Below are 115030 nucleotides of genomic sequence, written 5' to 3'. Positions count from 1 at the left end.
CCGACGCCGTCGTGGCGGCGGAGTTCGCGTTCCACCGCGCGCTGAACCGGCTGGCCGGCCGCGTGAAGCTGGCATGGTTCCTGCTGCACGCCGCGCGGTACATGCCGACGCTGATCTACGCCAACGATCCGGACTGGGGCCACAGCGCCGTCGAACACCACGCGAAGCTGATCGCCGCGATGCGGGCGCGGGACACGGCTGCCGTCGTCGAACTGACCGAGTGGCAGTTCACCGACGGCGCCCGCCAACTCACCGAGACGCTCGAGCGCACCGGGATGTGGGACACCTAGCTGTTCAGGCGGTCAGACTCTCGGCGCGGGACTTCAGGTTGTTGGCCAGATGATCCAGCGCGTCGTTCGCGATCTTCTTGATCATGATGGCCGGCACCGGCAGGCTGACCTCGACGTCCATGTCGACCGTCAGCAGCGAACTGGCCGGGCCCATGCCCACCACCGAGAACAGCTGATGCTGCTTGGTGAACAGCTCGCCCTGCTGCATGACGGTCTGGATCTGGTTGGGCGCCGGGTAGTACACCGCCTGGATGAAGGTGCCCTGATTGCCCTGGATCTCGGTGTCCAGCCGGAGCTGGCTGGGCCGGCCGTCGTCGTAGCGGTGCAGGATCCAGCAGCCCTTCACCTCGTCGTTCCACTGGGGGTAGGCCTCGAAGTCGGCGACGATCGACAGGATCGTCGCCTCGTCACGGTTCACCTCGACGGTCTTGCTCACGATCGGCATGTAACGGAGCCTAGCGAGGGGCCATCATCGGGCCGAAGCGGACTTCGTCGGCAGCGGCCATTCGGCGCGGACCGCCTCGTCGCGCACCAGCCCGCGCAGCAGCGCGGTGCTGAATTCGACGGCGATCTCCTCGGCCGAGCGCCGGCCGTCCGGGCGCAGCCACCGGTAGGCCCCCAGCGTCATCCCGATGTAGCCCAGGGCCAGCACGTGGGAGTCGCACGGGTAGAACTCGCCGCTGGCGATGCCGCGGTCGATCAGCCCGTGCACGTGCTCGTAGACCTGGGTCTCCTTCTCCCGGACCTCGGCAACCTGTTCCTCGGTGAACCACTCGGTGATGTAGGGCTGCTCCTGGAAATAGACGGCGGCGCCCTCCACGTTCGCCGCGGTCTGCTTCAGCAACCGGACGGTGTACTGGTACAGCGCCTCGCTGGCGGTCCAGGTGGGATCGTCGTGGACGGCGGCGAGGGTACGTTCGGCGGCCTGCTGGTAGATGTCGAAGAGGATCAGCGACTTGCTGGCGTAGTAGTGGTAGACCGTGGCCTTGTTGAGGCCGATGACGTCGGCGACGTCGTCCATGCGGGTGCCGTGGTAGCCGCGCGCGGCGAACAGTTTGGTGGCCACGGCCAGCAGTTCTTCGCGGCGGGACAGCCCATTATCTGACGCCATGCTTCACTCTCTGTCCTACGCGGTCGGTCGACACCGACCAATCAACTAGTTGGCTAGTTTAGGCAATAACGGTTGTGGTGTTGCCAACTGGCCGTCGCCGCTAGACTCCGGGCATGGATCCGAACCCGGACTACGACGCCAGCGACGAGATCGAATACTTCTTCTCATGGCTGCCGTGGGCCCTGCGGGGTAACTACCCACCGCCGGCCTACCCGCCCGTCTGACAACTGTGCGCTCCCCCACGTCATGTTGGCTCACCGACATGGACGGGGTGCTGGTCCGTGAGGAACACGCGCTGCCGGGCGCGGCGGAGTTCCTGCAGCGTCTGGCCGACAAGCAGCGGCGTTTCCTGGTGCTCACCAACAACTCGATCTTCACCCCACGCGACCTGGCCGCCCGGCTGAAACGGTCGGGCCTGACGGTGCCCGAAGAATCCATCTGGACCTCCGCGACGGCCACCGCCGCCTTTCTCCACGACCAGCTGCCCGGCGGCTCGGCCTACGTCATCGGCGAGGCCGGCCTGACCACCGCGCTGCACGAGGTCGGCTACACGCTCACCGACAGCGATCCGGACTTCGTGGTGCTGGGTGAGACCCGCACGTATTCGTTCGAGGCGGTCACCAGGGCGGTGCGGCTGATCGGGGACGGTGCGCGATTCATCGCCACCAATCCCGATGTCACCGGTCCGTCGGCCGAGGGACCCATACCGGCCACGGGATCGGTCGCCGCGATGATCACCAAGGCAACCGGCCGCGAGCCGTACTTCGTGGGCAAGCCCAACCCGATGATGTTCCGCAGCGCGCTGAACCGCATCGAGGCGCACTCCGAGGAAACCACCATGATCGGCGACCGGATGGACACCGATGTGGTCGCGGGGATGGAGGCCGGGCTCGACACCATCCTGGTGCTGACCGGTTCCACCAGCGAGGCCGAGATCGAGAAGTACCCCTTCCGGCCCGGGCGGGTACTGCCGTCCATTGCCGACGTGGTGGACCTGGTCTGAGAACCGCGGTGCCGGTTGCACCCGAAAATTCCTAGGCCGCAGCCGCTTTCACCGCGCGCCCCACCTCCGCGCGTAGATCCGAGTACTCCGGCGAACGCCGCAACTCGTCCGCATCGACCCCGATGCGCGGCAGGTCGACCGGGATGTCCAGCGCCACCTGACCCGGCCGACGGGTCAGCACCACGATCCGGGACCCGAGGAAGGCGGCCTCGTCGGCGCTGTGGGTGACGAAGACGGTGGTGCGGCCGGATTCCGCACTGACCCGCCGGACATCCTCCTGCAGCCGCTCCCGGGTCAGGGCATCCAGTGCCGCGAAGGGCTCGTCGAGCAGGAACAGCGGCGTCTCGGCGGCCAGCGCGCGGGCGATGGCGACCCGCTGCTGCTGCCCGCCGCTGATCTCCCAGATCCGGCGATCGGCCGTGCCGCCCAGGCCGACCCGGTCGAGCAGTTCGTCGCGGCGCTGCACCCGACGGTCCCGCGGCACCTTGGCGTACTTCAGCGCCACGTCGACGTTGCCGCCCACGGTGCGCCACGGGAACAGCCGCGGCTGCTGGAACACCACCCCCGACGTGATGCCGGGCGACGGCGCGCCGCCGGCAACCTGGACCTGCCCGGCGGTCGGCTCCTCGAATCCGGCGATCAGCCGCAGCAGCGTGCTCTTACCGCAGCCGGAGGCGCCGACCAGTACCAGGAACGCGCCCGGTTCGACGTCCAGGTCCACCGGCCCGAGCGCGGTGACCTGATTGCGCCCGGACCCGTAGCGGTGTTCGACGTTGCGGATCCGCAGACCCCTGTCTCCGGGCGGGTCACTGCGCGAGGACATTGGGCAACCCCTTGGTGTAGATGGCGTCCTGGAACGTCTGCAGCGGCGCGGCGGCCGGGATCTGCTTCTGGTCGGCCAGGAACTGCGAGGCGCTCTGCAGGTTCACGGCGAGGTTGCCCGGCTTGCCGTCGGTACCCAGCCACTGCGGCGAGGCCACCTCCTCGGGCGTCGGGAACCCGGCCTGCTTCAGCTGTCCCTCCACATCGGCCGGGCTCAACCCGATCTCCGCGCCGATCGCCTTGGCCGCGGCGGCCGGGTCGTCGTGAATGGTTCGCAGCGCCCGCGCCTGCTGCCGGCGCCAGACGTCGACCACATCGGGGTGCGCCTTGGCGAAGTCACTCGACACTGTTGCCAGGTCCAGGGTCGGCTTGCCATCGGCCGCCAGCTGCCGGCTGCTGATCAGCTCCTTACCGGTGGTGCGCAATTGATCCAGGGTCGGCAACCACGTGTAGGCGGCGTCGATGTCGCCGCGTTCCCAACCCGCGAGGATCGCTTGCGGCTGCAGGTCGATCAACTGAACATCGTTGGGCGACAAGCCATTCTGACTCAATGCCGCCAGCAGGCTGTAGTGCGCGGTGGAAGCGAACGGGGTGGCGATCCGCTTACCCTTCAGATCGGCGATCGTGTTGATGCCGGTCCCGTTGCGCGCGACCAGTGCTTCGTTCTCGCCCGCGACGTCGAGGATGAAGGCCACCTGGTACGGAATGTTCAGCGGCGCGGACAGACCGCGCGCCACCGGGCTGGATCCCAGGGCGCCGAAGTCGAGTTCCTTGGCGATGAACGCGGTGTTGACGTCGGCGCCGGAGTCGAACTTCGTCCACTTGATGTTGTAGTCCGGCAGCGCCTGCTCGAGCCACTTGTTGTTCTTGACAACCAGGTCGCCGCTCGGGAAAGTCTGGTAGCCGATCCGGATGGTCGGCTTGTCGGCCTGATGCCCGGAGTGGTCCACCGCGCACCCGGCTAACCCGACGGCCGTGATCACCGCTGCGGCAAGAACTTTCGTGAACCTCATAGCTTCCCTCTCCATGGGACGGCTCGCACCTCGATGGCGCGCAACAAACCGTCGATCACCAGCCCGGAGAATCCGATGGCGAAGATGCCCACCAGCACCACGGGGGTGTTGTTGTAATTGCTGGCGTCCTTGACCAGGCCGCCGATCCCGGGGATCCCGTTGAACAGTTCGGCCGCCACCACCGACGAGTACGCCATGCCGACCGCCAACCGGATGCCGGTGAACGTCTCGGGCAGGGCCGCGGGCACCACGACGTCGCGGACCACCTGGGCGCGACTGGCGCCCAGCGCACGGGCTGCCTCGGTGAGTCCGACCGGTGCGGCGACGACGGCGGCGGTGGTCGCGACCGCGGCGGGCGGCAGGGCGGCCAGCGCGAGCAGGGTGATCTTGGGCGCCTCGTCGATCCCCAGCCAGATCACCAGCAGGAAGAAGTAGGCCAGCGGGGGTAGGGCCCGCAGGAACGTCAGCCACGGTTCCAGCACGCTGCGCACCCAGCCGATCGAACCCATCACCAGGCCCAGCAGGACTCCGAGGGTGACGCCGATGAGCACACCCGCCAGCACCCGGCGCAGCGTCATGTAGAGGTGCTCGTAGAGCAGGTATCCGGCGTAGCCCCGCACGCCGTCGTGAGTGGTGGACACGTCGACGAACGCGCGCCAGACCGTGGCCGGGTAGGGCACGAAGGTCTGGTTCCAGATCGCACTGGCGGCCGCGAACTGCCAGACGCCGAGGAACACCAGCACCGAGAGGGCCGGCAGCGCGGCCTTGGTCAGCAGCGTGCGCCCGCGGTCTGTCCCGGCCGCACGGCGAGACGCCGGGACGGCGGCCTCTTCGGGGGTGATGTCGACGAATACGGACACTGGCGGCTTTCTGGCGGTGGGTGTCGGGACGGAACGGGACGCCGTCCCTGATGGGTCGGCGTCCCGGTGGCGTCAGCGACGACAGTGCCCGCGCGCCGGTGTAATACGCATGGAGAGATTGAAATCCCGCGCCTGCGTCCCCGATACGTTCCGACTCAGCGGGAATTTAACGTGCGGCGCCGGCCCGGTGTTGACCACCGCCGGAGTGTGGTTGGTCGCCGTGGCCGGAGTTCTCGGCCAGCGAGCAGGTGGTGGCTAGGACGAAAGGTCCGCCTCTGCCGCTGCCGGCGGGATGGCCGGGGTCGGGGCGGCGACCGCCGGACCGACCGGGCCGTGGAGCATGTCCAGGCCGTCCTCGCCGAGGTAGACATTCCAGCCGGGAGTATCGACGCCCACCGCCGTCGTCCCGTGATAGACCAGCGACCCGTCCGGGTTGATGGTCAGGAACGCGGGGTCCATCCCCGGAACCAGGACGGCAGCGGCCACACCGGCCGGCGCCGTCGTCGTCCCTTCGCCCGGGGCATGCGTCGTGCCGGACGGAACCGGCGCGGGGGCCACCGGCTGCGCGGCGGCCTCGTCCGGGACGACGTCGGATGGCATCTCCGCGGGCAGGAGCTCCTGGGGAGCCTGGACCGGCGCGTCCGCGCCCGTCGAGGCCTCGTCCGGGGCGGGCGCCGGCCCGCTGTCCTCGTCGTCGGCCCACGCCACCCCGATCAGGTGGGGCGGCGCGGCCACTGGTCCCAGGACCAGCAGTCCTGCGCAGGCCACATACATTGCGGTGGTTCTCGCACGCTGAATGTTCATCGCCGAATCCCTCTCCCGACCACTGCGGACAACCTAACAGCCACCGACATCAGCCGGTCAAGAGCCCGCTGAGCCACTGCTCAGCAGGACGGCGACCCAGCGGTCGTCCATGCTGGCCTCTTACACTGTCAACTTCCAACCACTTTCGGTCAGGCATCCGCGTGTCATCCGACTGAAGGCTGAACCGACCAGAACGGACCGATATCCATGCTCATCGGGATACCGCGCGAGTCCCTGCCCGGGGAAACCCGGGTTGCCGCCACCCCGCAAACCGTCGGGCAGTTGATCAAGCTGGGGTATTCGGTGGTCGTCGAGCACGACGCGGGTGCGGCGGCCAGTTTCGCCGATGCCGCGTTCGCCGAGGCCGGGGCCAGTGTGGGCTCCGCACCCGAAGTACTGCATGCCGATGTCGTGCTGAAGGTCAACGCGCCGGATGCCGCTGAGATCGCCGCCCTGCGCGACGGCGCCACCGTGATCTCGCTGATCTCGCCGGCACTGAACCCGGAACTGGTGGAGCAGTTGGCCACCCGGCCGATCACGGTGCTGGCCATGGACGCGGTGCCGCGTATCTCGCGTGCGCAGTCGCTGGACGTGCTGTCCTCGATGGCAAATATCGCCGGGTATCGCGCGGTGATCGAGGCCGCGAACAAGTTCGGCCGGTTCTTCACCGGGCAGGTCACCGCGGCGGGCAAGGTACCGCCGGCGAAGGTGCTGGTCGTCGGCGCCGGGGTGGCCGGGTTGGCCGCCATCGGCGCCGCCGGATCGCTGGGGGCGATCGTGCGGGCCACCGATCCACGCCCCGAGGTCGCCGACCAGGTCGCCTCCCTGGGCGGGGAATACCTGGCCGTCGATCCGGCCGCGGCCGAGGTGTCGGCCACCGGCTACGCCAAGGAGATGGGCGAGGACTACAAGGCCCGTGAGGCGGCCCTGTACGCCGAGCAGGCCCAGGATGTCGACATCATCATCACCACCGCACTGATCCCCGGTAAGCCCGCTCCGCGCATCATCACCGCCGACATGGTCGCCGCGATGAATCCGGGCAGCGTGATCGTCGACATGGCCGCGGCCAACGGCGGCAACGTCGAAGGGACGGTCAAGGACCAAGCCATCGTCACTGCTAATGGCGTGACCATCCTCGGCTACACCGACCTGGCCGGCCGGCTGCCCGCCCAGGCCTCCCAGCTCTACGGCACCAACCTGGTCAACCTGCTCAAGCTGCTCACCCCGAACAAGGACGGCGCACTCACGCTCGACTGGGACGACGTGGTGCAGCGCTCGGTGACCGTGGTCCGCGACGGCGAGGTCACCTGGCCGCCGCCACCGGTCCAGGTCTCCGCCGCGCCCGCCGTCGCGGCCGGCGCGGCCGCACCGGTCGTCAAGGCCGAGAAGACCCCGATGAGCACCGGACGTCGCCTGGGCCTGACGTTGTCCGCCGCCGCGGCACTGTTCGTCCTGATCGCACTGTCACCGGCTGCCCTGCAAATGCACCTGACGGTGTTCGCGCTGGCGATCGTGATCGGCTATTACGTGATCGGCAACGTGCATCACGCGCTGCACACCCCGTTGATGTCGGTGACCAACGCCATCTCCGGGATCATCGTGGTCGGCGCCCTGCTGCAGGTCGGGCACGGCAACCTGGCCATCACCGTGCTGGCGACCGCGGCGATCCTGCTGGCCAGCATCAACGTCTTCGGCGGCTTCGCGGTCACGCGCCGCATGCTCTCGATGTTCTCGCGAAGCTAAGGGGCCGGAACCATGTCTCACTTGTTCAACACCGAAAACGCTGCCACCGCGGCCTACGTCGTCGCCGCCCTGCTGTTCATCCTCGCCCTGGCCGGGCTGTCCAAACACGAGACCTCCCGGGCCGGGAACTCGTTCGGCATCACCGGGATGGCGGTGGCCCTGGTCGCGACCATCGCCCTGGCCGCCGCCCGGCACATCTCCCCGCTGGGAGCCGGTCTGCTGATCGGCGCGATGGCCATCGGCGCGGCGATCGGGCTGTGGCGGGCCAAGGTCGTCGAGATGACCGGCATGCCGGAGCTGATCGCGCTGCTGCATTCATTCGTCGGCCTGGCGGCCGTGCTGGTCGGCTGGAACGGCTACCTGCACGTCGAGGCCGATGCCTCCGGTGCCGAATCTCTCGCCCTGCACCAGCAGGGCATGGCCGGCATCCACTCCGCCGAGGTCGTCATCGGCGTCTTCATCGGCGCCGTCACCTTCACCGGCTCCATCGTCGCCAACCTCAAACTCTCCGCGCGCATCAATTCAGCGCCGATGATGCTGCCCGGCAAGAACATCCTCAATGTCGGCGCCCTGGTGGCATTCGCCGCGCTCACGGTCTGGTTCGTCATCGACCCGCAACTGTGGCTGCTCGCCGTCGTCACCGTGCTCGCACTGCTGCTGGGCTGGCACCTGGTGGCCTCCATCGGCGGCGGCGACATGCCCGTGGTCGTCTCCATGCTCAACAGCTACTCCGGTTGGGCCGCCGCCGCGTCCGGGTTCCTGCTCGACAACAACCTGCTGATCGTCACCGGCGCCCTGGTTGGCTCCTCGGGTGCCTACCTGTCCTACATCATGTGCCGGGCGATGAACCGGTCGTTCATCTCGGTGATCGCCGGCGGCTTCGGGATCGAGGCCGGTCCGGCCGACGACAAGGACTACGGCGAGCACCGCGAGATCACCGCCGAGGGCGCGGCCGAACTGTTGTCGTCGGCGAGCTCGGTGATCATCACCCCCGGCTACGGCATGGCCGTCGCCCAGGCCCAGTACGGGGTCGCCGACCTCACCCGGCGGCTGCGCGACCGCGGCGTCACCGTCCGCTTCGGCATCCACCCCGTCGCCGGCCGGCTCCCCGGGCACATGAACGTGCTGCTGGCCGAGGCGAAGGTGCCCTACGACATCGTCCTGGAGATGGACGAGATCAACGACGACTTCGACGACACCGACGTGGTGCTGGTCATCGGCGCCAACGACACCGTCAACCCCGCGGCCGCCGAGGATCCGAGCAGCCCCATCGCCGGGATGCCCGTGCTCACCGTCTGGAACGCCCGCAACGTCATCGTCTTCAAGCGCTCCATGGCCTCCGGCTACGCCGGCGTGCAGAACCCGCTGTTCTTCCGCGAGAACACCCAGATGCTCTTCGGCGACGCCAAGGATCGCGTCGACGCCATCAACGCCGCACTGTCGGTGGGTGCGCACGCCTGACCCGATTGGTGCCGAGCGTGGGCCCTGCGCACCGAAATCGCCGCGAGGCGTCCATATCCCCCACGCTCGACGCCCCCTCGACCGGGGGTGCCATACCGTCCGCGCGGAAAACTAGGATGTCCAACCATGCCGGTTGACCGCCTATTGCCGTCCGAGGACGCCGCCGACCTGATCGCGCTCACCCGCGACATCGCCGACAAAGTGCTCGACCCGATCGTCGATCAGCACGAGAGGGACGAGACCTACCCCGACGGCGTGTTCGCGCAACTCGGCGCCGCCGGGTTGCTGAGCCTGCCGCAGCCCGAGGAGTGGGGCGGCGGCGGCCAGCCCTACGAGGTCTACCTGCAGGTGCTCGAGGAGATCGCCGCGCGCTGGGCCGCCGTGGCCGTCGCGGTCAGCGTGCACAGCCTCTCGTCCCACCCGCTACTGACGTTCGGCACCGACGAGCAGAAGCAGCGTTGGCTGCCCGGCATGCTCTCCGGCGAACAGATCGGTGCCTACAGCCTGTCCGAGTCGCAGGCCGGCTCCGATGCGGCGGCGCTCAGCTGCAAGGCCACCCGCGACGACACCGGCTACACCCTCAACGGCGCAAAAGCGTGGATCACCCACGGCGGCAAGGCGGACTTCTACACGCTGTTCGCGCGCACCGGCGAGGGCTCCCGCGGGGTGTCCTGCTTCCTGGTGCCCGGCGATCTGCCCGGGCTGTCGTTCGGCAAGCCCGAGGACAAGATGGGCCTGCACGCCGTGCCCACCACGTCGGCGTTCTACGACAACGCCCACGTCGATACCGACCGACTGATCGGCGCCGAGGGCCAGGGTCTGCCAATTGCGTTCAGCGCCTTGGATGCCGGCCGGCTGGGCATCGCCGCGGTCGCCGTCGGGATCGCCCAGGCCGCGCTGGACGAGGCGGTCCGTTATGCCAATGAGCGCACCGCATTCGGCCGCAAGATCGCCGACCATCAGGGGCTGGGTTTCCTGCTGGCCGACATGGCCGCGGCCACCGGCGCCGCCCGGGCGACCTATATCGATGCCGCGCGGCGCAAGGATCAGGGGCTGCCGTACTCGCAGCAGGCGAGCATCGCGAAGCTGACCGCCACCGATGCGGCGATGAAGGTCACCACCGACGCGGTCCAGGTGTTCGGCGGGGTGGGCTACACCCGCGACTTCCGCGTCGAACGGTTCATGCGCGAAGCGAAGATCACGCAGATTTTCGAGGGGACCAACCAGATCCAGCGGTTGGTCATCTCCCGCGGCCTCAGCTGACCGTCGCGAATTCGCTTACCGCCGAGACGAATTCGTCCGGCTTCTCGACCATCGGACTGTGCCCCGACCCGGCGATGACATGCGGGGGCAACCCGGCTCTGGTGTAGCGCGCGACGTTGTCCGCCGTCGGGGTGAGCACATCACGCTCACCCCAGATCACCAGGACGGGTTTACCCAGGACCGCCAACCGGTCGGCTATCGCCTTGTCGGCGTTGAGTTCTTCGACGACGTCGGAGTCACAGACCCCGGTATGGGTGAGTCGCTTCAGGGACCGGTAGGCGAAGTCGGGGACCGGGTAGTCGGCGGCGAAGCCGGTCTGCAACGACGGTCCGTCGAACGTGTCGATGGCACGGAACCGGTCGGCGGCCGGGCCGACGATCGGGGCGCACACCACGTCGTGCATGCGGGGCACCACGACAAGTCCGTTATCGCCGGGGGTGTCGGACACCGCGACGCGCTGCACCAGATCCGGTTCGGCCTCGGCCACCGCGGTGGCCACCGCACCGCCCATGGAGTGCCCGATGAGAACCGCGTGCCGGACGCCGAGCGCCGACAGCGCCTGGCGCACCGGGGTGGCCTGTCCCTGGGCGCCGTACTGCGCGGCATCCCGCGGAGCCTCGGACCCGCCGTGACCGACGAGGTCGATCGCGATCACCCGTCGTCCCGCCGCAGCCAGCTTCTGGGCCACCGGTTCCCACCACTCGACCGACGCCGTGTAGCCGTGCAGCAGCACTACCGCCCGGTCGCCCGGCGGCCCGTACTCGCGCACGTTGAGGTCCACGCCCGGCAGGTCCAGGACGTGGCCGCCGCCGAACGGTTCGGCCGCATGCTCGCTGCGATCCACCACGACGGCATTGCCGAGTAAGCCTCCCAGCAGCAGAACCACCACGGCAGCCACACCGACCTCGAGTTTCACGGTCGGACTGTACCGCCACGGGCGCCCCGGTTGTCCACAGGTTTTTTCCACAATGTGGATGAATCACATCGATGTCATTCGTCCCGCCCGGGGGCGGACCAACTGCCTGGTTGGGATGGTGATTAAGCTCGCCGCATGGACTTCGCGATGTCGGCCAACGGGCAGGAATACCACGACAAGCTGACCGATTTCATGGTCGAACACGTCTTTCCCGCCGAGGCGGCATACGACGCCTACCGCGCGGAGAAGGGTCCGAAGGACTTCACCGTTCCGCCGGTGGTCGAGGACCTCAAGAAGCTCGCCAAGGCCCAGGGCCTGTGGAACCTGTTCCTGCCCTCGGAGTCGGGCCTGAGCAACCTCGAGTACGCGCCGCTGGCCGAGATCTCCGGCTGGAGCACCGAGATCGCCCCGGAAGCCATCAACTGCGCCGCGCCGGACACCGGGAACATGGAGACCCTGCACCTGTTCGCGACCGAGGAGCAGCGAAAGCAATGGCTCGAGCCGCTGCTGGCCGGTGAGATCCGCAGCGCGTTCTCGATGACCGAACCGGCGGTGGCCTCCTCGGATGCGCGCAACATCCAGACCCAGATCGTGCGCGACGGCGACGACTACATCATCAACGGCACCAAGTGGTGGACCTCCGGCGCCAACGATCCGCGCTGCGCGATCCTGATCGTGATGGGCCGTACCAACCCCGACGCGGCCAGCCATCAGCAGCAGTCGATGATCTTGGTGCCCGTCGATACCCCTGGGGTGAACATCAAGCGCTCGACCAGCGTGTTCGGTTGGCAGGACCAGCACGGCCACGCCGAGATCGTCTACGACAACGTTCGCGTGCCGGCGAGCAACCTGCTGGGCGAGGAGGGCATGGGGTTCGCGATCGCCCAGGCCCGGCTGGGTCCGGGCCGCATTCATCACTGCATGCGTGCGATCGGGGTGGCCGAGCGGGCGCTGGCGCTCATGGTCGAACGGGTCAACTCGCGTATCGCGTTCGGCAAGCCGCTGGCCGAGCAGGGCATGGTGCAGAACGCGGTTGCGTTGTCCCGCAACGAGATCGACCAGGCCCGGCTGCTGTGCCACAAGGCCGCGTGGACCATCGATCAGCACGGCAACAAGGCCGCGCACGGGCTGGTGTCCCAGATCAAGGCCGTCGCACCGCTGATGGCGTGCAACGTCATCGATCGGGCCATCCAAACCCACGGCGCCGCAGGCGTTTCCGATGACACCGTGCTGGCCCGCATGTACGGCTGGCAACGTGCGATGCGCATTTTCGACGGCCCCGACGAGGTCCACCTGCGCACCATCGCCCGCACCGAACTCGGCCGGGAGAAGACCCCGCTGGCGGCCGCGGTCGTGCCGAAGTGACCGACCTCTCCGGTGGCTGGAACTTCCGCGACGTCAGCAGCTCCACCGGTGGCGCGGTGCGACCCGGCGTGTTGTTCCGCTCGGGTGAGCTGACCAAGCTCGACGACGACGGGCTTCGCCAGTTGCGGGATATCGAGCTGACCGACGTGGCCGACCTGCGCTCACCGCGGGAGGTCGAACGTCACGGCGGCGACCTGGTTCCCGACGGTGTCAGGGTGCATCTGTTGCCGTTCCTGGACATCGTCGCGGTGGTCGAGGGCGACTCCCCGCACGAGCACGCCTTCCAGCGTCTGCTGACCGAGAAGCCCGACGACGAATCGGTTCTCGAGGCCGGACAGCGCTACATGACCGAGGAGTACCGGCGGTTCGCCCAGGCCCCCGGGGCGCGAATGGCCGTTCGCCACATGGTGACGTTGTTGGCGGGGGGCGGGTCGATGCTGACGCACTGCTTCGCCGGCAAGGATCGCACCGGCTTCGGCGTTGCCGTCCTGTTGCAGGCCGCCGGGGTGGACCACGACGCCGTGATGGCCGATTACCTGCAGAGCAATGCCGCCATTCCGCAGCTGCGGACCCAGATCATGGAGATGATCGCGAGCCGGTTCGACGAGGGAATGCCCTCGGAGGCAGCGGAATTCACCGAAGCCCGGTTGTCCGACGAGGTTCTGGGGGTGCGCCCGGAGTACCTCGAGGCGGCGCTCGCGACCGTGGCCGACGACCATGGCTCGGTGGACGGCTACCTGCGGGCCGCCGGCGTCACCGACGAGGACGTCGCCAAGCTGCGCATCGCGCTGCTCGGCTGACCGCTTACGCTATTTCGCGTCGGCCGAATCCCCGCCCGCCGACGGCTGGCTCGCCGCCGCCTGATGCTCGTCGGAGCTGCCTGCGTCCTTGACGTTCTTGGCCCCGTCCCCGGCGTCGTTGTCAGCACTCGGGGCGGCGGGCTCGTGCGTCGCCGCGGTGTCTTCCTCGGCGGGCTCGGTGGGTTCGGGATCCACCGTCGGTTCCTCGGACGGCTTCGGATCCTCCGACGGCGTGGGTTCTTCCGAGGACTCTTCGGTGGCCTCTTCGGTGGGTTCCGGGTCTTGCGACGGGGTGGGCTCCTCCGAAGGCGTCGGGTCCGCGGTAGGTGTCGGATCCGTCGTGGGCGCTGGATCGGCGGTGGGCTTCGGTTCCGTCGTGGTGGCCGGAGTCTCGGGTGCGGTTCCGCCGTCACCCGCTGACAGGGCGGCAACGGTCGCCGCCACGCGGTCGGTGTCGGCAGGTGCGATCTTCTCCGGCGCGACCGGCGTCGGCGCGCCGAACAGGTCCGACCACTTGAACTCGGGAACGCCGTACATCCCGGCCGGTTTGGTGCCCAGCGGCCGGAAGTCCGGATTCCCGAACACCATCGACAGTGCATCGTCGATCCCGGTGGCCACCGCGATGCCGATGGTGATGAGGTCGCGCACCGGGGAGAACCGGAACAGCTGCGCGGTCACCGGCACGCCCGGGCTGGTCGAACGGTCGTATCCCATCTCGATGATGGTGCGCAGCGGCGCGTCCAGTAGCGCGACCAGTGCGTCGGGCATCAGCCAGGAGATCGGTTGCAGCAGTGGCAGCGTGGTGGCCGGGATCATGTAGTACGAGGTGTCGCCGTAGGTGCCCTGCGGGACCGCGTCGGTCAGCGGGTGGTCGGGGTAGGAACCGTGGTTGAACGCGATGCCCAGCAGGGCGTTGAGGTCGGCCAGCAGATTGAGCGGATGCGACGGGAAGTCGGCGAATCCGTCGTACTGGTAGGCGATATCGGTGGTCGGCAGGTGACAGCCGGCGGTGTCGCAACTGTTGGTCGGCGTCGCACCGTCGAAGGTGACGTTCAGGAACGGGATCCACAGTCCGGCAAACCTTTCCAGGAGCCCGCCGTTGGGGCGGTCCGGGTTGCCGACGATGATGAACGAGGCGTCGGGCGCCTGGTCCCAGCCCAGGTTCGAGTAGGCGTCGATGAGGCTGCGCTTGACGTTCGTGACGATCCGGCCACTCTGTGAATAGCCGAACACCACGAAGGTATCGCCGGCCGACGGTGTACCGAACGCCTCGTTGCGCGGACAGGTCCCGCCGGCCAGGCATGCGCTGAGGTTGGCGATGCCGATGGCCACCGACTCGTCGAACGTTCTGGTCCCGTACGCGGGCCAGAACTCTTCGGGGGTGTACACCGCGACGTCGTTGACGGTGGTGCCCCCGGGAACGGTGAAGTTGATGTAGTTGTCGGTGATCAGATCGAGGTAATTGCCTACGGCACTGTCGGTTTCGGCAAGCGGTCCGAACCCGACCAGTGGATGCTGGGTCCCGCCCATGATCAGTGCGGTCACCGACGCCAGGGTGACGACAACCGGGTTGACGGCCGCCCACAACGCCGCGAGCGCGGATCCGATGACCGCTAGCGGAACAGTGAAGACCCTGACGATCGAACCCATACCGCCACCGACCTGACCCCGTCCGGACGCGGATCACCGGCCGGAATGTGATGTAGCTCACCTGCTACACCTTGGTTCCTACCACAGGCCGGTGCGCCGGTCGGGATTTTCGCCCGGTCGGCGCAGCCGAACGTCAGGATGCGATGACCGCGACCGCCCACGTGAGGGCGGCCAGCAGCGCGCCGGTGAACTCCACCCCCACCAGTAGCGCGACCCCCTTCAGGGCATGCACGGTCGACGTCCACGCCCGTGCCGCGTCGCGGCAGGTGACCAGCTCGGCGACGAACACCCCGAGGACGAAGCCGATCAGCAGTCCGATGACGGGGATGACGAAGAATCCGACGACGCCGCACAGCGCACCCACCACCAGGATCGACGTCCGGACCTCGGCGGCGCGCATGCGTTTGACCGGCCAGGTGTACTTGATCACCTCGGTGGCCACGAACAGCGCTGCGGCGATACCGAGGGTGACCCAGCCGACGGTGGACCTTTCGAAGAATGCGAACACGCCGATCGATCCCAGCACCAGCAGGGCACCGGGCAGCATCGGCACGATGATGCCGACCAGTCCGATCGCGATGGCCAGGGCTACCAGGACCAGGCCCAGGGGGCTCACGGCTCGGCTCCCACGCGCTCCGGTCCTCGCTTCGCTGCGATCCTCACGCGCACTCGCCGGCCAGGGGGCTCACGGCTCCAGGACCAGCTTGCCGTGGACGCCGCCGTCGTCGAGCAGCTGCAGTGCCGCCGAGCCGTCGGACAGCGGAAAGCGCACCGGCGGAGGCGGTTTCAGTCCGGCGGCCACCAATCGCGCCAACCCCTCGGTGAACTCCACGCCGGCGGCGGGATCCCGGTTGATGTACTCGCCGTATCCCACGCCGAGGACGCCCACGTTGCGCAGCAGCAGCCGGTTGACCTTCACGGTCGGGATCGCGCCGGCGGCGAAGCCGATGACCAGCAGCCGCCCGTCAGTGGCCAGCACCCGGATCGCGTCGTCGAAGGCGGGGCCGCCGATCGGATCCACCACCACATCGACGCCGCGGCCACCGGTGGCGTCGCGCACCGCCTGGGCCCAGCCGTCGGACAGCGGGATGACCGCATCGGGACCCAGCCCGGCGACGAATTCCGTTGCCGCCGAACGATGTACGACGGCAATCGCCCTGGCACCCATTGCCCTGGCCACCTGGATGGCGGCTGCGCCGATGCCGCCGGCGGCGCCGAGCACCAGCACGGTCTCGCCGGGCCGCAGCGCCGCCCGGCGTTCGAACGCGAAGTACATGGTGTGGTAGTTGACCAGCAGCGAAACCGCCTCGGCATCGTCGAGTTCGGCCGGGCTGGGTTTGACGTTGGCGACGGGCGCGACCACCTGTTCGGCGTAACCGCCCAGCACCGAGGCGCAGACCCGTTGTCCCACAGCCAATCCCGAGCCATCGGGAGCGGCAGCCACCACACCGGCCACCTCCATGCCGGGGATGAACGGTGGCGGCAGCCTCAGCTGGTACTCACCCTTGCTCAGCAGCAGGTCGGGAAAGCACACCCCGGCCGCCCGGACGTCGACGAGCACCGACTCCGGGCCCGGAGTGACGTCGGGCACGTCCATGTAGGACATGCCCGACGGCCCCGAGAGTTCCTGTACGACACAGGCTTTCATGAGAGTCAGCGAAGATTGAAGGTGGCCTGCTTGGCGGCCGACAGGTCGTCGATCTCCGACCAGCGGTCCGCGACGTCGTCGACCGACGGCGGTGCGGTGAAGGTGACGCCCTCGTTCTGGAACAGCGCGGTGCGCTGCACCTTGCCGCCGCCGACGATGAACACCGAGCCGGTGTCGGGCACCTCCTCGGTGCACAGGTAGGCCATCACCGGCGCCACGAACTCCGGGGTCAGGTTCTTCAGCACCTCGGGCGGCAGGATGTCCTCGGTCATCCGGGTGGCCGCGATCGGCGCCAGCGCGTTGGCCTTGATGTTGTACTTGGCGCCCTCCTGGGCCAGCGTGTTGATCAGGCCGACCAGGCCCAGCTTGGCCGCACCGTAGTTGGCCTGACCGAAGTTGCCGAACAGGCCGCTGGTCGAGGTGGCCACCACCACGCGGCCGAAGCTCTGCTCGCGGAAGTGCGGCCAGGCGGCGCGGATCACGTTGAAGCCGCCGTACAGGTGCACCTTGAGCACGGCGTCCCAGCTCTCCGGGGTCATCTTGTGGAAGGTGCCGTCGCGCAGGATGCCCGCGTTGGAAACCACACCGTCGACCTTGCCGAACTCGTCGAGGGCGGTCTTGACGATGTTCTCCGCACCCGCGGTCTCGGCCACCGAGTCGTAGTTGGCCACGGCCCGACCGCCGGCTTCCTTGATCTCGGCGACCACATGATCGGCCATGTTGTGTCCGGCGCCGGTGCCGTCGCGCGCGCCGCCGAGGTCGTTGACCACGACGCAGGCGCCCTCCTTGGCCAGGGTCAGGGCGTACTCACGCCCCAGACCGCCACCCGCACCGGTGACGATGACGACACGATCCTGCACTCCGGGCATCTAGCTGGTTCCTTTCAACGATGTGCGACTCAGAAGATCTTGCGCGCCAGTTTCCACGCCTTCTCTGTATACGGGGGGTAGATCATGGCACCGAGGTCGGGTCGGGTCGGCTTGGTCAGCACCGACTTGCGGTGGCTGAACTCCTCGAAGCCGAACCGGCCGTGATAGGCGCCGATACCCGACGGGCCGACCCCGCCGAATGGCAGCTTGGCCGTGGCGAACTGGAAGAGCAGCTGGTTGACCATCATCCCGCCGGCCGGCACTCCGGTGATGACGCGTTCCCGGGTGGCCTTGGCCTTGGTGAACAAGTAGGCCGCCAGCGGCTTGGGCCGGGAGTTGACGTAGTCGACGGCTTCCTCGAGGTTGGCCACCGTCAGGATCGGCAGGATCGGCCCGAAGATCTCGTCGGTCATCAGCGGCTCGGCCGGGTCGGGGTCCACCACGACGGTCGGCTCGATGGTCAGGGTGGCCGCGTCCGATCCGCCGCCGAGCGCCACGGTGCCCTTGGTGGCGGCGATGGCCGCGGTCAGCCGGTTGAAGTGCCGTTCGTTGACGATTCGCATGCCGCCGGTGTCCTGCGAGCGGAAGTGCTCGATGGACTTCCGGATCTCGGCCACCAGCTTGTCGCTCACCGACTTGTCGGCCAGCACGTAGTCCGGGGCGATGCAGATCTGGCCGGAGTTGATCAGCTTGGTCCACGCGATGCGCTTGGCCGCGACCTCGATATCGGCGTCGGAGGCCACGATCACTGGGCTCTTGCCGCCCAACTCCAGGGTGACCGGGGTCAGGTGCGGCGCGGCGGCCTCGTAAACCCGCCGGCCGATCTCGGTGCCGCCGGTGAAGCACAGCTTGTCGAAGCCCTGGGCGATCAGCTCCTGGCTGACCGCGCCGTCGCCCTCGACCACGGCGATCGCGTCCCGGTCCAGGTAGCGCGCAACGAGTTCGGCCATCATCGCGGAGCTCGCGGGCGCCAGTTCCGACGGCTTGAGCACCACGGCGTTGCCGGCGGCGAGGGCGCCGACGAGCGGGCCCAGCGTCAGCGCGAAGGGAAAGTTCCAGGCGCCGATGATCAGGACCGTGCCGTACGGCTCGTATTCGATCCACGCGCGGCCGGGCAGCTGCGAGCGTTCGAGCAGTCGGTGCTTGCGCTTGGTCCACTTGCCGACGTTCTTGGCGGCGTCGTCGGCCTCGGCGACGACGCTGGCGACGTCGGCCAGCCACGCCTCGAACGGCTTGCGCCCCAGATCGGTGGCCAGCGCCTCGGCGATGCGGGTTTCGTTCTCGCTCATCATCTTCGAGAGCGCCGTCAACTGCGCACGCCGCCATTCCACGGGCCGGGTACGTCCGGCGGCGAAGGTCCGGCGGACGCCGGCCACCACGTCCGGAATGCTCCGCGGCTGCGACGGTGCGGCAGTGTCGATCGAATCGGTGGTCATCGTGCGTCCTTCCAGCGGCAGCCAAGTCCCCCGCATAGTAACCAACCGCCCGGTTGGCCCGATAGGTTCGCAGGTAGCGGGTCCGTCAGTAGCGTTCGGCGGGCCTCGTGCTCGCGGAACCACGCCGCTCGCCGAACCCGCCGGTAGCGTTCGGCGGGCCTCGTGCTCGCGGAACCACGCCGCTCGCCGAACCCGCCGGTCAGCGTTCGGCGACGACGAACGAAGACCACGCGTCGGGGTCGTCCGCGCCGGGCATGTCCAGCCATCGGTCCAGACGCCGCATCTCGTCGGCGGCGGGAAGTGCGTCGACCGTCCATCCGGCCTGTTCCAACCAGACCGCCGGATCGGCCCGGGCCGGATCGTTGTAGAACAGATCGCCGAACTGGAGGGGCTGCTCGTGCTCGAAGTGCTCGGCCACCCGGATGAACCGTTGGCGCATCGCCTCACGACGGTCCTCGGCCCGCGTCGGCGCCGTCTCCACCGCGATGCGGCTGCCGGGAGCACTGAGGTCGGTGACGTTCTCGAAGAGCCGATCCTGGGCGTCGGCGGGCAGATACATCAGCAGACCCTCGGCCAACCACGCGGTGGGCACGCCCGGATCGAATCTCGCTGCCCGCAGCGCGGCCGGCCAGTCGGAGCGAAGGTCGACGGCCACCTCGCGGCGCGTCACATTGGGTCGCACGCCGTTGGCCGTCAGCGTCTCGGCCTTGTACTCCAGCACCTTCGGCTGATCGATTTCGTAAACGACCGTGTCCGACGGCCATTCGAGCCGGTAGGCACGCGAGTCCAGTCCCGACGCGAGGATCACCACCTGCCGGATACCGGCGGCGGCGGCCGCGGCGTAGTACGCGTCGAAGAAGTGTGTCCGCACCGCCTGGTAGTTGCGCATGTGGGTGAACATGCGGGCGATCTCCGGGTCGAGGTCGCGCAACTGGTCGATGACCGACCCGTCGAGCATGTGCGTCCAGACGCCGGTTCCCGCACGCTCGACCAGCATGCGCGCATACGGGTCCCGGATCAGTGGCTCGGGCAGCTCGGTGTCGGCCGCCCGGGCCGCCGCCACCAGGGCGGCGGTCGATCCCACGCTGGTGGCGATATCCCAGCTGTCGTCGTCGGTGCGCCGACCGCTCATCGGTGACTCCTCACGACTGCTCGGGAGCTGACTCCGTGAGCCGGTGTTCGAACAGCAGCCGGATCTGCACGGTCATGTGCCGCAGCTCCTCGTGCCCCCCGACGAAGCCGGCGAAGAAGCCCATTCCCCACACCATCGACAACAGGAGATCGACCAGCCCCGTGGTGTCCGCGGCCGCGGGCAGCTCACCGGATGCGACGGACTCGGCGACGGCCCACTTGAGGATCTGCCGCAACAGCTCCAGCGGGTCCTTCTCCGGAGTTGTCAGCCCGGGGTGGCGTTGACCCTCCAGAACCGCGGTGGACAGGAAACCGGCCGCCGACTGATTCTCTTCGTCCGCCTCGATGGCGGCCTCGATGAACATCGTGAGGCGATCGACCAGGGTGTGCCCGGACTGCGCCCGCGTCGCCGCGGCGGCGAGCAGTCGCGCGTTCATCTGGTCGAGGACCGCGTTGTAGAGGACCTTCTTGCTGGAGAAGTAGTGGTTGATCGCGGGCCGGGTCAGATCCGACCGGGACGCGACGGCCTGGAAGGTGGCCGCGTCGTAGCCCAGCTCGGTGAAAACCTCGCACGCCGCCCGCAGGATTCGTTCCCGGGTGTCTGCGGCCTGCGCTGCTGGGGGGCGGCCAGGTCCACGTTTCCCGGTTTGCGGCACCCCACGAGTGTGCCATGACGGGCCATTCCACACCCCGTCCGGCCCGCCGTCGGCCGGCGGAATTATGGTTGCTGCCATGGTGACGGTGGCGAGCCGGGAGGCGTACTTCGAGACGGGTCTCGACGTGCTCGCCGACCGCGGCTACGCCGGCCTGAAACTCGCCGAGGTCTGCCGCCGGCTCGGCGTCACCAGCGGCTCCTTCTATCACTATTTCCCCAGCTGGTCCGCGTATACCGGCGAGCTCGTCGAGCAGTGGCTGCCGGCGGCCACCCGGGTGCGCGTCGCGCACCTGCGCACCATGACGGACCCGCGCCGGCGGATCGACGCGATCTTCGACATCGGCAAGGCGCTGCCCCACGGAGCCGAGGCAGCCGTGCGGGTATGGAGCGCGCTGGACCCAAAGGTGCGGGCCGTCCAGGTCGAGGTGGACGAACTGCGCTTCGAGATCCTGCGGGAGTCCGCTCTGGAGATCCTGCGTGATGAGCGGCAGGCCGAGCTCTTCGCGGCGTGGTCGCTGTACGTGCTGGTCGGCTACGAACAGTCCACCCGGCCGCCGGACCCGACCGGGCTGGCCTGGATGGTCACCCAGCTGCTCGACGCGCTGGACTCGGGCCGGTTCTCCTCCGCGCCCCCGAAATGACGTCCGCGCGGCGGCGATAACGGTGCCACCGTGACCGGAGCTGCCCGCCGCCTGCTGGATTGGCTGGAGACCAAGGACCCCGAGCTGGACGCGGTGCGCCGCGCCGCCCGGGCCGCCATCACCCTTCCGGTCGCCGCCGGCATCGGCCTGCTGTTCGGCACCGGCCAGACTCCGCTGTTCTCGATCTTCGGTTCGATCGCACTGTTGATCGTCGTCGACTTCCCGGGTAATCGCAGCGGCCGGGCCGTCGCCTACGCCGGTCTTGCGGTGGTCGGTGGCGGGCTGATCGTGCTGGGCACGCTGATCTCACCCATCCCGTGGCTGGCCGTGACGACGATGTTCGTCCTCGGCGTCGGCGTCACCTTCGCCGGAGTGCTCAGCACCGCGGTGGCCGCGGCGCGGCGTGCCACCTTGATGCCGTTCGTCCTGACGGTGTGTACACCGCCCGGCCCCATTCCGGAACGCCTTCTGGGGTGGAGCATCGCGGTCGTCATCGCGGTGCCGGCCGCGCTGTTCCTGCTCCCGCCGCGCCATCACGACGACCTGCGCCGGCACGCGGCCCAGGTCTGTCAGGTGCTGGCCCATCGGCTGCTGGGCCGGTCCAGCGCCAGGGAGGTCAACTCCGCGATGAATGCACTGTTCGCCAACTACGTGAACAGCGAGTACCGACCCGTGGGCCTGACTGCGGGCAGCCGCGCCCTGGTGCGCGTCGTCGACGATCTGGGTTGGCTGTGCGACCGGGTGACCGATCAGACCGCCGATCGCCTCGGTGTGATGCGGGATCCGGCCGTGCGCGTGCTGACGGCGTGCGCCCGGCTGCTGCGGGTGGCCCGGGTCGCCGACCGCGCACCCGACCGGGCCGAACTCGACGCGGCGCTGACCGAACTGCGGGCGGTGGCCCAGGGCCGCTACCGCGAGGACATTGCGGAGCTGCTCGGCGAACCCGACGACGCCGCCGCCCTGGCCGTTGGGCAACGACTGCTCGACCGGCGGACCTTCGGGGCGACGGTGGCCATCACCGGGCGCGTCATCGCCGGCGCGGCGGCCGCCGATGCACGCCCGGTACTGCATCGCGTCCTGGGGCGCGATCTGCCCGAGACGGGGGCCGCGGCCCGGGTGCTGTCCGAGGCCCGGGCGGTCGCCGCCATTCCGTCGGGCTACCTGGCCACCCGCGCGGTGGTCGTCCGCAACAGTCTGCGCACCGGGTTGGGGCTGGCGCTGGCCGTCGCGACCACCCACCTGTTCCCGGTGCAGCACGGTTTCTGGGTGGTGCTCGCGGCGATGTCGGTGCTGCGGTCGAGCGCACTGACCACGGGAACCAAGGTGTTGCGCGCGGTGGCGGGGACGACGGCCGGTTTCGTGATCGGCACCGTGATCATCGAGGCACTGGGCGTCGACCCGGTGGTGCTGTGGTGCGTGCTGCCGGTGGTCGCGTTCCTGGCCGCGTTCGTCCCCGACGTCTGGTCCTTCACCGCCGGCCAGGCCGCGTTCACCATGCTGGTGCTGATCGTGTTCAACCTCATCCATCCGACCGGCTGGCGCGTCGGGCTGGTCCGCATCGAGGACATCCTGGTGGGCGGTGCGGTCGGCATCGTGGTGTCCGTGCTGCTGTGGCCACGCGGTTCGGGTGCGGCGGTGTCCAAGGCCATCCGCTCGGCCTTCGAGGTCGGTACCGAGTACCTGCGCGTCGCGGTGTTCCGGATCACCCACGGCGCGTCCCCGGACCCGGTGGAGGAGCTCAGCCATCGTGCGCTGACGGCGGCGCGGACGGTGGATGACGCTATCCGCCAATATCTTTCGGAGAGCGGGGAGGCCGCCGATCACCGCGCACCGCTGGTGCGCAAGGCCAACCGGGCCGCCAAATTGCGCGCGGGGGCCGACCTGATCGCCGACATCCCGGCACCGCCGAGTCCGGGCTCGTACCCGAACACCCGCACGGTGCTGGACGCGCACGCGGCCATTGTGTCCGACCGGATGTCGGGGCGGACCAACGTCCCGATCGCCAGCGTGCTCATCACCGAACACTTCGTGATCGCCCTACGCGCCGAAGCGGCCGCCGCCGAGCACCCGGTCGCAGATGCACTGCCCCTGGTGACGGTGGCGGCCAACCTCGGCGAACTCGAGTTGCTCTACCCCGCTACGGATCCCACCTGATCTGTTCTGCGGTTACTGCGACGAAGTGCGAGAAGGATTGTCCGCCAGCGCAGAACAGATCCGGGTGATCAGCCCTGGACCCGGTGCGGCCGAAGGGCATTGGCCGGGATCGACCCGAACCGGCCGGCGTTGAAGTCCTCCATCGCCTCGATCACCTCGGCCTTGGAGTTCATCACGAACGGACCGTATTGGAACACCGGCTCGCGAATGGGCTTGCCGCCCAACAGCAGAACCTCGAGCGCGGGCCGATTGGAGTCCTGTGCGCCCTCCGCGGCGACGGTGATCCGGTCACCGGGCCCCAGCACGGCCAACTGTCCCTGCTGGATCGGATGCCCGACCGGGCCGACGGAGCCCCGCCCCGACAGGACGTACACCAGGGCGTTGAACTCACGGTTCCACGGCAGGTTGAGCTGCGCGCCGGGCTCGATGGTGGCGTGCGCCAACGTGATCGGCGTGTGGGTGGCCCCCGGCCCGGCATGATCGTCGATCTGGCCGGCGATGACGCGCACCAGCGCGCCGCCGTCGGGCGACGCCAGCAGGCGGACCTCTCCACCCTCGATCGACTGGTACCTGGGCGCCGCGAACTTGTCCGCCCTGGGCAGGTTGACCCACAGCTGGATGCCGTGGAATGTGCCACCGCTCTCGACCAGTTCGGCCGGCGGGGTCTCGATGTGCAGGATGCCCGATCCGGCCGTCATCCACTGGGTGGCGCCGTCGGTGATCAGTCCGCCACCGCCGTGGGAATCCTGGTGGGCGAACCGTCCGTCGATCATGTACGTGACGGTCTCGAACCCGCGGTGCGGATGCCAATCGGTGCCGCGCGGTTCGCCCGGCAGATATTCGACCTCACCCATCTGGTCCATGTGCACGAAGGGGTCCAGCGCGGCAGCGCTGACGCCGGCGAACGCGCGCACCACGGGGAAGCCTTCCCCCTCGTGGCCGCGCGGGCCGGTGGTGACCGATCGCACGGGTCGTTCGGTGTCCGTCGGCGCCGGCGCAGACAGACGGGGCAGGGTCAGAGCGGTTCGGGTGTCCACGGTGATGGCGGGCATTTGGGTACCTCCTTCAAGGGTTACCCGGTTAAACCGGACCGCAGTCCGATTATTCCCTAACCCAGGATGGCCAGCGCGGCGGCCCTGGCCTGACCGCTGCTGGTGGTCTTCAGGACCGCCTCGGCCGCCTCGCGGCACTGATCGGCGCTCACCGAGGCCACCTTGGCGCCCACCGCGGTGACCGCCGCCGAGGCCGCCGACAACGACGTCACGCCGAGCCCGACGAGCACGCAGGCCAGCAGCGGATCGGCGGCCGCCTCGCCGCACACACCGACCGGCTTGCCCGCGGCCCCACCCGCCCGGCCGGTGATCCCGATCAGGGTGAGCACGGCGGGCTGCCAGGGATCGGTCAGGGTGGCCAACTCCGCCGACATCCGGTCGGCGGCCATCGTGTACTGCGCCAGGTCGTTGGTGCCGATCGAGACGAAGTCGACCTGTTCGAGGATGCGGTCGGCCAGCAGCGCGGCCGCGGGGACCTCGATCATCACCCCGGGGCTCAGGTGATGTGCCCGCACCTTCGCGGCGAAGTCGCGCGCCTCCTCGGGGGTGGCGATCATCGGCGCCATCACCCACGGCGTGACGCCGGTCCGTTCGGCGGCGGCCGCGATCCCGGCGAGCTGATGCTCGATCAGCCCCGGATTGTCGAACGACGTCCGGATCCCGCGAACCCCCAGCGCCGGGTTGGCCTCGTCGGGGCTGTTGGCGAACTTCAGCGGTTTGTCCGATCCGGCGTCCAGGGTGCGCACCACGACCTTGCGGCCGACGAACGGTTCGAGCACCTCGGCGTAGATCTGCGCCTGCTCCTCGACGGACGGCTCGGTCTCACGGTTGAGGAAGCAGAGTTCGGTCCGGAACAGGCCGACGCCCTCGACAGGTGCCTGCGCGGCCACCCGCGCCGCCGCACCGTCCTGCACGTTGGCCAGAATCTGTACCGCCGCACCGTCTTTGGTGGCGCCAGGACCCGACCAGTTCGCCGCGGCCGCGGCTGCGCGTGCAGCGGCCTCCACCGCCGAGGTGGCAGCGGCGGCGTCCGGCGCGATCTCGATGGTGCCCCGGACGCCGTCGATCAGGACCAGCTCGCCGGCGGCGACGTCGTCGAGCCCGGGCGTGGCCACAACGCACGGGATGGCCAGCTGGCGCGCGATGATCGCCGTGTGGCTGGTGGGACCGCCGAGCGTGGTGGCCAGCCCGATGATGAGCGTCGGATCCAGGCCGGCGGTGTCGGCGGGCGCGAGGTCCTCGGCGCACAGGATGGACGGCACATCCGGCGTCGGGACGCCCGGTTCGGGCAACCCCGACAACTCGGCGATGACGCGATCGCGGATGTCCTGCAGATCGGTGACCCGCTCGGCCATCAGTCCGCCCATCTTGGTGAACATCTCGGCGAACTTGGCCACCGCCTCGGCCGTCGCCCGGACCGCCGGAGTGCCCGCCTTGATCCGCTTCTCGCTCTCGCCCAGCCAGGCGCGGTCCTGGGCCAGCTGAGCGGTGGCGGCCAGGACCTCCGCGGCCGAGCCGGTGGAATGCGCGGCGCGCTCGCGCAGGCGGTCGGCGACGGCGGTGGCCGCGGATTGGAAGCGCGCCACCTCGGCATCCCGGTCACCCTCGGCGACATCCGGGGCCGACGCAGCGGTGTCGAGCACCGGGTGCCGTCCGGGCCGGATCACCGGCCCGTATGCGACGCCGGGGACGACCGGAACCCCGGTCAGGACGGAACCGGGGCTGCTGGCATGTGATGCGGGCGCAGAGGTGGTGGTCATGTGAAGCAGGTTACACAAATTCCTTGACAACACCACATGTCTAAGCGTAAAACAACACAAAGCAACACAACGGAACGTGGAAACCCACACGAATACCAACGAATACTGGAGCAGGCTTTGTACCCGGAGGAACGCCAGCAGGCCATCGCCGCCCTGGTGCTCTCCCATGGACGTGCCTCCGTCGCCGAACTGGCCGAGGCCTATTCGGTGACCACCGAGACCGTCCGCCGCGATCTGGCCATCCTCGACCGCGCCGGCCTACTGCGCCGCGTCCACGGCGGCGCGGTTCCCGTCCGGTCACTGCACGTCGTCGAGACCGGCGTGGTCGAACGGGACGCCACTCACACCGCGCACAAGGACGCCATTGCCCGCGCCGCCGCGGACTTCTTTCCCCTCAGCGGCTGCAGCGTGCTGTTCGACGCCGGAACCACCACCGCCCGGGTGGCGGCGCTGCTGCCCACCGATCGTGAGCTGACCGTCGTCACCAACTCCGTGCCCATCGCCGCGCGGGTCTCGACACTGCCCGCGGTCAACCTCCAACTCCTCGGCGGCCGGGTACGTGGGCTCACGCAGGCCGCCGTCGGGGAACAGACCCTGCGGGCGCTGGACACCATGCGGGTGGACGTCGCCTTCATCGGAACCAACGGAATCACCGTCCGGCACGGCCTGTCGACACCGGACAGCGAGGAGGCCGCCGTCAAGCGGGCAATGGTCGATTGTGCGAATTATGTTGTTGCCGTGGCTGATTCATCAAAGATCGGACAGGAGGAGTTCGTGAGCTTCGCCCCCATCTCCAAGGTCGACACGTTGGTCACCGACACCGGGATACCCGAGGCCGACCGAGCCGAGCTCGGCGCGAACGGAGTCGACGTGATGCTCGCTCCGGCCGGTCAGGATCCGTCGTGATCGTCACCGTCACGCCCAATCCGAGCACCGACCGCACCGTGACGCTGTCGTCGGCGCTGACCCGCGGTGCGGTACACCGGGTGTCGTCGGTGTCCAGCGAACCCGGCGGCAAGGGCGTCAATGTGGCCCGCGCGCTGACGCTGGCCGGGGTGGACGCGATCGCGATACTGCCCGCCGCAGCCGCCGACCCGTTCCTGACGCTGCTGTCCGGCGCCGACGTCCCGGCCGCGCACGTCGCCGTGCGGGGCACCGTCCGCACCAACCTGGCGATCACCGAGCCCGACGGCACCACCACCAAACTCAACGAGCCCGGCGCCCGCCTCGATGCGGCCGAACTCGACGCGCTGACGGCCGCCGTGCTGGACCGTGCCGCCACCGCGAGCTGGGTGGTGTTGTCCGGATCGCTGCCGCCCGGTGTTCCCGACGGCTGGTACGCGGACGTGGTCGCGCGGCTGCGCGGGCTGGACTGCCGAGTGGCTGTGGACACCTCCGACGCTCCGCTGGCTGCGCTGGCCGCCGGGTTCGACCGCGCCGCCCCGGATCTGATCAAGCCCAACTCGGAGGAGCTGGCCGGGCTGTCGGGCCGGTCCGCCGAGGAACTCGAATCCTCGGTGCAGCACGGGGATCCGGCACCGGTGATCGCGGCGGCGCGTGAGCTGATCGGCCGCGGCGTCGGCGCGGTCCTGGCCACCCTGGGCGCCGCGGGCGCCGTGCTGGTCGACGCCGACGGCGCCTGGATCGCCGCACCGCCGCCGATCACCCCCCGCAGCACCGTCGGCGCCGGCGACTCGTCGCTGGCCGGATTCCTGCGCGCCGACGTGGTCGGGTGCGACGCCGCCGACCGACTGCGGATGGCCGTCGGCTACGGCAGCGCCGCCGCGGCCCTGCCCGGCTCGGCGCTGCCGTCACCGGCCGAACTGAACCTCGACGCCGTCCGCGTCACGTCCGTGGTCTCGTCCCCCAACACCCACTGAAACCCCACCCGCCGATCCGACGAAAGTAGTCGATATGACCAATCCGACCCCGTCCGTGACGACATCCGATCTGGTGCTGCTCGACGTCGACGCCGGAGCCGACAAGGAGGCCGTGATCGGCCGTCTGGCAACCACTCTCGCCGGTGCCGGGCGCTCCACCGACGCCGCCGGGCTGACTGGCGCGGCGATGACGCGGGAGGGCCAGTCGGCCACGGGCCTGCCCGGTGGCATCGCCATTCCGCACTGCCGCTCCCCCTACGTCGACACGCCCACCATCGGTTTCGCCCGGCTCAGTCCACCCGTCGACTTCGGCGCCCCTGACGGCCCGGCCGACCTGGTGTTCCTGATCGCCGCACCGGATTCCGGCGGCGCCGAGCACATGAAGTTACTGTCCAGCCTCGCCCGCGCGCTGGTGCGCCCCGAGTTCGTGCAGTCGCTGCGGGCGGCCTCGTCCAAGGATGAGGTGGTCGCCCTGGTCGACGGTGTGGTCAATCCGGCCCCGGCCGCACCCGCGGCCGCCGCCGCGCCACCGGCCGCTGCGCCCCAACAGAAGTCGATCGTGGCGATCACCGCCTGCCCCACCGGGATCGCGCACACCTACATGGCCGCCGACGCGCTGAAACTGGCCGCCGAGCGAGCCGGGGTGAACCTGATCGTGGAAACGCAGGGCTCCTCGGGCAGCACCCCGGTGGCGCCGGCCACCATCGCCGGCGCCGACGCCGTCATCTTCGCCACCGACGTCGGCGTCAAGGACCGCGGCCGGTTCGCCGGCAAGCCCGTCATCGCCTCGGGGGTCAAGCGCGCCATCAACGAGCCGGACACGATGATCGCCGAAGCCGTTGCGGCAGCTGGTAATCCGAATGCAGCCCGTGTCGAGGGCTCCGCCGCGGAGAGCGCGGCCACGGAGGGTTCGTCCGACGTCGGCTGGGGCACCCGGATCCGGCAGATCCTGCTCACCGGCGTGAGCTACATGATCCCGTTCGTGGCCGCCGGCGGTCTATTGATCGCCCTGGGCTTTCTGTTCGCCGGCTATGACATCGCCAACAAGCCCGAGGGCAAGACCGATTCGCTGGCGCACATCATCGCCACCACGAATACGCTGACCAACCTGCCACCCGGTGGGTTCACCCAGTATCTCGGGGCGGTGCTGTTCAGCCTCGGCGGACTGGCCTTCGGCTTCCTGGTGCCGGCGCTGGCCGGCTACATCTCGTTCGCCATCGCCGACCGGCCCGGTATCGCCCCCGGCTTCACCGCCGGCGCGGTGGCGGTGTTCGTCGGCGGCGGCTTCATCGGCGGCATCGTGGGCGGTCTGATCGCCGGATTCGCCGCCCTGTGGATCAGTAAATGGTCGGTGCCGCAATGGTTCCGAGGACTGATGCCGGTGGTGATCATCCCGCTCGGAGCCTCCCTCATCGTGGGTCTGCTGATGTTCCTGCTGCTGGGCCGCCCGCTGGCCGCGATCACCACCGGGCTGACCAATTGGCTCAACGGAATGACGGGCGGCTCGGTGATCCTGTTGGGCGTCATCCTGGGCCTGATGATGTGCTTCGACCTCGGCGGCCCGGTGAACAAGGCGGCCTACGCATTCGCCGTGGCCGGCCTCTCGACCACCGATATCGCGTCGCTGCGCATCATGGCGGCGGTCATGGCGGCCGGCATGGTGCCGCCCCTGGCAATGGCGCTGGCCACCACGGTGCGTCCCGGCTTGTTCAGCGAGCCGGAACGCGAAAATGGTCGGGCGGCATGGCTTCTCGGTGCTTCGTTCATCTCCGAGGGTGCCATCCCGTTCGCGGCGGCCGACCCGCTGCGGGTGATCCCGTCGATGATGGCCGGCGGCGCCGTCACCGGTGCGCTGGTCATGGCGTTCGACGTGACCCTGCGTGCGCCGCACGGCGGCATCTTCGTGTTCTTCGCGATCGGCAACCTGCTGTGGTTCCTGGCGGCACTGGCCGCCGGCACCGTCGTCGGCGCGATCTGCGTCGTCGCCGCCAAACAGTTCACCGGAAAGTCCGACGCCGAGCTCGCCACACCGGCAACCGCCACCGCGTAGAGTCGCCCGAACGCACGTATGGGCGACTTCGTTCGAGTACAACCGTGCACAACGTCGATCTCGACGTCACGCAGATAAGGAGCACATCCACATGCCCAGCAAGATCGTCACCGTCGGATCGGCCGTCGGCCTGCACGCCCGCCCAGCCGCTGTCATCTCCGAGGCCGTCGTCAACTCCGGGGCCAACGTCACACTCTCCGTGGACGGCGGCGAACCGGTGGACGCCGGCTCGGCGCTGATGATCATGACCCTCGGGGCCGGCAACGGCGCCCAGGTCACGGTGGAGTCCGACGATCCCGCTGTCCTGGACCAGATCGCCGCGCTGGTCGAGCAGGATCTCGACGCCTGAAACTGCGCCGGGTACGCACCAGCTCCGGGCTGCGCACCGAGTACCTCGCCGACGGTCAGTGGCGTGAGCTCACCGAGCCCTCGCCACTGGCCCCGTCGCCGTTCACCGGTGAGTGGGAACTCGCGACGGCCGACCGGCACCTGCAGCACACGGACGCGCTGTTGCCGTTCCAGCCGTTGTCGTTCCGGGACTTCATGCTCTCGGAGCGGCACAACATCGACGCCGCCCGCGGCATGATCCGCCGGTTCCACTCGGCCAGTCATCTGGTGACGTCGACATTCGAAACGCTCACCCGGACAACGTTTCCGGCGTTCAAGCCGAAGAAGCTGTTCTACCGGCAGCCCATCTACTACATGTCGAACGCCATGACCATCGTCCCCACCGGCACTCCGGTGGCCTTCCCGTCCTATTCGCGCGGCCTGGACTTCGAGCTGGAGCTCGCCTTCGTCCTGCGCGCCCCGCTGACGAACGCGTCGCCGGCGGAGGCCCTCGACGCAGTCGGCGCCTTCGTCCTGCTCAACGACTTCAGCGCGCGCGACGTGCAACGCGCCGAGATGACCTCCGGTCTGGGACCGCAGAAGTCCAAGCATTTCTGCTCGTCGATGTCGGCCACCGCGGTCACTGCCGACGAGGTGCTGCCCCGCATCGATCGGCTGACCGGCTCGGTCCAGATCAACGGCAAGACCGTCAGCACAGTCGACAGCGCCGGGCTGCAATGGTCGGTCGGCGACGTCCTGGCGCACGCATCGCGTGACGAGCAACTCCTGCCCGGTGAGCTGATCGGGCTCGGCACCCTGCCCGGCGGTTCGGGCATGGAGACCGGAAACTGGTTGCGGCCCGGCGACAGCCTGCGGCTCGTTCTCGACGAAATCGGCGAAGTACAGCACCGCATCTGCTGACAACAGGATCGGCGAACGTGCACAAAAGCACGTCCAGCGCGGCGTGTCGGCGGACCGACGCGCACACTCGCGGGGAAGGGAGCCGTCCGACGTGTAACGAGATAGCAAACCGGTGGAGACGGTTTGCTCTCAACGGCTGTTCTGATGCTGAGGGCGTGTCACGGTGAATAGCAAACTATTTTCCGGCGAAAGGTCGACGACATGCAACGTCCCACCATGTTCCACCGGTTGTCCGCGGAGACGATCGGCACGTTCTGGCTGGTCCTCGGTGGTTGCGGCAGCGCTGTGTTCGCCGCCGGATTCATGTCCGGGGACGGCGTCCATCTGGGCATCGGATTCCTCGGTGTCGCACTGGCTTTCGGCCTCACCGTGCTCACCGGCGTCTATGCCTTCGGCGTCATCTCCGGCGGCCACTTCAACCCTGCCGTCACCCTGGGTGCGGCCATCGCCGGCCGCGTGGAATGGAAAGTGCTGCCGGTCTACTGGATTGCGCAGGTGGTCGGCGGCCTGATCGGCGGCGCGGTCATCTATCTCATTGCCAGCGGCAAATCGGGATTCGAGGCAACCGGCCACATGGCGGCCAACGGGTTCGGTGCGCACTCACCCGGCGGCTACTCCCTGGCCGCGGTGCTCATCGCCGAGATCGTCCTGACGGCCGTATTCCTGCTGGTGATCCTCGGTGCCACCGACGATCGGGCGCCAAAGGGCTTCGCCGGGTTGGCGATCGGCCTGACCCTGACGCTGATCCACCTGATCTCCATCCCGATCTCCAACACGTCGGTGAACCCGGCCCGCAGCACCGCCGTCGCGTTCTTCAACGGTGACGGCGCCCCGGCCCAGCTGTGGGCGTTCTGGCTGGCACCCCTGGTCGGGGCTGCGATCGCCGGCATCGCCTACCCGTTGCTGTTCGGCCGCGCCGAGGAGCTTGCCGATCGACCGGTCCGCGACGACCTGCTCGACGAGCTGGTCGCGGACTGACACCCGCGACCGCGCGCCCCGTCGACCGTTGACGGGGCGCGCGGTGCGTGGGTCCGGACAGGTCAGGGTCAGCGTGCCTTGCCGGCCGCGGCCTTCTCGGTCTTCTTGCCCTCGTGGGCCAGCCGGCCACCGGAGTTCTCCAGGTGCGCCCGGACGAACCATTGGAACTTCTCCAGTTCGGAGGCGTGCCCGATCAGGATGTCCTGCGTGACGGGGTCGAGCTCATCGGTCTCCGTGATGGCCTTGCGGACGTCCTCGATGACACCGTTGTAGACCAGATCCAGCGCCGCCAGGTGGGCCTGAACGGTGTCCCGGCCCACCGAGTAGTCGTCCCAGTCGCGGTCGCGGATGATCGAACCGGGAGTTCCCTGCGGTGAAAAACCAAGGGTGGCAATGCGTTCCGCGACCTCGTCGGCGTAGCCACGGACCAGTTCGACCTGCGGGTCGATCATCTCGTGCACTCCGATGAAGTTCGGACCCACCACATTCCAGTGCACATGTTTGAGGGTGAGGTGCAGGTCGTTGTAGGTGCTCAACGACCGCTGCAACAGTTCGGCCACCTGGGCGCCCTGCTTGTCGGTCAATCCGGGAATGGTGAATTGATTTGTCGCCATGGCGCTCGCATACCCGGTGCCCGCAGATGCAAACCCGGACTACAGCGCGTGGATGTTCTGCACCGGAAGCCGCGCACCGCGACGCGGTGCGCCTCTGGCCGCGGCAAGGCCACTGAGCTCGAGGAGCCGAACCACCCGGTGCCGGTGCGGCCGCATCGGTTCGAGCAGTTCGATCATTCCGGCGTCGTCCAGCGGACGCCCGACCAGCGTCCAGCCCACCATCTTGGACACGTGATAGTCGCCGACCGACAGCGCATCGGCGTCACCGAACGCCCGTTGCGCCACCTCGGCGGCGGTCCACACCCCGACCCCGGGCAGGGACATCAGCGCGGTCCGGGCGGCCTCGGCCGGGCGGGACACCAGTCGTTCGAGGGCGTCGGCGCGGCCGGCGGCCAGGAAGACGGTCCGGGCCCGGCCCGGGTCGACGTTGGCCCGGTGGTATTCCCACGACGGGATGGTCCGCCAGACCTCGGCGGGCGGGAACACCCGCATCCGCGCGGGTGCCGGACCCGGCGCCGGCCCGCCGAACCGGTTCACCAGCGTCCGCCACGCCCGGAACGCGTCGGCCCCGGGGACGCGCTGCTCGATGATCGCGGGGACCAGGGCCTCGAACACTCGGCCCGACCGGCCCAGCCGCAGGTGTGCGGCGCCCCGGGCCGCGGCGGCGACCGTCGGCTCCTCGGGCTGGAAGTCCGCCCACTCGTCGTGCAGGCCCAGCAGAGCCGGCAGCGCGTCGGCGAACTCGACGGCCCCCGGGCCCCACATCCGGGTGTCGACGGCCGTAGGTCCGGCGCGGACGATGCGGGCGGTCACGGGTCCGGAGGCGAGCAGGCTGGTGCGCCAGATCGCGCCGTCGGGGGTGATCTGGAAGGTCGGGTCCCCCGCCCCCCGCCGCCACGGGGCCAGGGTCGCGCCGTAGCTGACGGGACCCGGGAAGGAGACCGTCCGGTCGATCGGTTCGCTGTGTCCTATCCGGCCAAACTATCCCGCCGCACGGCCCGGTGCGTTGACGGTGCGGGTGCCAACCACCAGGATTACCGATTGTGACCACGCCGTTCGACGATCCGCAGGCCGAACTCGCGTGGATGTTCCTGCAGAATCTCAGCGAGGACGGCGACCTCGACGAGGGGTTCGCGCTGCTCGCGGACGACTTCACGTACTGGAGCAACACGATCATGCGGACCTGCGACAAGACGGAACTGCGGCAGATTGCCGAGCAACTCCGCCAGTTGGTGCGGTTGGATTTCGACCTGATCAGCTGCACCAACGAGGGCGAGAACGTGGTGATCGAGGCGCAGCCCGACGGTGTCACCAAAGCCGGGGTCCGCTACAACACCCCGACGGTGTTCATCTTCGAGACCCGCGACGGACAGATCACCGCGCTGCGTGAGTACGGGGACACCCGTTTGGTCGAGAAGGCCTTCGGGTCGGTTCTGGGGAGACGGCCATGACGTCCACCACCCCGCCGACCCTGTCGACCGACATCACGGTCAGCGCCACACCGGAGACGGTCTACGCGCTGCTCACCGATCTGCCGGTGCTGGCCGAACTCGCCGAGGAAACCACCGCCATGCGTTGGGTCAGCGGCGATTCGGCCCGCACGGGGTCGGTGTTCAAGGGCGACAACGCCAACGGCCGGCACCGCTGGACCACCACGTGCACCGTGTCGGAGGCCGCCCCCGGCCGGGCGTTCTCGTGGAGCGTCGCCAGTGGCCCCGTTCGAATCGCGCGCTGGCGCTACGCAATTGACCCGATACCCGATGGCTGCCGGGTCACCGAGAGCATGTGGGACGACCGGCCGTGGTGGCTGCGTCGATTCGGGGTCCTGCTGACCGGAACCCCCGACCGGCAGGCGACCAACGCCGAGCACATGCGACTGACGTTGCAGCGGCTCAAGGCTCGGGCCGAGCAGCCCGCTCCTGAACGTCGATGAGTGACGCCAGGATCTTCTCGATCTGTTGATCCTGGGTCAGCAGATGGGCCTGGATGCACTTGGCCTCCTCCAGGATGGCGGTTGCATCCCGGTAGGTCGCCTCGGCCCGTTCGTCGGCCCCCTTGGCCTGGATGTTCTGCCCGACGATGATGATGGGCAGCAGCACCAATTGCAGGAACGTCTGCGCGATCCAGGCCACCATGACGATGAGGTCGTGGCTCTGGAACGCCGACGGGGCGCTGACCAGGGCCAACAGCGTGAACAGGTATGCGGCCCACATGGTTCCGACGATGACGGTGATCTTCAGCCCGACCCGGGCGTTGAACCGCCCGATCCAGGAGTCGCCGTGCACCTTCTTCGCCGCCGCGGCCACCGTCGGCGGGCCCGCAGCCAGCCGGTTCTTGACATGGGGATGCGGTAGGTATTCGAAAATGTCGGCCATGCGGATCAGGCTGTCATGAATACCCGCCGCTGTACACGAAACCCATTGCCCATGAACAGAACTACTGAACGTCGGCTGTGAGGTGGCTGTCCGATCAGGGCCGGCGTGCGATGGCGTCGGCAGCGACGGCGATCGGCGACGTCGACGATCGGCCATGGGACTCGTGTGCGTCGGCCAGTTTGTAGGCCGAGTACATGCCCCGAACTCCCAACCACCGCAATGGTTCCGGCTCCCAGGTCCGGGATCGGTGGCCGACCCACGGGAACCGGGTCAACGGTGTGTCCCGGCGCAGTACGAGATCGGCCAGCGTCTGCCCGGCCAGGTTCGTCGCCGTCACGCCGTGCCCGACGTAGCCACCGGCCCAGCCCAGTCCGGTCGAATGATCCAGGGCCACACCGGCTGTCCAGTCGCGGGGCACCGCCAGCACACCACACCAGCCGTGCGCGATGCCGATCCCCCGGGTCTGCGGGAAGACGGAGCCGAGTACACCGGTCAGGTAGGCGATGGTTCGCGGACCGACCGCGCCGTCGCGGTCGATGCCCGAACCGTAGCGGTAGGGCATCGCGCGGCCACCGATCGCAATGCGGTCGTCGGCGGTGCGCTGCGCGTAGAAGAATCCGTGTGCGGTGTCCCCCAACGTTTCCCGGCCCTGCCAGCCGATGTCCGACCATATCTGGGCCGGCAGCGGGTCGGTGGCGATCATCGCGCTGTTCATCGGCAGCCAGCGTCGCTTCAGCCCGGGCAGCCTCGTGGTGAACCCCTCGGTGGCACGCAACACGACCGGGGCACGCACGCTGCCGTGTGGTGTCGACGCGCGGCCGGGACCGATCTCGGTGACGGTGGTCTGCTCATGCAGGCGGCACCCGAGTCGTTCGACCGCGTCGGCCAGCCCCCGGACCAGCTTGGCCGGCTGGATCCGCGCGCAGTGCGGCGTGTATGCGCCCAGGAGCAACCGGTCGACGTTGACACGTTGTGCCGCTTCGTCCTTGGTGAGCAGCACGGAGTCGGTATCGCCCCAGGACCGGTCGTCGTCGACCTGCGCACGCAGCCGCTGCACCTGCGGTTGGTTGCGGGCGACCTCCAGCGTTCCACCCTTGACGACGTCTGCGTCGATCCGCTCTCGCTCGGCGACCGCGATCACCTCGTCGATCGCCCCGTTCAGTGCGTGCTGCCAGGCGATCACCGCGGCCCGGCCGTGCCGCGCGGCCAGCAGTCCCCGATGGCCGGGCGCCAGGCCGGACAGCCACCCGCCGTTGCGGCCCGACGCCCCGAACCCGGCGAACCGCTCCTCGAGGACGGTGATCCGCAACGACGGATCGGCCCTCAGGAGGTAGTAGGCGGTCCAGAGTCCCGTGTAGCCGGCGCCGACGATGCACACATCGGCATCCCGGTCACCGGGCAGGGCGGGTCGCGGCGACGGGAGTTCGGTGAACCAGTGCGAGACCTGCCCGTTGATCGTCGACGACATGTGCCGATCCTGTCAGCCGGGACCGAAGGCGTAGCGGTGGTACGTCGAAATGGTCCGCAGGACGGGCACCTTGGACATCACGGCCTGGACGAATCGGTAGTAGCGGCCGAGCTCGCCGAAGTCGTGCGCCTCGAACACCGGCTGGACGGTCACCGGGCGCACCCCGGGTACCGCGTCGACGATGTCCGACGGCTTCTCGATGGCCCAGTGCAGGGTGGAGCCCGAGCGCCGCACCACGGCATTGACCACCTGGAACCGGATACCGAATCGGCTGAACGCATCGAATTGCAGTTCCCCCGAAGGGAATCGGGCCACCACCCGGCGCAGCAACGCCAGCCCGTCGGCCTCGGTCAGGTACATGGTCAGACCCTCACCCAGGATCAGCGTGGGCCGATCGGCGGGGATGCGGTCCAGCCAGCCGGGGTCGGTCACCGACGCCGCGATGGTCGTGCAGTGCTCGCGCGGCGGGTAGATCCGGTCGCGCAGTGTGATCACGGACGGGTGATCGACGTCGAACCACTCGACCCGGGGGCCGGGGTCGAGGCGGTACAACCGGGCGTCTAGGCCGCAGCCGAGGTGCACGACGTTCGCGACGTCATGGGCGGCCAGGAACTCACGGGCCCACCGGTCGAAGTGGGCGCTGCGCATCGCGACGCCGGCCGCCGACGTCGGAGTGATGGTGGTGCGCGACCAGTCGTACTCGATGCGTTCCACCGCGGCCCTGGCGAATTCATCGTGCAGCACCGAGTGCGGCGATTGCGCATCGAGCGCCTTGGCGTACAACGTCGCCAGCATCGTCTGCGGGGGGCCGGTCAGATCGATCGCGATCCTGTCCACCCATCCGAGAGTAGGTCAGGCCCTGGCCTTGCGGCGGGCCTCGCGCATCCCCGCCCAGAACCGCGCGGCCTCCCGGACGGATTCCTGCACCGGTGCGGGTTGCCAGCCCAATTCACGGCGTGCCTTGGTGCAGTCCACGTCGGCCTCGGCCCGCATCAGCCGCACCGACGGCAGTGTCATGCGTTCGTCGGTGCCACGCAGCCGGGCCCTGACGGAGCCGATCGCCCCCATCAGATAGAGCACCGGGACCGGGATGGAGCGCTTGGGGACCGGCACGCCGGCCTCCTGCGCGGCGATGGTGATGACCTCGCGGTTGGTGATCATCCGCTCGGAGATCAGGTAGCGCTCACCGGGGCGGCCGTGTTCGGCGGCCAGCAGCATCGCCCGCGCCGCATCGTCGACACCGACGGCTTCCAGTGCGATCCTGTCGAGGACGAACGGCATCCTGCCGAACACCGTGCCGGCGATCAGCGCGCCGTGTGGCGTCATCCCGTAGTCCCCGGGGCCGTAGGTGGTCGAGATGCACATCGCGACGGCAGGTAGCCCGCGGGTGCGTGCGTGGTCCAGCACCATCTCCTCGGCCTGCACCCGTGATCGCACGTATGCGGTGAGGTTCCGCTGGTCGATGATGTCGGCCTCGGTGGCCACCCGACCCTTCTTGCGCCCGACGGTCGAGTAGCTGCTGGTGAAGACGAACGTGCGCAACGACTTCTGGCCGGCCGCCACCTCCAGCACGCCACGCAGTCCGTCGACGTTGGTGCGGAACAGCGGGCTCGGATCACGCAGCCAGGCGCGGGTGTCGACGACGCAGTAGTACACGACATCGCAGCCGTCCATCGCGGCACGCACGGTGTCCAGGTCGAAGATGTCGCCCTCGAACCGGGTCACGTCGAGATCGTCGATGCCGATGGTGTTCGCGTTCTCGCGCACCATCACGCGGACGTCGTCGCCGGCAGCCACCAGCTGCCGGGTCACCCGGCTGCCCAGGAAACCGTTGGCGCCCATCACCAGAACGGTGCTCATGCGCTCATCCGGCCGCGCCGCCGAACTTCGCCAGCCACGCCGCGGCGTCGTCGTCGAGAGTGCCGAGTTCCTGCGCCTTGCGGCACCACTTGATCGAGGCCTGCACGAATCGCAACGGGTTGTAGATGTCCTCCTGTTGCTTCCACTTGCCGTCCCCGGCGTAGGTGATGATCGAGATGTTGGTGGCGCTGATGATCGTGCCGTCGCCGGGATCGCGCATCGGGTTGTCCAGTTCGCAGATGATCCGGCCGGTTGGCTCGTCGATGACATGCCACAGCGACGGGAAGTGCGTCATGTGACTACCGGGGAAGCTGCCCATGGTGCGCCGGATCCAGGTACGGACCTCGTCGCGGCCGTGCATGGTGCCGGCGGCGTGTTCGATGTAGAGCACGTCGTCGGTGTAGTGCTCGACCCAGGCGTCCCAGTCGTGCCGCCGGGCGGCGTCGTCCACGGTTCGTTCGAATTTCGCGAACGCGTCGGCCAGTTCGTCGCGGGTGAAGGTTCTCGCCGTCGATTGCGCCACGCGAGCAACTAGAACACGTTCCAGTACGCCTTGTCGAGGTATTCCCGCATCCAGGCAGCGGTCATCGCGACATCGTGCGAGAAGGGCTCGCAGAGGACGCTGACTCGATGCCCGGTCCGCTAGACGGTCTGGCGTCTGGGGAGCTTCCAGCCGGGACGCGGATAGTGGCACGTATATCCGTTCGGGAAGCGTTCCAGGTAATCCTGGTGCTCGGGTTCGGCATCCCAGAAATCACTCGCCGGGGTCACCTCGGTGACCACCTTGCCCGGCCACAGACCGGAGGCATCCACGTCGGCGATGGTGTCGAGCGCGATGCGCTTCTGGTCGTCGTCGAGGTAGAAGATCGCCGACCGGTAACTGGTGCCGACGTCGTTGCCCTGCCGGTTGGTGGTGCTGGGGTCATGGATCTGGAAGAAGAACTCCAGCAGGTCGCGAAAACCGGTCTTCGTGGGGTCGTAGGTGATCTCGATGGCCTCGGCGTGCCCGGGGTGGTTGCGATACGTCGGGTGGTCATTCTGGCCGCCGGTGTATCCCACGCGGGTGGACACCACGCCCGGCTGCTTGCGGATCAGATCCTGCATGCCCCAGAAGCAGCCGCCGGCCAGTATCGCCCTCTGAATGTCACTCATCTGGTCCTCCTGAAGTCGAAGGGATCAACTTCCAGAGAAGCCCAGTTGTTCCGAGCGCGCAACTAGCGGCGCCGGTGCACCGTCATCCGGCCACCGCTCTTCGGGGTGAAGGCCACGCCGCGGGAATGCACCTTCTCGTCCCGTGCGGTCGTCGTTTCGATGGTGACGGTGCGCAGAACGGTTCGCAGCACGATGTCCATCTCCATGTTGGCGAAGGCGGCCCCGACGCAGCGGCGGGTGCCGCCACCGAACGGGATCCAGGCGAACACGTTCGGCCTCTCGCCGACGAAGCGGGACGGGTCGAAGCGCGTGGGATCGGGGAACTCGTCGGTGTTGCTGTGCACCTGCGCGAGCGCTACGGTAATCGAATAGCCTTGCGGGATAACCCATTTGCCGAGTTGCACGCTGGGCGCGTAGACATGGCGGCCGGAGAAGTCGATGACGGTGCGGTTGCGCTGCACTTCCAGGATGGTGGCCTGGCGGTACTCGTTGTCGTCGGTGCCGGCTTCGGCGACCAGTCGGTCGAGCACGGCGGGATGCCGGGAGATCCGCTCGAACGCCCACGCCAGCGTCGAGGCGGTCGTCTCGTGGCCGGCGGCCAGCAGGGTCAGCAGCTCATCGCGGATCTCACCGCGGGACATCGGGGTGCCATCCTCGTAGGTGCTGCGCAGCAGCAGCGACAGGATGTCGGTACGCTCGCCGAGGTTCGGGTCGGCCAGCGCCTGATCGATGAGCTCGTCGATGGCGGTGTCGTATTCGTGCCGGTAGGCGGCCAGGCGCCCCCATGGGCTCCGGCGCCCGAGATCCCGGGTGGGCGAGGGCAGCACCGCCAGGCGCGACCCCAGAGTGACCCAGGGCGGGATGATCCGGCGCAGCGTCTCGAGTTGCGCGCCGTCGGCGCCGAAGATCGCGCGCAGGATGATGTTCAGCGTGATCCGCATCATCGGTTCGAGGGTCTCGAACGGGCGGCCCTCGGGCCATGACGCGATCTCCGCCAGCGTCTCCTCCTCGACGATGGATTCGTATTTCTTCATCGCCTTGCCGTGGAACGGCGGAGTCAGCAGCTTGCGGCGACGGCGGTGATCGGCCCCCTCGAGAGCGAACACCGAACCGGGTCCGAACACCCGGGCCAGGCTGGGTTTGATGTTGCCGAGGTCTTCGGGGCTGGCCGTGAATACCTGCTTGGCCAGTGTCGGGTCGGTGACCACCACCATGTTCCCGAACAGCGGCACCTTGATGGTGAATGCCTCACCGTAGGCGGCGGTCATGCGGCTGACGAACTGCCGCCGGAAGAACGCATATCCGAGGCCCTGCACGATCTTGGGTAGCCTGGGCGGCGACGGCGGGATCCGGAACGATGGCAACTCCTTGGGCTTCGCGGTTGCCGGTGCGATGACGGATTCGGTCATCGAGACTGCCTCCCGTTCGTTCTGGTACCCACGCGTACCACGCCGTTGTCGAGTACGGTACTCCGTGGTACCACGATTGGCAAGGACTTCGGGAGGAATGGCGTTTGACCACCGCATTGGGGGCATCGGGCACCGCCCGTGAGCGGACCGGGGACGAACCGGCCGGCGACCCGTTCCGGGAGCGACTGCTGGAAGGTCTCGCCGACTCGATCGCCCAGCGGGGATACCGGGAAACCACGGTCGCCGACATCGTGCGGAACGCCAAGACCTCCAAGCGGACCTTCTACGCCCACTTCACCGGTAAGGACGCCGCGCTGCTCGAGCTGCTGGAGGCCGACAACGTCACGATGATCGCCGGGATCCGCGCCGCGGTCGATCCGGTCGCCGACTGGCGGGTCCAGGTGGAGCAGGCCGTGCAGGCCTACGTCACCGCCATCGGTGCCAACCCCGCGCTGACGCTGGCCTGGATCCGTGAATTCCCAGCCCTCGGGGAGGCGGTCCGGCCCGTACAGCGGCGCGGTATGAGCAACTTCACCGACATGCTGGTCGACATCACCTCCAGCCCCGGCTTCCAGCGCGCCGGCCTGCGCACGGTATCCCGCCAGACGGCACTGATCCTGCTCGGCGGCCTGCGTGAACTCACCGCCCACACCCTCGAGGACGGCGAGGACATCCGCGGCATCACGGACACCGCGGTGGCGGCCTGCATCGGGCTGGTGACGGTCGAGTCGACGTAGCGCTGCGGCACGCAGCGCGGAGGAGCGAGACGATCCAGCCCGGTCGAGTCGACGTAGCGTGATGTCTATGTGTCGACGCCGAGCGTGAATCCTTTGCGAAATTCGGCCCAATTCCTCGCACAGGTTTCACACTCGACGAGCCAGAGCACGGCGGTACTGGCGAGCAACAGCGTCACCACATCCCGTTGGGCAGTACGAACGCCCACGCCCGCGCAAACCCCACACCGCGCATCCGGCCGGCCCGGATGTCGGCGGTGCCCACCGTGCGAATCTCACCGGAACTCGGTTCATAGCAACGGAATCCGCTCGTACCGACCACGTCGATCAGCAGTACCCAGTGCCGCGGCAGCCAATTGCCCACCAGCATCGCGACCGGATGGCCGAGTAGCACGGCCTCGCGGACATCGAGGAGCCGATCGTGCCGCGGACGTGCCGCCCGCCACCGGTACGGAACCGCGCTGTGCCGCGACAACGCGCGCCGAATACCCCGCGGCGTGGTTCCCAGCGCACGCGGCCACAGCCGGTTCAGCCCGCGGTGCAGCCGGCCCTGCTCGTCGGCGAACCAGTCGGCATCGGTCAGCGCCCCCGCGTAATCGGGATCCAGCAGGGCCGCACCGACGATCGCCACCGACGGTCCGCACGTGACGCCGTCGCGCTGACGCAGTCGCAGGCCTTCGATGCGCCGCTCGGGAATGCTCACCCGGCGGGCGGCGGAAAGCCGCCGGTGGCCACCGGCCCCCAGCGCCGCGGTGTCAGCCGGATGACGCACTTGCCCTGATCGACCATCGCTCGCCGGTACTCGTCCCAGTCGGGATGCTCGCCGGCCACCACGCGGAAATACTCGACGAGCACCTCCACCGCGTCGGGCAGTTCGACCACCTCGGCGTCACCGTCCACCTGAACGTAGGGACCGTTGAATTCGTCGGAGGGCACCAGCACCGAGGCGGTGCCCGAGCGGCGGACGTTGACGGCCTTGGCACGCTGCGGGTAGCTCGCGATCACCAGCCGGCCGGCCGTATCGACGCCACCGGTGACCGGGGATGTCTGTGGGGAACCGTCGGCGCGGAACGTCGTCAGCACCATGTGGTGTCGCGGGCGGATGAAGTCGAGCAGTTCGGTTTCGCCGACGCGGTCGGCGGTCGCGTACTTGCGCGCCATGTGGCCAAGGGTAGCCGGGCGGCCCTTTCGGCGGGCTACTGTCGCTCCCATGCGACTCTCGACTCGAAATCAACTGACCGGCGTCATCACCGAGGTCAGTCTCGGCGCGGTGATGGCCACGGTGAAGGTCAGGCTCGACGGCGGTGAGCAGATCGTCACCGCGTCGATAACGAAGGACGCGGCCGAGGATCTCGGCCTGGCGGCGGGCAAGCCAGCGACGGTCCTGGTGAAGTCCACCGAGGTCATGATCGGCGTCGACTGACCGATGGCGACCATGATGCGCGCGCAGCGCCTCTACACCGATACGAAAACCATTGCGGTGGAAGATGTTCCGATTCCCGAACCCGGGCCGGGTGAGGTCCTGGTCAAGGTGGCGTTCTGTGGCATCTGCCATTCGGACCTGAGCCTGATCAACGGAACCTTCCCGGCCTTCCTGCCCGTGGTGACACAGGGCCATGAGGCGTCGGGGACCGTGGCGGCCCTCGGGCCGGGGGTCACGGGCTGGGCCGAGGGCGACCGGGTGACCGTCCCCGCCGGGCGCCCGTGCCTGGAGTGCACCGACTGCCTGCGCGGCAACTCCGCGGGATGTCAGCGGGTCCGGCTCATGGCGTTCGCCTACGACGGCGCCTGGGCGGAGTACACCGTCGCCCTGGCCGGGGGGCTCACCCGCGTCCCCGACAACGTGTCCCTCGAACAGGCCGCCATCCTGGCCGACGCGGTGTCCACTCCGTACGGCGCCGTCGTGCACACCGGCAAGGTGGCCATCGGCGAGTCCGTCGGCGTGTGGGGTGTCGGCGGTGTCGGCACCCACATCGTGCAGTTGGCCCGCCTGGTCGGGGCTGCCCCGATCATCGCGGTCGACCTGAACCCGGCGGTCCGCGAGCGGGCCCTGGAGTTGGGGGCCGACTACGCGTTCGACTCCCGCGACGACGGGCTGCCGGATGCCATTCGGGAGATCACCGGTGGCCGCGGCCTCGATGTCGCGTTCGACGCCGTCGGCCTGAAGGTGACCTTCGAGCAGGCGCTCGACCAACTCGCCACCGGCGGCCGGCTGGTCTGCGTCGGCCTCAGCGACCAAGAACCGGGCATCGGCTCCACCACCACCATCGGCCTCACCCAACGGCAGGTGCTCGGGCACCTCGGCTACGAGAACGCGGACATCGGCACCCTGGCCATGCTGGTGTCTCGCGGCCGCCTGGATCTGTCCCGGTCGATCAGCGCCGTGATCGGCCTCGAGGACATCGAGCACGGCATCGAGATGCTGGAGCGGCAGGAGGGCAATCCCATCCGGATCTTGGTGCAGCCCTGAGCATTTCAGCCTGATCTACTGACGGCCGCGCCGGCATCGCCGGGTAGTCGGAGCGTCTCGATCAGGGTCAGCGCCATCAGGGCACCGAGCACCAGATAGGTCACCGGGTAGGCCCCGGTCTGGCCGAGCAGCACCGCTGCCACGGCGATGCCCAGACCGGCCGCCAGCTCCTGCACGGCCGCGTTGAGGGTGTTGGCGTGCGTCAGGTCGTCGCCGACCACGTCGGAGAACGCCAAGCTGTTGTAGGCGGTGAAACCGATGGAGCGCAGCGCCCCGGACACGTAGAGGATCGCCGCGACGGCCACGACGGGCAGCCCCGGGTGCAGGACGGCCAGCAGGCCGAAACACCCCACCGACAGCACGGCATTCACCAGCAGCACCGTGCGGATGCCCAGCGCCCGCATCAGCGGCGTGGTGAACGGCTTGATGGTCAGATTCCCCAGGAACAGCACCGCCACCATCAGACCGGCGGACAGCGGGGTCCACCCGAACTCCAGCTGGAACTGCAGCGGCAACAGGAACGGCACCGCCGTGATCACCATGCGGTACAGCGAGCCGGAGGCGACGGTGATCCGCAGCGTCCGCACCGTCAGCACCCGCAACTGCACCAGCGGTTGGGCCGCGCGCAACAGCCGGCGCACCGCCGCGACCAGCAGGGCCGTCGCCGCAACGGCACCGCCGGCCACCACCGCCCAATCCGTGCCGCGCAGCCGGATCTTCTCCAGAGCGATCAACGATGTCGCGATCCCGCCGCCCAGCAGCAGCATCCCGGGCCAGTCCAGCGACCAGCGCCCGGATGCCGGTTCACCGCGAATCATCCTGAGCGCCAACAGGAATCCGATGACCCCCAGCGGGATGTTGACGATGAAGATCCACCGCCACGATCCCGTCGTCGCGATGGCACCGCCCAGGGCGGGGGCCAGCACCGGGGCGATCAGGGCCGGCCAGGTCAACACCGCGATGGCCCGCACCAGATCGGCCTTTCCGGTGGAACGCAGCACCGCCAGCCGGCCGACCGGCACCATCATGGCCCCGCCCATCCCCTGCAGCACGCGCATCACAACGAGCATCGGCAGCGAGGCCGCGGCCGCGCAACCGACAGAGGCCAGCGTGAAAGCCACGATCGCGGAGAGGAACACCCGCCGGATGCCGAACCTCGCGGCCGCCCATCCACTCACCGGGATCAGCACGGCGACGGTCATCAGATAGGCCGAGATCGCGACGTTGACGTCCAGCGCGGCCACCCCGAAGGATTCCGCGATGCTCGGGATGGCCGGCGTGATGATCGTGGCGTCCAGGATCTCCATGAAGAACGCACCCGCCACCAGCAGCGCCACCCCACGGGGAAAGGTCGCGCCGGCGGGCGGGTGATCGGACATCCCGGTAAATCTAGCCCCCGAACAACAGATACAAACCGGTGAAGGTGTAGGCGACCATCACCAGCATCATGGTCAGCTGCCCGGTGATCTGATGTCCCTTGGGTAGCACCCGCAGTGCGGCGTCGTGCGCGGCCAGGACTCCGGCGATGTGCCCGAACACCACGCAGAGGACCTTGAGGGTGGCGCCCACCGCCGGGTGCATCGACAGCAGGTAATTCGCCTGTGCACCACCGAGTCCCAGCAGATTCCAGTCCAGACCGAACGGATCGGCCAGCCGGATCACGGTCTCCTGTCCGCGCTCGATCAGGTACGAGAGATAGTGCGCGAACACGTATCCGACGACGATCGGGATCAGCGCATGGGCGAACTGGCCGGGCAGCAGGCGGCGCCGGACGGCATCCACGCCGCCGGTTGCCCGCGCGGCACACCAGAACGTCAGCCCGACGATCAGTGCGAACAGCGCCAGGCCGGTGGTCGTGACGGCGCACGCGGTCCACGGGCTGCCCGCGAAGCGGTCGAGTAGGCCGCGCCACTGCGGCAACGCCGAGAAGCTGTCGAACGCTGTCGATCCCAACAGCACGGCGAGCACCGTCACGGTGCCGCGTCGCACCGGCAGCGTCGGCAGGTGGTCGAACGGATTGCCGATCACGATGCGCCCGGCCGGGTTTCGCCGCAGCGGGGAGAGCCGCGACGCCACCATGCTGTACACCTCGAACGGGTCGGTGCGGGCGAACCACCGCTGCCCGTAGGCGACCGCGCCGACGAGCATCACTACGACGTAGCTCCCCAGCCACCACCGGATGGCCGGGAGCGCGGCTGGGTCGGGGCTGGCCAGTTCCAGCCACACGAAGGCGAAAAGACCAACGGCCGCAGGCAGATATCCCCACCGCTCCGGGTAGCCCCGCAGCCCGGCGAACAGCCGGCCGGGCACCAGTCGGGTCACCGTCCGAAGCGGTGATACAAGTCGCCAGACCGGGCCGAGGATCACCGATAATGCGACCAGTCCCACCCACAGCAGCACGTAGAACGTGCCGGGCAGGGCGTTGCGGCTGTTCTGCGGACCGAACACCCCCGCGGCCCCTACCCACAGCCAGAACACCAGTGCCGCAATCGCAATCGCCCACCGCACCGCGGGCGTATCCACTATCGCGCTCACCCGGCCGGGGAGCGGGCGGCCGGGATGCGCCGGATCGAACCGGGGGACGCGCCACGCCAGGATGACCACCGCGAAGGTCAGAGTGAGCACCCAGGCCGCTCCGATGAGCGCGTAGGTGTACGGAATCGGCAGATCGTTGGAGCCGCCCAGGCCGTGCGCCAGCAGCTTCGTCACGGGCGCACTTGGAGGACCGCGACCGTTCGGTTCAGGTGGTGCAGCTCGATCTCGACGCGGCCGGGTACGTCGACGGTGAACTCGAATCGCTGTGCCGCACCGGGTTTCACCTCGAACTCGTGTTCTGGCACGGCGTGCACGTGCAGTTCGTCGTCGGCGTCGCTGGTGACGTTCAGGGTGATGGGCTCGTTGATGCGGGCCGACAGTTCGGCATTGGCCGGGTTGACGGTGCCGTCGGCAATCGTGATGTCCAGCACCACAGCGTCGGCCGCCGCACTCCGCGCGGGCGACTCACCGGCCGACGTCGGAGAGTCGGCGGGCCGCGCGCCGCAGCCGGCCAGCACCAGTCCCAGAACCATGCACACCGCGGCCGCTGCCCGGATCATCATGACAATGAATCACTTTCGCCGTCGGTGTCGTCGTCGGGTGTACGTCGGTCCCGCAGCACCACGAACAGCACGACACCAGCGACGATGAGTGCGGGCACCAGCGCGGGCAGGGCCAGCAACAGGGTGTGGTCGGCCAGGTGGACCGTCATGTCCGGGGCAGTACCCCCGGTTCCGGAGCGCGCAACTGCGCCGCAATCGCGTCACCCCGGTTGATCCGGCCGGCGCCCCATGTCAGGGCGGCGATCAACGCCAGCGTGCAGCACAGCACGACCAGGCCGGCCACACTGAACAACCAGGACGGATGGTTGAAGTTCCGCTCCCGCTGCAGGATGGTGATCTCGGGGACGAAGTCACGGGTGAAAGTGCTCTCTGCCGCAACGCCTTTCGCGCCGATACCCGGATCGTCGGGCAGATAGATCGGCACCCCGGCCATGGTGCGGCCGTCCTGCACCCGCAGCAGGGTCTTCCACGAGCCCCAAACCGGGACGGGCCGGGTCGAGCGGTAGTGGCCGGGCCCCACCTTCTCCAGGGTGTCGATGACCAGCCCGCGGTCGTGGGCCAGACCGCCCTGCCAGGACAGTATGCTCACCCATTCCGGATCGTCGCCGACCAGATCGACCGGCGTGATCCGGACGTCCGCGGACACCTGCCGCTGTCCCGGCTCCGCGGGTTGCTCGATCAGGGCGAACGCGGCGGTCGCATGCTCGGGCACCGTGGTGTGCAGACCGTTGGCGACCGACCCGGCGATCGCCAGCACCGCCAGCACTACGCACGTGATGCCGACCGCCGGCCGGGGCAGACGTGTTCCGGTGAGCACCATCGCCAGCAGCGCACCGCAGATCCCCATCGTCACCGCGACGGGCACTGACATGGCCAGCGCCTCCGGCCACATGCTGACCGGCCACGGGTAGTGGTAGACCGCGGCGATCCACAACGATTCCAGCCACAGCCCGACGGTGCCCACCAGAATGCCGGCGATGGCGCCAAAAGCGATGTGGCGCTTGAACAACGGGGTCAGCGCCAACAGTTCCACGACGACGGCGGCACCGAGGTACAACGGGAACCAGCTGTACGGCCCGCCCAGCACGGGCCCCACCATGAACGACACGCCACCGCGCAGTACCACCGACAGCAGGGCCGCGGCAATGGCGGCACCCCGTCCCAGCACGTAGCGAGCGGCCACCATTGCCAGCGCACCCGCACCGGCGATCATCATGGGCTGCAACACCAGCCGGAACTGCTCGACACCGAAGTCGTACTCGATCTGGAACACCGACAGCCCCACCGCCAGACCACCGAAGGACAGGTAGCGCAGCATCTTGATCAGATGCCCGTCCGCCGGCGGTGGTTGACCTTCGACGACCATCGCGCGCCGGCCCTCGTATTCCAGGAAGAGGACCGCGATCAGCGACAGTCCCGCGCCGCCGATGAGCATCAGATGCGTTGGGCCCCACAGCGTGACGTCCTGACCGAAAATGCGGTGCCAGATGTCGTCGAGCGGGAAACCGATGAGCGCGTACAGCCCGCAGGCCGACATGAGCAGGCCACCGACCGGTGCGTACCAATGCCGGGTGATGCGGACCGCCGATGGTCCCGGCTTGTCGTAGGGCAGCACCACCGCGGACACGCCCGCGATGAAGAGCATGAAGAGCCCGACCAGGATGAAGTAGTGCGCCGGGTTGGCCAGCGGACCCGGATCGCGGCCCTTGCCGATGTGCAGGCTGACATCCCAGATGAAACCGAACAGCGCACAGACCAGTGTCGCGGTGAACATCAGGACCTGGAGCGCTACCCACGGCGGGCGGTTGAACGTCCGGCCCAGCCGTTCGGCGAGGTCGTTCAGCCAGGTTATCCGGCGTTGACGGTGCTGGTATCCGATCCACAGAAGGACAACGGAAACGATCGCCGCCGCGACCGTCATACCGATCACCTGGTCCAGTGCGGCACCGCCACCCTCGCTCGCCGCCGCAAGAATCGACATGGCGTGCGATGTTACTCGTTACCGTCGGTATCGGATACACCCTCGCCGAATCTGGGTACATGTCGGCACGGCGCGCACACCTATCCACGACTGGCTAGCGTTGACGATCGTCCGCGCATGTTTCGAAGAGGGCAGTGGGTGCAACCATCGTGACCACATCACCAGCGCCGGTACCCGCACCGGCCGATCCGCCGGCCGTCGAGGTCTGGCCCGGCAAGGCCTACCCCCTGGGCGCCACCTACGACGGTTCGGGCACCAACTTCGCCGTCTTCAGCGAGGTGGCCGAGCAGGTCGAGCTGTGCCTCTTCGACCCGGACGGAACGGAGCGCCGGGTCACGCTGCCCGAGGTGGACGGCTTCGTCTGGCACACCTTCCTGCCCGGTATCGAGCCGGGCCAGCGCTACGGCTACCGCATTCACGGCCCGCACGACCCGGCCAACGGGTTGCGCTGCAATCCCAACAAGCTGCTGCTCGACCCGTACTCGAAGGCCATCGACGGCGTGTTCGACTGGAACCAGTCGCTGTTCGGCTACAACTTCGGCGACCCCGACAGCCGCAACGACGACGACTCCGCGGCCGGCATGCCCAAGTCGGTGGTCATCAACCCGTTCTTCGACTGGGGAGTCGACCGTCCTCCGCAACGCGAATACGCCGACAGCATCATCTACGAGGCCCACGTCAAGGGACTGACCGAGACGCATCCCGACATCCCCGACCAACTCCGCGGAACCTATGCGGGCATCGCACATCCGGCGATCATCGAGCACCTGAAGTCGTTGGGTATCACGGCAATCGAACTGATGCCGGTGCACCATTTCGCCAACGACTCGACCCTGATGGACAAGGGCTTGTCGAACTACTGGGGCTACAACACCATCGGCTTCTTCGCACCCGACGCCAAGTACACCTCGAGTACGACCCCGGGCGGTCAGGTGCAGGAGTTCAAGGCGATGGTCCGCGCCCTGCACGAAGCCGGCATCGAGGTGATCCTCGACGTCGTCTACAACCACACCGCCGAGGGGAACCACCTGGGCCCGACGCTGTCGATGCGCGGCATCGACAACCCGGCGTACTACCGGCTGGTCGACGACGACAAGCGCTACTACATGGACTACACCGGCACGGGCAACAGCCTGAACGTCGGCAATCCGCACTCGCTGCAGCTGATCATGGACTCATTGCGGTACTGGGTCACCGAGATGCACGTCGACGGCTTCCGGTTCGATCTGGCGGCGACGCTGGCCCGCGAGTTCTACGACGTCGACCGCCTCAGCGCGTTCTTCGAACTGGTGCAACAGGATCCGACGGTCAGCCAGGTCAAGCTGATCGCCGAGCCGTGGGACGTCGGGCCCGGCGGCTACCAGGTCGGCAACTTCCCGCCGCAGTGGACGGAGTGGAACGGCAAGTACCGGGACACCGTGCGCGACTACTGGCGCGGCGAGGACGCCACCCTCGGCGAGTTCGCCTCACGCCTGACCGGTTCGGCCGATCTCTACGAGCACACCGCCCGCCGGCCGGTCGCGTCGATCAACTTCGTCACCGCCCACGACGGATTCACGCTACGAGACCTGGTGTCCTACAACGACAAACACAACGACGCCAACGGCGAGGACAACAACGACGGCGAGAGTCACAACCGGTCTTGGAATTGTGGTACGGAGGGGCCGACCGACGATCCGGCGATCACCGCGTTGCGCGCCCAGCAGCAGCGCAACTTCGTCGCCACTCTGCTTCTGTCGCAGGGGGTTCCGATGCTCTGTCACGGCGACGAACTGGGTCGCACGCAGGGCGGCAATAACAACGGCTACTGCCAGGACAACGCGATCACCTGGGTGGACTGGGCCAACACCGACGACGAACTGCTGGCGTTCGTCCGCAAGGTCGCCGTGCTGCGCGGTGAGCATCCCGTCTTCCGACGGCGCCGGTTCTTCACCGGACATCCCGTCCGTCAGATCGGCAGCACCGGGCTGCCGGACATCTCCTGGTTCCGTCCCGACGGTTCGGAGATGACCGAGGCCGACTGGGACACCGCCTTCGACAAGTCGATCGCGGTCTACCTCAACGGTCAGGGCATCCCCGATCTGGATCCGCGCGGGCACCGGGTCACCGGCGACTCGTTCCTGATCTGCTTCAACGCACACTTCGAGCCGATCCAATTCACTTTGCCCCCAGCCGAATTCGGAGCGCGGTGGAGAATTGTCGTAGACACCGCCAACCCACAGAACGGTAGCCCGGACGGCGAGGCGGCCCTGTTCCCGCCGGGCGGAAGCGGCCCGGTGCAGGCCCGATCGCTAGTGGTCCTCCAGGCCGTCAGCGACTAGCGGTTTCCACGGCTGCCGTCGTCGACCCCCGCCTACACCGCTGCGGGCGGCGCGCTGCCTGCCGGCGAGATGCGTACCAGCGTCCCCGGGCTGTAGGTCAGTTGGTAGATGCCGCCGTCGGTTCCCGGACCCTGGGCCAGGACGACGGTGGAGCCGGCCTGCAGGTCGAAGTCCTGTGGGGGGGCACTGCACGACGTGTACGTCGGGTTGCAGGTCAACAGCTTGATCCAGCCCTGGACCTCGTCGGCGATGAAGACCTTGTTCTGATACTGCGGGAACAGCGCGCCACCGTAGGCGAGCACCGACGAGATGGCCGAGCCGCTGCCGCGGGGGTAGGTGTAGATCGGGTTGATCTGACCCGTGCAATTACTGGTGCAGAGCCCTTCGGAGCCCGGCCAGCCGTAGTTGCCTCCGGCCACGACGTTGTTGAGTTCGTCGAAGAGCAGGTTGCCCACGTCGGCGACCAGCAGCTGACCGGTCGGGGTGAAATTCAACCGGAACGGATTGCGCAGGCCGTAGGCGTAGATCTGGGGCAACGACCCCGCCGGCAACACGGGGTTGTCCGACGGTGTGCTGCCGTCGGGATTGAATCGCAGGATCTTGCCGTACATGTTGGTCAGGTCCTGCGCGTTCGCGCCGACGAAGTTGTCGCCCTTGCCCCAGTAGAGTTTTCCGTCGGGGCCGAAGGCCAACCCACCGCCGTGGTGGTAGTTGGCCACCGTGTCCGGCGACTCCATGAACACGACCTCGGTGCCCAGCGCGGCCGAATTCCCGACGACGGTGAATTGGGACAACCGGTCCTTGATCGCCGCGGTGGTGTAGGCCACGTAGATGTGGCCGTTGGTGGCGAACTGCGGATCGATGGCCAGCCCGCTGACACCCCGCTCACCGACGGTGTTCACCGATAACGTGAGCAGTGGCTGTGCGAGGACGTTGCCGTTCTTGTCGACGACCTTGATCGCGCCGCCCTTCTCGGCGACGAGGAGCCGGCCGTCCGGCAGAAAGCGGAAGTCCACCGGTGAATTCAGCCCCGAGACGACCACGGAGCGCTGCACCCCGATGAACACGGTCTGGGTCTTGTAGTGCCCGCTGAGACCGAAGAGACCGAACGTGAACAGGTCGATCAACCCGAGGAAGCCGTGGATGTGGAAATCGCTGCCGGCATCGCTGACGGTGACGTCGAACTTGTCCTGGTCGGCGTAGTTCGCGCCCGGGGTGTAGTCGAAGGTGCCGTTGGAGTTGACCACGACGGTCCCGAAGGTGGGCTTGGTCGCGGTGTAGGTCAACGTCGTCGAGTCGATATCGACGGGGTGCAGATTGCCCAGAATGTGGCCATTGGCGGCGACGGTGTTCTCGGATGCGTTGTAGGACAGGGTGGGCGTCTGGTTGTCGAAGAACGGATTCGGGTTGACGACGGCGGCCGCCGATGTGGCGGCGACTTCCGCTACCGGCTCGGTGCTCACGGTTTCGGCCGAGGCGACGAGGCCGGCCGGATGCTTGTCCGTCCGCGCGGCGACTTCCTGGACGACGTCGGGCTGGGCTTCTTCGACCTCGTCGGGCTCCTCGGCGTCCACCTGGCCGACCGCGGCGGCGTCGTCGTCCGCGGTCGCCCCGGTGGCGTCCGATCCGTCCGTGGCAGTGGCTTCCGCCTCGGCCTCGGTCCCCGAATCCGGCTGCGCTTCCGTCTCCGCCTCGGTCGCCGACGGCTCGTTCGCCGACTCCGACTCCGCGCTCGACCCCGAATCGGTGTTCGACTCCGACTCCCCGGCGGCCTTCGCCGGTCCCGGGGAACCATCGGAGTGCTGCGCCGCCTCCGAGCCGCCCGTCGCCGACTCGGTGCCCTCGGCCCACGCCGTCCCGGCGCCCGCGAGTATCGCGGTACCGACCCCCAGGGCGAACGCCAATCCGCCGACCCGTCCGATGTAGCGGGCGGGCCGGCTCATCGGCCGCGCGGTCCGAGCAATGGCTGGAGAATCATTCATGGCGCCCCTCACGAACTGGGCGCCCCGCCGCCCGACGGAAGCTGTGTCGCTGATTGGCCACAGCTGCCATACAGCTAACTCCGAAAGTTTGCCCACCGTGGCGTTTTCCACCACGCCGAGACGTACGTTTCGGCGAACTTTCGCGAGAAGCACCCGCCAATTCGTCGATCTGGGCATCCTGACCGCATGACCACGTCACGCAAGATTCTCTGTGCCGTCTATGCCGTCATCGCGGCGGCAGCCCTCGTCGCGACCTGGAGCCAGAACGTCGCCTACTTCGGCGCCGGCCACGGCGCGTCAGGACTCCTGGATTTCTGGAAGGACACCCGGGCCAACCCGGCAACGCAGTCGATCACCGTCGACATCGCACTGTTCATGTTGGCGGCCGTGGTGTTCATGGTGCTCGATGCGCGGCGACTGAGGATTCGCCATGTGTGGCTTTATGTCCTGGGTGCCGTGCTGATCGCCATCAGTGTGACCTTCCCGCTGTACCTGATCGCGCGGGAGCGACGCCTGGCCGCGGCCGGCGACGACGTCCCCCGGCTACCGGCGGCCGACAAGGTCGGCCTCGCTCTGGTGGCTGCCGGGGTCGCGGCGTTCACCGTGTGGGTGGACATGGGATGACGCCGCGCCGTCGGTAGACAGATCCTGAGATCTGTTCACACGCGGTGCCGGATCGGCTAGCCTTCACCGGATGCGCAACCCGCACTCCGGGACCCCGTTCACCACCTCCGACGACGAGATCGCGGCCGCACTGCAGGATGTCTCGGTCCCCGCACTGCTGCTGTCCTGCCTGCACATGACCGGCGACGTGACTCTGCTCGACGGACCGCTGCGCCCGGCGGGCCTGTTCCTCAACGAGGTCCAGGGCTACATGTCCGAGGACGACAAGGCCGCCGCCCGGGCGCTGGCATTGGACATCATCCGCGACTACCGCGACCGCGGCTGCCCCGAACCAGCGCCGGTGGACGCCGCGCAACTGAAGCGGATGATGGACTGGCTGGTCTGCGAGGACGTTCCCGCCGAGTATGTGCCGATGCTCCTCGAGGAGATGGAACTCACCGGTCACGACGAACGTGGCACCGAATTCGCGTCCAGCGCCGCCGCCCGCGCCGACTTTTCCGTCGTGGTCATCGGCTGCGGGATGTCCGGACTGTTGGCCGCAATCCGGTTGCAGGAGGCCGGAATCCCATACACCGTGCTCGAGAAGAACGCCGGTGTGGGCGGAACGTGGTGGGAGAACACCTATCCCGGCGCCCGCGTCGACGTGGGCAACCACTTCTACTGCTACAGCTTCGAACCCGACGACCACTGGACCGAGTTCTTCGCGCGGCAGCCCGAACTGCAGTCCTACTTCCAGGCCGTCATGGACCGCCGCGGGATCGACGAACACGTGCGGTTCAACACGCGGGTGACCGCCGCCACCTGGAACGACGCCGACGCGACGTGGTCGGTCGACGTCGAGTCGGCCGACGGCAGCACCGAGACGCTGACGGCCCGTGCGGTGATCGGCGCGGTGGGTCAGCTGAACGCGCCGTTCATCCCGGAATTCGATGGTGCGCAATCATTTTCCGGGCCGGCGTTCCACAGCGCGCGCTGGGACCACGACGTTCCGTTGACCGGCAAGGACGTCGCGATGATCGGTGCGGGGGCGTCGGGCTTCCAGATCGCGCCGGCGATCGCCGATGACGTCAAGAGCCTCAAGATATTCCAGCGCACCGCACAGTGGATGTTCCCCAACCCCAACTACCACGAGCCGGTCGGCACCGGAGTGCAGTGGGCGCTGCGACACCTGCCGTTCTACGCCCGCTGGTACCGGTTCCTGTTGTTCTGGCCCGGCTGCGACAAGGGTCTGGCGGCCGCCATCGTCGACCCCGACTGGCCGGATCAGCAGAGCGCCGTCAGCCAGGCCAACGACCTGGCCCGGATGATGTTCACCCAGTGGATCGAGAGCCAGATTCCCGACGATCCGGCGTTGCGGGACAAGGTCATCCCGGACTATCCGGCCACCGGCAAGCGCACCCTGCAGGACAACGGCAGCTGGTTGCAGACGCTGACCCGCGATGACGTGGACCTGGTCCGCACCCCCATCGATCACATCGAATCCGACGCGGTGGTCACCGCCGACGGCACCCGCCACCATGCCGACGTCCTCGTCTACGCTACCGGCTTCCGGGTCAACGACATGGTGTCTTCGCTGAAGGTGTTCGGCCGCAACGGAATCGAACTGCACGAGCAATGGGGCGACCGACCCGCCGCATATCTGGGAATCACCGTTCCCAACTTCCCCAACTTCTTCCTGCTCTACGGTCCGGGCACCAACCTCGCCAGCGGCGGCAGCCTGATCTTCCACTCCGAGTGCGAAGTTCGCTACATCATGGGCTGCCTCGATGCGCTGATCGCCGCCGACAAGGCCGCCATGGAACCCCGCCAGGACCGCTACGACGACTGGTACCGGCGCTGCCAGGCGGAGCTGAGTACCACGGTGTGGGCACACCCCGGTATCAAGCACAGCTTCTACAAGAACGCCGACGGCCTGGTGCACTCGCTGAGCCCGTGGCGACTCGTCGACTACTGGACCTGGACGCGGACGCCCGACCCCGATGATTTCATCTTCGCCGGGCCTCGCGCTCGCGGAACCACACCGCTCGCCGAACCCGGCGGATCAGTCGCCGCCGGGCCTCGCGCTCGCGGAACCACACCGCTCGCCGAACCCGGCGGATCAGTCGCCGCCGGGCCTCGCGCTCGCGGAACCACACCGCTCGCCGAACCCGGCGGTCCAGCTGAAGGAGATTCATGCGCACAGTCGTGATCGACGGACCCGGTCAGGTCCGGGTCGACACCCGCCCCGACCCAATGCTGCCCGGACCCGACGGCGCGATCGTCGCCGTCGGCCACACCGCGATCTGCGGATCTGATCTGCACTTCTGGGACGGCGACTATCCGCTCATCGAGCCGGTGGCCCTGGGCCACGAGGCGGTGGGAACGGTCGCCGAGGTCGGTCCCGACGTCCGCAGCGTGAAAGTCGGTGACCTGGTGCTGGTTTCGTCGGTGGCCGGCTGCGGGCACTGCGCCGGTTGCGCCACGCGCGATCCGGTGACGTGCGTGTCCGGTCCGCAGATCTTCGGCGCCGGTGTCCTGGGCGGCGCGCAGTCCGATCTGCTCGCCGTGCCCGCCGCGGACTTCCAGCTGTTGGCGATCCCCGACGGCATCGACACCGAAGAGGCGCTGCTGCTCACCGACAACCTGGCCACCGGATGGGCGGGCGCACAACGTGCCGACATTCCTCCCGGCGGCACCGTGGTGGTCTACGGCCTGGGCGCCGTCGGATTGTGCGCGCTGCGCAGCGCCATCGTGCAGGGCGCCGGGCAGGTCTTCGCGGTCGACCCCGTGGAGGGCCGGCGCAACCGGGCGGCACTGTGGGGCGCCACGCCGCTCGCGCCGCCCGCTCTCGGGGCAGTGCTGGAGGCCACCGGCGGGCGCGGCGCGGCCTCGGTGATCGATGCCGTCGCCAGCGATGCCACCCTGACCGAAGGGCTGACGGTCGTCCGCCCGGGCGGCACCGTCTCGGTGATCGGTGTGCACGACCTCAACCCGTTCCCGTTCCCCGCCACGATGAGCCTGGTGCGCAGCGTTTCCATGCGGCTGACCACCGCGCCGGTGCAGCGGACCTGGCCGCAGCTGATCCCGCTGATCCAGTCCGGCCGACTGGACACCGGCGGCATCTTCACCGATTCCATGCCGCTGGACGACGCGCCCGCGGCGTACGCCAAGGTGGCGTCACGGTCGGCGGACTGCGTGAAGATCGCCCTGCAGGTATGAGCCGGCTCGCCTCGGCGATGACCTGGTTGCGGGGCGACCGCCGGTTCGTCCAGGCCGCGCTGCCACCGGGCTCCACCGCCGATGGCAAGGTGGCCGATCTGACCGGACCGGGCCGCACCGACCAATGGGGAGTGACGTCGACCGATCTCGGCGCGGCGGTGATCGCCCCCGACGGAAAACTCGTCGCGGTGTTCGGCGACACGTTCTCCGGACCCCGCGTCGGCCGCGGCGACTGGCGCTCTCCGGTTCTGCTCGTCGGTGCGGGCGATGCGGCCACCCCCATCGTCTGGGAGCACGCCGGCGGGCCCGATCCTGGTTTCGCCCGGCAACTGCGGTCCTATATCCACGACGCACCACCCTGGCGGGCTGGCGGCATCAGCACCGTGCTGCCGTCGGATCTGCTCCGTGTCGACGATATGCTCTACCTGCACGTGATCGTCAATCATGGCTTCCCCCAGGTGATCTGGACCGAGATCTGGTCGTCGGCCGACAGCGGCGTCACCTGGGAGCACATGGGCGAGCCGGCCAAGTTCCCGGCCGATCTCTACGAGGGGCATGCCCAGTTGTGGTCGTGGGATTACGATCCCGGCGACGGCTGGGTGTACGTGGTGTCGACGGGATTCCAGCGCGACAAGGGCGTGATCCTGCGCCGGGTGCGTCCCGAGGGCATCGGGATCGCCGACGCGTACCAGGCCTGGGGCCACTCCGGCGGTGCATGGTCGTGGGGTGAGCGGGCGACGATCATCACCCCGGACGGCGAGACCTGGGGCGAACTGTCGTTCCGGCGGCTCGGACCGCGGATGTGGGTGCTGGGCGGGTTCATGTCGTCGGGGTACGCGTTGGGCTATCGAACGTTGAGCACACCGGCGACGTATCTGGCCGGGATCGAGGTGCAGACACCCGTCACCGGGTGCGGGTGGGACGAGGAGAACCACGTCGATTGCCGGGTGGCCCAGCTCTACGGCGGATATCTGCTGCCCGGTTCCCGGGTGGGAACGCCGGGCGGTGTCGGACTTGTGGTGTCGCACTGGAACACTCGCCGCGGATGGCCGTATCGGGTGATGCAGTTCCGCACCACTCTTCGCGACACCACCATGGTCGCGGTCCAGGCGCAACGGCCGCGCGGTACCTAGACTGCCCTCATGGTTGCCGGGGAGTGGTGGCCGATCGTGCCCGCCGCCACGGTCGGGGCACCCCGGTTCGCCGACGGTATCGTCGACCGGCCCGCGCTGGTGTCGCGGCTTCTCGCGGCGCGCGACGGCGAACTGGTGACGATCACCGCGCCCGCCGGGTACGGCAAGACCAACATCGCCACACAATGGGCCGCCGCCGACCCACGGCCGTTCGCGTGGGCACGGATCGACCAATTGGACGACGACCCCGCGCACCTGCTGCTGCACATCGCCACCGCGCTCGACGCGGCGTGCGGCATCGAGCCGGAGGTGCTGCGGTATCTACGCGGCCCCGGCCGCCCGGTGTTCACCAGTTCGCTGCCCTCCCTCATCCGCGCGCTGGAGGCCTGCGGGCCGGTGGTCGTGCTGCTCGATGACCTTCATGAGCTCAGATCCCCCGACGCGGTCGGCATCTTGCAATCCTTCGTCGATACCGCGCCGTCGACGACCACCGTCGCTGTCCTGGGGCGCGGTCCCCTTCCGCTGGAGCTGGCGCGTCGGCGCCTGCAGCGCACGGTCGTCGAACTCGACACCGCCGATCTGAAGTTCTCTCGCGCCGAGGCGGCGGCCGCGATCGCCTCCGTCGGTGCGACGCTGACCCCGGAGGCCACCTCGTCGATCATCGACCGGTGCGAGGGCTGGCCGGCCGGTGTGGTGCTGGCGGCCATGGCCGTCCGTGACGGCACCGGCGCCGAGAACTTCACCGGCAGTGGCGGTCTCATCGGTGACTACTTGGTCGAGGAGGTGTTGTCCGCCCTCGACGAGAAGATGACCACCTTCCTGCTCGAGTCGGCCGTCGTGCCCCGCTTCAGCGCTGATCTCCTCGACACCCTGTTGCAGCGCCAGGATTCGGCGATGCTGCTCGAAGCACTCTCCCGGTCCGGGAACCTGTTCCTGACCTCGCTGGACACCGAACGGATCTGGTATCGCTACCACCCGCTGTTCCGGGACCTGCTGCTGGACCGGTTGCGGAGCCGGACGCCGGCGCGGTTCCGCGAGATCGCCTCGCGCGCAGCGGGCCTGAGCGCTGCGGCCGGCGACATCGACGGCGCCGTGCTGCTGGCGCTCGCCGCGGACGACCGACCCACTGCCGCCGCACTGGTGGGACGCGATGCGGTGCGGTTGGGTTTCGACGGCAGGGCAGGTGTCCTGGGGCGGCGTATCGCCCTGCTCGACGAGCAGACGGTGGCGCAGTACCCCGACGCCGCGATCGCCTGCGCGTGGCTCGGTGTCACGACCGGTGACGCCGAGCTGATCCAGCGGTCGCTGCTGCAGGCCGTTGCGGCCGATCGTGGCCAACCGCTCTCCGACGGCACATCGTCGGTGAAAGTTGCTGTCGCACTGGTGAGTTCGCTCGTCGGGGTGAACGGGGTGCGGGAGGTTCTGCGGCAGTCCGAGATCGTCCGGAGCGCCGGCGATCACCTGGTCAATCGCTGGTGGGCCGCGGCGACGGTGATGAAAGGTAGCGCCGAGTCCATGATCGGCAACACCACCGCCGCACGCACGCTCCTCGAATCGGCACTGCCGGTGATCGGTGACCTCCCGGGATTCCACGCCGCGGCACTGGCCCATCTCGCACTGCTCGATCTCACCGAGGGCGACGGCGCGGGCAGCACGGCCCGCAGTGCGCAGGCCCGGGTGATTGCCGATTCGCACGACCTGTGCGACGTCGTCCCGATGGTCGTGGTGTACGGGGTCAGCGCTGTCACCGCGGCGCGGCTCGGTGATCAGGCCACAGCGCGGGCAGCGGCGACGGCCACCGAACGGCTGCTCGACCGTCTCGGCAGTCTGGCCGCTCGGACCGCGCTGCTGGGCCACGGCCTGCTCGCGTGGACCGCCGCCCTGCTGGCGGACGCGGACCTGCTGACCAGACATCTCGAGGCGGCCGAGCGGGCCCGCAGGCGCGAGCCGGAGGCGACCGCGCTGTCGCGGCGGCTGGACCGGGTCCGTGCCCTGTCGACGGGCGGCGATCGGCGACCGCTCACGGCGGCCGAACTACGCCTGCTGCCCCACCTCGCCACCCACCTGTCCCTGCAGCAGATCTCGGAGGACTTGCGCATCGGAAGGGAGACCGCGAAGTCACAATCAGCCTCGATCTACCGCAAGCTCGGGGTGTCCTCCCGGTCCGCCGCGGTCACGGAGGCCAAGCGGATAGGACTCCTGCCGACCTAGACCTCTGCGTCAGCTCTGGCGCATCGTCACCAGGTTGCTCCACAGCCGGCGCAGGCTCTCGGTTCCGCCGAACAGCGTCGTGAAGTGCGTCGAGTCGATCAGCACCACATCGCCGGCGCGATCACCGGCGGGCGGCATCCAGATGACCGCGTTGAATTCGGTATTGCCCGCCGCGGTGAACGGATGTGGCCGATCCGGATCCACCCGCTGGCGACCCAGCACGCGCAGTCCGTCCCCCGCAGGGGCGGTCAGCTCGTAGTGCGGCAGATGCTGGTGGAAGCTCAGTGTCGGCACGTCCGTCAGCAGACCGATGTCGTCGAGATCCGCCGAAACCGTCAGTGGCGCAATATCCTTCGTGCCTGCGACGACGGCGGGACGTAGTCCCCACGTGTTGTGCACCGGAACATCGAGAGCGCGCATGAGGCCGCGCGTGTACTCGCTGAACCGCTGCTGGCGCGGCACCAGACGGTCACCGTGGTGCTCGTATTCCATCTGCCGCTGTTGGAAGTCGTCGGTGAATCCGACGTCGTGGTGTAGTGCGAGCAACAGACAGGTGCCCTCGCGCTGCAGCCAGGCTTTGATGGCCTCCACTTCGGCGGCAGCCGGCTCCAGACCGCCCAGCAGGTGGTCCAGCCCGAAGACCATCAGGGTGTCGGTGTCGGCAAGGATCCGTTCGTCGATCGGCTGGTGGTAGCCGGCCTGGTCGACCCGCTGGAACACCGCGACCTGGTGTCCCGTCACGTCACCGGCCAGTTGCTGGAAGTTCAACGTCGATCGGTGGAAGAGCTCCAGGGTCCCGGCGATGCCCTGCAGGAAGTTCGCCGCGCTGAACTCGGGCGTCTCGTAGGCGGGCCAGACGACGTTGCGCACCTCGGTGATCGTGGAGAACCGGTTCTCCATCGCCGCGGGATCACGTTGGGCTTCCCAGGGATAACTCCATGTCCAGTAGATGCTGACCCGGCGCCGGCCGTCGTGCGGGCGGGCGGTGTGCCACTGGTTGTACGTACGGGCCGGTGTGGTGTTCACGTCACTCCTGTTCTGCCGACGCGGCCAGGTGGCGTAACGCGCTCAATCCGGGGAGGAAGAAGTACGCGCCACCGCGCAGGGTGGTGAACGCGGGTATTCCCTTGTGTACCTTACGGATCGGCCTCTTCGGAACGGTGAAGTCCAGCGTGCCGTCCTGGGTTCCGCAGATGGGATCGCGTTCGTTGCCCAGCTCGTGGAATGCCTTGTCGTTGATCCACACGTTCTGCGCGAACTCGAACTGGCGCACGAGGTCCGCGCAGATGATGAAGGCGGCGATCCCGCGATCGACCCCGTCCTCGGCCGCGCCGTCGGGCAGCGCCGGGCCGTAGGTAGCGCCGCGCCGGATCATCCTCCTGCGGTTCATGTTGTGCGCCGTGTCGCGCGGGTTGAGCCGACGGGCATGCGAACCCAGTGGACATGCATAGCCGAACGGATCCATCTCCTTGTAGTTGAAATCGTTGTTGCGCAACGGGTCTGCACCCAGATCCGGATCGTCGGTGTCGGGAGCCAGCACCAGCGGTGCTCCGCTGCGCCACCGGCCCATGAACTTGGCGGCCAGGAGTTCCTGCTCCTGCGGGGTGCCCGCGTGATCGGCGAGATACTCCCGGAACCTGCCCACGTGCTCTTCCAACCGCCGGTACGCCATGAAGCTGCCGTTGCGGGCGAGCACCCCCGGGATCCCGGCGCCGGCGGGCGCGCCGTCTTCGTCCGGATACCCCAGGATGAATTCGCCGGGCTGCAACGGTGCTCCGGATCCCGGGGTCGGCGCCTCACCCGACCCCTCGATTACGGGCTGGGACAACCGATCCCGGAATCCGAAATGATCGTGGGCGTAGTTGAACGGCGGGGTGGCATTGAGGTCGAGGTGCGACAGTGAGCGCACGCCGGAGCAGCGGGCCAACAACGCGTCGTGCTCACCGATGCAGCGGTCCCGTTCCTCGTCGTCACGGGCGAACAGGATCGCGATGGCGTGCAGGTCATCGCCGGCCAGGCCGCCGTCCCAGTGCTCGGGCGCATTCGCGCCGGTGTCACCGAGGATGTCCGCACGCGCGGCCATTCCCTCCCGGAACGCGTCGGGAAAGGTGGCCAGGTCGTCGTCGGGAACCCCGAGCGCCCGCAGCCCCGTCCAGGTGAACGCGAGCGTGATCCAGCGCTTCGATGCGTCCATCGACTCGACGGCGGCGCTGGCCGAGTCCACCCGGTCGATCAGTTCGCGCAACCAGGCGCGACCACCGGCCGCGCTGTCGAAGGTCAGGAACTCGTACCGGCCCGTCATCGCCGGTGTCCGGGTCAGCAGGATGTGCTGGATGTCATCGAATTCGAGCGTGCTGGGCATGGGCGATGCGGACCGCTACTGCATCTGGTCGAGCATGTCGGAGAACGCCGCCTTCAGCTTCAGCGCCTTCTTGATCTCGTCGGCGGTGACGTAGGGGTATTCGCCGTACTCGAGGAAGCTCGGGCACTGGTGGTCACGCACGAAGTTGATGAATGCCTCCGGGTTGGTCTTCCAGTCCTCGGGAAATCCCTCGAGGTTGGTGAACACCGTCGTGATGCCGGTCTGGCTGAACAGCTGCACCGCGTCCTCGGTGTACTTGTCGAAGTCGGTGTCGAAGATGCCCTGGTACTGAAAGTGTAGGCCCGAGCCCACATCGAACAGCACCCAGCGCAGATAGTGCAACCGCAGCGGGGCGAGCACATCCGGGGATGCGGCGATCGCCTCCTCGATCTGTTTTCCATACGCCCGCACCGCTTCCTCGCGGCCCTCCTTCACCTTGGCGATGATCGAGAAGCCGTGACACGCCGGCGTACGGGGATAGACCGGGCCGTAGCGGCCCCGCTCCATCTCGAGGTAGCCCTCCGGCGGGATGGCCAGTGCGGCCGGCTTCGCCCACGCAGGATCGTTCGCCATGTCGGACCTCTTCTCCACGTTCTCCACGGGGTATGAATCCGAACGCTAATGGCGCGGTCACGGCGTTGTCGTCCCCCGGCCTGGGGGATGGCCGTTACCGCGCCCGCGACATAACATCTGTCCAATGCGGTTGTTGTGGGGTTTCTTGGCGCCTGCGCTGGTTGTCGGCGGACTGGGTTTTGCCGATGTCGTCGATGCGGTGCCGGCGCGTGCCGACTGCACCAGCAGTGGCGGCACCACGATCTGCTCCCAGGGCGACGTCCGAGGTGCGGACAATGGCCAGGGCCCGGGCAGCATGGGTGGCGGCAGCGGCTACGGCTACATGTGCGGGTATGACTGGGACTGCGATTACGGCTGGGGCGTCGACTTCGACGTCGACCTGAACCCCGGCCCTCGACCGCCCGGTGGCGGCGGCATCGGACCCGGCCGGCCGGGCGGCGGTGGCGGCATCGGCGGCGGCGGAGGCCGTGGCGGCGGGGGCCGCGGGCGCTGACCCTGCTACCCGCCGGTTGACTCGTCCTCGTCGACGATGTCGTAGAACGACTCCCCGTCCTCCGGGCTGCCGTCGATCTGGCCCTGGTGCCGTCGAGTGGGGCGGGCCTGCCGTCCCGTACCGGGCGGAAGAACGTCAGGGACCTCGGCGGCCAGCTTCTCGTCGAGGGTGCTGTCCTCGTGGACCTCGATCCAACGATCGGGCGGATCGGCGACGATGTCGCCGTCGTCGTTGCGTACCTCATCGGAGTCCAGCGATTCGCTGGGCGACAGGGTGTTGTCGGGTCCGGGATCGTCGTCGTCGCTGCCCATGACAGCCAGTGTGCCTGGCCCGCGGACGTCAACGTGACCCAATCGTTATCCAGGCAGGTCAACCCTCGATCAACAGGCGTGTCGCACCCTGCTCGTTACTCGCCAGTAACTAGATCTGACCCGGCTGCCGTTACGGTAGATCGAGACCTACCGCCGAGAGGAGGCGTAAAGGGCATGACCGAGATGAACTATCTCGAGGTGAACGGTGACCGGATCGCCTATCGCGACGAGGGCGCCGGCGAGGTTCTGCTGCTGGTGCACGGCATGGCCGGCAGCTCGCAGACCTGGCGGGAACTGATCCCCCGGTTGGCGCGGCATTACCGGGTGATCGCCCCCGACCTGCTGGGGCACGGACTTTCCGACAAGCCGAACAGTGACTATTCGCTCGGCGGCTACGCGGTCTGGATACGCGACTTCATGGCCGCGCTGGGGATTCCCCGCGCCACCGTGGTCGGCCAGTCCCTGGGCGCAGGCATCGCGATGCAGTTCGCGTATCAGCACCGTCAACGCTGCGAGCGGCTGATCCTGATCGGCGGCAGCGGTCTCGAGACCGAACTGAGTCTGCCGCTGCGGCTGCTCTCGGCCCCCGGCGCCGAACTGGTGCTGCCGATGGTGGCCCCGGCGCCCGTGCGCGACATGGCGAAGATGGTCGGTTCCGTGCTGTTCTCGGAGGGGCTGCCCCCGGCCGGCAAGGAGCTGTGGAACACCTACACCTCGCTGAGCGACGGCGCCAGCCGCGCGGCGTTCCTGCGTGCGGCACGATCCGTCGTGGACTACCGGGCGCAGGCCGTCACCGCGATGAACCAGCTGCACATCGCCGCACAGCTGCCGGTGTTGTTGATCTGGGGTGAGCGGGACTGGGTGGTGCCGGTGTCACACGGACATGCCGCACATCAGGCCCTGCCGGGCAGCCGACTGACGGTGCTGGCCGGCGCCGGGCACTTCCCGCATGTGCAGGAGCCCGACGCGGTCACCGCCGTGGTGCGCGATTTCGTCGCCACCACCGAGCGGCGGTCGGCCAAGGTCACCCGCTGCTGATCGTGTGTCAGCCCCAAAGGGGTTGCCGCCCAGTCGATTCGGGGTGGCCGACCCTCAGTAGGCGATGAACAGGATCTCGTCGCGGGAGTACTCGTGGCCCGGATGGTTGTCCTTGAGGTGCGCCTGGGTCTTTTCGACCAGATCGTCCTCGTCGGTGCCGACGATGGATTCCCCGCACGGGCAGTTCAGATGCGTCTTCATGGGATAAGTGTCTACCCGAAGCGGAGCCGGTGCGGTAGCCGGGGTTCCCCGGTCCTGTGTCAGGGTTGATCACCATGAACTGGCTGCTCCTGCTGGTCGCCGGCATCACCGGCGGCCTGACCGGAAGCATCGCCGGCCTGGCGTCGGTGGCCACCTACCCCGCGCTGCTCGCCGCCGGTCTGCCACCGGTGACCGCGAACGTCACCAACACCGTGGCGCTGGTGTTCAACGCGATCGGTTCCATGTGGGGGTCCCGGCCCGAACTGGCCGGGCAGGGCCGGTGGCTGCTGCGGATGACGCCGGTGGCCGCACTGGGCGGTGGCGCCGGCGCGACACTGCTCCTGACGACGCCGGCCGATGGGTTCGAGAAGGTCGTCCCCCTGCTGCTCGGTTTCTCGGCGCTGGCCATTGCCCTGCCCCGCAAGCAGGGCGACGACGCCGTCATGGACGCACCCCACGGCCGGTTCGTCGCCATGGCGTCGGCGATCTTCGTGATCGCGCTGTACGGCGGCTATTTCGGGGCGGCCGCCGGCGTGGTGTTGTTGGCGCTGCTGCTCCGCACGGGCCACGCGACGCTGGCGCACGCCAACGCCGCGAAGAACGTCCTGCTGGGGGCGTCGAACCTGACCGCCGCCGTGATGTTCGCAGTCCTGGCGCCGGTGCATTGGGCGTCGGCCGTTCCGCTGGGCCTGGGCTGCCTGATCGGCTCGCGCCTGGGCCCCGTGGTCGTCCGCCACACGCCGACGACGCCCATGCGCATCGTGATCGGGATCGCCGCCCTGGCGCTGGCGGTCAAACTCGGCCTCGACGCCTACCGGTAACGCCGCTCCGCGAGCGGCCGTGTCTGTACACGACACGCCGTGGCGGACCGTACAAATGCGGACGCTCGCGGAGAAGAAATTGTGTCAGCCGCCGATGTAGCGCAGCACACTCTCGGCGACACAGGCCGGCTTGCCGCCGCCCTCGATTTCGATCACCGTCGACACGGTCAGCTGCACGGTGTCGTTGCCGACGTCCTCGGCGTCCACCAGCGTGCTGGTGGCCCGGACCTTGGAACCCACCGGCACCGGGGACGGGAAGCGGACCTTGTTGAGGCCGTAGTTGATGGCCAGCTTGATGCCGCCGACGGTGTACATCTCGTGCATCAGCCGCGGAATCAGCGACAGCGTCATGAAGCCGTGCGCGATGGTGCCGCCGAACGGTCCGGACTTCGCCTTCTCCACATCGACGTGGATCCACTGGTGATCGCCGGTGGCATCGGCGAACAGGTTGACCGCTTCCTGGGTGATCTCGACCCAGGAGCTGGTGCCCAGCACCTCACCCTTGGCGGCGACGAGGGCGTCGAGTGATTCGAAGGTCCGCATCTTTTTTCTCCTCTGCGCATTGTTGAACCACCGTTATATTGCCCGGTCACTCGCGAGCGGCGATCAGGCCCTCCTGCACCATGGTCGCGGCGATCAGCCCGTTGTCCCCCACCAGACTGGCGGTCACCAGCCCGCGGCCGCGGGTGGCCGCCGGGGAGCGGGACTCCAGTAGGTTCCAGCCGTCGGCGCGGACCGGGCGGTGGAACCAGACCGACGCGTCGACGGTGCCACTGCGGTGGGTGCGCTCACGCATCGAGAATCCGTGCACCTGCAGTGGGGCGTCGATCAGGTAGACATCGGTCACGAACAGCGCCACACACAGGTGTGCCAGCGGGTCGTCGGGCATCGAAACCGTTGTGCGCCAGAACATCCGGCGCACGAACTCACCGCTGCTGCGGTCATCCACATAGCGGATGTCCAGCTCGTCGAGCGGCAGTCCCGGTGCGGGACCGGCCGGTCCGGTGGGTTCCAGCAGATCCGGATCGTGGGCCAGCTCGCCGTACTCGCCGTGCTCGGGGCCGGCCATCGGCTCGGCGAACGACACCGTTGCGGCGATCAGGGTGCGGCCGTCCTGCGAACCCAGCACCCGCCGGGTGGCCGCGGTCCGGCCGTTGTACAGGCACTCGACGTCGTAGGTGGTGTCGACGCCACCGAGACCGCCGCGCAGGAACTGCAGGTGCAGGCTGGTCGGGCCCTTCGCGTCGTCGACGGTGCGCGCCGCGGCCGCCAGCGTCTGCGCCAGGAACTGGCCACCGAAGGCGCGTTTGCCCTCGGGGCCGTATCCGGGTGCGACGAACGCGTCGCCCCCGCCGGGTCGTAGCCCGAGCAGCCGCAGCAGCTCACTCATCCCGCGAAACCTGTTGCAATGATGCCTGATTCGCGCAACCGGGACAGTTCCTCCGGCGGTATTCCGATACCGGAGAGCACATCGGCGGTGTCGTCGCCCAGGGCGGGCGAGGGCGTCGCCGGCACCCGGTCACCGCCGATGGAGTACGGCAGGCCCGGCGCCAGGTATTCCCCGATCCCGGGCTGGTTCAGCGTCGTGAACAACGGGTTGGCCGTCACCTTCGGGTCGACGGCGGCCTCGGCGAAACTGCGGTAGCGCTCCCACAGGATCGAGGTGCCCGCCAGCGCAGTGGCGATCTCGTCGGCCGCGTGCGCCGCGAACCATGGCGTGAACAACGTCGACAGCGCCGCGCGGTGGGTGAACCGCTGGCCCTCGTCGGTGAAGTCGGCACCCAGCTCCGCTGCCAGCTCGTCGGCCTCCGCGCCCGTCCCGGTCAGCTCGACCAGGTCGCGAAAGTGCCGGCCGGTCAGCGCGACCAACATGAACGGCACCCCGTCGGCGCTGGTGAAGGTCTGGCCGTACTGGCCGTAGATCGCATTGCCCAGCCGCTCGCGCTGACTGCCGTTGACCATCGGTTCGGTCAGGAAGCCCAGGTTGCCCGCGGTGGCCAGCGCGACGTCCTCGAGCGGGAGCCGGATGGCCGCGCCGGCGCCGGTCGCGTCGCGGTGGTGCAGTGCGGCCGTCACGGCCAGCGCCGCGTACAACCCGCACGACACGTCCCACGCGGGCAGCACGTGGTTGACCGGACCGGATTCGGTCGGCGGGCCCGTCACCAGGGGGAAGCCGAGCCCGGCGTTGACGGTGTAGTCGACACCCGTCCCGCCGTCGGAGCGACCCGAGACCTCCAGGTGGATCAGATCGGGCCGCACCGCAGCCAGCGACTCGTAGGAATGCCATTGCCGGCCAACCACATTGGTGATCAGGACCCCGCAGTCGAGGATCAGCCGGCGAACCAGATCCTGGCCCTCTGGCGACCGCATGTCGACGGCCACCGACTTCTTGCCCTTGTTCAGGCCGGTCCAGTAGATGCTGGTGCCACTCTCGGCCAGCGGCCAACGGCGGTAGTCCGCGGCGCCGCCGACGGGATCGACGCGCATCACCTCGGCGCCCAGTTGCGCCAGCGTCATACCGGCCAGCGGCACCGCCACGAAACTGGAGATCTCCACGACCCGTACCCCGGCCAGCGGTCTCTGCGTCATGTTGCAAGAGTCAACCAGGTGCGCCTGCTACTGATCTCCGACACCCACATCCCGCACCGGGCCCGCGACCTGCCGGCGCCGGTGTGGGACCAGGTCGAGCGCGCCGACGTCGTCATCCATGCCGGCGACTGGGTCGACATCGCGCTGCTCGACGAACTCGAACGACGGTCGGCCCGGCTGCTCGCCTGCTGGGGCAACAACGACGGACCCGAATTGCGGGCCCGGCTACCCGAACGCGCCGACGCCACGATCGACGGGGTGCGGTTCACGGTGGTGCACGAGACGGGCGCCGCGGCGGACCGCGAGAGGCGGATGGCGCGGCGCTATCCCGAGACCGACGTGCTGGTGTTCGGGCACAGCCATATCCCGTGGGACACCACCACGGGCACCGGCCTGCGGCTGCTCAATCCGGGCTCGCCGACCGACCGTCGCCGGCAGCCGTACTGCACCTACATGACCGCCATGGCGACCGGCGGAACCTTGGCCGAGGTCCGGTTGCACACCCTCGAATGAGGGCATACTGCGATCTGTGAAGTCCGAGCTGCTGTCCCGCCGAAACATCGACTTCCTACTGTTCGAGTGGCTCGATGTGGAGGCCCTGACGAAACGCCCGCGCTTCGCCGACCACTCCGCGGAGACGTTCGCCGGCGCCCTGGATCTCTGCGAGCAACTGGCCACCCGGTACTTCGCCAATCACAACAAGTTGAGCGACGCCAACGAGCCGACGTTCGACGGCACCACCGTCACGATGATCCCCGAGGTCAAGCAGGCCTGGGATGCGCTGGCCGGGTCCGGGGTCCTGGCCATGACGATGGACGCCGAGATCGGCGGTGCCCAGTTGCCGGTGTCGGTCGCGCAGGCGGGCTTCGCCTGGTTCGAGGCCGCCAACGTCGCAACGGCCGGCTACGTGATGCTGACCATGGCCAACGCGAACCTGCTCAGCGAGTTCGGCACCCCGGCGCAGATCGAGTCATTCGTGGCGCCGATGCTCGCCGGACGGTTCTCCGGAACCATGGCGCTCTCGGAGACCCAGGCCGGTTCGTCGCTGGCCGACATCACCACCCGGGCCGAACCGCAGCCCGACGGCACCTACCGATTGTTCGGCTCGAAGATGTGGATCTCCGGCGCCGAGCACGAATTGACCGAGAACATCGTCAATCTGGTGTTGGCCAAGATCCCCGGCGGGCCGCCCGGAACCAAGGGCATCTCGCTGTTCATCGTGCCCAAGTTCCTGATCGGCGCGGACGGCGAGCGCGGCGAGCGCAATGACGTCGCCCTGGCCGGGCTCAACCACAAGATGGGCCAGCGGGGCATCACCAACACGGTGCTCAACTTCGGCGACGGCACGTTCAGCCCCGGTGGGCAGCCCGGCGCGGTGGGCTATCTCGTCGGCGAAGCACACCACGGCATCGTCTACATGTTCCACATGATGAACGCCGCCTGGGTGTCGGGATGTCCGCGGTGGCCCTGGGGTACACAGGATATCTGAAGTCCCTGGAGTACGCGCGCACCCGGCCGCAGGGCCGGGCCCTGTTGACCAAGGACCCGGCCACCCCGCAGATCCCCATCGTCGAGCACGCCGACGTGAAGCGAATGCTGTTGGCCCAGAAGGCTTATGTCGAAGGCGGCCTGGCGCTGGAGTTGTACTGCGCGCGACTGGTCGACATCGTCGCCTCGGCCGAATCCGACGACGAACGGACCTCGGCCTCGGCGCTGCTGGACCTGCTGACACCGGTGGCCAAGAGTTGGCCCTCGCAGTGGTGCGTGGAGGCCAACAGCCTGGCGATCCAGGTGCACGGCGGGTACGGCTACACCCGGGAGTACGACGTCGAGCAGCATTACCGGGACAACCGGCTGAACCCGATCCACGAAGGCACGCACGGTATCCAGAGCCTGGATCTGTTGGGCCGCAAGGTGACCCAGGGCGGGGGTGCCCTGCTGGCCGTCCTGGGCGGGGAGATCGCGGCGACGGTGGCGCGCGCCCATGAGGCCGACGGCGCCGCCGCCGAGCACGGGCAGCAGCTCGACGCGGTGTGGCAGCGGCTGACCGCCGTAACGGCGGCGATGTTCGCCTGCGGTGACCCCGAGGCGGCCTTGGCCAACAGCGTGATCTACCTGGAGGCGTTCGGGCATCTCGTCGTGGCGTGGCTATGGCTGGAACAGGAACTCGCCGCCGCCGGCCGCGACGGCGACTTCTACGACGGCAAGCGTGCGGCGGCGCGGTACTTCTTCGGCTACGAGTTGCCGCGGACCCGCCCGCAGCTCGACCTGCTGGAGAGTCTGGACCGGACCACCCTGGACATGCGCGACGCCTGGTTCTGACTGTTATTTCCCGCGAGCGTGCAACCTTGCGCATTTTCGCGCCGCCCGAACGCATATGGATGCACGCTCGCGGTGGCGAATAGCTCTGAGACAGAGGTATTGTGGTGGAGTGTCCACGTCCACCGACCTCACCAGCACGTTGTTCAGCACCGTCGGCCGCTTCCGGCGCAGGCTGCGCCGCTCGGCCGACCGGGGCTTCGACGGCACTGGTCTCACCGAATCCCAGGCCGAGCTCGTACGCCTGGTCGGCCGGCAGCCGGGCATCTCGGTCAGCGCGGCCGCGGCCGAACTCGGCCTGGTCGCCAACACGACGTCGACGCTGGTGTCCAAGCTGGTCACCGACGGAATGCTCACCCGGGCGGCCGATCCCACCGACCGGCGCATCGGCCGCCTCCGGCTCACCGACGAGGCCCAACGGCTCGCCGACGAAACACGTGCCGCCCGGCGCGCCGCGCTGTCAGCGGTGCTGGACCAGCTGACTCCCAGCGAAACCGCCTCGCTGACAGCGGGATTGGAAGTCATGCAGAAGATGACCCGGCTCCTCGACGAGGCCCGATCATGACACCGGCCATCGACTGCCGGCACCTGACCCACCGCTATGGCGACTTTGTCGCCGTCGATGACCTGACGCTGCAGGTGAACGCCGGTGAGACCCTCGGGCTGCTGGGGCCAAACGGGGCGGGCAAGACCACCGCGGTACGGGTGCTGACCACGCTCACCCCCGTACAGGACGGGCAGGTATCGATCTTCGGCCTGGACACCCGCACGAACATGATGGATATCCGATACAACATCGGCTATGTGCCACAGCAACTTTCGATCGAGTCCGCCCTCACCGGCCGGCAGAACGTGCAGTGGTTCGCCCGGCTCTACGACGTCCCCCATAAACACCGCGCCGAGCGCGTCGACGCCGCGCTGGCCGCGATGAACCTGACCGATGTGGCCGACAACCTGGCCGCCACCTACTCCGGCGGCATGGTGCGCCGGCTCGAACTGGCCCAGGCGCTGGTGAACCGGCCGTCGCTGCTGATCCTGGACGAACCCACCGTGGGACTGGATCCCATTGCGCGGGACGGGGTCTGGTCGACCGTGCAGCGCATGCAGGACGAGTTCGGGATGACCGTACTGCTGACGACGCACTACATGGAAGAGGCCGACGCCCTGTGCGACCGGGTGGCGCTGATGCACCACGGCCGGTTGCAGACCGTCGGTGCGCCCGACGAACTCAAGGCGCGCGTCGGACCGCAGGCCACCCTGGAAGACGTCTTCCGCTACCACGCCGGATCGGACCTGGGCGACGACGACACGTCACAACCGGGACTGCGCGAGATCCGGTCCAGCAGGAGGGCGGCCCGTCGTGTCGGTTGAATCTCCGCCAGTCACCCTGATCCGGGCTCCCCGCGGTTGGCGTCGGTTGACCCAATTGGGTTCGCGGATGGGCACTTTCGCTCTGGTCGAACTCCAGAAATTGCGGCACGACCGGACCGAGCTGTTCACCCGGATGGTGCAGCCCGCACTGTGGCTGCTGATCTTCGGCCAGACGTTCGCACATCTGCGGGTCATCGACACCGGCGAAGTGGACTACCTGGCGTTCCTGGCGCCGGGGATCATCGCGCAGTCGGCGCTGTTCATCTCGATCTTCTACGGCATCCAGATCGTCTGGGACCGCGATGCGGGAATCCTGGCCAAGCTGATGGTGACGCCCTCACCGGCCTCGGCACTGATCACGGGCAAGGCCTTCGCTGCCGGCGTTCGCTCGGTCGCGCAGGTGATCGGCGTGCTGGTGATCGCCTACCTGATGGGTATCCAGCTCACCGCCAACCCGCTGCGCATCCTCGGGGCGATGGCCGTGGTGGTGTTGGGCGCGGCGTTCTTCGCGTGCCTGTCGATGACGCTGGCCGGACTGGTGCGCAACCGGGACAGGTTGATGGGCATCGGTCAGGCCATCACGATGCCGCTGTTCTTCGCGTCCAATGCGCTCTACCCCGTGGACATCATGCCGCGGTGGCTGAGATACCTCTCGGCGGTCAACCCGCTCAGTTACGAGGTGAACGCCCTGCGCGGCCTGTTGATCGGCATGCCGTCGAACCTGCTCGTCGACGTCGGTGTGCTGGTGGTGGCGGCGGTGCTCGGGGTCGTGTCGGCGTCGCTGCTGCTGCGGCGATTGGTGCGCTGACACGCACGTTTGCCGAATGAGGAACACCACGCCACCATGAGCCCGTGACCGAAGCAGACTCCACGCCGAGCCGCCTCACCCCCGCACATCGCATTCGCCGGATGTCGGGCCGCGACCCGCACGAGGACGGCCGGGTCGCCACTCCACTCGAGTTGTTGTTCGACCTGACGTTCGTGATCGCCGTCGGTGTGGCCGCGTCGCAGCTGGCTCATGCCCTGGCGGCCGGCCACGTCGCTGCCGGAGTGCTCAGCTTCAGCGTCGCGACGTTCGCCGTGTGCTGGGCCTGGATCAACTTCAGCTGGTTCGCCTCGGCCTACGACACCGACGACTGGGTCTACCGGCTGACGACGATGCTCCAGATGGTGGGCGTGGTGATCCTGGCGCTGGGAATCCCCGCGCTGTTCGCCTCCATCGAGCACGGTGAACATGTTGACAACCGCGTAGTGGTCGCCGGCTACATCGTGATGCGGATCGCGATGGCGATCCAGTGGCTCCGCGCCGCCCGCGCGGATCCGGAACACCGGCGTGCTTGTCTGGCCTATGTCAACCTGATCGCCATCGCGCAGATCGGCTGGGTCGCCGCGCTGGTCCTGCACACGTCGGTGGCGACGAGCCTGGTCCTCTTCATCGTGCTCATGTGCTTCGAGATGTCCGTGCCGTATGTCGCCGAGAGACGTCGTGGCGGGACGCCGTGGCATGCCCATCACATCGCCGAGCGCTACAGCCTGTTCGCGATCATCGCGCTGGGCGAAGGCGTGGTGGGTACGGTCGCCACCCTGAGTGCGATTGTGGGCGAACAGGGTTGGAGCATCGACGCGGTGCTGATCGTCGTCGCCGGGGTGGGCCTGACCTTCAGCATGTGGTGGGTGTACTTCGTCGTGCCGGTGGCGCCGGTCCTGCATGCGCGCCGCGAGCGCTCCTTCCTGTTCGGCTACGGCCACATGCCGGTCTTCGGGGCGATCGTCGCCACCGGAGCGGGACTGCACGTCGCCGCCTACTACATCGAGGAGCAGTCCGTGCTCACGGCGACCCAGACCGTACTGGCGCTGGCCATTCCGGTCGGGCTGTACCTGGCACTGATCTTCGCGCTGTACTCCTACATGGTCCGCACCATCGACGTGTTCCACATCGTGCTCGTCAGCCTGGTGGCGATCACCCTGGCCGCATCCGTGGTGCTGGTGTCGGCCGGCGTGGACATGGCGGTGTGTTTGCTGGTTGTGATGCTCGCGCCCATCGTCGTGGTCATCGGGTTCGAACTGGTCGGGCACCGGCATGCCGAGGAGGCCCTGCGGCAGGCGGTCGTCGGCGAACCGTGATCGACGCCGGCCCGCCGGTCTGCTAGACGCCCCTGACCGTGGTGAATGCCGCGCTCCGAAGCCGACGACGGCACTCGACACGCCGGTCCGAGGTCACAGCGCGGTGACGAAAGCGGCTCCGTCGTGACGTCCAATCGTTAGTCAACCGCGATCGCGGATCGGGGTTTCGGCGCACGTTGCGGCGGTAATCACATGCTTCACTTGCGTCACATCGGTCAGACGATTAGTTGGGGTCACACACACAGAGGAGCTGTCGTGAAGGTTGTGCAGAATGTTCGTAGGAAGTTGCAGGGTAGATCCAGGCGCGCGCTGCGGGGCCTGGCCGTCGCGGCCGTCGCGGCTGCCACCCTGCCCGGATTCGCCGGTGCCGTCGGGCACATCACCCCCACCGCCGAGGCATTCTCGCGGCCGGGGCTCCCGGTGGAGTACCTCGACGTGCCGTCGGCGTCGATGGGCCGCAACATCCGCATCCAGTTCCAGGGCGGCGGGCCGCACGCGGTCTATCTGCTCGACGGCCTGCGCGCCCAGGACGACTACAACGGCTGGGACATCAACACCCCGGCCTTCGAGTGGATGGAGAACTCCGGGCTGTCGACGGTGATGCCGGTGGGCGGGCAGTCCAGCTTCTACACCGACTGGTACCAGCCGTCGCAGGGCAACGGGCAGAACTACACCTACAAGTGGGAAACGTTCATGACCCAGGAGCTGCCGACGTGGCTGGCCGCCAATCGCGGGGTCTCGCGCACCGGTAACGCCGCGGTCGGCATCTCGATGGCCGGCAGTGCCTCGCTGAACTACGCGATCTGGCATCCGGACCAGTTCTCCTACGCCGCTTCCCTTTCCGGCTTCCTCAACCCGTCCGAGGGCTGGTGGCCGACGCTGATCGGGCTGGCCATGAACGATGCCGGCGGGTTCAACGCCAACAGCATGTGGGGCCCGTCGTCCGACCCGGCCTGGAAGCGCAATGACCCGATGGTCAACATCGGCCGCCTGGTGGCCAACAACACCCGCATCTGGATCTACTGCGGCACCGGCACCCCGTCGGAGCTCGACACCTCCGGCGGCGGCGTCAACCTGATGTCGGCGCAGTTCCTGGAGGGCTTCACGCTGCGGACCAACATCACCTTCCGCGACAACTACATCGCGGCCGGCGGCACCAACGGCGTGTTCAACTTCCCCGCGAACGGCACGCACAGCTGGGGCTACTGGGGTCAGCAGTTGCAGCAGATGCTCCCGGACATGCAGCGGGTGCTCAACGGCGCACCGCCCGCTGCCTGACCTTCACATCTGGACCGCGAGCGTCCGTGTTTGTACGCGCCCAACGGCGTGTCACCGTACAAACACGGACGCTCGCGGTATTTGGTCAGTGTTGGGTCAGCCGATGCGCCAGACCGCTGGCCCGCACCACCCGCCGATCCAGGGCCGCGCGCACCTCGGCCGTCGTGCCCACGATGCGGACCTTCTCCTTGGCCCGGGTGACCGCGGTGTAGAGCAGTTCCCGCGACAGCAACCGCGAATCCTCCGGCGGCATCAGCACCGTCACCTCGTCGGCCTGACTGCCCTGACTCTTGTGAATTGTCATGGCGTGCATGGTCTCCACCTCCGACAGCCGGCTGGCGGCGAACTCCTGCACCCGGTCGGCACCCGCGACCGCCACCCGCAGGCCCCCGTCGACGAGGAGGCACACCCCGGTGTCGCCGTTGTACAGACCCAGCCCGTAATCGTTGGCCGTCACCAGCACCGGCCGGCCCAAATACCATTGGGCCCAGAATGATTCGCCCGTCTCCTCGGCCAGCCACCGTTCGACCTGCTGGTTCCAGTGCCGCACTCCCGACGGCCCATCCCGGTGCGCGCACAGCAACCGGTGCCGGTCGAGGTGGGCCAGGGCCGCGGCCGGATCGCCGGCAGCCGCCGCGGCCCTGATGCGCATCGCGTTGGCCACCAGCAGATCCCGCAGCGCCGCGGTGGGTTGCGCGGTGTCCACGAACTCGACGTGCGGGCCGCCGGCGGCCAGCAGGCCCAGCACCCCGTCGGCGTCACCGTCCCGGATGGCCTGGGCGAGTTGGCCGATCGAGGCGCCGAACCGGTGCGAGGTCCTCAGCTCGGCGATCCGGACGTCGTCGCGCCCACCGAGACCGTCGACCAGGTCGGCCAGCACCGCGCCGGCCTCCACCGACGCCAGCTGATCCGGATCGCCGACCAGGATGAGGCGGGTCTGCGGCCGGACCGCCTCGAGTAGCCGGGCCATCATCGTCAGCGACACCATCGACGTCTCGTCGACGACGATGACATCGTGCGGCAGCCGGTTGCCCCGATGATGCTTGAACCGCGCCGAGGTGCCGGGACGGTACCCGAGCAGTCGGTGCAGCGTGACAGCCCGCAGCCCACTGACCCGGGCGCGATCGGCCGCGCCCAGCAGCCCGACCTCGACGCGCACCGCCTCCTGCAACCGCGCGGCCGCCTTTCCGGTGGGCGCCGCCAGCGCGATGCGCGGCCGGGGCCGGCCACCGAGTTCGGCCTGCTCCATCAGCAGGGCCAGCAACCCGGCCACCGTGGTGGTCTTACCCGTTCCCGGGCCGCCGGTCAGCACGGTGGTCCACTGCGACAACGCAATTCGGACCGCTTGGCACTGCTCCTGCGAGCCGGGCCGGCTGAACACCCGGGCCAGTCCTGCCTCGAGGACGGCATCGTCCACCGCCGGCGGTGCCGGCCGCTCGGCCAGCAGGTCGGCGCATACCTGCTCCTCCTCCCGCCAATACCGGTCCAGGTACAACAGCCGGTCCTGATAGAGCCGCAGCACCGGCGTCTCCCCCAGCAGCGGGCTGCCCCGCAGTACCGCGAGCCACGCCGTGGGATCCGGCCACGACAGCTGCGGGTCGAGCGGGTGGTCGAGTTCGCCCGCCACGGTGGTCAGATCGACACACACCGAACCGGACCGCAGCGCGCGGACCGCCAGGGCGAGTGCCAGCGCGGCGGCCTCGCCGGCTTCGCCGGCCTGCATGCACAACCGGGTGGCCACGTGCACGTCGGCCGAATCCAGCACCCCGGCGTCGTTGAACGCGCGCAGAAGTCCGCCGGCGGTGAGACTGCGGCGCCAGTGCAGCGCGTCCTCGGGCATCGGCGCACTCATGACCCCACCTGCCGTCCGTCGAGCAGATCGGAGAGCGCGACCACCAGATCGGCCGGTGGCCGCCAGCTGAACACGCCGGTCGGATGTCCGTCGACCACGGGAGTATCGGCACCGCACATCCCCCGCAGGAACAGGTAGAGCACACCGCCGAGATGTCGCTCCGGCTGGTAGTCCGGCAACCGCCAGCGCAGGAACCGGTGCAGCACAATGTTGTACAGCAGCGCCTGCAACACGTAGTCCGAGTGCATCATCGCCGCGGCCAGCCGGTCCGGGGTGTAGTCGCCGGCCACCGACGGCGACTGCACGTCGCCGAGCCGGTTGGTCTTGTAGTCCACCACCACGTACCGGTGCCCGGCATCGCCGTCGCGCACCCGCAGCACCGCATCGATGGATCCCGAGAGATACCCGCGCAGCTTGGCCGGACCCAGGCCCGGGCCGCGCAGTCGGTCGGTGTACGCCCGCATCGGGTCCGGCGCCGGCAACAGCTGCGCCAGCACGTCGGCCATCCGGCCCAGCGTGACATCCGGCGCCACCCGCGTGAGATCACCTCCGGCCAACGGGATTTCGAACTCCAGTTCGCGCAGGCGGTCGCTCAGGGCAATGTCGCGCAGGGTGAGACCGGCGGCCAACGGGCCGAGCGGGGTGTCATGCACCGGCACCAGGGCCTCCGCGATGGCCTGCGGTGGGGCCGCCACCGGCCACCAGCTGAAGTGCCGGTCCACCGCCGCGGTCAGTTCGGCCGCCAGGTCCTCGGCCCGCGGGTCGGCGGTCTCGAGCACCGCGTGCACCAGCGATCCGAAGGTGGCACCGCCCGGTAGGTCTGCCATCGGCGACGGCAGATCGAATCCGGGTACGCGTGAATCGGCGGATAAGGCCGGCACGGAGGGAACATCGGAGACCTCGTCGTCCTTGATCGTGATCTCCGGTTCACTGCCGACTCCGGGGCCCCGATCCTCGGCGGCACGCACCAGCGCCGAGTACGACGTGCGCCGCCAGTCGACGTCGACGCCGCGGGCGAACGTGCGCACCGCCAACTGGCCCGGCCCCGCCCCCGGTTCCAGCGCCGGCGCCGATTCGATCACCGACTCCTCGACAACCGGGCCGCCGGCAGCCTGCCAGGCCGAGAACCGTTGCCGTACCTCGTCATCGGTGATCCCGGGTGCACAGCTGCCGGGCACCGACAGCTCCCCGGGCAGCCTGCCGCGCAGGAGTCGGGACAACCCGCCGTGCACCTCGTCACGGGACGGCCCCCACCATGCCACCACCTGGGACTGTGCCCGGGTCAGCGCGACGTAGGCCAGCCGCAACGTCTCCCCGGCGGACTCGGCCGCCGCGCGTGCGGCCGCCGACGCATAGTCCGAACTACCCTGGCCGCCGACGTGCAGACAGCGGTTCGTCGCGTCGTCGTGGAACAGGAAGCGGTCGCCGATCAGGATGTTGCGGTTGAACATGAACGGGAGGTAGACCACCGGGAACTCGAGCCCCTTGCTGCCCCAGTAGGTCATCATCTGGACCGCGGCGGCGTCGCTGTCCAATCGCCGATTACGCTCGGCGGCAGTATCTTTGGTGTCCCTTCGGGCGCGCAGCAGTTCGGCCAGCGCCGGCAGTGCCAGGCCGTCACGGTGCACCGCCGTCTGCAACAGGTCAGCCAGGTGCGCCAGGTCGGTCAGCCGGCGGACACCGCCGGGCCGCCCCAGCACCCGCCGGCCCATCCCGGCCAGGTTCGCCGACTCGTACACCGCGGCCACGCCGTGCAGCCGGGCCCGGTCGGCCCAGTCGCGCAGCGTCGCGGCCAGCCGGTCGGTCAGCTCGTCACCACCGGCGGCCAGGGTGGCGCCGGACTCTCCGAAGAATGCCGTCAGCCCGGCCGCGCGGACCAGTGCGGGCCGGTGGGTCTGTTCCATCGCCTCGATCAGACACAGCCAGTCCGCGGCGGCCGGCGACGCGTAGACATCGGAATCGCCCGAGTAGACGACGGGAACACCGGCCCGGTCGAACGCCTCGCGGCAGGCCGCCGCGTCCCACCGGTTGTCGACGATCACCGCGATGTCGCCCGCGCTGAGCGGCCGGCCGTCGAAGGTCGCTCCGCTGCCGAGCAATCGGGCGATGTCGGCGGCCATATCGGCGGCAATGTGTTCACGCAGGCCGCCGATGGGCACCATCTTGGTTCCCGTCCTGCCGAACGGTTCGCGGCCCACCACCCGCAGCCGGAACGGGTGGTTGCGTGGTGCGCCGGCGAGGCGATGGCCCGGCCGCTCGGCGGCCACGTCGACGACGACGATGTCCGGGTCGCCCAGCTCGGTACCCCCGATGACGGTGTGCACGGCGTCGAGCAGCGCCCGGTCGGTGCGCCGGTTGACCGCCAGGGTGTGCCGCTCACCGGCCGTCCCGGCGGCACTCAGATAGGTGGCGACATCACCGCCCCGGAAGGCGTAGATGGCCTGCTTGGGGTCACCGATCAGCACGACGGTGCTCACCCCGACGAAGGCCCGCTCGACCACCTGCCACTGGATCGGGTCGGTGTCCTGGAACTCGTCGACCATCACGATGTCCCAGCGCTGGCGCATCCGAACCCGTGCCGGCGCGTCGACGGGTTCGAGCGCCGCCGCCAGGCGGCCGAGCAGGTCGTCGTAGCCCTGGATCCGCAGCCGGCGCTTGCGCGGCTCGAGTTCGGTCAGCACGCGATGCACGAACTCGACGCGTACCGCGGCCGCGGAACCGGCTGGCTCACCCACCGGATGGATTGCCGCGCCCGGGTTTTCGACCGCCAGCTTGGCGATGTCGTAGGCCTCCCGGCGGGTCAGCGGCGGCGGCGTCTGCTGCTGACCGAACTGGGCGAGGTACACGTCGTCGACGATCTCGCCGATCAGATCCGCCAGGGATTCGACCAGGGTCACCTCGGCGTCGGCGTCGCCGGCGACGCCGAGCGACTTCAGCACGATGTGGCAGAACTGATGAGTGGTGGCGATGGTGGCCGAGTCGAAGTTGGCCAGCGCGTGCCGGAGCCGCGCGGCACGCCGCTGCCGTTCCGCGGCCGGCACCTTCAGCAGATGAGCGATCAGGTCGTTGGGGGGCTCGTCGGGCGGGGTGTCCAGCAGTTCGAGCGCCTGCAGCAGTTGCGCGCGCACCCGTTCGCGCAACTCCCGGGTGGCGGCGCGGCTGAAGGTCACCAGCAACATCTGGTCAAGTGCGGCAACACCTTCGGCGACGTAGCGGGTGACCAGCGCGGCCAGCGCGAAGGTCTTGCCCGTGCCGGCGCTGGCCTCGAGCACCATGGTGGACCCCGGCTCAGGCAGCGGACCGTAGAGGTCGAACGGCTTCATGCCCGGGGCTCCCGCTCGGCGGACAGCAGCGGTGTCCAGATCCGGGTGGCCAGCGCGCCCAACCGGGTGGTTTCGCCGCGGATCTCCTCCCCGGACCGTGGCGGTGTCAGCAGGGCACTCAACGGCGCCCGCTCACCCCAGGCCCGGGCATGGGCATCGTCGCCGTTCTCGGCGAATTCTCCACCAGCCCAATGAAATTGGGCCTCACGTTCCGGGTCGTCCCGGGTCCGGCGCGCCACTGCCCACGCATATGACGTCTTCAGCGGGATCGGGAGCGGCTCACGCAGGCCCGCGTCGTAGATCGCCACCAACTCGGCCAGGAGCTCGGCGGCCGGGCGCTCGGGCCGCCCGAAGGCCCGCACATCGACTCCCCCGTTGCGGCCCCGCCGGCCGATGCAGACCGCGGTCCAGTCCGTCTCCGGCGCGGCCGCGAACAGTGCGAGCAGCCGGATCCAGGCCTGCAGCAGATTCTTGGGGCCCAGCTTCGAGTACCCGACCGCGACGTACCGCGCCCCGTGTACCGGTGTGACGGTACCGGTGAGGCGGCGGTCGGGTCCGACGGCCAGATCCAGATCCACGGATGACTCGGCGCCGGTGCGGTATCCGAATGCGGTGGCCGCCAACTGATTTGCGTCCTCCCCCGCTTCACGGGCGATCCGCCAGCCGAGCTGGCCGGGGGGCAGCTGACCGCGTCGCCATTCGGCTTCCCGCGCCCACTTCGCGTCGTGCCCGCGCAACATGTCCTCGAGCATCCGGTTGCCGACCGCCCAACCGGCCAGATTGTCCATCTCGACCGGGATGGCATCGTCGAGCACGTCCGATTCGGACGGCAGCGCGATCGCGAAGTCCCGGAAGAACCCCTTGACCGGGTGGTTGTAGAAGCCGAGCAGTTCGTCGAGCGCGACGTCGGCGAGCTGCCGCGGCGGCAGTGCGGCAGCGAGGAAGTCGCGGTCGGGGACCGGTTCGGGCCGGCCCGCGGCCTCGGCGGCCACCAGTGCGGTGACGTCGAAGGTGAACGGTGTGGTGGCGGGCATCCCGAGGGCGCCCGGCGTGACGTTGCGGGCGTCGAACGGTTGCAACGGATGCGTGGTGACGATCGTGTCCGCGATGGGTACCGAGGTGGTGCGATCCAGGGTGTCGAGCACCTCGGCCAGCGGCACGCACGGGGGGTGGCGCCGGCCCGTGTGTTCGTCGGCGCCGGTGTAGGTGACGACGAGTGTCTCCTGCGCGGCGCCGATGGCGTCGAGCAGCAGTTGCCGGTCCTCGGAACGGATGTCGCGCTCACCCACCACCGGGCGCCGGGCCAGGACATCGTCGCCGTCGGGCGCACCGACCCGGGGGAACACACCGTCGTCGAGACCGACCAGGCAGACCACCCGATGCGGCACCGAGCGCATCGGCACCATGGTGCACACCGTCAGGCTGCCGCTGCGGAAGTTGGCCCGGGTGGGCCGGCCGCCCAGCCGGCGGCTCAGCAGCGAGCGAATGTCGTTGATGTGCAACGATATCGACCCGCGCCCGCCGGCGTCCGCGACGATCTCGGCGAACTCCCGGTGCAACTGGCCGCTCTGCCAGCCATCGGCGGCCCCCACCCGGGTCAGCCGGTCGACGCCGTCGCCCAGCAGGTCCATCCAGTCGGCCAGCCGATGATCCCCCGACAGTGAGTCCACCGTCCACTGCACCCGGTCGACGAACTCGGCGAATCGGCCGACCAGTTCGACCTGGTTACTGCTCACGTCGTCGAGCGGCAACGTCGACCGCAGCCAGCCCTCCGAATCGTCGGACATGGCCACTCCGCACAACACCCGGTCCAGACCGAAGTGCCAGGTGCTGTGCACGTAGGCCTCCAGTCCGTAGGGCCGCCGGTGCTCGGCGTCGAAGCCCCACCGGATCCCGGATTCGCGCACCCAGCCGTTGATGACGTCGAGATCGTCGTCGGTGAAGCCGAAACGGCTACGCACCGGCCCCATTTCGGCCAGGGTCAGGATCTCGCTCGCGCTGGCCCGACCACCGACCAGGTCGAGCAGCCGGGCGGTCACCGCGAGCAGCGGATTGGTCTGGGTGGGTGCACGATCGGCCAGCCGAACCCGCAGCCGGTGGGCCGGGTGACCGTCTCCGGCCTCGGCCAGCCCGAATCCGGCGGTGATCAACGGGGCGTAGGTGTCGATGTCGGGACACATCACCAGGATGTCGCGCGGCTCGAGGGTGGGGTCGTCGGCCAGCAGACCGAGCAGCACATCGCGCAGCACGTCGACCTGCCGGGCCGGGCCGTGGCAGCTGTGCACCTGGATCGACCGGTCGCCGGGCCGCAGGGTCCGTCCCGCGGGCCGGACGGCGTCGGCGCTGATATCGGACTGCAGCCAGCCCAGTAGGGTGTCGGGTCGTGTTGCACCACAACGTGTTTCGTCTTCCGCTGCGGTATTGGGGAGCACCCGCTGGAGCTCGCGGACGTCACGTGCCAGAGTGGTCAGCAGGGGGTGGCCACCCCGGTCCTCGTGGGCGGCCAGGTCGCGGGGCACCCGGCCGCGCACATCCGCCAGACGCTGCCACATGGCCGCGCTGGGGTGCGGGATCCACAGGTGCACATCATGATTGGTGGACAAGGCGTCGAGCAGCTCGATGTCGGTGGTGGCCAGCCGGGTCTGGCCGAACAACGACAACCGGGGCGGTAGCCCGGCACCCGACGCGCGCAGCGTGGCCAGCACGCGGGCGTGGCGGAGGTGCGGCGGATCGCCCGGGATCCGGGGGATCAGCGCCCGCCACAGTTCGGGTTGCCAGGCCAGGTCGGTATCGATCTCGGCGCCGAGCCCGTCGCTGTCGATTCCGTCGGTCCAATCGGCCAGCAGTTGCGGACGCTGCGCGGCGTAGGACGCGAACAGCGCGGCCACCCGGCGTGCCACCGCATGCCGGCGCCCGACCCGCAGGTCGGCGTCCGCACCGCGCTGGCCGTAGCCGAGATGTGCGGCCAGTCGGGCGCACCACGGCTGGCCGGCCGACGCGTCGATGGTGTCCAGCAGCGCCCAGACCAGCCGGTCCGGCGACCATGGATCGTCGTCGGCGGTACCGGTGAGGTCGGCCACCAGCGACCGGGGCGTGCGGAACTCGACGCCGGCGCACACCCCGTCGGCACCGGTTCCACGACCGAGCCGGTGCGACAGCCGCTGCGACAGCCAGCGCTCGATCCCGGGCGCGGGCACCAGGACCAGTTCGGGCGCGAACGGGTCGGCCTGCGGCGCGGCAAGCAGATCACCGAGCCCGTCGGCAAGCAGATCGGTCCGCTCGGCGCGGTGAACATGGAACGCCATCACCGCTCAATGTAGAGGCCGACACCGACAGATCAGGCCGGCGGTGTCCACCCGACCTGGAGTCGCTTGATGCCATGGATGAAGGCCGACTGCAGGATCGCCGGCTCGTCGACCGCCACGATGTCGGGCACCTGATCCCGCAGTTCCTCGAAGGCCACCCGGATCTCGCGCCGGGCCAGGTTGGCGCCCAGGCAGAAGTGGGTCCCGCCGGCGCCATACCCGAAGTGCGGATTCGGGTTTCGTCCCACATCGAACCGCCACGGATCGTCGAACTTGGACTCGTCGCGGTTGGCGGAGTTGTACCACATCGACACCTTCTCGCCGGCACGCATCCGCACTCCACCGAGTTCCACGTCCTCGGTCAGGGTTCGCCGCATGAAGATCACCGGCGTCGCCCAGCGCACGATCTCCTCGACGGCGGTGCCGGCCAGGCCGTCGAAATCCGACCACCATCTGGCCTTCTCGTCCGGGTAGCGGCTCAACGCGACCATGCCGTGGCTGATTGCGTTGCGGGTGGTCTCGTTACCGGCGCCGGACAGCAGGATGAAGAACGACGCGATCTCCGCCGACGTCAGGCGCTCACCGTCGACCTCCGCCTGCACCAGGTTGGAGGTCAGGTCGTCGCGCGGATGCGCCCGCCGGGATTCAGCGAGCTCGATGCCGTAGGCGGCGAGATCGAGGATGACCTGGATGATCTCGTCGCGGTTGTGTGCCACCTCTTCGTCGCCGGCGCCCAGCAGGACCGTCGTCCAGTGGTAGACCTTGGCCTCGTCCTCCTCGGGGATGCCCATCATGTCGCAGATGATCTGCAGCGGCAGCGGGCCGGAGACGGCCTCGACGAAGTCGGCGGTCCCGTCGGGATGGTTCGCGATCATGTCGGCGACCAGTCGCTGCGCCCTGATCCGGACGCTGTCCTCGATGCGGGCCACCATCTTCGGCGTGAAGGCCCGGTTCACGATCGACCGCAGCCGCTGATGCCGGGGATCGTCGAGATTGATGATCGACCCGCCGAACTCGGCGACGGCGGGGTCGATCTCGGCCAGCGTGGTGCTGGCCGGCACCGAGCTGAATATCTCGGGGTGCCTGCTGGCATGGTGCACGTGTTCGAACGTGGTCAGCGCCCAGTGCCCGGGGCCCGTTTCGAAGCCCGGCAGCTTGGGCACCTCGAAGAACTTGATCGGCGCCTCGCGGCGCAGTGTCGCGAACGCCCCGTCGCGCAGATCGTCGTCCCGGGACCAGAAGCGTCGTTTTCCCAGGTCGACATCGTCCAACGGAACATTCGGCGGTGGCGTCCCGTTCTGGCGGCCGCCCAGGCCGGCACCGATCGTCGTCGTCATGCGCACCTCCCCCGATGGCACCGAGAATCTCGCATCAGTATGACATTCGTCACTCTACGGTGTGTCGCTGGCGGCTCGCGGACGCGCGTCCGGGTATACGCCTGTGAAAATCGGGACAGGTGGGGCTTCGTCTGTCAGTCTCTTCGTGTGCCCCGCAAGCCGCTGCTCGTGCTCACCGCGACGGTGGTCGTCGTCGCCGGTGCGCTGGGTGCGGCGGCCGCGCTGCACCGGGCCCGGGTGGCGGTCGAGCAGGACATCTCGCGGCCGGTGGCCGTCGGCGACTGCGTGGTGGTGACGACCGGCGCCGGCGATGCCGTGCAGACCCGTCGGGCTTCCTGCGCGGATGATCCCAGCTACACGGTCGGGGCGATGACCGACGTGTCGGGAAGCTGCCCCACCACCGAGTACCAGCACTTCGCGGCGCCGGTCGCCGACCGGGCCACCGCGGGGCTGTGCCTGGTCCCCAACCTGGTGGCCGACCACTGCTACCGCCTGGGCATGCCGATCGGGGTGGTCGAGAAGGCCGCATGCAGCGATTCGCGCACCGGGAGTCCCGACAGCGGACTGCTGGTGCAGGTCACCCGCCGCCTCGACGTGCACGACCAGAGCGCGTGCCCGGCCGGCGGCGGCAGCTACGCCTGGCCGTATCCATCACCCGCACGGACCTACTGCACCGCCACGCTGTTCTGACAGCTCAGGGCTTTTCGAGCTCCGCCTTGATGCGGTTGAGCGTCGTCGTCATGTCCCGGCGGTTCCGGCGCGTGCGCAGCTGCCCGCCGAAGAGCCCGAACAGCGTCGTGAACAGGCCCTCGTTCATTCGGAACGACTCGGTGACGTCCGTGCCGTCGCCGGCCGGCGCCAGTTCGTAGAGCCAGTTGTTGACCGCCCGATTCCCGGCGAGCACCTCGAAGCCGAAGGACCGACCGGGCTCGCACGCCGTGACGCGGCACGTCGTCCAGTAGATCGGCCCCATCTCGTTGCGCTTGACATGGCCGCGGAACTTGGCGCCCAGCGCGGGGCCGGTGGCGCCGCCCAGCCACTCCGACTCGAACACCTCCGGTGAGAACCGCGGGGTATTGCGCACATCGGAGATGACGTTCCACACCGCTTCGGGCGGGGCGGCCATGTGAACGGTCACGGCAGCATGCATGTTGAGATCCTCTCGAGCACAGGTCATTCCAGCAATCGTGCGATGGAGCGCAGCGGGATGGACAGCCACGACGGACGATACCGGGCCTCATAGCCCGCCTCGTAGACCGCCTTGTCCAGTTCGTAGGCGGCCAGCAGATCGGGCGACGTTCGCGGATCCGCCCCGGCCACCTTGGCGTACCCGTCGCAGAACGCCTCCCGGTTGCGGTCGGTCCACTCGCGGGCCCGGGCGGCCAACTGCTTGTTGCCCTCCTGACCGACCAGCGGCTGATACGCGGCGTACTCGTAGGAGCGCAGCATTCCGGCCACGTCGCGCAGCGGCGAATCCGGCCGCCGGCGCTCGGCGATCGGCGCGCCGGGTTCGCCCTCGAAGTCGATCACGAGCCAGGTCTCGGGTGTGCGCAGCACCTGCCCCAGATGCAGATCGCCGTGGATGCGCTGCACGGTGATCGGCACATCGCGCAGGGCCTCGAACCGGGCGCGGATCGCATCGGCGAACGGCTCCAGGGCGGGCACCACGGCCCTGGTCGAATCCAGCCGGCTCAGAGCGGTCTGGACCGGGAACGACGACGTCGACGTGCCGAGTTGCTCGGCCAGCGTCAGGTGTACCGATGCGACGGCCTCACCCAGGCGGAAGGACTCGGCGGCGAAATCTCCACCCACCTCGTCGGCGTACAGATCGCCCTCGGCATACAGGTCGCGCGCACTGGCGCTCGCCATGTCCCACCCCTCGGCCGAGTTCGGCGCGAACGCCGTCACCATGCCCAGCGGGAAAGGCTCTGCGTCCCAAGTTGTTTCGTAGCTGCCGAGCAGCTTGGCCACGTTCGGGTCACCGGCCCGGCCGAGGGCACGATTCAGCTCGATATCGGGATTGATCCCCGGGGTGACGCGGCGGAACACCTTCAGGATCGCGCGCTGGCCGAAGATCACGCTGGTGTTGCTCTGCTCGGCGCCGAACACCCGGGGCGGTTCGTCGACGGGCAGATCCACCAAGGGTTCGGCACTGAACGTCACCTCACCGCGCACCGCCGAGCCCTCCATCAGCGTCATGAGGAACCGAGCGGCATCGGGATCGTAGAGCGCGTCGAAGCCGATCCGGCCGTCCGCGGAGCCGATCTCGGCTCGCTCGGCGTATTCGGGGACCGGTTCGATGTCCCAGCTGACCAGCACCTGGTAGCGCTCCGAGGTGCCGTCGGCGTACTGGGCATCGACGAGCATCAGGTCCAGATTGTCGCGCAGCGCAACGACCGAAGTTGCGGTGGCCGAGATCAATTCCCGCCCACCGGCGAACCATCGTTGGGCGGGCAGCCATTCGGCGAACGGCAGGCTCATTGCGCGCCTCCCTCCTGGGTGCCGGCGGCGGGGTCGAGTTGGCAGAGCTGAAACCAGTAGAACCCGTGACCCGGCAGCGTCAGCAGATACGGCAGCTGGCCGATCGGCGGGAAGTGCACCCGGCCCATCAGTTCCACCGGGGTGTAGCCGTTCCACGGCTGCAGATCCAGCTCGATGGGCTGCGGGAACCGCGACAGGTTGTTGACGCACAACACGATGTCGTCGGCGCCCCCCGCCGGCGCGCCCTCCCGGACGAACGCCAGCACCGACGGATTCGAGCCGCCCAGCTCCCGGAAGGTGCCGGTGGCGAACGCGTCATGACGCTTGCGCACCGAGAGCATCCGTCGCGTCCAGTTCAGCAATGACGCCGAATTGTCGCGCTGGGCTTCGACATTCACCGAGTGGTAGCCGTAGATCGCATCCTGGTTGGGCGGCAGGTACAAGCGACCGGGTGTGGCGGTGGAGAATCCGGCGTTGCGGTCGGGAGTCCACTGCATCGGGGTGCGCACGCCGTCGCGGTCGCCGAGCCAGATGATGTCGCCCATGCCGATTTCGTCTCCGTAGTACAGCACCGGCGATCCCGGCAGCGAGAGCAGCAGCGCGGTGAACAACTCGATCTGATTGCGATCGTTGTCCAGCAGGGGCGCCAGCCGGCGGCGGATGCCGACATTGGCCTTCATCCGCGGATCCTTGGCGTATTCGGTGTACATGTAGTCGCGCTCTTCGTCGGTGACCATCTCGAGGGTCAACTCGTCGTGGTTGCGCAGGAAGATGCCCCACTGGGCCAGGTCCGGGATCGGCGGAGTCTGCGCCAGTATCTCCGAGATCGGGAACCGGGATTCCCGCCGCACCGCCATGAAAATCCGTGGCATCAAAGGGAAATGGAAGGCCATGTGGCATTCGTCGCCGCCGGTGGCGGGGTCCCCGAAGTACTCGACGACATCGGCGGGCCACTGGTTTGCCTCGGCGAGCAGGACCCGGCCGGGGAACTCGTCGTCGATCACCTTGCGGCAGTGCTTGAGGAAGGCGTGCGTCTCGGGCAGGTTCTCACAGTTGGTGCCGTCGCGTTCGAACAGATACGGCACCGCGTCCAGTCGGAAACCGTCGATACCCAGACCCAGCCAGAACCGCAGAACGTCGACCATCGCCTCCTGCACGGCCGGGTTGTCGTAGTTCAGATCGGGCTGATGGCTGAAAAACCGGTGCCAGTAGAACTGCCGACGTACCGGATCGAACGTCCAGTTGGACTCCTCGGTGTCGACGAAGATGATCCGGGCATCCGGATAGCGCTCGCTGCTGTCGCCCCAGACATAGAAGTCGCCGTAGGGGCCACCGGGATCACGGCGGGACTCCTGGAACCACTGGTGCGAATCGGAGGTGTGATTCATCACCAGGTCGGTGATCACCCGGATGCCGCGCCGGTGCGCCGCGTCGAGCAGGGCCACGAAGTCGTCCACCGTGCCGAATTCGGGCAGCACCCGGTAGAAGTCACGGATGTCGTACCCGCCGTCCCGCAGCGGTGAATCGTAGAACGGCGGCAGCCACAGGCAGTCCACCCCGAGCCATTGCAGGTAGTCCAGTCGGTCGATCAGGCCGCACAGGTCCCCCGACCCGTCGGAGTCCGAGTCGTAGAACGCTCGTACCAGCACCTCGTAGAACACGGCCTTCTTGAACCAGGTGCGGTCCTCGGGCAGGATGCGGGCCTGCGCGAAGTCCTCCGCGTGGGGATGGTCGACGAAACCGTCCTCGGGTTGTTGCATCGTCACCGGATCCATCGCTCGTCTCGTACCCGCGACAGCGGGCGCTCAATCCGTCCCATCTTTGCAGCGTCGGCTCAGACCGGCACCACCATGACGGCGTCGACCTCGAGTTGGAGCGCAACCCGGCCGCCGGGAGTGAATTCGGCCGCCCGCGCGCTGGGCAGCTGGGCGGTCACCCGCACCCCGTCGAGTTCGCAGTGCACCCGGGAGATCGCGCCCATGAACGACACCGACGTCACCGTGGCCGGCCCGCCCGGGTCCGCGGTGACGGTCACGGCCTCGGGCCGCACGCGCGCAATGCCCGGCCCCGCGCTGACCGAGCCGGGCAATGTGGGCAGTGTCAGCCACAGCAGGTGTGCGGACCCATCGATCACCTGGCAGGGCAGCTCGTTGTTGAGGCCGACGAAATCGGCGACGAACGGCGTGGCCGGCCGGGCGTACAGTTCGACCGGCGCCGCGATCTGTTCGAGCCGGCCGTGGCTCATCACGCCCACGCGATCCGCGACGGCCAGCGCCTCCTCCTGATCGTGGGTGACGAACAGGGTCGTGATGCCGATCTCGGTCTGCACCCGGCGGATCTCCTCGCGCAGCTGCACCCGAACCTTGGCGTCCAGCGCGGAGAGGGGTTCGTCGAGCAGCAGCACGCGCGGCTCGATCGCCAGCGCCCGGGCCAGCGCGACGCGCTGTTGTTGGCCACCGGACAGTTCTGCGGCGTACTTGTCGGCGTGCGCGGACAGGCCCACCAGCTCGAGCAACTCGGCCGCGCGGGATATCCGGTCCGCCTTGCTCTTCCCGCGCAGTTTCAGCCCGAAGGCAACATTGTCGCGCGCGCTCAGATGCGGGAAGAGGCTGTAGGCCTGGAACACCATGCCCATGTCGCGCTTGTTGGCGGGAACGTCGGTGACGTCGCGGCCGTCGAGCGTCACCACGCCGGACGTGGGCGCATCCAACCCGGCCAGGATCCGCAGCGCCGAGGTCTTGCCGCACCCCGACGGCCCGAGCAGTGCCACCAGTTCACCCGGCTCCACCCGCAGCGACAATCCGTCCAGGGCCCGCACCGCGCCGAATTGTTTGGTCAGCGCCTGGAATTCGACGGCCACCGGCGCCCGGTGCCCGGTCATGAGGGCACCCCGCGCCGACGGCGGCCGGTCACCAACGACAGGACCATCAGGAGGACGAACCCGAACAGCAGCACCGCCAGCGACGCGGCGACGGAGGTCGGTCCGTCCGTCTTGCCGACGGCCACGATCTGGACCTGGATCGTCTCGAACCCACTCAGCGACGCGATGGTGTACTCCCCGAGGACCACCGCGATCGAGATGAATGCCGCCGACAGGATGCCCGACCAGATGTTGGGCAGCACCACCCGCAGGATGACGGTGGTCCAGCCCGCGCCGAGCGAGCGCGCCGCTTCCGACAGGGTCTGCAGGTCGATCGAGGAGAGCGCGCCGTCGAGGGCGCGGTAGGCGAACGGCAGCACGATGACGGCGTACACGAACGTCAGCGTCAGGGCCGACTCGCCGAGCAGGTAGGTCACCCACAGGTACACATTGCGCAGGCCGACCACGATCACAAGTGCGGGAATGGTCAGCGGCAACAGGCAGAGGAATTCGACCAGTCCGCGGGCCCAGGGCGCGCGCAGCCGCACCCAGATCATCGTCGGCACCAGGATCGCCAGCATCGTCAGCACGGTCAACACCGCCAGCGCCAGGGAGATGACGATCGCGTGGAACAGCGCGTCGTCGGCCAGCAGGTTGCGCCACGCGGCGAGCGTGCGCCCGTGACCGAGCAGGTTGCGGGTGCTGAAGTCGGCCATCGCATAGAGCGGGAACAGGAAGAACAGCGCGAAGAGTGCGGCCATCGACATGCGAAAGACCTTGGTGCCCAGTCCGGTTCGGTTCATCGCAGCCACCGTGCCGACCGCCGTACCAGCACCCGGTAGGCCAGCATCACCAGCGCGACCACCACCACCATCTCGACGGCCAGCGCGTAGGCGAAGCCCTCCCGGCCCAGGACCACCTCGCTGGTCAGCGCCGCCCTGATCAACAGGGGCACGATCGGCGCGCCCTGGCTCACCAGGGCCGCGGCGGTCGCGTAGGCGGCAAAGGCGTTGGCGAACAACAGGAGTGCGGATCCCACGAACGCGGGGGTCAACAGGGGGAACGCCACTTCCCGCCAGTACTGCCAGGTCGACGCGCCCAGGCTGACGGCCGCCTCCCGCCACTGGGTTCGCAGACCGTCGAGGGCCGGCAGGAAGACGACCACCATCAACGGGATCTGGAAGTAGCAGTACACCAGGATCAGGCCCGGCAGTCCGTACAACCAGCCGTCCCCGGACAGGTCCCAGCCGAACCGTTGCTGGGCCCACACCGTCAGCACGCCGTTGAGCCCGATGGTGGCCAGGAAGGCGAAAGCCAGTGCCACACCGCCGAATTGGGCCAGGACGCTGCACAGCGCGAGCACTGCGCGACGTAGCAGCGAGGTCGCCGGACGTCCGAGGACCAACCATGCCAGCACCGCACCGAGCACGGCGCCGATGACGGCGGTGACGCCGGACAGCACCAGGCTGCGGCCCATCGCGGTCAGGGCGGTGCGGCCGAACAGACCGGCGATCCGCTCCAGCGAGAAGCTGCCGTCGACGACGAATGCGTTCACCAGCACCGTCACGGTGGGGATGACCAGGAACACACCGACGAGCGCGAGGAAGGGCACCAGCGGCAGCGCCTCGCGCAGGCGAGGTGCGATTTCTCGGGGAGGGCGTGGCACCGCCGCTCAGCCGATCGCCTTGGCCCAGTTCTCGGCCAGGTAGGCACTGGCGGCCTTGTTCTGCTCCTCGGTCAGGATCACCGTCGGGCCGTCGATCGCCGGCAGCTTGTCGAACGCGGCCTTGTTCAGCGTGCCGGCCGAGATCATGTGGTCGGCCCGGACCGGACGCACGCCGCCCTGGGCGAACAGGTTCTGGCCCTCGTCGCTGTAGAGGAATTCCTGCCACAACCGGGCGGCGGCGGGATGCGGCGCGGCGGCGTTGATCGCCTGGTAGTAGTAGGAGGCCACGGCGGCGTTGGACGGCACGACCACCCGCCAGGACGGCAACTTCTCGGTCTGCACACCGTTGAGGTAGTTCCAGTCGATCACCACCGGGGTCTGACCGGACTGGATGGTGGCCGGTGTGGGATCGACGGGCAGGAAGTTGCCGGCCTGCTTCAGCTTGCCGAAGAACTCCACCCCCGGCGCGATGTCGTCGGCCGTACCGCCCTGTGACAGGGCTGCCATCATGACGCCGGAGAACGCGGCGCCGGCCTGGGTCGGGTCGCCGTTCAGCGCGACCTTGCCCTTGAATTCCGGCTTCAGCAGGTCATCGACGGACGTGATGTCGGGAACCTTGGCCGAGTCGTAGCCGATCGACATGAAACCGGCGTAGTCGTTGACCCACTTGCCCCCGGGGTCCTTGAGGCGGTCGGGGATCTCGGCCCAGTTCTGCACCTTGTAGGGCGCGAACGTCGCGGTGTTGGCCAGCGCCACCGACTGGCCGAGGTCGAACACGTCGGGCGCGGTGCTCTTGCCCTTCTGCTGGCTGGCGGCGTTGATCTCGTCCTGGCTGGCCGCGTCCGGCTGCGCCGAGTTGACCGTGATGCCGTACTTGTCGCCGAACGCCTTGATGATCGCACCGTAGTTCGCCCAGTCCGGCGGCAGCGCGATCACGTTCAGCTGACCCTCCTGCTTGGCCGCGGCGATCAACGCGTCGAGACCGCCGAGGTCCGCCGCCGACGTGGCCGTCGCGGCCGGGTGGTCGCCACCGGCACCGTCGCCGGTCTTGTTCGCCGGTGGCGCGCACGCGGTCATCGTGACGGCGCCCAGTGCGAGTGCGACGGATCCCAACAGCGCGCCGGTACGCCGGATTTTGATGGCCATGGGCGGAAACCCTCCGATGTTCGGCCGACGATGCGGTGTCGATGAGATGGCGGCGGCGCATCTCCAGCGTGAAACGTAGTCGCTCGTACCCGATCTGCGTGCCACAAAAACGCAAGTGCTACCGAAACGCAGAATCCCCCGACACCGTCGGGGGATTCGCGTTCGGCTCTCGTTCTTTCGAGGCCGATATCAGAGCAGGTGGGCCTGCAGGTCCGGCTTCATGGCCTGCAGCTCGCGGCCCCAGTACGCCCAGTTGTGCGTGCCGTTGTCCGGGAAGTTGAACACACCGTTGGTGCCACCGGCCGCGATGTAGTTGTCGCGGAAGGTGATGTTCGTCTTGATGGTCAGGCCCTCCAGGAAGGTGGCCGGCAGATCGCCGCCGCCCAGCTCGTTGGGCTGGCCGTTACCGCAGTAGATCCAGATGCGGGTGTTGTTGGCGACGATCTGCGGGATCTGCACCATCGGGTCGTTGCGCTTCCAGGCGCTGTTCGGGTCCTCGGTCCGGCCCCACATGTCGTTGGCGCTGAAGCCGCCGGCATCGCCCATCGAGATGTTGATCAGGAACGGCCACCAGCCCTCGGACGGGTTCAGGAAGCCCGACATCGAGCTCGCGTAGGTGAACTGATTGGGGTGGTACACCGACAGGATCAGCGAGGCCGAACCGGCCATCGACAGACCGACGGCGGCGTTGTTGGTGGGTCGCACGTCCCGGTTGGCCTGCAACCACGCGGGCAGTTCCTGGGTCAGGAACGTCTCCCACTTGTAGGTCTGGGTCGGGCCCTTGTTCTTGGCCGGCGCATACCAGTCGCTGTAGAAGCTGGACTGACCACCGACGGGCATCACGATCGACAGCCCCGAGTCGAGGTACCACTCGAAGGCCTGAGTGTTGATGTCCCAGCCGTTGTAATCGTCCTGGGCGCGCAGGCCGTCGAGCAGATACACGGCCGGCGAGTTCGGGCCGCCGCTCTGGAACTGGATCCGGATGTCGCGACCCATACCGGCCGACGGGACGTCCAGGTACTCGACCGGCAGGCCGGGGCGGGAGAACGCGCCGGCGGTGGCGATCTCGCCGGTCACTCCTGCCAGGCCCGGGAAGGCCAGGGCGGCCATCGCGGCCACGCCGAGCCGCTTGGCCCACGTCCCACGGATCTTCTCAACAAGTTTCATCTGTGCTTTCCAGCCAATCTGTCTTTACGACGCAGACGTCGCAGTCTCCATTCGCTCTCATGTATCGCCGAGAACGGTGTCTTCATTACGTGTTCGCATCGACATATGACATGCCTCGGGGGGTGACCCTACAGGGCAGACCCGGCCTTTGATAGTCGAGGGGTATGCGAACGCGGCTCGGTTAGGTCACAAGATGGGCGACTCGCTTTTGTCGAAAGTGACAATTATCGGGCTCGGCAGTTAGCGTTATCCCATGGCCCGACCTGCACAAACGGCGCGCAGTGAACGCACCCGGGAAGCGCTGCGCCAAGCGGCTCTGGTCCGGTTCCTCGCGCAGGGCGTCGACGACACATCCGCGGAGCAGATCGCGGCCGACGCCGGGGTTTCCCTGCGCACGTTCTATCGGCATTTCGCTTCCAAACACGACCTTTTGTTCGCCGATTACGACGCCGGATTGCAGTGGTTCCGCGCGGCATTGTTGGCCCGTCCGGACGACGAACCCGTCATCGCGTCCGTGTGCGCCGCGATCTTCGCGTTCCCGTACGACGGTGACGCGGTCACCAAGATCGCCGCGCTGCGGACCGAGGAGATGGATCCCGATCGCATCGTGCGTCACATCCGGCAGGTCGAGGCCGAGTTCGCCGGGGCGGTTCAGCTGCGCATGAACCGCACGCATGCGGAGATGTTCGCCGATCTGCCCGATCCCGAGCTGCAGCTGACGGTGGCCGCGCGCTGTGTCGCGGCGGCGGTGTTCGGCGCCATGGAGCTGTGGATGCTCGGCACCGACCGCACGCTCGACGAGCTGGCACGGTTGTGCCGCACCGGGCTCTCGACCCTCGAATCCGGCATCCTGAACGCACTTGTTTTGTCATAATTGACAAAACAAGTGTTGCCGAGCGTGCATGCATATGCATTTCAGCCGTCCAGAAATACATATGGATGCACGCTCGGCCGGCGAGGACGGGTCCACATGACGGAGTCAGATTTCGACGCGATCGTGATCGGTGCGGGCCACAACGGCCTGGCGGCCGCGGTCATCCTGCAGCGGGCCGGGCTTCGCACCCTGTGCCTGGACGCCAAGCTGTACGCGGGCGGGATGGCCTCCACGGTGGAACTCTTCGACGGGTACCACTTCGAGATCGCCGGTTCATTGCAGTTCCCCACCGCACTGACGGTGAGCAAGGAACTCGGCCTGGACACCCTGCCGACCATCGATCTGGACGTGATGTCGGTGTCACTGCGCGGGATCGGTGACGATCCGCTCATCTACTACACCGACCCGATGAAGCTGCTCGCCCATCTCGGCGAGGTGCACGGGGTCGAGGCCGTCAACGGAATGGCGGGCCTGATGGCGTGGAGCCTGGCCCCGACCCGCGCACTCGGGCGTTTCGATGCCGGCACACCACCCAGGACGTTCGACGAGATGTACGCGTGCGCGTCCACCCCGGCCGAGCGCCTCGCGATCAACGACCTGCTGTTCGGCTCGGTCACCGACGTCCTGGACCGCTACCTGCCCGATCGCGAGAAGCACGGCGCACTGCGGGGCATGCTGGCGTTCCTGGCCGTCAACACCACCTACCGCGGGCCGGAGGTGCCGGGCACCGCGGCCGCATTGGCGTACGGGCTGGCCGTCCCCGACGAGAACGCCGCGCTGATGAAGAAGCTCACCGGCGGCATCGGCGCGCTGACCGACCATCTGCGCGCGTCGTTCGAGGCCGCCGGCGGCGAGGTTCGGTTGCGCAGCAAGGTGACCGAGATCAGCACCGAGGCCGGTCGGGTGACCGGAGTCCGGCTCGAGGACGGCACGGTGCTGCGCGCGCCCGTCGTCGTCTCCGGTCTGGCGCCCGACCTCACCGTCAACGGGCTGCTCGACCCGGCGAGCGTTTCCGAGGAGGTGCGGACCCGGTTCGGCCACATCGACCATCGCGGCAGCTACCTGCAGATGCACTTCGCACTCGACGGCATCCCGGAATTCGCCGCGCCCTACGAGGTGCTCAACGACCCGGCCATGCAGTCGGCGATCGGATTGTTCAGCACGCCGGAGGAATTGCAGCAGCAGTGGGAGGACAGCCGGCGCGGGGTGGTGCCCGCCGATCCGGCGATCGCCCTGCAGATCCCGTCGGTGAACGACCCGGCGCTGGCGCCGGCGGGCAAGCATGCCGCCTCGGCGTTCTCGCTGTGGTTCCCCATCGGGGAACACCAGGCCGGCTACGGAGAGATGAAGGCCGAGATGGGCCGGCGGGTGATCGAGAAGATCAGCCGGATCGCGCCGAACTTCGAGAGCCTGATCACCCGGCACACCACGTTCACCCCGAAACACATGGGCACCATGTTCGGCGCGCCCGGCGGGGACTATTGTCACGGGCTGTTGCATTCCGACCAGATCGGCCCCAACCGACCGGGCCCGAACGGCTATGTGGACCAACCGATTCCGGTCGAGGGGCTCTATCTCGCGGGGGCCGGTTGCCACGGTGGGCCGGGCATCACCTTCATTCCGGGCTACAACGCGGCGCACGCGGCGCTCGCCGACAGGTGATCACAGCGGGCCAGCGCTGACGCACCAGGTCCACTCGAACGTCGTGTGCGTACTTGCTGACTCGACGAATTCGATCGGGGCTACAGTGCCGACATGACGTTGCGCGACCACGGCGACCCCGGTGACGCCCCCTCCATCCCGCCACCACTGGGTGATGTCGTCAACCCGGTTCGTCCGTCGGCCGCGGAGGAGGCCCGCACCATCGCGGCATCCACGAACACCGCGACGCTGGCCAGCCTGAGCCCCGACGGTTCCCCGTGGGCGTCACTGATCACCTACGGCCTGCTCGGTGGCGACCCGGTGCTGTGCGTGTCGCACATGGCCGAGCACGGCCGCAACCTGGCCGGCGACCGGCGGGCCAGCATCTCGGTGGTGGCACCCTCCGCCGACGGCGATCCGCTGGCACACGCCCGAATCACGCTGGCCGGCAACGTGTTCGCGCCCGACGACGACCTGCGGGACGCCGCACGGCAGGTGCACCTCGACGCCGTTCCGGCGGCGAAGTACTACGTCGACTACAGCGATTTCGCGCTGTGGGTGCTCCGGGTCGAGCGGGTGCGCTGGGTGGGCGGCTACGGGCGGATGGACTCGGCCTCCGGCCAGGACTACGCGGTGGCCGAAGCCGACCCGGTGACCCCGCGGGCCGGTGCCGCGATCGCCCACCTCAATGCCGACCACGCCGATTCCCTGGCGCTGCTCGCCCGCACCATGGGCGGTTACCCCGACACCGACTCGGCGGTGTGCACCGGCGCCGACCGGTACGGCCTGGATCTACGGGTGACCACACCGCGCGGGGTGGCCTATACGCGGGTGGGTTATCCGGCCCGGCTCGACGAGGTATCCGAAATGCGCCAGGCCACAGTCGATCTGGTAACACAGGCCCGCACCCTCAGCTGATCCCCCCTTTCGCCGAGCGTCCGTGTTCGTACGGCGACACGCCGCGCGCGGTGTACAAATGCGGACGCTCGGCGGGAGTACCGGGCCGGCTCAGGCCAGGCTGCGCAGCAGCGCCCGGGTGCGCGCCCGACCCTCCGGCGCGGGATCGAACGTGTCGGCCACGAACTCGTCGACACCGGCGGCCCGCACCTCGGCCAGCCGTTCGGTCACCTCGCCCTCGGACCCGATCAGCGCGGCGTCCTCGGGACCGGCATAGCCCTCACGGTCCAGCATCGCCCGGTACGACGGCAGCTGCCCGTACATGGCGTAGCGCTGCGCGGCGAAGGTGCGCAGCGCGTCGACGTCATCGGTGACCGCGACCGGCAGCGCGGACCCCACCCGCACCGCGTCGCGGGGCCGTCCCGCCGCGACCGCGGCATCGCGCAGCACCGGTCCGATGTGCTCGGCCAGCGTCTTGGGCCCGGTCATCCACGTCACGGTGCCCGCGGTGCGGCGCCCGGCCAGCTTCAGCATCTGCGGGCCCAGCGCGGCGATGTACACCGGTGGCGCACTCGCGCCGGGGATCTGCAGCGCACCCCGGGACGTCACGGTCTCCCCCGTGACATTGACCGGCTGGCCGTCGAGCAACGGCAGCAGCCCATCGAGAAACTCACCGAGACGCCGGATCGGCTTGTCCCACGGGATGCCCCACATCCCTTCGCTGACGGTCGCGTGCGTCATCCCCAGACCCAGGACCAGCCGGCCGCCGGCGATCGCGTTGAGGGTCAGGGCCCGCTGCGCGAGCAGCATCGGATGCTGATTCTGGATCGGCAGCACCCCGGTGGCCAGTTCGATGCCGTCGACCTCACGGAACGCGACGGCCATCGCGGTCAGCAGGTCGCGTTCGAAGGGCATCTGCGTGCTCCACACCCGGGTGAAGCCCTCGTCGTGCAGTTGCGCGACCTGTTCGACGTAGGCGTCGATGATCGACCGGCCGTCGCCTGCGCCCGAATACTCCAGGATGTTGATCTCCACCCGACCACGGTACCTACGCTGGGTGGCGTGTCCGACGGTTCCGGCGAACGTGATCGCCAACGGTTCGCATCGGCCCGGGTGGCCCGCCTGGCGACCGTCGCCGACGACGGTGCGCCACACCTGGTTCCGGTGGTGTTCGCCGTCGGCCAGGGTGTCGACCACGACAGGGTGTACACCGCCGTCGACGGCAAGCCGAAGTCCACGCAGCTGCTGAAACGGCTGGCCAACATCGCCGCTACACCTCGGGTGTGCCTGCTCGTCGACCACTACGACGACGACTGGGGGCAATTGTGGTGGGTGCGCGCCGACGGCGTCGCTTCGGTGTCCACGGCCGGGCCCGACGCCGATACCGGACGCGCGCTGCTCCGCGCGAAATATGCTCAGTACCAATCTGTTCCGCTGGACGGCCCGGTGATCGCCGTGACGGTGCAGCGCTGGACCGCCTGGCATCCGTAGCCCCTCCTACGGCGAGTGTGCTGTGATGGGTCCGTGGCTCCCCTTGGATGCACCGTCCGCGGCCGGGTGTGGCGCGGCGGCGTTTCGCAGCCGGATTTCGAATTCGACTCGATCTCGGACTACCTCACCGAGCCCGACACCCTGGTCTGGGTGGACCTCTACGATCCCGACCATGCCGCGCTCACCGATCTCGCCACCGAACTCGGCCTCAACGTGTGGGCCGTCGAGGACGCCGTCGCTCCATCGGAACGCGTGAAGGCCACCATCTATCCGACGCACACCTTCTTCACGGTCTACGCCGTGGACATGGCCACCCCGGACTACACGGCCGATCCGGTCTCGCTGCTGACCAAGCACCGCATCTCGGCCTTCGTCCTCGAGCGTGCCCTGGTGACCGTTCGCCTTGCGCCGCAGTTCGACATCGAGGAGGTGTCCCTGCGCTGGGATGAGCTGGACACGCCGCGTTATGGCGTGGCCGCCCTGGTGCACGGCCTGCTCGACGTCGTGGTCGACGGTCACTTCGATGCCGTGCAGGTTCTCGACGACTGCATCGAGGGGCTCGAGGACGAACTGTTCGACCCACCGTCGCGGGCCAACGACCAGCGACGGACGTTCCAGCGCCGCAGTTTTCAGTTCCGCAAGGATCTGGTGCAACTGCGCCGGGTCGTGTTGCCCATGCGTGAGGTGGTCAGCGCGATCCAGCACCGCCGTCACGAGAACCACCACTCCCCCGAACTCGACCCGCTCTACATCGATCTCTACGACCATGTGCTGCGGGTGTCGGAATGGACCGAATCGTTGCGGGACATGGTGACAACGGTTTTCGAGACGAACCTCTCGCTGCAGGACGCCCGGCTGAACAACGTGATGAAGAAGCTGACCGGGTGGGCGGCCATCGTCGCCGTCCCCACCGCCATCACGGGCTTCTACGGCCAGAACGTGCCCTATCCCGGTTTCGGGGTGCATTGGGGCTTTGTCGTGAGTTCCGCACTGATCGCGGTCATCTGCGTCCTCCTCTACATCGTGATGAAGCGCCGGGACTGGTTGTAGCGCGTGCCCGTCGAGGTAGTGGAGCGAGGCACCGGCAGCCAGCGGCATCCCGCGCCGCTGTTGTTCGTGCACGGCGCCTTCCATGGGGCGTGGTGCTGGACGGAGAACTTCCTGAACTTCTTCGCCGACAACGGTTATCGGGCGCTGGCGCTGAACCTGCGCGGCCACGGCAACAGTCCGTCGGACAAGCCGCTGAACCACTGCACCGTCGCCGACTACGTCGACGACATCCATGAGGTCGCATCGGCCCTGCCCGTCCCGCCGGTGGTGATCGGGCACTCGATGGGCGGATTCATCGTGCAGAAGTACCTCGCCGTGCACGCGGCGCCAGCCGGCGTGCTCGTCGCGTCGGCGCCGCCGCGGGGCCTGCTCCCCGCCATGGTGCGGGCCTCGGTCCGGCATCCCCGGCATATCGGCCGGCCGGCGTTGGTCCGCAGGCCGCTGTTGTTCTTCGGACAACCGGTGGTGGCCCGCAGTTCCTTCTACAGCCGCGCGACGCCGGTGGAGTTGGTGAACCGATACAACGCGCTCCTGCAGGACGAGAGCACGCGGGTGCTCTACCGCGACCTGCTCTACGCCGATCTCGCCAACCCGGACCGGGTCGGCGCCCCGGTGTTGGTGCTCGGCGCCGACGAGGACGGGTTGATCAGTCGCCGCCAGGTCCGCGCCACCGCTCGGGCCTACCGCACGCGGGCCCGGATGTTTCCCGGCATGGGGCACAACATGATGCTCGAGCCGGGCTGGCGCGACGTCGCCCGGTGCGTCGACGCCTGGCTGACCGGCCTGGACCTGTAACAATCCAGATGTCGAACGACGACAACTCCGTTGTCATGAGCGGTTTGCCGTGTGACGTTAGGATCGGTAGTCGCACTGCTTGGAAGGATGTTCACTTGCGTCGAGCGTTTCGCTATGTTCAGGCCATCTCCGGGGTGTCCGTGATCGCTCTGGTCATCCCCCTCTGGCCGGCCTCCGGTGCCGTCACCGGCCCCGGCACGGGTGCCACCTCGGCACCGACGGCCTTCCAGACCCCGCAGCCTGCTCCCCGCGTCGTCGAGGTTTCCCCCGACAACGGGGCAACGGTCGGCGTGGGCATGCCGATCACCGTGACCTATGCGGGCGCGGTGGCCGACCGGTCCGCGGCCGAGAAGTCCATCTTCGTGGTGTCACCCGCACGGGCCACCGGCACGTTCGAATGGCTCAGCGACAACATCGTTCAGTGGACCCCGGCACAGTTCTGGCCTGCGCATTCCCAGGTAAAGGCCTCCGTCGGCAATATGCCGCTGGACTTCAACGTCGGCGCGTCGGTGGTGGGGGTGGCCAGCATCTCCAACCACACGTTCACCGTCAGCATCGACGGCGAGGTCGCCCGGAAGATGCCGGCCTCGATGGGTAAGCCCAAGCACCCGACCCCCGTCGGCTCGTTCACCGTCCTGGAGAAGCAGAATCCGGTGGTGATGGACTCGCGGACCATCGGCATCCCGCTCAACGACCCGGAGGGCTACAAGCTGACGGTGTACTACGCGGTCCGGATCACCTGGGGCGGCGTCTACGTGCACTCCGCACCGTGGTCGGTCGGGCAACAGGGCTACTCCAACGTCAGCCACGGCTGCGTCAACCTCAGCCCGGACAACGCGCAGTGGTACTACAACAACGTCGGCATCGGCGACCCGGTGATCGTCAACGCCTGATCCCCGCGGCTACTCCGCGGTGATCGCGTGCTCGGGGCAGGCTTCGATCGCTTCGCGCACCGCGCCCTCGAACTCCGCCGGCACGTCGTCGTCGATCGCCTCGGCGTAGCCCCAGTCGGTGAGCGTGAACACCTCCGGGCACAGGGCGACGCACACCCCGTGGCCGCGGCACAGCCCGTCGTTGACCGACGCGCGCATCAGTCGAACTCCAGGTGCAGGTCGGTCAGGCCGCGCAGGATGAAGGTCGGCACGTAGCTGAACCGGCGCTGCCCGGCCGGGCCGTGGTGCTCTTCGGAGAGCCGGATGTTCTTGGTGCGCTGCAGGATTCGCTCCAGGCTGACCTTGGCCTCGGCGCGGGCCAACGGCGCACCCGGACAGCTGTGCACACCCCGGCCGAACGCGATGTGCCGGCGGGCGTTGGTCCGCTCGATGTCCAGCACGCCGGGATTCTCGAACTGGCGGGGATCGCGGTTGGCGGCTCCGTTCATCACCATGACAGTGGTGCCGGCGGGCACGTCCACGCCGCCAACGGTGGTATTCCGTTTGGCCAACCGGAAGTCACCCTTGACCGGGCTCTCGAACCGCAGGCACTCCTCGATGAAGTTGGGGATCAGGTCGCGCTCGGTACGCAGGCGCTGCTGCAGCTCCGGATCCTCGGCCAACAGCTTCAGCGCCGTGCTCAACAGCCGAACCGTGGTCTCCTGCCCGGCGGTGTAGAGGTTGGCCGCGATGCGTACCACGTCCATCACCTCCGGGGTGGATCCGTCGGGAAACTTCGCGGCGGCCATCTCCGAGAGCGCATCCTCGCGCGGGGTCGCGCGCCGGTCCTCGATATAGGCGGAGAACTTCTGGTACAGGTACTCGAGCGGGCTGTGCCCCAGGGACTTCTCGTTGGTGTTGCCGACCCCGCCCTTGCTGTGATCCATGTGCTCGGCGAACTCGGGGCGGTCCTCCTCCGGGACGCCGAGCAGGTCGGCGATGACGGCGAGGGTGAACGGCGCGCCGAACCCCTTGATGAAGTCGCCGCCGGTGGCCAGGTAGGGCTCGAGGTACCTGTCGGCGTGCGCCCACATGAAGTCCTCGTTCTCCTTGAGCCGCTTCGGGGTGATCAGTCCCATCAGCAACGCGCGGTGCTCGGTGTGCTTCGGCGGATCCATCACCGTGACCTGGTCACTGAACGGGAGCTGCTCGCGATACTCCTCGATGATGTCGGTGACGTCGTCGGCCGCGCCCTCGATCGGGACGGGGAAGCCGGGGAAGGGCCCGGTGACGGCGGTGCACGAGGAGAACGTGTCCGCGTCGCCGAAGACGGCGACGGCCTCGTCGTAGCCCGTCACGACTATGACGTTCTTGTGGGGTTCGCGTCGTACCGGGCATCCCTCCCGCATGGCCTCCATGTACGGATACGGGTCGGCGACCAGGTTCGGGTCGGTGAAGAAATCGAGCTGATCGAGTTCGGTCATCGAGGGCTGCTCTCCAATTTCGGCTTTACGATCGACTAGTACAGTACTTGACGATCGTAAAGGAATCTACTGTACGATCGGCTAGCAATGGAGAGGATCATGCCGTGACGGTTCCGGCGACTTCGGTGGCGCCCACGACGGGCGACACCCGTGCGCGTCTGATCGAGGCGGCGATCGACCTGTGCACCGTGCACACGTTCGCGGGCACGTCGTTGCAGATGATCGCCGACGAGCTCGGCCTCACCAAGGCGGCGATCTACCACCACTTCCGCACCCGCGAGGAATTGCTCGACGCCGTGGTGGGCCCGATCCTCGAACAACTGCGCGCCGTCGTCGACGCGGCCGAGAACCAACGCAGCACACCCGCTCGCGCCGAGTGCCTGATCAATGGGTTCGCCCAACTCGCCGTCGACAACCGGGTGGTCTCGGTGCTCGCGGCCGACCCGTCCGTGGCCCAGATGCTGCGAGCCAGCAAGGAGTGGGACAACCTCATCGACCGGCAGATGGCGGTACTGGCGGCGGTCAACCCCGGCCCCGGCGGTCCCGTCAAGGCCGCCGTCGCGCTTGCCGGCATCGCGGGCGCCTCCAGCCCGGGCTTCGCCAATCTCGACCGCGATGAACTGCACGCACAGCTCCTCGACGCCGGCCGCCGGGTCCTCGGACTGCGCGCACCCCGCCGAGTTTCAGCCCCCACAGATGGTTCAGCCCCCACAGATATAGAGGAGAGTCATGACTGACGAGAGCAGAGCACAGAAGGTCGCGCTGGTGACCGGCGGCGGCTCCGGTATCGGCAAGGCCATCGCCGAGCGGCTGGGGGCCGACGGCTACCGGGTCGCCACCATCGATCTGCAGTCCTCGGACACGCCCAACTCGTATGCGGCCGACGTCACCGACCGGGCCCAGATCGACGCGGCGCTCAAGAGCATCCACGAAAACCTCGGGCCGGTAAGCATTTTGGTGAACGCCGCGGGTGTCGACGGGTTCAAGCCGTTCCTCAAGATCTCGTTCGAGGACTGGCAACGCATCGTCAACGTGAACCTGCACGGTGTCTTCCACATGATCCAGGCCGTGCTGCCGGACATGATCGACGCCGGCTGGGGCCGGATCGTGAACATCTCGTCGTCGAGCACGCATTCCGGCACTCCGTACATGACGCACTACGTGTCGGCGAAGTCCGGCGTCAACGGCCTGACCAAGTCGCTGGCACTCGAGTTCGGCCCCAGCGGTGTCACGGTCAACGCCATTCCGCCGGGTTTCATCGACACCCCCATGCTGCGCAGCGCCGAACAACGCGGCAACCTGGGCGATATCGAGAAGACCATCGCCGCCACCCCGGTGCGCCGGATCGGCAAACCCGAGGACATCGCGGCGACGTGCTCGTTCCTGGTGTCCGAGGAGGCCGGCTACATCACCGGTCAGATCGTCGGCGTCAACGGCGGCCGTAACACCTGAGTGATTTCGGTGCATACACCGTCGGTCAGCGACGGCTATTGCACCGAAATCACATGCCCTGGACGATGGCGACCTTGCAGTCCGCCGAGGCCTGCCGCATCGGGGCTGCCTTCTGATAGAGCTCGGAGTTGTACCAGGCTTTCGCCGCGTCGCTCGATTCGAACTCCATGATGATGGTCTGCGGGCCGTGCCACTCTCCCTCGATCACCTCGGGGCTGGGGTCGAACGCCAGGACGGTCGCGGTGCCGTCGGCCATCGCCTTGGCGGCCTCTCCCATGTAGGCCTGGAAGCCCGCCGGATCGTGGACGTCCTCGGTGACGATGATGTAGGCCTTGGCCATCTGGTCGCTCCTTCAGCGCGGGAGAATGCCGCTCTCCAATGGGGAACATGACAGTTCCGGTCCGAGAAGACAGTTCCAGAGAAGTGTTGTCCCGTCAACGGTGGATGTCTTGCAATAGTTGTGAATAAACAACTATACTTTCACAAGTATCTACGGGGCGGGAGATTCATGACCACAACGGCAACCGGCGCCGGGCGCACCACCACCATCACGCCCGCCCTCCTGATCACCCTTGCCCTGCTCTCCGCGGTCGCCCCGTTCGCGATCGACCTCTATCTCCCGGCCTTCCCCACGATGGTCGACGATCTGCACACCACGCCGACGGGCGTCCAGCTCACGCTCACGGCATTCCTGCTGGGGCTCGCCATCGGGCAACTCGTGTTCGGGCCCCTCTCGGACCGCTTCGGTCGCATCGCACCGCTGGTCAGCGGGGCCGTGATCTGTGTCGCGGCCAGCGTCGCCGCCGTCCTCGCCCCCACCATCGAGATTCTCATCGGCGCGCGTTTCGTACAGGGTTGTGCGGGCGCGGCCGGGATGGTCATCGGTCGCGCGATCATCGCCGACCTGGCCACCGGCCGGGCCGCCGCCCGCGCCTTCAGCCTGATGATGATAATCGGTGGCATCGCCCCGGTGGTGGCTCCCCTGGTTGGTGGATTCCTGGTCCGGCCACTGGGCTGGCGCGGAACCCTGGGAGTGGTCCTCGGAATCGCCACCACCATGCTGATTGCGGTGTTAGTGGTGGTCAAGGAGACCCACACCGAACACCGCCGCGCCGAGCTGCGCGCTCAAAAGGCCGGTGCCGGTTCACCTTTGCGTGATCTGCGCAGCCGGACCTACGTCGGCAATACCGTGGCGCTGTGCTTCGCGTTCGCGGCGCTGATGGCCTACATCTCGGCATCACCGTTCATCTACCAGAACATGATGGGCCTGTCGCCCAACCAGTACGGAATGGCCTTCGGCCTCAACGCGCTGGGCCTGCTGGGCTGCAGTACCCTGTCCGCCCGCCTGGTCGTCACGCACGACGTCGCCGCACTGGCCCGCACGGGGCTGGTCATCCTGCTCGGCTCGAGCATCGCGGTGCTCACGCTGGCCGCCGCCGGAGCTCCCACCGGATGGCTCGCGGTGCCGCTGTGGACGGCCGTCGCCAGCATGGGCCTGATCTTCGGCAACAGTACGGCCCTGGCCCTCGGCGCGGTGCCACGAGCCGCCGGCACCGCTTCGGCCCTGCTCGGTTCGAGCCAATTCCTGTTGGCGGCCTTGGTTTCTCCGCTGGCCAGCCTGGCCGGCGAGACCACCGCGGTGCCCGCGGGCATCGTCATGGTCGGCGCGGCCGGCATCGCCTGCGCCGGCCACCTGACCGCAACCCTTCGGAAGGAAACCCCATGACCCTCACCAGCACCGCCACCGTCGCCACCGACCGCGCGCCCCGCTACGGCAAGCAACTCGTCTCACACCTGGGCCGCCGCTCGGTGGGCAACTGGGACGAGACCACCGGATCGGGCACGCTCGACATGAACGGCTCCCACGTCACCCTGACCTCCACCCCGGAGGCACTGGTGCTGCAGATCCAGGGCACCGGGGACGACGTCGCCACCTACGAGGACGTCGTCGGACGGCACCTGGTCCGCTTCGGCGAGCGCGACGAACTCAGCGTCGCGTGGACGCGCTCCGACGGCACGGCCGGATCGGCGCAGGGCTGACACCGCAGCCCTAATCCGGCTGTCGGACAAGTTCTTCCTGCAAACGCTGCCGTTCCTCGGCGATCTGCTGCGCGAACAACTCGGGTGGTGCGCCGTCGCCGTGTTCCACCGACCAGCACGCGGCGAGCACCCGGTAGCCGAGGTTCTCGGTGGCCATCACAGTGGGCCAGAGTCGTTCGGCCGCATCACGTTCGCGCACGGAACCGCCCACGCCGTTGTCGTAGGCCGCCACCATCGCCAGCAGGCTCAACTGCAGATCGCGCCGGGCGGCCAGCGCCGCGGCACTGCGTACGGTCCCGCCGGCCACGAACGGCACCGTCGCGCCGATGTCACCCAGGGTGGCGGTGGCGGTATCGGCCAGCCGCGCCACATCATGCCCGCGCGACGCCAGCCCGTACACGAGAAGTGCTGCCAGACAGCCGATCAGCGTGTCGACACCGCGCGCCATCAACAGCGCGGCCACGTCGTCGACCGGCCGACCGCCGAAGGCAATGGTCAGGGCCAACGGTGTGATGAGGACGACCGCCAGCGCGTAGCTGCGAACCACCAGCATCTCGACGCCGAACTGCAGTGCTGCGAGCAGGACCGCCAGCACCAATCCGTGCGGGTTGGCGGCCAGCACGGCGCCCGCCACGGCAAGCCCGACGAACGTGCCCACCACCCGCTCCAGCCCGCGGGTGACGGTACGGACCCAGTCGAATCCCTGATGAAGCATGAGCACCGCCGCGGCCACCGCCCAGTACGCGTGATCAACACCGAGCCACATCGCGACGAATCCAGCGATCACCGCGGCCACACCGACGCGGATCGCGATGCGGCCCACCGGCGATCCGCGGGCGGCCGACCGGCGCAGCAGGTCCACGGTCCGGGGTCGCCCCAGCGGCACACTGTCAGGATCGGGCGTACTGGTGGTCGTCGCGCCGTTCATCGCATCAGCGAATTGGAAGTGCAGCAGGAGTGCCTCACCCCGCAGCGCACGCAACCGAGGCGGTGGAACCGCGCGCGGCGGTTGGAAGTTGACCAGCATCTGCCAGCAGTCGTGCAACGCCCGCGCCGCGCGGTGCCGCGCCGACAATTCCGCATCGCTGCCCATCGCCGCCACATAGCCCTCGACCGCCCGCCGGGCCGCGGCTACGGACCCCCGCTCGGGTCGCCGATACCCCGCCACCGCACCGATCATGTGCACCACCCACGCGAAGGCACCGCCGCCGAGCACCAGCAGCCCGACGTGCCATCGGGACAGGTGCGCGGTCTCCAGGCCGGTCCCCGCGGCGCACGCCAGCATGAACATGTACGCGCCCGGCGGTCCCACCGACAGGGCGTTGCACACGAACGTCGCGAGCACCGCCACCGCGCAGATGGCCAGCACCCCGGTCCACGGCCGCTGGGCGGCCCAGTCGCCGAACGTCACGAAAACCGCGAAGCAGATCGCGATCGCCGCGAGATACCCCGCGCGGTACAGATAGGGCCGGTTGGCGCCGTAGAGCGCAGTGAACGCGCCGAGCGTCGCGATCAACCCGGCTCCGATGTCGCCGCAGACCCAGCCCACCACCACGGGTGCGGCCATACAGAGCGCGGCCCGCAGCGCGAACGCCAACCGGGGCGGGCCGGGCTGAATGATCAGCAGCCTGCGCAGCGGATTGCGCTCCGGGAACGGGTGGCCTGCGGTCACGGGTTCCATCCTGCCCAGACCCGACCGTCCAACGGAACGGGAACGCGTTCTAGATTGTCCGCATGGGTGACGCAGTGAACTTCGACCTCGCCAATGTGTTCTCCGCCGTAGCGAGGGCCATTCCCGATCATGAGTTCCTGGTGTGGCGCGACAAGCGGTTCACCTACGCCCAATTCGCGCAGCGCGTGACCGGCGTCGCCAACTACCTGGCGGCCGCCGGTCTGGGGTGTCACACCGAACGGGACGCACTGGCCGGGCACGAGTCCGGCCAGGATCACCTCGGCCTGTATCTGCGCAACGGCAATGAGTACCTCGAGGCGATGATCGCCGCCTACCAGGCCCGCGTCGCGCCCTTCAACGTCAGCTATCGCTACGTCGAAGAGGAATTGCTGTACCTGCTCAACGACTCCGGGGCCACCGCCCTGGTCTACAACGCCGAGTTTGCGCCGCACGTCGCGGCCATCCGGGACCGGCTGCCCCAGCTGAAGGTGCTCATCCAGGTCGCCGACGAGTCCGGCCACGACCTGCTGCCCGGCGCCGTCGACTACGAGTCGATCGTGGCGACCGCCGCGCCGGCGGGTGGACTGCCCGAGCCCACCGCCGACGATCTTTACATCCTCTACACCGGCGGCACCACCGGCATGCCCAAGGGGGTGCTGTGGCGCCAGCACGACATCTTCATCTCGGCAATGGGTGGCCGGCCGTTCGGTTCCAACGACGCGATGCAGTCCTACGCCGAGGTGGCCGAGCGCGCCAAGTCCATTGCCGGGCACATGTCGCTGCTGATGCTCCCCCCGCTGATGCACGGCGCCGCGCAGTGGGCGGCCTACAACATGATCACCATGGGCGGGCGCATCGTCATCCCCGACGACGTCGAACGGCTGCGAGCCGGCGACGTCCTGCGTCTCGTGGAACGTGAACGGGTACTGAGCATTCCGACGGTCGGCGACGCGATGGCCCGACCGCTGATCGACGAGATCGAGACCGGGAACTACGACCTGTCCGGCGTCATCTCGATCACCAACGGCGGTGCACCCATGTCCCCGGCGATCCGCAATCGGATCCGCGCGGCCCTGCCCAACCTGCTGTTGATGGACGCGGTCGGCTCCTCGGAGGCCGGCCAGCAGATGAGCACCGTGGCCACCGAGGAATCCGGGCAGTCACCGGTGTTCAACCCCCAGGCCGACACCACCGTCGTCTCCGCCGACTACACCCGGGTGCTCAGCCCTGCCGATGGAGATGAGGTGGGGTGGCTGGCCCGTCGGGACCTCATCCCGCTGGGGTACCTGGGGGATGCGGCGAAGACCGCCAAGACGTTCCCGACCATCGACGGGGTGCGCTGGTCGGTTCCCGGTGACAAGGCCCGCTTCCTGCCCGACGGCCGCATCGAACTGCTCGGCCGGGATTCGGTGACCATCAACTCCGGCGGCGAGAAGATCTTCGCCGAGGAGGTCGAGCGGGCGATCGCCGCCCACCCCAGCGTCTACGACGTCGTCGTGGTGGGCCGGCCGTCGGAGCGGTGGGGCAGCGAGGTCGTGGCGGTCGTGCAATTCGCCGAGGGCCGGTCGGCCAGCGACGACGAACTGGTCGACGTGTGCAATCAGCACATCGCCCGCTACAAGGTGCCCAAGGCCTTCATCCACACCGACAAGGTGGTGCGCTCCCCCGCCGGCAAGGCCGACTACCGCTGGGCCAAGTCGGTCGCCGAATCCACCCTGGCGTAACCCCTTTCGCAGAGATCCTTCCTCCGCGAGCGTGCGTGTTGGTCCGCCGACACGCCGTCGAGTGCGTACTTCTGCGCACGGTCGCCGTCACACACTCACCAACGGCCTACCGGCCGTCTCACGCACCGTGAGCACGGTCAGCAGCGAAACAACCGCTGCGCCAACGACATAGAACGCCGGTGACAGCGCATTGCCGGTGTGCCCCACCAGCCAGGTGACCACGTACGGGGTGGTTCCGCCGAACAGTGCGACGCACACGCTGTAGCCGACCGCGAATCCGCTGTAGCGCACCCGGGTGGCGAACATCTCCACACCTGCCGATACCGCCGCCGAGATGTACAGGCATTCGATGACGGCCAGTCCGACGTGGGCGCCGATCGCGGCAGCCAGGGTGCCCGAATTCAGCAGCAGGAACAGCGGATAACCGAACACCGCGAAGCCGACGGCGCCGCTGATCAACAGCGGGCGCCGGCCGATCCGGTCGCTCAGCGATGCCAGCGGGAGGATCAGGATGATGGCGACCAGGCAGGCGATGGTGCTGGACAGGAACGCCTGGGTCTTGGTGAAGTGCAGCGTCTTGATGAAGTACGTGGGCAGGTACGTGAACACCACGTAGTAACCGATGTTGAAGATGACGAACAGGCCGATCACCCGTAGGATCGACGCCCAGGACGTCCGGATCGCTTCCCGCAGCGGCGATTTCGCGACGCTGTCGGTCTCGGCGAGTTCCTTGAACTCGGGCGTGTCATCGAGGCGCAGCCGGATGTACAGACCCACCAGGCCCAGCGGCCCGGCAATCAGGAACGGGACGCGCCAGCCCCAGCTGTCCATGGCGCCGGCCGGCAGCCAGGCTTGCAGCAGGGTCACCGTCAGTGACCCGAACAGGAACCCCACGACCCCGGACCACACCATGTAGGTGATCGTCCGGCCGCGGTGAGTGTCGTCCGCGAATTCCGCGAGATATACCGCGCCACCGCCGTATTCGCCGCCCGCCGAGAAGCCCTGCAGGCAGCGCAGCAGCAACAGCAGCAGCGGCGCGGCCACCCCGATCGAGTGATAGGTGGGCAGCAGACCGATCGCCAGCGTGGCCGCCGACATCAACAGGATCACGACGGCCAGCACCCGGTGCCGGCCGATCCGGTCACCCAGTGGGCCGAACACGAAGCCGCCGAGCGGACGCATGAAGAACGCCGCCGCGAAGATCGCGAAGGTATTCAGCAGTGCGGCGGTGTCGTTACCCGCCGGGAAGAAGTTCGCCGCGATGAATGTCGCGAGGAAGCCGTAGATGGCGAAGTCGAACCATTCGACCGCGTTGCCGATGGCGGCACCGACGATCACCCGGCGCAGTGTCGAGGGATCCCGATCAGTCACAGCCGCAGCTTACAAGCAGCTGCTTTAACTTCGATGGATCAGGCGCGGTAGGTGCCGCGGCCTGTCACCAGCGGCATGTCCAGCGTGGTGCGGATGCCCGGCGCGGCGGCCACGGTGTCGGGAATGGCGTTGACGATTCGGCCGGCGCCGACCAGGATCGCCGCGTAGTTATGGTCGCCGCGGGCGCTGGTGGGGCAGATGTCGACGGCGTAGGACGGCTCGCCGGTGATCTCCACCCGGTAGGAACCGCCGGGCTGGGCGGGCTGGGCCCAGTCGGGGCGCAGGTCGCCGCGCACCCGGGTGACGTGCTCGACCACGACGACGGGCTTGCCGCCGACCATGCCGTTGATCTCGAAGCGCATGGCCGCGACGGTGCCCTCTTCGATGACGCCGATGGCGACGTCGATGTCCTCGGGCGCCGGCTCGAGTTCGAAACTCTCGGTGATCTCGTCGATCTCGAGGCCGAGACCGGCGGCCAGCATGTGGATCGCCGTCCCCCAGGCCGCGGCCAAGGTCCCCGGCTGGAACAGCAGGCCGGGTTGGTCCAGCGGGTTGCCGAAGCCCATCACCCACTTCATCACGATCTCGCCGTCGTAGGTCGCGTAGTCGGCGATCTCCATGGTCCTGATCTGCTCGACGCGTTGGCAGGTCCCGGCCAGAGCGAACGGCACCAGATCGGTCACGAAACCCGGATCGACGCCCGTGATGAAGACGGTCGAATTCCCTTGCTGGGCAGCGGCTTCCACCTTGTCGATGTACTTGGCGGGAACGGCGCCGCCCCACGGGAACTGCAGCCCGCCCGGCGCCGAGCCCACCACGTTGATGCCGGCCTCGAGCGCGGCGCACACCTCGAGCGTGGCCTCCTTGGTCCGGACGTCACCCATTGCGGTGTAGACCAGGCAGTCCGGCCGAGCGGCGATCAGCTGGTCGATGCCCTTGGTGGCCCGCACCCCGGTGACGACGTCCAGCCCGGCCAGCTCACCGGCGTCGCGACCGACCTTCTCGTCGTTGGACACCCCGACGGCGACGAGCTCGAACCGGGGGTCCTCGATCAATTGCAGCAGTGCGATCTGGCCGCAGTTTCCGGTCCCGAACAGTGCCACGCGTATAGCCATGCCAGGCAGTATGCGTGCTCCGTCCAAAAATTGGAACAGGTTCTAATTTCTGATTCGGGGTGCGGTAACGTGACGGCCCATGGGACGCGTGGACGACAAGGTCGTACTGATCAGCGGTGGCGCACAGGGTATGGGTGCCGCGCACGCCAAAATGCTCGTCGCCGAGGGTGCCAAGGTGGTCATCGGCGACATCCTCGACGAGAAGGGGGAGGCGCTGGCGGCGGAGATCGGTGATTCCGCCCGCTACATCCATCTCGACGTCACGGAGGCCGACCAGTGGCAGGCCGCGGTCGATCTCGCCGTCCAGACCTACGGCAAGCTCACCACGCTGGTGAACAACGCCGGCATTGTCGCCCTGGGCAAGATCGGCCAGTTCGACATGGACAAGTTCCGCAAGGTCATCGACGTCAACCTGATCGGCACCTTCCTTGGCATGCAGGCCGTCGTCGAGCAGATGAAGGCCGTCGGCGGCGGGTCGATCATCAATGTGTCGTCGATCGAGGGTCTGCGCGGTGCGCCGATGGTGCACCCGTACGTCGCGTCCAAGTGGGCGGTCCGCGGGTTGGCCAAGTCGGCGGCAATCGAGTTGGGCAAGTTCAACATTCGGATCAACTCGGTCCACCCCGGTTTCATCCGGACCCCGATGACCAAGCACTTCCCCGACGATATGGTGACCGCACCATTGGGCCGACCGGGGACGTC

110 protein-coding genes and 1 pseudogene (2 of these 111 cut by a window edge) are annotated in these 115030 nt (G+C 68.4%); 51 read left to right on the top strand and 60 right to left on the bottom strand.

All coding sequences use genetic code 11. From position 1 onward, the window contains the following. Nucleotides 1-290: the final stretch of a GntR family transcriptional regulator gene (locus tag U0R18_RS17705; RefSeq protein WP_526370774.1), read on the top strand. Its footprint begins 406 nt before the window's first position; 290 of the gene's 696 nt are visible here — the last part of the coding sequence; its start codon lies beyond the left edge, outside the window; its stop codon occupies nt 288-290. Nucleotides 291-294: 4 nt separating this feature from the next. Here the strand turns inward: U0R18_RS17705 and U0R18_RS17700 are convergent, their stop codons facing one another. Together U0R18_RS17700 and U0R18_RS17695 are read right to left on the bottom strand one after the other, a co-directional pair. Continuing rightward, the gene (locus tag U0R18_RS17700) at nt 295-735 is read right to left on the bottom strand and encodes an SRPBCC family protein (protein ID WP_526370772.1); all 441 of its coding nucleotides are present in this window, start codon (nt 733-735) and stop codon (nt 295-297) included. A gap of 24 nt (nt 736-759) precedes the next feature. After that, nucleotides 760-1401, bottom strand: coding sequence for a TetR/AcrR family transcriptional regulator (locus tag U0R18_RS17695; RefSeq protein WP_526370770.1), 642 nt, complete (start codon nt 1399-1401; stop codon nt 760-762). Between the two features lie 113 nt (nt 1402-1514). Between U0R18_RS17695 and U0R18_RS17690 the strand changes: the two genes are divergently transcribed. Together U0R18_RS17690 and U0R18_RS17685 are read left to right on the top strand one after the other, a co-directional pair. Next, nucleotides 1515-1625 carry a hypothetical protein gene (locus U0R18_RS17690; RefSeq protein WP_126335776.1) on the top strand — a complete coding sequence of 37 codons (111 nt, stop codon included), beginning with the start codon at nt 1515-1517 and terminating at the stop codon, nt 1623-1625. 5 nt (nt 1626-1630) lie between these two features. Next, the gene (locus tag U0R18_RS17685) at nt 1631-2404 is read left to right on the top strand and encodes an HAD-IIA family hydrolase (RefSeq protein ID WP_526370767.1); all 774 of its coding nucleotides are present in this window, start codon (nt 1631-1633) and stop codon (nt 2402-2404) included. A 31-nt stretch (nt 2405-2435) separates the two neighbouring features. On the opposite strand, the gene U0R18_RS17680 is transcribed toward U0R18_RS17685, so the two are convergent. The 4 genes from U0R18_RS17680 to U0R18_RS17665 form a co-directional block, all read right to left on the bottom strand. Next, the gene (locus U0R18_RS17680) at nt 2436-3227 is read right to left on the bottom strand and encodes an ABC transporter ATP-binding protein (protein ID WP_526370765.1); all 792 of its coding nucleotides are present in this window, start codon (nt 3225-3227) and stop codon (nt 2436-2438) included. Beyond that, on the bottom strand, nt 3211-4239 hold the full coding sequence (locus U0R18_RS17675; protein ID WP_526370763.1) for a taurine ABC transporter substrate-binding protein: 1029 nt from the start codon (nt 4237-4239) through the stop codon (nt 3211-3213). Before U0R18_RS17675 ends, U0R18_RS17680 begins: the two co-directional genes overlap by 17 nt. Then, entirely contained in the window at nt 4236-5099 is an 864-nt protein-coding gene (locus tag U0R18_RS17670) for an ABC transporter permease (protein WP_526370761.1), read from the bottom strand. Before U0R18_RS17670 ends, U0R18_RS17675 begins: the two co-directional genes overlap by 4 nt. A 255-nt stretch (nt 5100-5354) precedes the next feature. Further along, nucleotides 5355-5903, bottom strand: coding sequence for a hypothetical protein (locus tag U0R18_RS17665; protein WP_526370759.1), 549 nt, complete (start codon nt 5901-5903; stop codon nt 5355-5357). A 207-nt stretch (nt 5904-6110) separates the two neighbouring features. On the opposite strand from U0R18_RS17665, the gene U0R18_RS17660 reads away from it, so the two are divergent. From U0R18_RS17660 to U0R18_RS17650, 3 genes are all read left to right on the top strand, one after another. Continuing rightward, nucleotides 6111-7646: a Re/Si-specific NAD(P)(+) transhydrogenase subunit alpha gene (locus U0R18_RS17660; RefSeq protein ID WP_526370757.1), complete on the top strand. Its 1536-nt coding sequence runs from the start codon at nt 6111-6113 to the stop codon at nt 7644-7646. Nucleotides 7647-7658: 12 nt separating this feature from the next. Then, nucleotides 7659-9107: a Re/Si-specific NAD(P)(+) transhydrogenase subunit beta gene (gene pntB, locus U0R18_RS17655; protein ID WP_526370755.1), complete on the top strand. Its 1449-nt coding sequence runs from the start codon at nt 7659-7661 to the stop codon at nt 9105-9107. A gap of 126 nt (nt 9108-9233) precedes the next feature. Beyond that, a complete protein-coding gene (locus U0R18_RS17650; RefSeq protein ID WP_526370753.1) occupies nt 9234-10370 on the top strand; it encodes an acyl-CoA dehydrogenase family protein in 1137 nt (378 codons plus the stop codon). Here the strand turns inward: U0R18_RS17650 and U0R18_RS17645 are convergent. Continuing rightward, on the bottom strand, nt 10363-11286 hold the full coding sequence (locus tag U0R18_RS17645; RefSeq protein WP_526370751.1) for an alpha/beta fold hydrolase: 924 nt from the start codon (nt 11284-11286) through the stop codon (nt 10363-10365). The two genes, U0R18_RS17650 and U0R18_RS17645, sit on opposite strands and share 8 nt — an antisense overlap. A gap of 147 nt (nt 11287-11433) precedes the next feature. Here U0R18_RS17645 and U0R18_RS17640 point away from each other — a divergent pair, with 147 nt between their 5' ends. After that, nucleotides 11434-12651, top strand: coding sequence for an acyl-CoA dehydrogenase family protein (locus U0R18_RS17640; RefSeq protein ID WP_526370983.1), 1218 nt, complete (start codon nt 11434-11436; stop codon nt 12649-12651). After that, nucleotides 12648-13451 carry a tyrosine-protein phosphatase gene (locus U0R18_RS17635; RefSeq protein ID WP_526370749.1) on the top strand — a complete coding sequence of 268 codons (804 nt, stop codon included), beginning with the start codon at nt 12648-12650 and terminating at the stop codon, nt 13449-13451. The genes U0R18_RS17640 and U0R18_RS17635 overlap by 4 nt, the downstream gene beginning before the upstream one ends. Nucleotides 13452-13460: 9 nt before the next feature. On the opposite strand, the gene U0R18_RS17630 is transcribed toward U0R18_RS17635, so the two are convergent. The 7 genes from U0R18_RS17630 to U0R18_RS17600 all read right to left on the bottom strand — a co-directional run bounded on the left by U0R18_RS17630 (nt 13461) and on the right by U0R18_RS17600 (nt 20841). Next, nucleotides 13461-15101, bottom strand: coding sequence for a PE-PPE domain-containing protein (locus tag U0R18_RS17630; RefSeq protein ID WP_526370747.1), 1641 nt, complete (start codon nt 15099-15101; stop codon nt 13461-13463). Between the two features lie 133 nt (nt 15102-15234). After that, nucleotides 15235-15717, bottom strand: coding sequence for a DUF456 family protein (locus tag U0R18_RS17625; RefSeq protein WP_526370745.1), 483 nt, complete (start codon nt 15715-15717; stop codon nt 15235-15237). A gap of 69 nt (nt 15718-15786) precedes the next feature. Then, nucleotides 15787-16749, bottom strand: a complete 963-nt coding sequence (locus tag U0R18_RS17620; protein ID WP_526370743.1) for an NADPH:quinone oxidoreductase family protein — start codon at nt 16747-16749, stop codon at nt 15787-15789. A 5-nt stretch (nt 16750-16754) separates the two neighbouring features. Beyond that, entirely contained in the window at nt 16755-17618 is an 864-nt protein-coding gene (locus tag U0R18_RS17615) for an SDR family oxidoreductase (RefSeq protein WP_526370741.1), read from the bottom strand. A gap of 29 nt (nt 17619-17647) precedes the next feature. Further along, complete coding sequence (locus U0R18_RS17610) at nt 17648-19054, bottom strand: aldehyde dehydrogenase family protein (protein ID WP_526370739.1); 1407 nt, start codon at nt 19052-19054, stop codon at nt 17648-17650. A gap of 199 nt (nt 19055-19253) precedes the next feature. Further along, nucleotides 19254-20186 carry an SAM-dependent methyltransferase gene (locus U0R18_RS17605; protein WP_526370737.1) on the bottom strand — a complete coding sequence of 311 codons (933 nt, stop codon included), beginning with the start codon at nt 20184-20186 and terminating at the stop codon, nt 19254-19256. A gap of 10 nt (nt 20187-20196) precedes the next feature. After that, nucleotides 20197-20841 (bottom strand): TetR/AcrR family transcriptional regulator, encoded by a 645-nt coding sequence (locus tag U0R18_RS17600; protein WP_526370735.1) that lies wholly within the window; start codon nt 20839-20841, stop codon nt 20197-20199. Between the two features lie 76 nt (nt 20842-20917). On the opposite strand from U0R18_RS17600, the gene U0R18_RS17595 reads away from it, so the two are divergent. Continuing rightward, nucleotides 20918-21481, top strand: a complete 564-nt coding sequence (locus tag U0R18_RS17595) for a TetR/AcrR family transcriptional regulator (protein WP_526370733.1) — start codon at nt 20918-20920, stop codon at nt 21479-21481. 30 nt (nt 21482-21511) lie between these two features. Continuing rightward, a complete protein-coding gene (locus U0R18_RS17590) occupies nt 21512-23635 on the top strand; it encodes an FUSC family protein (RefSeq protein WP_526370731.1) in 2124 nt (707 codons plus the stop codon). A 68-nt stretch (nt 23636-23703) separates the two neighbouring features. On the opposite strand, the gene U0R18_RS17585 is transcribed toward U0R18_RS17590, so the two are convergent. After that, complete coding sequence (locus U0R18_RS17585) at nt 23704-24687, bottom strand: pirin family protein (RefSeq protein ID WP_526370729.1); 984 nt, start codon at nt 24685-24687, stop codon at nt 23704-23706. Nucleotides 24688-24743: 56 nt separating this feature from the next. Further along, complete coding sequence (gene ptsP / locus U0R18_RS17580) at nt 24744-26447, bottom strand: phosphoenolpyruvate--protein phosphotransferase (RefSeq protein WP_526370727.1); 1704 nt, start codon at nt 26445-26447, stop codon at nt 24744-24746. A gap of 117 nt (nt 26448-26564) precedes the next feature. Between ptsP and U0R18_RS17575 the strand changes: the two genes are divergently transcribed. The 6 genes from U0R18_RS17575 to aqpZ all read left to right on the top strand — a co-directional run bounded on the left by U0R18_RS17575 (nt 26565) and on the right by aqpZ (nt 32603). After that, complete coding sequence (locus U0R18_RS17575) at nt 26565-27353, top strand: DeoR/GlpR family DNA-binding transcription regulator (protein WP_526370725.1); 789 nt, start codon at nt 26565-26567, stop codon at nt 27351-27353. Beyond that, nucleotides 27350-28327, top strand: a complete 978-nt coding sequence (gene pfkB, locus U0R18_RS17570) for a 1-phosphofructokinase (RefSeq protein ID WP_526370723.1) — start codon at nt 27350-27352, stop codon at nt 28325-28327. Before U0R18_RS17575 ends, pfkB begins: the two co-directional genes overlap by 4 nt. 34 nt (nt 28328-28361) lie before the next feature. Then, nucleotides 28362-30377, top strand: a complete 2016-nt coding sequence (locus U0R18_RS17565) for a PTS fructose transporter subunit IIABC (RefSeq protein WP_526370721.1) — start codon at nt 28362-28364, stop codon at nt 30375-30377. Between the two features lie 91 nt (nt 30378-30468). Next, a complete protein-coding gene (locus U0R18_RS17560) occupies nt 30469-30726 on the top strand; it encodes an HPr family phosphocarrier protein (protein WP_526370719.1) in 258 nt (85 codons plus the stop codon). Then, nucleotides 30723-31625: a fumarylacetoacetate hydrolase family protein gene (locus U0R18_RS17555; RefSeq protein WP_526370981.1), complete on the top strand. Its 903-nt coding sequence runs from the start codon at nt 30723-30725 to the stop codon at nt 31623-31625. Before U0R18_RS17560 ends, U0R18_RS17555 begins: the two co-directional genes overlap by 4 nt. A gap of 201 nt (nt 31626-31826) precedes the next feature. Continuing rightward, entirely contained in the window at nt 31827-32603 is a 777-nt protein-coding gene (gene aqpZ, locus U0R18_RS17550; protein ID WP_526370717.1) for an aquaporin Z, read from the top strand. A 68-nt stretch (nt 32604-32671) separates the two neighbouring features. Here the strand turns inward: aqpZ and U0R18_RS17545 are convergent, their stop codons facing one another. Both U0R18_RS17545 and U0R18_RS17540 read right to left on the bottom strand, forming a co-directional pair. After that, nucleotides 32672-33217, bottom strand: a complete 546-nt coding sequence (locus U0R18_RS17545; RefSeq protein ID WP_526370715.1) for a Dps family protein — start codon at nt 33215-33217, stop codon at nt 32672-32674. A 39-nt stretch (nt 33218-33256) separates the two neighbouring features. After that, entirely contained in the window at nt 33257-34171 is a 915-nt protein-coding gene (locus U0R18_RS17540) for a DNA-3-methyladenine glycosylase family protein (RefSeq protein ID WP_526370979.1), read from the bottom strand. An 89-nt stretch (nt 34172-34260) separates the two neighbouring features. On the opposite strand from U0R18_RS17540, the gene U0R18_RS17535 reads away from it, so the two are divergent. Together U0R18_RS17535 and U0R18_RS17530 are read left to right on the top strand one after the other, a co-directional pair. Continuing rightward, nucleotides 34261-34668 carry a nuclear transport factor 2 family protein gene (locus U0R18_RS17535; protein WP_526370713.1) on the top strand — a complete coding sequence of 136 codons (408 nt, stop codon included), beginning with the start codon at nt 34261-34263 and terminating at the stop codon, nt 34666-34668. After that, nucleotides 34665-35150: an SRPBCC family protein gene (locus tag U0R18_RS17530; RefSeq protein ID WP_526370711.1), complete on the top strand. Its 486-nt coding sequence runs from the start codon at nt 34665-34667 to the stop codon at nt 35148-35150. The genes U0R18_RS17535 and U0R18_RS17530 overlap by 4 nt, the downstream gene beginning before the upstream one ends. Here U0R18_RS17530 and U0R18_RS17525 read toward each other — a convergent pair. From U0R18_RS17525 to U0R18_RS17495, 7 genes are all read right to left on the bottom strand, one after another. After that, nucleotides 35110-35592 carry a hypothetical protein gene (locus U0R18_RS17525; RefSeq protein WP_526370709.1) on the bottom strand — a complete coding sequence of 161 codons (483 nt, stop codon included), beginning with the start codon at nt 35590-35592 and terminating at the stop codon, nt 35110-35112. The genes U0R18_RS17530 and U0R18_RS17525 overlap by 41 nt on opposite strands. 94 nt (nt 35593-35686) lie before the next feature. Then, on the bottom strand, nt 35687-37060 hold the full coding sequence (locus U0R18_RS17520; RefSeq protein WP_526370707.1) for an NAD(P)/FAD-dependent oxidoreductase: 1374 nt from the start codon (nt 37058-37060) through the stop codon (nt 35687-35689). A 12-nt stretch (nt 37061-37072) separates the two neighbouring features. Further along, complete coding sequence (locus tag U0R18_RS17515; protein WP_526370977.1) at nt 37073-37855, bottom strand: class I SAM-dependent methyltransferase; 783 nt, start codon at nt 37853-37855, stop codon at nt 37073-37075. A 57-nt stretch (nt 37856-37912) separates the two neighbouring features. Continuing rightward, nucleotides 37913-38920, bottom strand: a complete 1008-nt coding sequence (locus U0R18_RS17510; protein WP_526370705.1) for an NAD-dependent epimerase/dehydratase family protein — start codon at nt 38918-38920, stop codon at nt 37913-37915. A 4-nt stretch (nt 38921-38924) separates the two neighbouring features. After that, entirely contained in the window at nt 38925-39443 is a 519-nt protein-coding gene (locus tag U0R18_RS17505) for a nuclear transport factor 2 family protein (RefSeq protein WP_526370703.1), read from the bottom strand. 119 nt (nt 39444-39562) lie between these two features. Further along, a complete protein-coding gene (msrA, locus tag U0R18_RS17500; protein ID WP_526370701.1) occupies nt 39563-40072 on the bottom strand; it encodes a peptide-methionine (S)-S-oxide reductase MsrA in 510 nt (169 codons plus the stop codon). Between the two features lie 62 nt (nt 40073-40134). Next, nucleotides 40135-41481 (bottom strand): cytochrome P450, encoded by a 1347-nt coding sequence (locus U0R18_RS17495; RefSeq protein ID WP_526370699.1) that lies wholly within the window; start codon nt 41479-41481, stop codon nt 40135-40137. Nucleotides 41482-41597: 116 nt separating this feature from the next. On the opposite strand from U0R18_RS17495, the gene U0R18_RS17490 reads away from it, so the two are divergent. Then, complete coding sequence (locus U0R18_RS17490) at nt 41598-42218, top strand: TetR/AcrR family transcriptional regulator (protein ID WP_526370975.1); 621 nt, start codon at nt 41598-41600, stop codon at nt 42216-42218. Nucleotides 42219-42390: 172 nt separating this feature from the next. Here the strand turns inward: U0R18_RS17490 and U0R18_RS17485 are convergent, their stop codons facing one another. Together U0R18_RS17485 and U0R18_RS17480 are read right to left on the bottom strand one after the other, a co-directional pair. Beyond that, complete coding sequence (locus tag U0R18_RS17485) at nt 42391-42987, bottom strand: hypothetical protein (protein WP_526370697.1); 597 nt, start codon at nt 42985-42987, stop codon at nt 42391-42393. After that, complete coding sequence (locus U0R18_RS17480) at nt 42915-43376, bottom strand: PPOX class F420-dependent oxidoreductase (protein WP_526370695.1); 462 nt, start codon at nt 43374-43376, stop codon at nt 42915-42917. The genes U0R18_RS17485 and U0R18_RS17480 overlap by 73 nt, the downstream gene beginning before the upstream one ends. 49 nt (nt 43377-43425) lie before the next feature. Between U0R18_RS17480 and U0R18_RS17475 the strand changes: the two genes are divergently transcribed. Together U0R18_RS17475 and U0R18_RS17470 are read left to right on the top strand one after the other, a co-directional pair. Then, nucleotides 43426-43638: a TOBE domain-containing protein gene (locus U0R18_RS17475; RefSeq protein WP_526370693.1), complete on the top strand. Its 213-nt coding sequence runs from the start codon at nt 43426-43428 to the stop codon at nt 43636-43638. A gap of 3 nt (nt 43639-43641) precedes the next feature. Further along, a complete protein-coding gene (locus U0R18_RS17470) occupies nt 43642-44685 on the top strand; it encodes a zinc-binding dehydrogenase (RefSeq protein WP_526370691.1) in 1044 nt (347 codons plus the stop codon). Nucleotides 44686-44690: 5 nt separating this feature from the next. Here U0R18_RS17470 and U0R18_RS17465 read toward each other — a convergent pair whose 3' ends face one another. Genes U0R18_RS17465 through U0R18_RS17445 form a run of 5 tightly spaced genes read right to left on the bottom strand, consistent with a single transcriptional unit; the run spans nt 44691 to nt 49764 of the window. Beyond that, nucleotides 44691-46022 carry an MFS transporter gene (locus U0R18_RS17465; protein WP_526370973.1) on the bottom strand — a complete coding sequence of 444 codons (1332 nt, stop codon included), beginning with the start codon at nt 46020-46022 and terminating at the stop codon, nt 44691-44693. A 52-nt stretch (nt 46023-46074) separates the two neighbouring features. Next, a complete protein-coding gene (locus U0R18_RS17460; protein WP_526370689.1) occupies nt 46075-47394 on the bottom strand; it encodes a hypothetical protein in 1320 nt (439 codons plus the stop codon). Then, nucleotides 47391-47783, bottom strand: coding sequence for a hypothetical protein (locus U0R18_RS17455; protein WP_526370687.1), 393 nt, complete (start codon nt 47781-47783; stop codon nt 47391-47393). Before U0R18_RS17455 ends, U0R18_RS17460 begins: the two co-directional genes overlap by 4 nt. Beyond that, entirely contained in the window at nt 47780-47932 is a 153-nt protein-coding gene (locus U0R18_RS17450) for a hypothetical protein (RefSeq protein ID WP_526370685.1), read from the bottom strand. Before U0R18_RS17450 ends, U0R18_RS17455 begins: the two co-directional genes overlap by 4 nt. Next, the gene (locus tag U0R18_RS17445) at nt 47929-49764 is read right to left on the bottom strand and encodes a hypothetical protein (RefSeq protein ID WP_526370683.1); all 1836 of its coding nucleotides are present in this window, start codon (nt 49762-49764) and stop codon (nt 47929-47931) included. Before U0R18_RS17445 ends, U0R18_RS17450 begins: the two co-directional genes overlap by 4 nt. A gap of 149 nt (nt 49765-49913) precedes the next feature. Here U0R18_RS17445 and glgX point away from each other — a divergent pair, with 149 nt between their 5' ends. Continuing rightward, nucleotides 49914-52085 carry a glycogen debranching protein GlgX gene (gene glgX / locus U0R18_RS17440; protein ID WP_526370681.1) on the top strand — a complete coding sequence of 724 codons (2172 nt, stop codon included), beginning with the start codon at nt 49914-49916 and terminating at the stop codon, nt 52083-52085. A gap of 32 nt (nt 52086-52117) precedes the next feature. On the opposite strand, the gene U0R18_RS17435 is transcribed toward glgX, so the two are convergent. Further along, a complete protein-coding gene (locus U0R18_RS17435; protein WP_526370679.1) occupies nt 52118-54067 on the bottom strand; it encodes a PQQ-dependent sugar dehydrogenase in 1950 nt (649 codons plus the stop codon). A gap of 186 nt (nt 54068-54253) precedes the next feature. Between U0R18_RS17435 and U0R18_RS17430 the strand changes: the two genes are divergently transcribed. The 5 genes from U0R18_RS17430 to U0R18_RS17410 all read left to right on the top strand — a co-directional run bounded on the left by U0R18_RS17430 (nt 54254) and on the right by U0R18_RS17410 (nt 61233). Then, nucleotides 54254-54691, top strand: a complete 438-nt coding sequence (locus U0R18_RS17430) for a DUF2834 domain-containing protein (RefSeq protein ID WP_526370677.1) — start codon at nt 54254-54256, stop codon at nt 54689-54691. A 70-nt stretch (nt 54692-54761) separates the two neighbouring features. Further along, nucleotides 54762-56879, top strand: coding sequence for a flavin-containing monooxygenase (locus U0R18_RS17425; RefSeq protein ID WP_526370675.1), 2118 nt, complete (start codon nt 54762-54764; stop codon nt 56877-56879). Continuing rightward, nucleotides 56864-57889, top strand: coding sequence for an alcohol dehydrogenase catalytic domain-containing protein (locus U0R18_RS17420; protein ID WP_526370673.1), 1026 nt, complete (start codon nt 56864-56866; stop codon nt 57887-57889). Before U0R18_RS17425 ends, U0R18_RS17420 begins: the two co-directional genes overlap by 16 nt. After that, on the top strand, nt 57886-59022 hold the full coding sequence (locus U0R18_RS17415) for a DUF4185 domain-containing protein (protein WP_526370671.1): 1137 nt from the start codon (nt 57886-57888) through the stop codon (nt 59020-59022). The genes U0R18_RS17420 and U0R18_RS17415 overlap by 4 nt, the downstream gene beginning before the upstream one ends. Nucleotides 59023-59031: 9 nt before the next feature. Then, nucleotides 59032-61233: a winged helix-turn-helix domain-containing protein gene (locus U0R18_RS17410; RefSeq protein WP_526370669.1), complete on the top strand. Its 2202-nt coding sequence runs from the start codon at nt 59032-59034 to the stop codon at nt 61231-61233. Nucleotides 61234-61242: 9 nt separating this feature from the next. On the opposite strand, the gene U0R18_RS17405 is transcribed toward U0R18_RS17410, so the two are convergent. The 3 genes from U0R18_RS17405 to U0R18_RS17395 are packed head-to-tail and all read right to left on the bottom strand — an operon-like array spanning nt 61243 to nt 64168. After that, entirely contained in the window at nt 61243-62259 is a 1017-nt protein-coding gene (locus tag U0R18_RS17405) for a hypothetical protein (RefSeq protein WP_526370667.1), read from the bottom strand. A gap of 1 nt (nt 62260) precedes the next feature. Further along, on the bottom strand, nt 62261-63595 hold the full coding sequence (locus U0R18_RS17400) for a Dyp-type peroxidase (RefSeq protein ID WP_526370665.1): 1335 nt from the start codon (nt 63593-63595) through the stop codon (nt 62261-62263). A 15-nt stretch (nt 63596-63610) separates the two neighbouring features. Then, nucleotides 63611-64168 (bottom strand): hypothetical protein, encoded by a 558-nt coding sequence (locus U0R18_RS17395; RefSeq protein ID WP_526370663.1) that lies wholly within the window; start codon nt 64166-64168, stop codon nt 63611-63613. Nucleotides 64169-64292: 124 nt separating this feature from the next. Here U0R18_RS17395 and U0R18_RS17390 point away from each other — a divergent pair, with 124 nt between their 5' ends. After that, the gene (locus tag U0R18_RS17390) at nt 64293-64661 is read left to right on the top strand and encodes a hypothetical protein (protein ID WP_526370661.1); all 369 of its coding nucleotides are present in this window, start codon (nt 64293-64295) and stop codon (nt 64659-64661) included. Nucleotides 64662-64666: 5 nt separating this feature from the next. Here U0R18_RS17390 and U0R18_RS17385 read toward each other — a convergent pair whose 3' ends face one another. Then, entirely contained in the window at nt 64667-64972 is a 306-nt protein-coding gene (locus U0R18_RS17385; RefSeq protein WP_526370659.1) for a hypothetical protein, read from the bottom strand. A 174-nt stretch (nt 64973-65146) separates the two neighbouring features. On the opposite strand from U0R18_RS17385, the gene U0R18_RS17380 reads away from it, so the two are divergent. Then, nucleotides 65147-66010, top strand: coding sequence for an alpha/beta fold hydrolase (locus U0R18_RS17380; protein WP_526370656.1), 864 nt, complete (start codon nt 65147-65149; stop codon nt 66008-66010). A 54-nt stretch (nt 66011-66064) separates the two neighbouring features. On the opposite strand, the gene U0R18_RS17375 is transcribed toward U0R18_RS17380, so the two are convergent. Next, nucleotides 66065-66211 (bottom strand): DUF1059 domain-containing protein, encoded by a 147-nt coding sequence (locus U0R18_RS17375; protein ID WP_526370654.1) that lies wholly within the window; start codon nt 66209-66211, stop codon nt 66065-66067. A 74-nt stretch (nt 66212-66285) separates the two neighbouring features. Here U0R18_RS17375 and U0R18_RS17370 point away from each other — a divergent pair, with 74 nt between their 5' ends. After that, nucleotides 66286-67032 carry a sulfite exporter TauE/SafE family protein gene (locus U0R18_RS17370; RefSeq protein WP_526370652.1) on the top strand — a complete coding sequence of 249 codons (747 nt, stop codon included), beginning with the start codon at nt 66286-66288 and terminating at the stop codon, nt 67030-67032. 84 nt (nt 67033-67116) lie between these two features. On the opposite strand, the gene U0R18_RS17365 is transcribed toward U0R18_RS17370, so the two are convergent. From U0R18_RS17365 to U0R18_RS17355, 3 genes are read right to left on the bottom strand one after another with little or no spacing between them, the layout of a single operon-like run. Further along, nucleotides 67117-67575 carry a MaoC family dehydratase gene (locus tag U0R18_RS17365; RefSeq protein WP_526370650.1) on the bottom strand — a complete coding sequence of 153 codons (459 nt, stop codon included), beginning with the start codon at nt 67573-67575 and terminating at the stop codon, nt 67117-67119. A gap of 46 nt (nt 67576-67621) precedes the next feature. Then, on the bottom strand, nt 67622-68422 hold the full coding sequence (locus U0R18_RS17360) for an acyl-CoA thioesterase (RefSeq protein ID WP_526370648.1): 801 nt from the start codon (nt 68420-68422) through the stop codon (nt 67622-67624). Next, nucleotides 68419-69621, bottom strand: coding sequence for a CoA transferase (locus U0R18_RS17355; protein ID WP_526370646.1), 1203 nt, complete (start codon nt 69619-69621; stop codon nt 68419-68421). The genes U0R18_RS17360 and U0R18_RS17355 overlap by 4 nt, the downstream gene beginning before the upstream one ends. Before the next feature lie 18 nt (nt 69622-69639). Here U0R18_RS17355 and U0R18_RS17350 point away from each other — a divergent pair, with 18 nt between their 5' ends. The 7 genes and pseudogenes from U0R18_RS17350 (at nt 69640) to U0R18_RS17320 (ending at nt 76713) form a co-directional block, all read left to right on the top strand. Continuing rightward, nucleotides 69640-70134, top strand: coding sequence for a metallophosphoesterase family protein (locus U0R18_RS17350; protein ID WP_526370644.1), 495 nt, complete (start codon nt 69640-69642; stop codon nt 70132-70134). Between the two features lie 16 nt (nt 70135-70150). Next, nucleotides 70151-71943: pseudogene (locus U0R18_RS17345) on the top strand (acyl-CoA dehydrogenase C-terminal domain-containing protein). 55 nt (nt 71944-71998) lie between these two features. Next, on the top strand, nt 71999-72505 hold the full coding sequence (locus tag U0R18_RS17340; protein WP_526370642.1) for a MarR family winged helix-turn-helix transcriptional regulator: 507 nt from the start codon (nt 71999-72001) through the stop codon (nt 72503-72505). After that, nucleotides 72502-73311 (top strand): ATP-binding cassette domain-containing protein, encoded by an 810-nt coding sequence (locus U0R18_RS17335; RefSeq protein ID WP_526370640.1) that lies wholly within the window; start codon nt 72502-72504, stop codon nt 73309-73311. The genes U0R18_RS17340 and U0R18_RS17335 overlap by 4 nt, the downstream gene beginning before the upstream one ends. A 67-nt stretch (nt 73312-73378) precedes the next feature. Beyond that, nucleotides 73379-74119, top strand: coding sequence for an ABC transporter permease (locus tag U0R18_RS17330; protein ID WP_526370638.1), 741 nt, complete (start codon nt 73379-73381; stop codon nt 74117-74119). A 101-nt stretch (nt 74120-74220) separates the two neighbouring features. Continuing rightward, the gene (locus U0R18_RS17325) at nt 74221-75435 is read left to right on the top strand and encodes a low temperature requirement protein A (RefSeq protein ID WP_526370971.1); all 1215 of its coding nucleotides are present in this window, start codon (nt 74221-74223) and stop codon (nt 75433-75435) included. Nucleotides 75436-75699: 264 nt separating this feature from the next. Beyond that, entirely contained in the window at nt 75700-76713 is a 1014-nt protein-coding gene (locus tag U0R18_RS17320) for an alpha/beta hydrolase (RefSeq protein ID WP_526370969.1), read from the top strand. Nucleotides 76714-76798: 85 nt separating this feature from the next. On the opposite strand, the gene recD is transcribed toward U0R18_RS17320, so the two are convergent. The 4 genes from recD to U0R18_RS17300 are packed head-to-tail and all read right to left on the bottom strand — an operon-like array spanning nt 76799 to nt 86530. Beyond that, a complete protein-coding gene (gene recD / locus U0R18_RS17315; RefSeq protein ID WP_526370636.1) occupies nt 76799-78565 on the bottom strand; it encodes an exodeoxyribonuclease V subunit alpha in 1767 nt (588 codons plus the stop codon). After that, nucleotides 78562-81888 (bottom strand): UvrD-helicase domain-containing protein, encoded by a 3327-nt coding sequence (locus tag U0R18_RS17310; protein ID WP_526370634.1) that lies wholly within the window; start codon nt 81886-81888, stop codon nt 78562-78564. Before U0R18_RS17310 ends, recD begins: the two co-directional genes overlap by 4 nt. Further along, complete coding sequence (gene recC, locus U0R18_RS17305) at nt 81885-85193, bottom strand: exodeoxyribonuclease V subunit gamma (RefSeq protein WP_526370632.1); 3309 nt, start codon at nt 85191-85193, stop codon at nt 81885-81887. Before recC ends, U0R18_RS17310 begins: the two co-directional genes overlap by 4 nt. 32 nt (nt 85194-85225) lie before the next feature. Then, nucleotides 85226-86530: a cytochrome P450 gene (locus U0R18_RS17300; RefSeq protein ID WP_526370630.1), complete on the bottom strand. Its 1305-nt coding sequence runs from the start codon at nt 86528-86530 to the stop codon at nt 85226-85228. A 147-nt stretch (nt 86531-86677) separates the two neighbouring features. Between U0R18_RS17300 and U0R18_RS17295 the strand changes: the two genes are divergently transcribed. Beyond that, nucleotides 86678-87220 (top strand): hypothetical protein, encoded by a 543-nt coding sequence (locus tag U0R18_RS17295; protein ID WP_526370628.1) that lies wholly within the window; start codon nt 86678-86680, stop codon nt 87218-87220. A gap of 4 nt (nt 87221-87224) precedes the next feature. On the opposite strand, the gene U0R18_RS17290 is transcribed toward U0R18_RS17295, so the two are convergent. The 8 genes from U0R18_RS17290 to U0R18_RS17255 all read right to left on the bottom strand — a co-directional run bounded on the left by U0R18_RS17290 (nt 87225) and on the right by U0R18_RS17255 (nt 95850). Next, the gene (locus U0R18_RS17290) at nt 87225-87680 is read right to left on the bottom strand and encodes an SRPBCC family protein (protein WP_526370626.1); all 456 of its coding nucleotides are present in this window, start codon (nt 87678-87680) and stop codon (nt 87225-87227) included. Nucleotides 87681-87703: 23 nt separating this feature from the next. Then, entirely contained in the window at nt 87704-89011 is a 1308-nt protein-coding gene (locus tag U0R18_RS17285; protein WP_526370624.1) for a maltokinase N-terminal cap-like domain-containing protein, read from the bottom strand. Continuing rightward, on the bottom strand, nt 89008-90786 hold the full coding sequence (gene treS, locus U0R18_RS17280; protein WP_526370622.1) for a maltose alpha-D-glucosyltransferase: 1779 nt from the start codon (nt 90784-90786) through the stop codon (nt 89008-89010). Before treS ends, U0R18_RS17285 begins: the two co-directional genes overlap by 4 nt. A 59-nt stretch (nt 90787-90845) precedes the next feature. Beyond that, nucleotides 90846-91892 carry an ABC transporter ATP-binding protein gene (locus U0R18_RS17275; RefSeq protein ID WP_526370620.1) on the bottom strand — a complete coding sequence of 349 codons (1047 nt, stop codon included), beginning with the start codon at nt 91890-91892 and terminating at the stop codon, nt 90846-90848. Further along, nucleotides 91889-92674, bottom strand: coding sequence for an ABC transporter permease (locus U0R18_RS17270; protein ID WP_526370618.1), 786 nt, complete (start codon nt 92672-92674; stop codon nt 91889-91891). Before U0R18_RS17270 ends, U0R18_RS17275 begins: the two co-directional genes overlap by 4 nt. Next, the gene (locus U0R18_RS17265) at nt 92671-93516 is read right to left on the bottom strand and encodes an ABC transporter permease (protein ID WP_526370967.1); all 846 of its coding nucleotides are present in this window, start codon (nt 93514-93516) and stop codon (nt 92671-92673) included. The genes U0R18_RS17270 and U0R18_RS17265 overlap by 4 nt, the downstream gene beginning before the upstream one ends. A 27-nt stretch (nt 93517-93543) precedes the next feature. Further along, nucleotides 93544-94683 carry an ABC transporter substrate-binding protein gene (locus U0R18_RS17260; RefSeq protein ID WP_526370616.1) on the bottom strand — a complete coding sequence of 380 codons (1140 nt, stop codon included), beginning with the start codon at nt 94681-94683 and terminating at the stop codon, nt 93544-93546. Nucleotides 94684-94872: 189 nt separating this feature from the next. Further along, entirely contained in the window at nt 94873-95850 is a 978-nt protein-coding gene (locus U0R18_RS17255; RefSeq protein ID WP_526370614.1) for an alpha/beta hydrolase, read from the bottom strand. A 253-nt stretch (nt 95851-96103) separates the two neighbouring features. Here U0R18_RS17255 and U0R18_RS17250 point away from each other — a divergent pair, with 253 nt between their 5' ends. From U0R18_RS17250 to U0R18_RS17240, 3 genes are all read left to right on the top strand, one after another. Further along, entirely contained in the window at nt 96104-96724 is a 621-nt protein-coding gene (locus U0R18_RS17250; protein ID WP_526370612.1) for a TetR/AcrR family transcriptional regulator, read from the top strand. 96 nt (nt 96725-96820) lie between these two features. Continuing rightward, a complete protein-coding gene (locus U0R18_RS17245) occupies nt 96821-98386 on the top strand; it encodes a phytoene desaturase family protein (RefSeq protein WP_526370610.1) in 1566 nt (521 codons plus the stop codon). Nucleotides 98387-98479: 93 nt separating this feature from the next. Next, complete coding sequence (locus U0R18_RS17240) at nt 98480-99283, top strand: HugZ family pyridoxamine 5'-phosphate oxidase (protein ID WP_526370608.1); 804 nt, start codon at nt 98480-98482, stop codon at nt 99281-99283. A gap of 90 nt (nt 99284-99373) precedes the next feature. On the opposite strand, the gene U0R18_RS17235 is transcribed toward U0R18_RS17240, so the two are convergent. Next, nucleotides 99374-100297, bottom strand: coding sequence for a TIGR03564 family F420-dependent LLM class oxidoreductase (locus U0R18_RS17235; RefSeq protein WP_526370606.1), 924 nt, complete (start codon nt 100295-100297; stop codon nt 99374-99376). A 27-nt stretch (nt 100298-100324) separates the two neighbouring features. Here U0R18_RS17235 and U0R18_RS17230 point away from each other — a divergent pair, with 27 nt between their 5' ends. The 4 genes from U0R18_RS17230 (at nt 100325) to U0R18_RS17215 (ending at nt 103491) form a co-directional block, all read left to right on the top strand. After that, nucleotides 100325-100753 carry a TIGR03668 family PPOX class F420-dependent oxidoreductase gene (locus tag U0R18_RS17230; protein WP_526370604.1) on the top strand — a complete coding sequence of 143 codons (429 nt, stop codon included), beginning with the start codon at nt 100325-100327 and terminating at the stop codon, nt 100751-100753. Between the two features lie 33 nt (nt 100754-100786). After that, nucleotides 100787-101803, top strand: coding sequence for a magnesium transporter CorA family protein (locus U0R18_RS17225; RefSeq protein WP_526370602.1), 1017 nt, complete (start codon nt 100787-100789; stop codon nt 101801-101803). A gap of 3 nt (nt 101804-101806) precedes the next feature. After that, nucleotides 101807-102598, top strand: a complete 792-nt coding sequence (locus U0R18_RS17220) for an alpha/beta hydrolase (protein ID WP_526370601.1) — start codon at nt 101807-101809, stop codon at nt 102596-102598. Nucleotides 102599-102741: 143 nt separating this feature from the next. Next, a complete protein-coding gene (locus U0R18_RS17215) occupies nt 102742-103491 on the top strand; it encodes a L,D-transpeptidase (RefSeq protein WP_526370965.1) in 750 nt (249 codons plus the stop codon). Between the two features lie 9 nt (nt 103492-103500). On the opposite strand, the gene U0R18_RS17210 is transcribed toward U0R18_RS17215, so the two are convergent. Beyond that, nucleotides 103501-103689, bottom strand: coding sequence for a ferredoxin (locus tag U0R18_RS17210; protein WP_526370599.1), 189 nt, complete (start codon nt 103687-103689; stop codon nt 103501-103503). After that, nucleotides 103689-104954, bottom strand: a complete 1266-nt coding sequence (locus U0R18_RS17205; protein ID WP_526370597.1) for a cytochrome P450 — start codon at nt 104952-104954, stop codon at nt 103689-103691. The genes U0R18_RS17210 and U0R18_RS17205 overlap by 1 nt, the downstream gene beginning before the upstream one ends. Before the next feature lie 104 nt (nt 104955-105058). On the opposite strand from U0R18_RS17205, the gene U0R18_RS17200 reads away from it, so the two are divergent. Together U0R18_RS17200 and U0R18_RS17195 are read left to right on the top strand one after the other, a co-directional pair. Further along, complete coding sequence (locus U0R18_RS17200) at nt 105059-105691, top strand: TetR/AcrR family transcriptional regulator (protein ID WP_526370595.1); 633 nt, start codon at nt 105059-105061, stop codon at nt 105689-105691. After that, a complete protein-coding gene (locus U0R18_RS17195; protein WP_526370593.1) occupies nt 105684-106406 on the top strand; it encodes an SDR family NAD(P)-dependent oxidoreductase in 723 nt (240 codons plus the stop codon). Before U0R18_RS17200 ends, U0R18_RS17195 begins: the two co-directional genes overlap by 8 nt. Before the next feature lie 49 nt (nt 106407-106455). Here the strand turns inward: U0R18_RS17195 and U0R18_RS17190 are convergent, their stop codons facing one another. Further along, a complete protein-coding gene (locus U0R18_RS17190) occupies nt 106456-106746 on the bottom strand; it encodes a DUF1330 domain-containing protein (RefSeq protein WP_526370591.1) in 291 nt (96 codons plus the stop codon). Between the two features lie 168 nt (nt 106747-106914). On the opposite strand from U0R18_RS17190, the gene U0R18_RS17185 reads away from it, so the two are divergent. Further along, nucleotides 106915-108132: a multidrug effflux MFS transporter gene (locus U0R18_RS17185; RefSeq protein ID WP_526370589.1), complete on the top strand. Its 1218-nt coding sequence runs from the start codon at nt 106915-106917 to the stop codon at nt 108130-108132. After that, entirely contained in the window at nt 108129-108446 is a 318-nt protein-coding gene (locus U0R18_RS17180; RefSeq protein WP_526370587.1) for a DUF2218 domain-containing protein, read from the top strand. The genes U0R18_RS17185 and U0R18_RS17180 overlap by 4 nt, the downstream gene beginning before the upstream one ends. A 10-nt stretch (nt 108447-108456) precedes the next feature. Here the strand turns inward: U0R18_RS17180 and U0R18_RS17175 are convergent, their stop codons facing one another. After that, complete coding sequence (locus tag U0R18_RS17175) at nt 108457-110118, bottom strand: FUSC family protein (protein ID WP_526370585.1); 1662 nt, start codon at nt 110116-110118, stop codon at nt 108457-108459. Between the two features lie 62 nt (nt 110119-110180). Here U0R18_RS17175 and U0R18_RS17170 point away from each other — a divergent pair, with 62 nt between their 5' ends. Continuing rightward, nucleotides 110181-111842 carry an AMP-binding protein gene (locus tag U0R18_RS17170; protein ID WP_526370583.1) on the top strand — a complete coding sequence of 554 codons (1662 nt, stop codon included), beginning with the start codon at nt 110181-110183 and terminating at the stop codon, nt 111840-111842. 87 nt (nt 111843-111929) lie between these two features. On the opposite strand, the gene U0R18_RS17165 is transcribed toward U0R18_RS17170, so the two are convergent. Then, the gene (locus tag U0R18_RS17165; protein ID WP_526370581.1) at nt 111930-113213 is read right to left on the bottom strand and encodes an MFS transporter; all 1284 of its coding nucleotides are present in this window, start codon (nt 113211-113213) and stop codon (nt 111930-111932) included. 38 nt (nt 113214-113251) lie between these two features. Then, entirely contained in the window at nt 113252-114328 is a 1077-nt protein-coding gene (locus U0R18_RS17160) for an NAD(P)H-dependent amine dehydrogenase family protein (protein ID WP_526370579.1), read from the bottom strand. Nucleotides 114329-114407: 79 nt separating this feature from the next. On the opposite strand from U0R18_RS17160, the gene U0R18_RS17155 reads away from it, so the two are divergent. Further along, nucleotides 114408-115030 carry the 5' portion of a glucose 1-dehydrogenase gene (locus tag U0R18_RS17155; protein ID WP_526370577.1) on the top strand. Its footprint extends 121 nt past the window's final position, so only the first 623 of its 744 coding nucleotides appear in the window; its start codon is at nt 114408-114410; its stop codon lies off the right edge, out of view.

The organism is Mycobacterium sp. (genome assembly GCF_046330795.1).
Taxonomy (GTDB): domain Bacteria; phylum Actinomycetota; class Actinomycetes; order Mycobacteriales; family Mycobacteriaceae; genus Mycobacterium.
The sequence above is the reverse complement of the archived record's forward strand: the minus strand, read 5'-3'. Positions and strand labels throughout refer to the sequence as shown.

Coding starts and splice junctions, on each gene's coding strand:
- U0R18_RS17605 (WP_526370737.1), bottom strand. CDS start 20,186: ATGAGCGGTCGGCGCACCGACGACGACAGCTGGGATATCGCCACCAGC.
- U0R18_RS17250 (WP_526370612.1), top strand. CDS start 96,104: ATGGCCCGACCTGCACAAACGGCGCGCAGTGAACGCACCCGGGAAGCG.
- recC (WP_526370632.1), bottom strand. CDS start 85,193: ATGGCGTTCCATGTTCACCGCGCCGAGCGGACCGATCTGCTTGCCGAC.
- U0R18_RS17510 (WP_526370705.1), bottom strand. CDS start 38,920: ATGAGCACCGTTCTGGTGATGGGCGCCAACGGTTTCCTGGGCAGCCGG.
- U0R18_RS17210 (WP_526370599.1), bottom strand. CDS start 103,689: ATGCGCGCGTCGGTCAACGACGGGCTGTGCCGCGGCCACGGGGTGTGC.
- U0R18_RS17595 (WP_526370733.1), top strand. CDS start 20,918: ATGGTGACGGTGGCGAGCCGGGAGGCGTACTTCGAGACGGGTCTCGAC.
- U0R18_RS17375 (WP_526370654.1), bottom strand. CDS start 66,211: ATGAAGACGCATCTGAACTGCCCGTGCGGGGAATCCATCGTCGGCACC.
- U0R18_RS17455 (WP_526370687.1), bottom strand. CDS start 47,783: ATGATGATCCGGGCAGCGGCCGCGGTGTGCATGGTTCTGGGACTGGTG.
- U0R18_RS17430 (WP_526370677.1), top strand. CDS start 54,254: ATGACCACGTCACGCAAGATTCTCTGTGCCGTCTATGCCGTCATCGCG.
- U0R18_RS17690 (WP_126335776.1), top strand. CDS start 1,515: ATGGATCCGAACCCGGACTACGACGCCAGCGACGAGATCGAATACTTC.
- U0R18_RS17480 (WP_526370695.1), bottom strand. CDS start 43,376: ATGGCGCGCAAGTACGCGACCGCCGACCGCGTCGGCGAAACCGAACTG.
- U0R18_RS17380 (WP_526370656.1), top strand. CDS start 65,147: ATGACCGAGATGAACTATCTCGAGGTGAACGGTGACCGGATCGCCTAT.
- U0R18_RS17450 (WP_526370685.1), bottom strand. CDS start 47,932: ATGACGGTCCACCTGGCCGACCACACCCTGTTGCTGGCCCTGCCCGCG.
- U0R18_RS17470 (WP_526370691.1), top strand. CDS start 43,642: ATGGCGACCATGATGCGCGCGCAGCGCCTCTACACCGATACGAAAACC.
- U0R18_RS17275 (WP_526370620.1), bottom strand. CDS start 91,892: ATGACCGGGCACCGGGCGCCGGTGGCCGTCGAATTCCAGGCGCTGACC.
- U0R18_RS17545 (WP_526370715.1), bottom strand. CDS start 33,217: ATGGCGACAAATCAATTCACCATTCCCGGATTGACCGACAAGCAGGGC.
- msrA (WP_526370701.1), bottom strand. CDS start 40,072: ATGAGTGACATTCAGAGGGCGATACTGGCCGGCGGCTGCTTCTGGGGC.
- U0R18_RS17205 (WP_526370597.1), bottom strand. CDS start 104,954: ATGACCGAACTCGATCAGCTCGATTTCTTCACCGACCCGAACCTGGTC.
- U0R18_RS17615 (WP_526370741.1), bottom strand. CDS start 17,618: ATGCCCGGAGTGCAGGATCGTGTCGTCATCGTCACCGGTGCGGGTGGC.
- U0R18_RS17365 (WP_526370650.1), bottom strand. CDS start 67,575: ATGCGGACCTTCGAATCACTCGACGCCCTCGTCGCCGCCAAGGGTGAG.
- recD (WP_526370636.1), bottom strand. CDS start 78,565: ATGAGTGCGCCGATGCCCGAGGACGCGCTGCACTGGCGCCGCAGTCTC.
- U0R18_RS17620 (WP_526370743.1), bottom strand. CDS start 16,749: ATGAAAGCCTGTGTCGTACAGGAACTCTCGGGGCCGTCGGGCATGTCC.
- U0R18_RS17395 (WP_526370663.1), bottom strand. CDS start 64,168: ATGGCGAACGATCCTGCGTGGGCGAAGCCGGCCGCACTGGCCATCCCG.
- U0R18_RS17195 (WP_526370593.1), top strand. CDS start 105,684: ATGACTGACGAGAGCAGAGCACAGAAGGTCGCGCTGGTGACCGGCGGC.
- U0R18_RS17560 (WP_526370719.1), top strand. CDS start 30,469: ATGCCCAGCAAGATCGTCACCGTCGGATCGGCCGTCGGCCTGCACGCC.
- U0R18_RS17425 (WP_526370675.1), top strand. CDS start 54,762: ATGCGCAACCCGCACTCCGGGACCCCGTTCACCACCTCCGACGACGAG.
- U0R18_RS17185 (WP_526370589.1), top strand. CDS start 106,915: ATGACCACAACGGCAACCGGCGCCGGGCGCACCACCACCATCACGCCC.
- U0R18_RS17260 (WP_526370616.1), bottom strand. CDS start 94,683: ATGGCCATCAAAATCCGGCGTACCGGCGCGCTGTTGGGATCCGTCGCA.
- U0R18_RS17270 (WP_526370618.1), bottom strand. CDS start 92,674: ATGAACCGAACCGGACTGGGCACCAAGGTCTTTCGCATGTCGATGGCC.
- U0R18_RS17420 (WP_526370673.1), top strand. CDS start 56,864: ATGCGCACAGTCGTGATCGACGGACCCGGTCAGGTCCGGGTCGACACC.
- U0R18_RS17495 (WP_526370699.1), bottom strand. CDS start 41,481: ATGACCGAATCCGTCATCGCACCGGCAACCGCGAAGCCCAAGGAGTTG.
- U0R18_RS17370 (WP_526370652.1), top strand. CDS start 66,286: ATGAACTGGCTGCTCCTGCTGGTCGCCGGCATCACCGGCGGCCTGACC.
- aqpZ (WP_526370717.1), top strand. CDS start 31,827: ATGCAACGTCCCACCATGTTCCACCGGTTGTCCGCGGAGACGATCGGC.
- U0R18_RS17330 (WP_526370638.1), top strand. CDS start 73,379: ATGGGCACTTTCGCTCTGGTCGAACTCCAGAAATTGCGGCACGACCGG.
- U0R18_RS17675 (WP_526370763.1), bottom strand. CDS start 4,239: ATGAGGTTCACGAAAGTTCTTGCCGCAGCGGTGATCACGGCCGTCGGG.
- U0R18_RS17445 (WP_526370683.1), bottom strand. CDS start 49,764: ATGTCGATTCTTGCGGCGGCGAGCGAGGGTGGCGGTGCCGCACTGGAC.
- pntB (WP_526370755.1), top strand. CDS start 7,659: ATGTCTCACTTGTTCAACACCGAAAACGCTGCCACCGCGGCCTACGTC.
- U0R18_RS17640 (WP_526370983.1), top strand. CDS start 11,434: ATGTCGGCCAACGGGCAGGAATACCACGACAAGCTGACCGATTTCATG.
- U0R18_RS17475 (WP_526370693.1), top strand. CDS start 43,426: ATGCGACTCTCGACTCGAAATCAACTGACCGGCGTCATCACCGAGGTC.
- treS (WP_526370622.1), bottom strand. CDS start 90,786: ATGGATCCGGTGACGATGCAACAACCCGAGGACGGTTTCGTCGACCAT.
- U0R18_RS17385 (WP_526370659.1), bottom strand. CDS start 64,972: ATGGGCAGCGACGACGACGATCCCGGACCCGACAACACCCTGTCGCCC.
- U0R18_RS17650 (WP_526370753.1), top strand. CDS start 9,234: ATGCCGGTTGACCGCCTATTGCCGTCCGAGGACGCCGCCGACCTGATC.
- U0R18_RS17695 (WP_526370770.1), bottom strand. CDS start 1,401: ATGGCGTCAGATAATGGGCTGTCCCGCCGCGAAGAACTGCTGGCCGTG.
- U0R18_RS17190 (WP_526370591.1), bottom strand. CDS start 106,746: ATGGCCAAGGCCTACATCATCGTCACCGAGGACGTCCACGATCCGGCG.
- U0R18_RS17325 (WP_526370971.1), top strand. CDS start 74,221: ATGTCGGGCCGCGACCCGCACGAGGACGGCCGGGTCGCCACTCCACTC.
- U0R18_RS17520 (WP_526370707.1), bottom strand. CDS start 37,060: ATGTCGTCGACGATCAACGGGCAGGTCTCGCACTGGTTCACCGAACTC.
- U0R18_RS17700 (WP_526370772.1), bottom strand. CDS start 735: ATGCCGATCGTGAGCAAGACCGTCGAGGTGAACCGTGACGAGGCGACG.
- U0R18_RS17585 (WP_526370729.1), bottom strand. CDS start 24,687: ATGCCCGCCATCACCGTGGACACCCGAACCGCTCTGACCCTGCCCCGT.
- U0R18_RS17630 (WP_526370747.1), bottom strand. CDS start 15,101: ATGGGTTCGATCGTCAGGGTCTTCACTGTTCCGCTAGCGGTCATCGGA.
- U0R18_RS17170 (WP_526370583.1), top strand. CDS start 110,181: ATGGGTGACGCAGTGAACTTCGACCTCGCCAATGTGTTCTCCGCCGTA.
- U0R18_RS17310 (WP_526370634.1), bottom strand. CDS start 81,888: ATGAAGCCGTTCGACCTCTACGGTCCGCTGCCTGAGCCGGGGTCCACC.
- U0R18_RS17435 (WP_526370679.1), bottom strand. CDS start 54,067: ATGAATGATTCTCCAGCCATTGCTCGGACCGCGCGGCCGATGAGCCGG.
- U0R18_RS17180 (WP_526370587.1), top strand. CDS start 108,129: ATGACCCTCACCAGCACCGCCACCGTCGCCACCGACCGCGCGCCCCGC.
- U0R18_RS17525 (WP_526370709.1), bottom strand. CDS start 35,592: ATGGCCGACATTTTCGAATACCTACCGCATCCCCATGTCAAGAACCGG.
- ptsP (WP_526370727.1), bottom strand. CDS start 26,447: ATGACCACCACCTCTGCGCCCGCATCACATGCCAGCAGCCCCGGTTCC.
- U0R18_RS17680 (WP_526370765.1), bottom strand. CDS start 3,227: ATGTCCTCGCGCAGTGACCCGCCCGGAGACAGGGGTCTGCGGATCCGC.
- U0R18_RS17400 (WP_526370665.1), bottom strand. CDS start 63,595: ATGCCCAGCACGCTCGAATTCGATGACATCCAGCACATCCTGCTGACC.
- U0R18_RS17360 (WP_526370648.1), bottom strand. CDS start 68,422: ATGAGTGAGCTGCTGCGGCTGCTCGGGCTACGACCCGGCGGGGGCGAC.
- U0R18_RS17515 (WP_526370977.1), bottom strand. CDS start 37,855: ATGCTGGCGACGTTGTACGCCAAGGCGCTCGATGCGCAATCGCCGCAC.
- U0R18_RS17530 (WP_526370711.1), top strand. CDS start 34,665: ATGACGTCCACCACCCCGCCGACCCTGTCGACCGACATCACGGTCAGC.
- U0R18_RS17565 (WP_526370721.1), top strand. CDS start 28,362: ATGACCAATCCGACCCCGTCCGTGACGACATCCGATCTGGTGCTGCTC.
- U0R18_RS17665 (WP_526370759.1), bottom strand. CDS start 5,903: ATGAACATTCAGCGTGCGAGAACCACCGCAATGTATGTGGCCTGCGCA.
- U0R18_RS17390 (WP_526370661.1), top strand. CDS start 64,293: ATGCGGTTGTTGTGGGGTTTCTTGGCGCCTGCGCTGGTTGTCGGCGGA.
- U0R18_RS17285 (WP_526370624.1), bottom strand. CDS start 89,011: ATGAGCCTGCCGTTCGCCGAATGGCTGCCCGCCCAACGATGGTTCGCC.
- U0R18_RS17160 (WP_526370579.1), bottom strand. CDS start 114,328: ATGGCTATACGCGTGGCACTGTTCGGGACCGGAAACTGCGGCCAGATC.
- U0R18_RS17335 (WP_526370640.1), top strand. CDS start 72,502: ATGACACCGGCCATCGACTGCCGGCACCTGACCCACCGCTATGGCGAC.
- U0R18_RS17300 (WP_526370630.1), bottom strand. CDS start 86,530: ATGACGACGACGATCGGTGCCGGCCTGGGCGGCCGCCAGAACGGGACG.
- U0R18_RS17245 (WP_526370610.1), top strand. CDS start 96,821: ATGACGGAGTCAGATTTCGACGCGATCGTGATCGGTGCGGGCCACAAC.
- U0R18_RS17255 (WP_526370614.1), bottom strand. CDS start 95,850: ATGAAACTTGTTGAGAAGATCCGTGGGACGTGGGCCAAGCGGCTCGGC.
- U0R18_RS17290 (WP_526370626.1), bottom strand. CDS start 87,680: ATGCATGCTGCCGTGACCGTTCACATGGCCGCCCCGCCCGAAGCGGTG.
- U0R18_RS17660 (WP_526370757.1), top strand. CDS start 6,111: ATGCTCATCGGGATACCGCGCGAGTCCCTGCCCGGGGAAACCCGGGTT.
- U0R18_RS17610 (WP_526370739.1), bottom strand. CDS start 19,054: ATGACCACCGATTCGATCGACACTGCCGCACCGTCGCAGCCGCGGAGC.
- U0R18_RS17340 (WP_526370642.1), top strand. CDS start 71,999: ATGGATGCACGCTCGCGGTGGCGAATAGCTCTGAGACAGAGGTATTGT.
- U0R18_RS17410 (WP_526370669.1), top strand. CDS start 59,032: ATGGTTGCCGGGGAGTGGTGGCCGATCGTGCCCGCCGCCACGGTCGGG.
- U0R18_RS17415 (WP_526370671.1), top strand. CDS start 57,886: ATGAGCCGGCTCGCCTCGGCGATGACCTGGTTGCGGGGCGACCGCCGG.
- U0R18_RS17240 (WP_526370608.1), top strand. CDS start 98,480: ATGACGTTGCGCGACCACGGCGACCCCGGTGACGCCCCCTCCATCCCG.
- U0R18_RS17355 (WP_526370646.1), bottom strand. CDS start 69,621: ATGACGCAGAGACCGCTGGCCGGGGTACGGGTCGTGGAGATCTCCAGT.